The organism is Sphingomonas sp. (assembly GCF_965200105.1).
Taxonomy (GTDB): domain Bacteria; phylum Pseudomonadota; class Alphaproteobacteria; order Sphingomonadales; family Sphingomonadaceae; genus Solisphingomonas.
Genome location: NZ_CBDATN010000003.1, coordinates 603,407 through 718,242, shown reverse-complemented (window position 1 = coordinate 718,242; position 114,836 = coordinate 603,407). Strand labels below are relative to the sequence as shown.

Sequence of the window (114,836 nt, the reverse complement as noted above, 5' to 3'; positions counted from 1 at the left end):
CGGACGCGGGCTGCGCCTGCATCCGGTTGGCTAAATCTCGGGTCCTGATGCCGTCCCTCTAAACGCCGCCGGTAACCCGCCGTTTACGAAATGGGGTACATAAGCGTGCGAAGTCGTGGACCGGGGGTTCGACCAGTGACGATCGGATTAGGCCAGTTGGTCGATTGGGGCGTGTTCGCCCGCGCGCGAACCGAGCTTGGCGGCGCGTTCGTCCGCATCCTCGGCTACTTCCGCGAGGACGGGGTCAAATCCGTGACCGCGATCGAGCAGGCGATGCGCGATCGCAGCGCCGCGGGCCTGGTGCTGCCGGCGCATACGCTGAAGGGCGAGTCGCGCCAGTTCGGCGCGCTGCCGCTGTCCTGCCTCGCCGAGGAGATCGAGATGGAGGCGCGCCGCTGCGTCGAGGCGCGGCAGAAGCCCGACGACCTCATCGAGCGTATTGCCGAGCTGCGGCCGCTGTTCGAGGCGACGCTGCGGCTGTTCGATCAGGAAACGCAGGCGCCGGCGCCCGCCGCGAGCCGAGTCGCGCCCGGCGGCTTCGGGCGCCGCGCCGCGCCGACGTTCGGCACTGCCCAGCGCTGACGCCTGGTCGCACGGGTAAGCCTCGGTAGGCGGCGGCGTCCGTCCTCCCTTGCTCCGGGCCCGGATTGGAGCTGAGCGTCGTCTTGCATTCCTGAACAGCTCGATGAGTTCGAACTGCTTTCTGGTGATCAACATGCTCCTTCCCGTTCATGAGGATGCGCTTGAGCAGGTTCGGGGCTGATGAAGGTTTAAGCGCGCGCCGTCTTGCCCGCTCGTTGATCCACAACGGCCTTGCACACGCACACGCACACGGCCACAGGCTGCAAGATCGTCGGATCGCATCCTGGCGCTATTGTTTTCTCAGGATTGTGTGAAGGGTCCACGATGCCATCGGGCGAGCGACCGCCACAGCCATTCGAGCGGGCCGTGGTGGTGATGCCGCAGCCAGGCAGGGCTCAACAGCAGCATCGCCGCGCAGCCGGGCGGCACGAGCAGATACGCCTCGGCACGGGAGAGACGGCCGTAGAGCCCCAGGCCCCAACCATCGCAGATCGCCGCCATGACGAGGCTGGTACCAAGATAGTTGGAGAAGGCGCAGCGCCCCGCAGCACCGAGCCTGCGGCGGAACGTGCCGTCGCCCGTGAGCCACGGGATCAGCGCGGCGGCGTAGCCAAAGGCGATCAGCGGGCGCAGCGGCACACCGCCGAGAGTAGCGGCGGCGAAGGTGGCGATCGTCTCGAACTGTGCGCGCCCAGCTAGGACGGCGAGCAGCGTCGAGGCGGGCAGGCCGATGCCGAGCGCGATCGTCGCCGCGCGGGCGTAGCGCCGCCTTGTCCAGCCGCCGGAAAGGAACCCCGACGCCAGCGCCGCCATGCCGAGCAGCAGGTAGGCGAGCGTCTCCGGCCCGTTGAAGACGAGCAGGAAGGGCGTGCCGGCGGCAAGGTCGTGGAGGTGGGCGGCAAGCAGCGGCGCATAGCTCCCGCGATGCAGCGCCACCTCGCGTGCGAGATCCGCCGGCGCGCCGACGCCGACGGCGGTCATGAAATCCCGCCAACTCGCAATGGCGTCCGGCGCACCCGTTGCTGCTCGCGCGTGGAGGCTCAGGTCGGTGGCGAGCAGCCAGCCCTGCGCCGCCGCCTGCCCGAGCAGCAGCATTAGCGCGATCTTAACCTGCTGGCGCGGCGTGAGCGTGGTGAAGGGCAACGCGATCGTGCCGATGATCGCGTAGTGGAGCAGGATGTCGCCCGGCCACAGCAGCAGCCAGTGGAGCGTCCCGAACGCCGCCAGCACCCCCATCCGCGAGAGGTGAACGCGCGCCGGATCCTCTCCGGCCCGGGCGGCGCGCGTGACGACGATCAGCGTGGAGGCGCCGAACAGGATCGAGAACAGCGCGCGCATCTTGCCGTCGACCAGCACGAACGCCGCCGCCCAGATCGCCAGATCGGCGGCGGAGGGCGTGCCGATGGCGGTGGGGTTGAAGTAGGCGCCGGACGGCATCGCGAAGCTGACGACGTTCATCAGCAGGATGCCCATAACGGCGATCCCGCGAAGCCGGTCGATGGTGGCGATGCGGCCGGCGCGGACGCCGGCCAGCGCCTCAGGCAAGCGCCGCGTCCGCCCCCATCATCGCGGGGAAGAAGCCTTCGTGCGCGCGGCGGAGCTCGGCGAGGGGGATGTTCACCCACGTTGCGGCATTGAAGTTGAGGCGATCGCCGATCGTCGCGCCCAGCCGCAGGCAGGCGATACCGGCCGCTTCGGCTTGCTCGTCGAGGTCGGTGTTCGCGCTGGTGGCGACGACGAAGCGTCCCTGATCCTCGCCGAACAGGAACGCGGGCCGGGGATCGTCGAGCGAGACGTCGGACCCGATGCCTCCGGCGAGCGCCATTTCGGCCAGCGTCACGGCGAGGCCGCCATCGGAGATGTCGTGAACCGCGCTTGCGACGTTGCCGTCGACGAGCGCGCGGACGAACTCGCCGACCGCGCGCTCGGCCGCGAGATCGACGGGCGGCGGCGGCCCGTCCTCACGGCCGTGAAGCTCGCGTAACCACAAGGACTGGCCGAGATGCCCTGGTTCGCCGCCGATCAGCCACAGGGCGTGGCCCTCGCCCTTGAACGCGATCGTCGCCGACTTCGACCAGTCCGCCAGCAGCCCGATGCCGCCGATCGCCGGCGTCGGCAAGATCGCGGTGCCGCTGCCGGTCGCGCGGCTCTCATTGTAGAGGCTGACGTTGCCGGACACGATCGGGAAGTCGAGCGCGCGGCAGGCGTCGCCCATGCCGCGCAGGCAGCCGGTGATCTGCGCCATGATCTCGGGCCGCTGCGGGCTCGCGAAGTTGAGGCAGTTGGTGACCGCCAGCGGCGTGGCGCCCACCGCCGAGAGGTTGCGGTAGCATTCCGCGATGGCCTGCTTGCCGCCTTCGTAGGGGTCGGCGTAGCAGTAGCGGGGCGTGCAGTCGGTGGAGATGGCGAGGCCCTTGCGTGTGCCGTGGACGCGCACCACCGCCGCGTCGCCGCCGGGGCGCTGCACCGTGTCGCCGCCGACCATGTGGTCGTACTGCTCCCAGATCCAGCGGCGCGACGCGATGTCGGGAGAGGCCATCAGCTTGAGGAGATCGGCGCCGATGTCGCTGCTCTCGGGTACGTCGCCAAGCGGCTTCACCGCCGCCCAGGCCTTGTATTCCGCCTCGGAAGCCGCCGGGCGATCGTAGAGCGGCGCATCGTCGGCGAGCGGCGCCAGGGGAATGTCGCACACCGTCTCGCCGCCGTGCACGAGCACCATGCGGCCGGTGTCCGTCACCTCGCCGATGATCGCGAAATCGAGCTCCCACTTGCGGAAAATGGCTTCCGCAAAAGCCTCTCGGCCGGGCTTCAGCACCATGAGCATCCGCTCCTGGCTCTCGGACAGCATCATCTCGTAGGCGGTCATGCCCGCCTCGCGCTGGGGCACGGCGTCCATGTCGAGGCGGATGCCGACGCCGCCCTTGCTGGCCATCTCGACCGAGGAGGAGGTGAGGCCGGCGGCCCCCATGTCCTGAATGGCGACGATCGCGTCGGACGCCATCAGCTCCAGGCAGGCCTCGATCAGCAGCTTCTCGGTGAACGGATCGCCGACCTGCACGGTGGGCCGCTTCTCGTCGCTGTGCTCGTCGAACTCGGCGGATGCCATGGTGGCGCCGTGGATGCCGTCGCGCCCGGTCTTGGAGCCGACATAGACGATCGGATTGCCGACGCCCGACGCGGCCGAGTAGAAGATCTTGTCCTGGTCCGCGATCCCCACCGTCATCGCGTTGACGAGGATGTTGCCGTCATACGCCGGGTGGAAGTTCACCTCGCCGCCCACGGTGGGCACGCCCACGCAGTTGCCGTAGCCGCCGATGCCGTGGACGACGCCTGCGATCAGGTGGCGCATTCTGGGATCGTCGGGCGAGCCGAAGCGCAGCGCGTTCATGTTGGCGATCGGCCGCGCGCCCATGGTGAACACGTCGCGCAGGATGCCGCCGACGCCGGTGGCCGCGCCCTGATAGGGCTCAATGTAGCTCGGGTGGTTGTGGCTCTCCATCTTGAAGATCGCCGCCTGTCCGTCGCCGATGTCGACCACGCCGGCATTCTCGCCGGGGCCGCAGATTACCTGCGGGCCGGTGGTGGGCAGCTTCTTGAGGTGGATGCGCGACGACTTGTACGAGCAATGCTCGGACCACATCACCGAGAAGATGCCGAGCTCCACCATGTTGGGCTCGCGGCCGAGTGCGGTGAGCACGCGGGCATATTCCTCGTCGCTCAGCCCGTGCTGCGCGACGATCTCGGGGGTGATGGCGGTCGACATGGCCCGCGCGTTAGCCGCTCGGGTAGCGAATCAAAAGGCCGGCGGGGACGCCGCCGGCCTCGTGTCTGTTGCAAGAGCGAACGGATCAGGCGTTGCAGCTCTGTGCCTTCTTGCCGGGCACCGTCGCCTTGATCGTCGACGCGGTGGACGAGCCGTCGAGCGCGAAGCCGCCATCGGCGGTCATCGTTTTGCCGGCCTCGTCGGACTTCACGGCGGTGGGCTCGCCGCCCTTGGCGGTGCGGATGTTGGCGCTCTTGTCGCCCGAGAACCAGTCGACGTAGATCACGCTGCTGTCGGCGCAGCGATAGGTCTTGGTGGCGAGGATGGCGGGCGGCAGTTCGACGGGCTTGGCGTTGGCCAGCGCCGCCTTCTGATCGTCCGGCACCTCGTCGGCGGTGATGGTGGTGGGCTTGGTGTTGCATGCGGCGAGCGCGAGGAGGAGGCCGGCGAGCGCCGGGGCGGAGCGGAGTGTCGGGGGGAGGATCGGCATAGGATTCGCCCCTTTCCCGAGCGAATGTTAACCGTCAAGCGCGCCGCTGCACCGCCGAACGATCCGCCGCAGCGCAGCAACGACACGGCGCATCGTTGCCCGCTGCGCCCGCGCGACCTATGTCCTCGTCCATGATCACCGCCGACGCCCTCTCGCTCATCGGCAACACGCCGCTCGTCCGGCTGCGCAGCGCGAGCGCGGCGACCGGCTGCGAGATCCTCGCCAAGTGCGAGTTCATGAACCCCGGCGGATCTGTGAAGGATCGCGCGGCGAAGTTCATCGTCGAGGACGGGGAGGAGCGCGGGCTGCTGCGCCCCGGCGGGGTCATCGTCGAGGGCACGGCGGGCAACACCGGCATCGGGCTCGCGCTGGTCGGCCAGGCCAAGGGCTATCGCACGATCATCGTCATCCCCGAAACGCAGAGCCGCGAGAAGAAGGACACGCTGCGCGGCCTGGGCGCCGGGCTGATCGAGGTGGCGCCGACGAGCTATTCGAACCCCGCTCACTACGTCCACACCTCGCGCCGCATCGCGGAGGAGACGGCGGGCGGCTTCTGGTCCAATCAGTTCGACAACACCGCCAACCGCATGGCGCACATCCGCACCACGGCGCCCGAGATCTGGGAGCAGACGGGGGGGCGCATCGACGGCTTCACCTGCGCGTGCGGCACCGGTGGCACCCTCGCCGGCGTGGGGCTGGGTCTGAAGGAGCGTGACGGGCAGGTGACGATCGCGCTCACCGATCCGCACGGCGCGAGCCTCTACAGCTATTATGCGGTGGGGGAGCTCGCCGCCGACGGCAGTTCGGTGGCGGAAGGGATCGGGCAGAGCCGGATCACGGCCAATCTGGAAGGCGCGCCGGTCGACACGCAGTTCCGCGTCTCCGACCAGGACGGCATCGGTTGGGTGCACCGCCTGCTCGCCGAGGACGGGCTTTGCGTCGGCCTATCGTCGGGGATCAACGTGGCGGGCGCGGTCGCACTCGCGGGCGCACTGGGGCGGGGAAGCACGATCGTCACGATCTTGTGCGACTCGGGAATGCGCTACCTCTCGACGCTGTCCGATCCAGCGTGGCTGGCCGCCAAGGGGTTGCCTGTGCCGCCTTGGTTGAAGCGCTGAGCCGATGCCCGCGCCGCCGCCCGCCGACCGGCCCGAGGAGGCGCGGCAGGAGCGCGATATGGCGATGCAGCGGGTGCGGGTGGGCGTCACCGGGCTTGCCGCCGTCTTCCTGCTGACGCTGCTCGCCGCCGCGATCCTGTCGCTGCTCGGGCAGGACGGCCGCATCCGCGGCCGTGCCGCCGCCGCGCTCGCCGGCGAGGCGCCACGCGAGCCGCTTGCCGAACTCGGCGTGGCGCCGGGCGTCGCGCCCAAGCCCGTGCCGACCGCGCGGCCGGTGCGACGCGTGGCCCCGACTCCGCCGCCGCACGTCACCACGCCGCCGCCGCCCACGCGCTGAGCGGCGCCGACCATGCCGCACCCATGAAATTCCATGGGACGGGGCGTGATGTTGCCGGATCAACACGGTTATCCACAGGTTCTTCCGAACCGGGCACGTCGTCGACAACGGCAGATTTCCGCCATTCTCGCTCGTCAATTTAGTAAGCCCGATACAAGCCGCACGCCCACTTTTACCCATGCTGTGGTATTGAAACCCACGGATTACCCATGTTATGCCCATGGCTGTCCGGATCGTTCCCACGCGTGGGGCTCGGGATTGATCGGGAAAGACGACGGAAGCCTCGGCGTCGTCGAACGGGGTATCGGTGGAACTCGGCCATCTCTTCCAAGGCCATGCGCTGAACGCCGTGGATGCGAAGGGCCGCGTGTCGGTACCGGCGAGCTTTCGTGCGCTGATCGGCAAGCGCGCACTGGCGAACAGCCTCGATCCCGACAACACGCTGATGATCGGCGAGCATGGCGGCGGCGATTGCCTGACCGCGCTCGATCCGGTGGCTTCGGCCGAACTCGATTCGCGGCTCCGCACCAGCATCGAGGACATGGACGAGCTGGAGGCCCGACGCGCCGATGCCTTCGGCAGCCTTGAGTCGGTGAAGTTCGATACCGCCGGGCGGATGCAGCTCTCGCCGATGCTGCGCGCGCTGGGCGGGATAGAGGATCTCGCCTTCTTTGTCGGCGCGGGTTCCACCTTCCAGATCTGGAATCCGCTAACCGCGATGCGGAAGCTGCCGGAGACCTCGCGCAACCGCAAGCCGCTCGCCTTCCTGCTCAACGAGCGCGGGATCGCGGCGTGAGCGCGCCCGCGCCCCACGTCCCGGTCCTGCTCGACGAGGTGATGGCGGCGCTGGCCGTGACGCCCGGCGAGACGCACGTCGACGGCACTTTCGGCGCGGGCGGATACACGCGCGCGATCCTCGCGGCGGGGGCCGGCCGCGTCTTCGCCTTCGATCGCGATCCGGATGCCATCGCCGCCGGCCGCGCGCTGGAGGCCGAGGCGGAAGGGCGGCTGGTTCTGGTCGCGGCGCGCTACTCGACGATGGCGGCGGAGCTCGCCGCGCGGCAGGTGACGGTGGTTGACGGCGTGACGCTCGACGTCGGCGTCTCGTCGATGCAGCTCGACCAGGCGGAGCGCGGCTTCTCCTTCCAGGCGGACGGCCCGCTCGACATGCGGATGGAGCAGTCGGGCGACAGCGCCGCCGATTTCGTGAACGAGGCCGACGAGCCGGAGATCGCCGACGTTCTCCACCGCTACGGCGAGGAGCCGCGCGCGCGGCGGGTGGCGCGCGCGATCGTGGCGGCGCGGCCGCTCGCCCGCACGGCGGAACTGGCCGAGGTGGTGCGCCGCGCGCTGGGCCACCATCCCGGCCTCAAGGACCCGGCGGTGCGCGTGTTCCAGGCTATCCGTATCCACCTCAATCGCGAACTCGACGAGCTGGCGGACGGGCTCGACGCCGCCGAGGCGCTGCTCGCGCCCGGCGGGCGGCTGGCGGTGGTGAGCTTCCACAGCCTGGAAGATCGTATCGTGAAGCGCTTCCTGACGGCGCGGGGCAAGCCCGCGCCCGCCGGCTCGCGCCACCGCCCCGCCGCCGGCGATGCCTCCCCGCCCAGCTTCTCCGACGTATCGCGCGCGATCCGCGCCGGCGACATCGAGATCAGCCGAAATCCGCGCGCGCGCTCCGCGACGCTACGCGGCGGCCGTCGCACCGCCGCCCCCCCATGGGCCTCCGTTTCCACCCACCGCCCCGCCGCCGCGCCCCGAGGATCCCGCAGATGAGTATCGCCACCCGCTTCCGTTCCGTCGTCTGGGTGGCGGGCATCGCCTTCGCCGCGCTGGCCTGCTATCTCGTCAGCCTCAGGGTGGCGGCGGAGCGCGCGCAGGTGGCGCGGCTTGACACGCAGCTCGCCTCCGCCCGCGCCGATATTCGCCAGCTCTCCACCGAACTCGGCACGCGCAGCCGGCTCGTGCAGCTCGAGCGGTGGAACACGGACGTGCTGGCGTTGACCGCGCCCAAGGCGGCCCAGTATCTCGCCGGCGAGATGCAGCTCGCCAGCCTCGCCGTTCCCGCCGCCGAGCCCGCCGCTCCTGCGACGCCGGCCGTCCAGGCGCTCCAAGCCCCGGCCGCCGTGGCGCAGGTCGCCTATCGCCGCATTGAGGACAAGCCGGCCAGCCGCCTGCTGCACAGCGTCTCGCTTGATCTCGACGAGGGCGCACGTGCGCCGGTGATGCGACCGGTGGCGCTCGTCGCCGCGAAGCTGCCCGTGCTCGGCGCCGCCTACCTGGATGTGAAGACCGTCCGGCCGTGACCGCGTTCGCGGCGCGGCCGTCCCGCCCCCCCGAACGCGCCCGGCCGACCGAGCGCGTGCGCTTGGCGGGCCAGCGCCAGCAGACGCTGGCGCTGTCGCATTTCCGGCTGATGCTGGTGATGCTGCTGTTACTGGGGCTGGCGGCGGTGATCGCGATCAGGCTGGTGTGGCTGACGGTGGCGGGCGGCGATCAGGCCGGGTTCCGCGCCGCCGAAGGCGTGCCGGCGCGCGCCGACATCGTCGATCGCAACGGCGTGCCGCTCGCCACCACGATCAACGCTTGGTCGGTGGCGCTGATGCCCGCCAAGCGCGTCAACGACGCGCGCGAGGTGGCGCAGAAGCTGGCGCAGGTGCTGCCCGAGCATAGCGCCGCCGACTATTACGCGATGCTGCGTTCGAAGAAGACGTTCATCTATCTGCGCCGCCGCGCCACGCCCGATCTCGTCGCCAGGGTGAACGCGATCGGCGAGCCTGCCATCCAGCTCGCGCAAGAGCCGGAGCGCCTCTACCCGCAGACCGATCTCGCCGCCCACGTGCTCGGCTGGACCGACAGCGAGGGGCGCGGCGCGTTCGGTATGGAGAAGCTGCTCGACCGCCGCCTGGTCGATCCCGGCCTGCGCGGCACGCCGGTGCCGCTCGCCATAGACGGCCGCGTGCAGGCGGCGCTGGAGAGCGAACTGGGCGCCGCGCGCGACAAGTTCACCGCCGCCGCCGCCGGCGGCATCGTGATGGATGTGCGTACCGGCGAGGTTCTCGCCATGACGTCGCTGCCCACTTTCAACCCCAACGATCCCGGCGCGACGCCGATCGAGAACCTCAAGAACAACACCATTCAGTCGGTCTACGAGCTCGGCTCCACCTTCAAGGCGATCACCATCGCCAACGCCATCCAGTCGGGCGTCGTCACCTCGATGGCGCAGAAGTACGACGCCACCGCCCCGCTGGTGATCGGCCGCTACCGCATTCACGACGACGAGCCCGCCGGCCGCTGGCTCAACATCCCCGAGATGATGGTGCGGTCGTCTAACATCGTGACGGCGCGCATCGCCGACGAGCTGGGCCAGCAGCGCGAGATGGCGATGTTCCGCAAGCTCGGCTTCGCCAACCCGCCCGAGGTGGAGCTTTCCGCGCGGGCGCGGCCCCTGTGGCCGACCTACTGGGGTCGGACGACCGTCATGACCGTGGGCTTCGGCCACGGCCTGGCGGTCACGCCGCTCAACCTCGCCATCGCGTACGCGGCGCTCGTCAACGGCGGCATCTACCGGCCCGCCACGCTGCTCAAGCGCGGCCCCGGCAACCCTGTGCCCGCCGGCCGCCGCGTGATCTCGGAGGCGACGAGCGCGCGGGTGCGCCAGCTGCTGCGCCTCGTGGTCAATCCGGTGGCGGACGGCACCGGCAAGAAGGCCGACGTTCCCGGCTTCCGGCTGGGCGGCAAGACGGGCACGGCGGAGAAGGCGCAGGCCGGCGGCTACAACAAGAAGCTCAACGTCTCGACGTTCGCGGGCGTCTTCCCGATGGACGATCCTCGCTACCTGGTGATGATGACGCTCGACGGGCCGCACGCGACGGCGGACACCTATGGCTGGACGACGGCGGCGTGGGTGGTGGGCCCCGCGATCGGGCGGCTCGTGTCGCGCATCGGCCCGCTGCTTGGCGTCATCCCCGACGAGCATCACGACGTCGACGAGAGCGACCTGCTGCCGCTGATCTGGAAGCCGGCGCCGAAGGTGAAGAAGGCCAGCGTCGCCGCCGGTGCCGCCGCCGCCAAGCACGACCGCGACTGACATGCGCCTGGACGCGCTCGCCGCCGGCTACAACGTCGCGGGCGACGTCGGCGATGCGCGCGTGACGGGCTGCGCGATAGATCATCGCAAGGTGGCGCCGGGCACCGTGTTCGGCGCGTTCCGCGGCCTCGCGCACGATGGCGAGGGCTTTATCGCGCAGGCCGTTGCCGCCGGCGCCATTGCGGTGGTGGCACGGCCCGAGGCGACAGTGCTCGCGCCCGCCGTCCACATCGTCGATGCCGAGCCGCGCCGCGCCTTCGCGCAGCTCGCCGCGCGTTTCTTCGCGCCGTTCCCGGAGGCCGTGGTGGCCGTCACCGGCACCAACGGCAAGACGAGCTGCGTGGAGCTCACCCGCCAGTTGTGGCGGATGGCGGGGCTGAAGGCCGCGTCGATCGGCACGCTGGGCGTCACCACGACGGACGGGGAGGGCGATGCGCAGGCGGTGCCCACCGGGCTCACCACCCCCGACATCGTCACCTTCCTGTCCAACATGGCGGGCCTGGCGCGCGAGGGTGTCGGCCATGCCGCGTTCGAGGCATCGAGCCATGGCCTCGCCCAGTTCCGCACCGAGGGGCTGCCGGTGGCCGCCGCCGCCTTCACCAACCTGTCGCGCGACCATCTCGATTACCACGGCACGATGGAGGCCTATCTGGAGGCCAAGCTGCGGCTGTTCTCCGAGGTGGTCGCGGCGGACGGCGCGGCGGTGGTGTGGGCTGACGACGACGCCTCGTCGCGCGTGATCGAGATCGCGGCGGAGCGCGGCCTGCGGCTGCTGAGCGTGGGCGAGCGGGGCGAGACGCTGCGGCTCGTAAGCCGTGAGCCGACGCAGCTCGGCCAGACACTCACTGTCGAGGCGGAGGGCGTGACGCACATCGTAAAGATGCCGCTGATCGGTGCGTACCAGGCCGCCAACGCACTCGTCGCCGCCGGCCTCGCGATCGCGACCGGCGGCGGCGTGGCGGACGTGCTCGGCCGGCTGGCGCGGGTGCAGCCGGTGCGCGGGCGGCTGGAGCGCGCGGTCATCACGGCGGCGGGCGCGCCCGTCTACGTCGACTACGCGCACACCCCTGATGGCCTGCGCGCCGCGTGCGAGGCGCTGCGCCCGCACACCGCCGCGCGGCTGATCGCCGTGTTCGGCGCGGGCGGCGACCGCGACTCCGGAAAGCGCCCCGACATGGGCGCGGTGGCGGCGAGCCTCGCCGACCTGTGCATCGTCACCGACGACAATCCGCGCTCGGAGGAGCCGGCCGCGATCCGGGCCGCGATCCTCGCCGCCGCGCCGCACGCGCGAGAAGTGGGCGACAGGTACGCCGCGATCGCCGCCGCCGTGGCCGAAGCGGGCCAGGGCGATGTCGTGCTGGTGGCGGGCAAGGGCCACGAGACCGGGCAGATCGTAGGAGACCGCGTGCTGCCCTTCGACGACGTGGCGGTCGCGCGCGAGGTGGCGGCGTGAGCGTACCGCTCTGGACCGCGCAGGAGATCGCCGCCGCCACCGGCGGCACCGCGTCCGCGCCCTTTGCCGTGGAGGGCGTGGCCTTCGACAGCCGCGAGGTCGGCCCGGGCGACCTGTTCGTGGCACTGAAGGGTGAGCGCAGCGACGGCCACCGCTTCGTCGAGGGTGCGTTCGCGCAAGGCGCGGCGGGGGTGATCGTCTCCGCGCCCGTCGCCGGCCCGCACGTCCTCGTGGCGGACACCGAGAAGGCGTTGAACGCCCTTGGTGCCGCCGCGCGGGCGCGCTCGGCGGCGACGATCGTCGGCGTCACCGGCTCGGTCGGCAAGACGGGCACCAAGGAGGCCCTCCACGCCGCCTTCGATCGCGCCGCACCGGGCACCGCGCATCGATCGGTGAAGAGCTACAACAACCATGTCGGCGTGCCCTTGAGCCTCGCGCGGATGTCGCGCGACGCCGAGGTCGGCGTGTTCGAGATGGGCATGAACCATGCCGGCGAGCTCGCGTCGCTGACCCGGCTGGTGCGGCCTAACGTGGCGCTGGTGACGGCGATCGCCCCCGCGCACTCTGCCTTCTTCGCGGGCGAGGAGGCGATCGCCGACGCCAAGGGCGAGATCTTCCGGGGGCTGGAGCCGGGCGGCACGGCGATCGTGCCGTTCGACAGTCCGCACCGCGACCGGCTGATCGCCGCCGCCCGGCCCCACGCCGCGCACGTCCTCACCTTCGGCACGCAGGCCGGCGCCGACGTGCGCGCGCTCGACGCGGTGCGCACGGAAGGCGGCACGCTGGTCAACGCAGCACTTCCCGGCGGCCAGCTCACCTTCTCGATCGGGATGCCCGGCGCCCACTGGGTGGCGAACGCGCTCGCCGTGCTGGCGACGGTGGAGGCGGCGGGCGCGGACCTCGCCGCCGCCGGCCTCGCGCTCGCCGAGATGACGGGGCTGCCGGGGCGCGGCGCGCGCGTGCGCGTGGCCGTGGACGGCGGGACCGCGACGCTGATCGACGAGAGCTACAATGCGAATCCCGGCTCCATGGCCGCGACCATCGCGGAGCTCGGCCACGAACCCGGCCGCCGCATCGCGCTGCTTGGCGAGATGCGCGAGCTGGGCGAGGGCTCGGCAGGCTTCCACCGGGCGCTCGCCGCGCCGCTCGCACAGGCTGGCGTCGCTTATGCCGTACTCGTCGGCGAGGGCATGGCGGCGCTCGCGGAATCGCTTGCGCCCACCACGCCGGTGCAGCATGTCGCCGACGCGACGGCTGCCCGCGAAGCGCTGCGGGCGATCATCCGTCCCGGCGACGCGGTGCTGGTCAAGGGATCCAACGCCATCGGGCTCGCGCGCGTCCTCAAGGCGTTCGCGCGTGAGGACGCGTCATGCTTTATCTGATCGCCGAGGCGCTCGGCTTTCCACACGTCCTCAACCTCGTGCGCTACATCACCTTTCGCGCAGGCGCGGCGGCGATCACGGCGCTGTTCATCGGGTTGTTCATCGGCCCGCGCTTCATCGGCTGGCTGCGCGTGCGGCAGGGCAAGGGCCAGCCGATCCGCAGCGACGGCCCGCAGAGCCACCTCGCCAAGCGCGGCACGCCGACGATGGGCGGGCTGATGATCCTGACGAGCCTCGTCGTCTCGATGCTGCTGTGGATGGATATCGCCAATCGCTACACCTGGGCGGTGCTGTTCGTGACGCTGGGCTTCGGGCTCATCGGCTTCATGGACGATTACGACAAGGTGAAGAAGCGCCATCACAAGGGCGTGTCGGGTAAGCTGCGGCTGTTCTTCGAGTTCCTGATCGCCGGGATAGCCGCCGCGCTGATCGTGCACTTCAACGGCACCCAGCTCTACTTGCCCTTCTATAACGGGCCGGCGGTGGATCTGGGGCCGGCCTACGTGCCGTTCGCGGCGTTCGTGATCGTGGCGTTCGGCAATTCGGTGAACCTGACGGACGGGCTCGACGGGCTGGCCACCATGCCCGTCATCATCGCGTGCCTCGCCTTCTTCGTGATCGCCTACCTCGTCGGCAACGTGAAGTTCGCGCATTATCTCGGCATCCCGCACGTCGACGGGGCGGGCGAGCTGACCGTGATCTGCGCGGCGATCATCGGCGCCGGTCTCGCCTTCCTGTGGTTCAACGCGCCGCCGGCGGCGGTTTTCATGGGCGATACCGGCAGCCTCGCGCTGGGCGGCGCGCTGGGCGCGATCTCGGTGGTGGCGCATCACGAGATCGTGCTCGCCATTGTCGGCGGGCTGTTCGTGGTCGAGGCGCTGAGCGTCGTGATCCAGGTGTTCTTCTACAAGCGCACCGGGCGGCGCGTGTTCAAGATGGCGCCGATCCACCATCATTTCGAGCAGATCGGCTGGTCCGAGCCTACCGTTGTCATCCGCTTCTGGATCGTCTCCTTCGTGCTGGCGCTCGCCGGCCTCGCCACGCTGAAGCTCAGGTGATCGTCGGGCGCGCCTGGGCGGGCAAGCGCTACGCCGTGCTCGGCCTCGCACGCTCGGGCGCGGCGACGGTGCGCGCGCTGCTCGCCGCCGGCGCGAGCGTGACGGCGTGGGACAGCGACGAGGCGAGACGGGATCAGTTCCTCCCCGGTACGGGAAGGGGGACCGCGCGCAGCATGGTGGAGGGGGCGGCGCAGCCGCTGCCTCCGTCGGCGGCACCCCTCCACCAGCCTGCGGCTGGTCCCCCGCCCCTTGCAGGAGAGGATTTGGTGCTTGCCGATCCGCTGGCGATCGACCTTGCCGGCTTCGACGCCATCGTCGTCTCGCCGGGCGTGCCGCTCAACCGCCACCCGATCGCGGCGCGGGCGGCGGAGGCGGGGGTGCCCGTGATCGGCGACATCGAGCTGTTCGCGCAGGCACGCGCCGGTCTGCCGGCGCACACGGTGGTCGGCATCACCGGCACCAACGGCAAGTCCACCGTCACCGCGCTCGTTGACCACATCCTGCAAGCGGCAGGCGTGCCGACGATGATGGGCGGCAACATCGGCCTGCCCATCCTCGCGCAGGAGCCGCTGCCGCGAGGCGGCGTGTACGTGCTGGAGCTGTCGAGCTTCCAGATCGATCTGACGCGAAGCCTCGACTGCGATGTGGCGGTGCTGACCAACGTCACGCCGGATCATCTCGATCGCTACAATGGCTTCGACGCCTACGCCGCCTCCAAGGCACGCCTGTTCGCGATGCAGGGGCCGGGCGACGTCGCCGTGATCGCGATCGACGACGAGCGCACGCGGGCCTTGGCCGAACAGCTCGCCGCGCCGCCGCAGCCCGCGCTGGCGATGGGCGGTTTCCTCGGCGTCGACCTGCCGATGCCGTTACCCGCCTCCGGCCCGACGGTGGTGACGGTCTCGGCGGCGCACGTCGCCGATCAGTCGCGCTGGCCGTCGCTGCAGGGGCCGCACAACGCGCAGAACGTCGCGGTCGCTCGCGCGATCCTGCGCGCACTGGGGCTGGACGACTCGGAGATCGAGCGGGGCCTCGCCGGCTATCCCGGCCTGCCGCACCGCATGGAGCGCGCCGGCACCGTCGGCGGGGTGCTCTTCGTCAACGACAGCAAGGCGACCAATCCCACCTCCGCCGCTCCCGCGCTCGCCGCTTATCCACGCGTCCACTGGATCCTCGGCGGGCGGCGCAAGACCGACGAGCTCGACGCCTGCGCGCCCCACTACGGCCACGTCGCCCACGCCTACACGATCGGCGAGGCGACCGACCTCTACGCGGATCTGGTGGAGCGGGTGAGCATTCCCGCCACCCGCTCGCAAACGCTCGACGCCGCTGTCGCCGCTGCGCACGCCGCCGCGAAGCCCGGCGAAACGGTGCTGTTCTCGCCTGCCTGCGCCTCGTTCGATCAGTTCAGCGACTACGAGGCGCGGGGCGACGCCTTCAAGCAACTTGTCAGCGACCTCGGGGGGAAGCCGTGAAGCTCGACGACGTGACCCGCAGCACCGCGATCAAGGGCCGCCTGCGCGGCGGCAAGCGCCCGCGCCTCGGCCGCGCGGATACGAGCGCGCTCGGCAAATGGTTCTGGGAAATCGATCTGGTGCTGGTCGCGCTGGTGACGGTGCTGATCGGCTGCGGGCTGATCGCGGTCGCCGCCGCCAGCCCGGCGGCGGGCGTCCGCTACTCGGACGGCGCGGTGCAGTTCACGCCGCTCTATTACTTCTATCGCCAGCTCGTGTGGCTGCTGGCCGGCGTGCCGGTCATGTTTCTCGTTTCGATGTGCCCGAAGGACATGGCGCGCAGGCTCTGCTTGGTCGGCGCCGCCGCCTGCTTCGTGGCGCTGGCGATGACGCCGATTCTCGGTCACCAAGTCAACGGCGCGCGACGCTGGATCGGGGCAGGGGCCGCGCAGGTGCAGCCGTCGGAGTTCCTGAAGCCTCTATACGTCGTGTCGATGGCATGGCTGTTCTCGTTAAAGCAGCATGATCGCTCGCTACCCGTCGTGCTGATCTCGGGCGTCGCCACAGCAATTATCGCCGCCGTGCTGATGAAGCAGCCGGATTTCGGGCAGACCGTGATGTTCCTGCTGATGTGGACGGCGCTGCTGGCGCTCACCGGGGCGCCGATGAAGGGGCTGTTCACGCTCGCTGCGGCGGGCGTCGGCGTCGGCGTGCTGGCCTACCTGTTCTACCCGGTGGCGACGCTGCGCATCAACAACTTCATCTACCAGTCGGGCGACACCTATCAGGTGGACAGCGCGAGGCGGACGCTGCTCCACGGCGGGCTGTTCGGCACCGGGCCCGGCGCGGGCACCGCCAAGTTCCACCTGCCCGAACCGCACACCGACTATATCTTCTCGGTGATCGGCGAGGAGTTCGGGCTGATCGCCTGCATCGGCATCGCGCTCATCTACATGGCGATCGTGGTGCGCGTGTTCGTGAAGCTGCTCGACGAGGAGGATCAGTTCCTCACGCTGGCCGCCGCCGGCCTCGCCACGCAATTCGGCGCCCAGGCGCTCATCAACATGGCGGTCAACGTGCAGTTGGCACCCTCCAAGGGCATGACGCTGCCGTTCATCAGCTACGGCGGATCGTCGATGATCGCGCTGTGCATGGGCTTCGGGCTGCTGCTGGCGTTCACGCGGCGGAACCCGTATCTGACGCGCTCGCCCTATGTCGTGACCTGGAACAAGAGCCGGTGAAGATGCCGACCGCCCCGTTCCCGCGCCGCTTCCTGCTCGCCGCCGGCGGCACCGGCGGCCACATGATCCCCGCCCACGCGCTGGCGGAGGAGCTGATGCGGCGCGGCCACGCGGTCGCGCTGGTGACGGACGCGCGCGGCGCCAAGATCCCCGGCCTGTTCGCGGGCGTGGAGACGCACGTGCTGCCCGCCGGGCGGCTGGGCGGCGGCGTGCTCGGCTGGCTGAAGGCGGGCCGCTCGATCTGGGCGGGGCGGCGCGAGGCGTTGCGGCTGATCGACGCGTTCGAGCCTGCGGTCGCGGTGGGGTTCGGCGGCTATCCCGCGCTGCCGACGCTGCTCGCCGCCCTTGCCCGGCGCGTGCCGACCGCGCTGCACGAGCAGAATGCGGTGCTCGGCCGCGTCAACCGGCTGCTCGCCAAGCGGGTCAGGGTGCTGGCCACCGCCTACGCGCAGGTCGATCGCATTCCCGGCCGCGTGGTGCCCGTGCTCGTCGGCAACCCGGTGCGCGACGAGGTGCTGGGCCTGCGCGATCAAGCCTATCCGCCGCTCACCGAGGACGGCATCTTCCGTATCCTGGTTACGGGCGGCAGCCAGGGCGCGCAGGTGCTCTCCGCCGTGGTGCCCGACGCGCTCGGCCTGCTGCCGATCTCGCTTCGCGAGCGGCTGCAGGTGACGCAGCAGTGCCGGCCCGAGGATATCGAGACGGTGCGCGCGCGCTACGCCGAGCTCGAGATACCGGCCGATCTAGCCACCTACTTGCCCGATCTGCCCGAGCGGCTGGGCTGGGCGCACCTGTTCATCGGCCGTTCCGGCGCTTCGACGATCGCCGAGCTTACGGCGGCAGGCCGGCCGGCGATCCTCGTGCCGCTGCCGTCTGCCACCGACGACCACCAGACCGCAAACGCGCGCGAGATGGCGAGGGGCGGCGGCGCGCGCGTGATCCGGCAGACCACCAGGTCCCTCGAAGACCTCCGCGACAACGAGAAGACGCCCGCCGGCAAGGAGAAGGCGCTGATGAAGGGGCGCTTCACCCCGTTCGAGCTCTCCCGCCAGATCCAGAAGATGGCGTTGGAGCCCGGCGCGCTGGAAAATGCCGCCCGGCGGGCGCGGGAGGCCGGCTATCCCGACGCCGCGCGCGATCTTGCCGACCTCGTCGAGGGGTTGACGCCGCCCGTCGAGGCGATCCCCGCTCATCGCGCGGCGCGCGCGCCCCGCGCGCGGGAGGCGTTCGCGTGAGGGGTGTCGCGACCGACATCGGCACGATCCACTTCATCGGCATCGGCGGCATCGGCATGTCCGGTATCGCCGAGGTGATGCACAATCTCGGCTACGACGTGCAGGGTTCGGACGTGGCGGAGGGTTACGTCGTCGAGGGGCTGCGCGCGCGCGGCATCCGCGTGATGATCGGGCACGACGCTGCCAATGTGGAGGGTGCGGCGGTGGTCGTCACCTCCACCGCGATCCAGCGCGGCAATCCCGAGCGCGAGTACGCGCTGGAGAACCGCATTCCCGTCGTGCGCCGCGCCGAGATGCTGGCCGAGCTTATGCGGCTGAAGTCCACCGTCGCGGTGGCGGGCACGCACGGCAAGACGACGACCACCTCGATGGTGGCGGCGCTGCTCGACGCGGGCGGGGTGGATCCCACCGTCATCAACGGCGGCATCATCAACAGCTACGGATCGAACGCGCGCCTGGGTGCGTCCGACTGGATGGTGGTGGAGGCGGACGAGAGCGACGGCTCGTTCCTGCGGCTGGACGGCACCTACGCGATCGTCACCAACATCGATCCCGAGCATCTCGATCATTACGGCTCGTTCGACGCGGTGAAGGACGCCTTCGTCGAGTTCGTCGAGAACGTGCCCTTCTACGGCGCGGCGCTGCTCTGCCTCGATCACCCGGAGGTGCAGGCGATCCTGCCGCGCGTGCGCGACCGCCGCATCGTCACCTACGGCTTCTCCGCGCAGGCCGACGTGCGCGGTGTCAACGTGCAGCCCTATCCGGGCGGCAACCGTTTCGAGACGATCATCCGTAGTCGCGACGGCACCACGCGATCGATCGAGGGCATCGAGCTGCCGATGCCGGGGCGGCACAACGTCTCCAACGCGCTCGCCGCGATCGGCGTGGCGCTGGAGCTGGGCGTATCCGACGAGATCATCCGCACCGGCTTTGCGCAGTTCGCGGGCGTCAAGCGGCGCTTCACCAAGGTCGGCGAGGTGGCGGTGGACGCTTCGGGCGGCGCGATCGTGATCGACGATTACGGCCATCACCCGGTGGAGATCCGCGCCGTGCTCTCCGCCGCGCGCGAGGGGGCGCAGAGTTCGGCCAATCCCGGCCGCGTGATCGCCGTCGTCCAGCCGCACCGCTACTCGCGGCTGGGTGGGCTGATGGAGGAGTTCGCGCAGGCCTTCAACGACGCCGACATCGTCTACGTCGCTCCCGTCTACGCGGCGGGCGAGCAGCCGGTGGGGGGAGTGGACGCCGCCGCGCTGGTCGCCGGGCTCAAGCGGCGCGGCCATCGCGCGGCGAGCGAGATCCCCGACGCCGGCGCTTTGGTGCAGGCGCTCGCTGCCGACTGCCGAGCGGGCGACCTGATCGTCTGCCTGGGCGCGGGCGATATCACCAAGTGGGCCGCCGGTCTGGCGCCAGCGATCGAAGCGGCGCGCGAGCGGGTGGCGGAGCCGGCCGAGTGAGGGCCGCCACCAAGATCCTCCCCTGCAAGGGGAGGGGGACCACGCGTAGCGTGGGGGAGGGGTCGGATCCCCGTGCCGAACGCGCGCAGCACCGCCCCACCGCCTCCGGCGGTTCCCCTCCCCTTGCCGGGGAGGGTTTCTCGGGCACGCTGGAGCCGCACGCCTCCCTCGCCGAGTTCATCTGGTTCCGTACCGGCGGCGTGGCCGAGCGGCTGGCGCGCCCGCGGGACGTGGCCGATCTGGCGGGCTTCCTCGGCCGGCTCGATCCGGCCACTCCGGTGATGGCGGTGGGCGTCGGTTCCAACCTCATCGTCCGCGACGGCGGCGTGGCGGGCGTTGTGGTGCGCCTGCCCAAGGCGTTCGCCAAGGTAACGGCCGAGCCCGGCCAGCGCGTTCGCGCCGGCGCTGCGGCGATGGGGATCACTGTTGCCTCCGCCGCACGAGATGCGGGCATCGCCGGGCTGGAGTTCCTGCGCGGCATCCCCGGCACGGTGGGCGGCGCCGTCCGCATGAACGCGGGCGCCTACGGCCGCGACGTGTCGGACCTGCTCGTCGAAGCCACCGTCGTCACGCGAGACGGCGCGGTGGAGACGTGGCCGGCCGCGCGGCTCGGCTATTCCTACCGCCACTCGGCGTTGCCTGACGGCGCGATCGTCGTGGAGGCGCTGTTCGCTGGCACGGCCGGCGACAAGGTGGCGATCGGCGCCGAGATGGACCGCATCGCCGCCGAGCGCGAAGCCTCGCAGCCGTTGCGATCGCGCACCGGCGGCTCGACCTTCAAGAACCCGGACGGCCACAAGGCGTGGGCGCTGATCGACGCCGCCGGCTGTCGAGGCCTCAGGTTCGGCGACGCGCAAGTCTCGGAGAAGCACTGCAACTTCCTGCTCAACCTCGGCGGCGCCAACTCCGCCGAGATCGAGGCGCTCGGCGAGGCGGTGCGGGCACGCGTGCTGGCGCACTCCGGCGTGACGCTGGAATGGGAGATACAGCGGGTCGGCGCGCCATGAAGGTTGCGGTGCTGATGGGCGGCTGGTCGGCCGAACGCGAGGTGTCGCTCACCTCCGGGCGCGGCGTCGTCGAGGCGCTCGGGCGGCTCGGCCACGAGCCGGTGGCGATCGACATGGGGCGCGACGTCGCCGCGCGGCTAACGGAGGCGGCGCCCGACGTGGTGTTCAACGCGCTCCACGGCACGCCCGGCGAGGACGGCTCGGTGCAGGGGATGCTGGAGCTGATGGGGCTGCCCTATACGCACAGCGGCCTCGCCACCTCGGTGATCGCGATCGATAAGGCGCTGACCAAGCAGCAGCTCGTTCCCCATGGCATCCGTATGCCCGAAGGCCGCATCGTGACGAGCGAAAGTCTCTACTCCGGCGATCCGCTGCCACGTCCCTACGTGCTTAAACCCGTCAACGAAGGCTCGTCAGTAGGCGTCGCGATCATCGAGCGCGGCGGCAACCATGGCGATCCGATTGGGCGCGAAAGCGAGGGGCCGTGGAAGCATTTTGAGCGGCTGCTCGCCGAGCCCTTCGTACCGGGTCGCGAGCTGACGGTCGCGGTGCTGGGCGAGACGGCGCTGGCCGTCACCGAGCTCAAGATCGACACCGGCTTCTACGACTACGAGCATAAATATACCGACGGCGTCACCACGCATGTCTGCCCTGCCGAGATCCCGTCCGAGATCACGCAGGCGGCGATGCGAATGGCGGAGGAGGCGCATCGGCTGCTCGGCTGTCGCGGCACCTCGCGCTCCGATTTCCGCTGGGACGAGACGCGCGGCGAGGCGGGGCTGTATCTGCTTGAGGTGAACACCCAGCCGGGCATGACGCCGCTCAGCCTCGTTCCCGAGCAGGCGCGCTCGGTGGGCATGGATTACGATACGCTGGTCCAGCGGCTGGTGGACGACGCGGTCGCGCGCGGGGGAGCGGAGCGTTGAGCGAGCGGGCGAAGATCAGGCGCGGCGCCACCCCGCGCGGCGGCCAGCCGCCGGCGATCGCGCGGCGCGGCGCCGCCGCGGCCAAGGCGACGCGCAAGGCGGTGGCGACACGCGCGGTGCGCACGCTGCCGATCGCGCCCGAGCGCGTAAAGGCGATCTGGCGCTGGACGATCACGGCGATCGTGCTGCTCGGCGTGCTCGCCGCCTTGTGGGTGGTGCGCGTGCCGCAGATGATCGGCACCGAGCTGGGCGAGCTCGCCGGCGCGGCGGGGCTGACCGTGAAGCGCGTCGAGATCCAGGGCGTCCACCATATGGACCGGTTGCCGGTCTATTCCGTGGCGCTCGATCAGACGTCGACCGCGATGCCGCTGGTCGATCTCTCCGATATCCGCGCGAAGCTGCTCCGCTTCCGCTGGGTGGCGGACGCGCGCGTCTCGCGCCGCCTGCCCGACACGCTGCTCGTCGACATCGTCGAGCGGGTGCCGGTGGCGATCTGGCAGGTCGGCGGCCGGCTGTCGCTGATCGACGGCACGGGCATGGTGCTGGCGCCGGTCGATCCGCGCGCGATGCCCGATCTGCCGGTGATGGTGGGCCCTGACGCCAACCGCCAGACCGCCGATCTCGGCGCGCTGCTCGGCGCGGCGCCGCGCCTGAAGCCGCTGATCGCGGGCGCGACCTGGGTCGGCGGCCGGCGCTGGGACGTGCGCTTCCAGTCGGGCGAGACGCTGGCGCTGCCGGAGGGCGATGCCGAGGAGCGCGCCGCCTTCGCCAAGTTCGATCGCATGGACCAGGCCGCGCGCCTGCTCGGCCAGGGCTTTGTGCGATTCGACATGCGCGTGCCCGGCCGCTTCGTCACCCGCGTCTCGCGCGAGCCCGGCGCCGAGGTGAACGAGCTGGTCGCCACGCCGGCCGGCCCGCCCGCGCCCGCCGGCACCGACGCGGTCTGACGATGGCGGAGCGGCGCGCGGAGCGCATCATCACGGCGCTGGACATAGGCTCCTCCAAGGTCTGCGCGCTGATCGCCAAGGCTAGCGACGACGGCGAGATCCACGTCATCGGCACCGGCCAGCGCGAGAGCCGGGGGGTGAGGCGCGGCTACATCGCCGACATGGACCGCACCGAAGTCGCGATCCGCGAGGCGGTGGAACAGGCCGAGCGGATCGCCGGCGCCACCATCGAGGAGGTGTGGGCGGGCTTCTCCGCCGGCGGGCTCGTCAGCCGCGTCGCGCAGGTGGAGGTGGAGCTCGACGGGCACCGCATCGAGCAGGGCGACATCGACGACCTGCTCGACGCCGGCCGCAACTCAATCGATCCCGAAGGGCGCATGGTGCTTCATGCCCAGCCCACGCTCTACACGCTGGACGATGTGCGCGGCGTTAAGAAGCCGCTTGGCCTCTACGCCGACAAGCTCGGCGTCGACATTCACGTCGTCGCGGCCGACGCCTCGCCGGTGCGCAACCTCGATCTCGCGGTGCGCTCGGCGCATCTCGCGGTGAAGGCGATCGTGGCGACGCCGATCGCCACCGGCCTCGCCTGCTTGTCGGATGAGGAGCGCGAACTGGGCGTCGCGCTGGTCGAGCTCGGCGCCGGCGTCACCAACGTGTCTCTGTTCGCGGGCGGGATGCTCGTGGGCTTGGCGGCGATACCCTATGGCGGCCAGGACATCACCGACGACATCGCGTCCGCCTTCGGCACCAGGCGCAGCCAGGCCGAGCGGATGAAGTGCTTCCACGGCTCTGCCACCACCAGCCCTCGCGACAATCACGACATGATCGACGTGGCGCCGCTGGCGGCGGGCGAGGAAGGGGCGGAGGTGACGCGGATCACGCGCGCGCAGCTCATCGCCGTTATCCGCCAGCGGCTCGACATGCTGTCGGGAGACATCGCCGCCGCGCTCAAGGATCTGGGGTTCGCGGGTCCGGTCGGCCGGCAGGTGGTGTTGACCGGCGGCGGCGCCGAGCTGAAGGGCATCGCCGACTATGTCCAGGGCGTGCTCGGCCGCGCCGTCCGCATCGGCCGCCCGCGCGGGCTGAACGGCCTACCCGAGGCGCATGGCGGCCCCGCCTTCGCGACGCTCGCCGGGCTCGCGCGCTACGCCGCCTCCAACCCCACCGATCTGCGCGCGCCCAACAGCGGCGTCGCCGCCCCCACGCGGGGGAGCCCCCCCGGGCTGATCGGCCGATTGATCTCAGCCTTCCGTAGCGGATACTGAGGGATGCGGGTGTTGGGATCGGAACCACGATGAACGGTGACGACCTCCTCAGAGAGGGTCTCTCCAAGCAGGCTGCCGGGATCGAGGTCGCTCCGTGGGGGCGCCTATCCTACCGAAGCGTGATGGCCGGAATGTGCTGACACTCGACATCTTCCCGACCGAGGTGCTGATCGAGCGCGCTGAGGTGGATACAATGACGGATCCCTCCTGGGTCGAACGGTCGAGCCGATCGATCTCGTAAGCCCTGCGCCGGAGATCGCGCGATTGGCAGCGGAGAAAGGCGTCGCGGGTTCGATCGACTACATCGTCAGCTCGCACAGTTTCAAGCACCTGCCCGATCCGATCACCTTCCTCCAGGGATGTCAGTAGATGCTCCGCCCCGGCGGACAGCCCGTATGGCCATCCCGGACATTCGCGGCTGCTTCGACTGCGTCAAGCCGCTGAGCACGACCGCCGACTTCCTCGGCGCTCACGGCGAGCGCCGAACGAAACCGCCACCCGAGGCGTGGCTGCAGTAACGCTCCCACCCGGGTCGGCAAGTCATCGATGGTCGCGTCGAAGAACTGTTCACCATCATCGAATTTCCAGCGGTCATCTTCGTGCATGAGGCGATCGAGAAGGCATATGCAACTGGCTAGAAGATCAAGCACGAACGAAGACGGATTGTCGTGATGTTCATTGCTGTGCGTTCCTGCCGGCGAGCTTCGAGCTCATCCTCTTTGATCTTGCTTACCTAGGGCGGATGAGTACCTAGCCGCGCCGCGTTATGGCTTCCGGCGGTGGCGAGTTCTACGCGTGGCTGGCATACGACCCCGACTTCCCTCGACCTGACCATCGTGCATTTTACGACCGTCGTCGAGAAGTCCTGCACCTCATCAGGGACGAGTTCGCGATCGTCTCGGGAGTGGGACGCAGCCTTGACCGCGAGAAGGAGAAGGCGCGTGCCGCCGAAGATGCTTTGCGCGCCAGCAAGGAAGCTCGGCGACAGAGGGGGCGATGGAGCCGCCTGCACGCCGCTTGGCGCGAGTGAGGCGAGACGGCGAAAAAAATCTCGTTCGTTAATGTTTTCGCGTGCGTCGGGGCCGGGCTTTTGGCAGACTCCCGCGAGCGACGGCGTGGCTCACGCGGGCCCGAGGGGAGAGTACAGGAGATGAGCATCGAATTCGTGCGGCCCGAGGTGGACGAGCTTCGCCCGCGAATCAGCGTGATCGGCGTCGGCGGGGCGGGCGGCAACGCCATCGCCAACATGATCGCGGCCGATGTGCAGGGCGTCGACTTCCTCGTCGCCAACACCGATGCCCAGGCGCTCAACCACTCCCCGGCCGAGCGCCGCATCCAGCTCGGCCTGCGCATCACGCAGGGCCTGGGCGCGGGCTCGCGTCCCGAGATCGGTCGTGCCGCCGCCGAGGAGACGATCGAGCAGGTCGAGAAGAGCCTCGAGGGCGCGCACATGTGCTTCATCGCCGCCGGCATGGGCGGCGGCACCGGCACCGGCGCGGCCCCCGTGCTCGCCAAGGCGGCGCGCGATCGTGGCATCCTGACGGTCGGCGTCGTCACCAAGCCGTTCAGCTTCGAGGGCGCGCGTCGCATGCGTTCGGCCGAGGCGGGCATCGACGAGCTGCAGAAGCATGTCGACACGCTCATCGTCATCCCCAACCAGAACCTGTTCCTGATCGCCAATCCGAACACGACCTTCAAGGACGCGTTCAAGATGGCGGACGAGGTGCTCCAGCAGGGCGTGCGCGGCATCACCGACCTGATGGTGATGCCCGGCCTCATCAACCTCGACTTCGCTGACGTCCGCTCCGTGATGGGCGAGATGGGCAAGGCGATGATGGGCACCGGCGAGGCCAGCGGCGACAACCGCGCGATCGAGGCGGCGGAAAAGGCGATCGCCAACCCGCTGCTCGACGGCGTCAGCATGAAGGGCGCCAAGGGCGTGATCGTCTCGATCACCGGCGGCGACGACATGCGGCTGATGGAGGTCGACGAGGCCGCTAACCACATCCGCGAGCTGGTCGATCCCGATGCCAACATCATCTGGGGCTCGGCGTTCAACAACGATCTCGAAGGGCGCATCCGCGTGTCCGTCGTGGCCACCGGCATCGAGGCCAATGCCGAGACGCAGGCCGAGCCTGCCAAGCTGTTCAGCTTTCCCGCCGCCGCGCGCGCGCGCACCGACGCGCCGGCCGCGAGTGCGCCGGCGGCCGCACCCGCACCCGTCGCCGCCGCGCCCCAACCTGCGGCGCCGGCGCCCGAAGCGCCCTCTCCCGCGTCCGAGACCGTGTCCGGCGACGAGCTGCTGCTCGGCGAGGAGACCATCCTGACGCCGCCCGTCACCCCCAATCCGTTGCCGCCGCAGGCGGGCGCGGGCGAGGGTGGCGAGAGCCGTCGTCAGCCGATCGGCGGCGAGGCGGCCAGCCCGCCGCCCGCGCGCGCCGTCAAGGGCACGGAGCGGAGCGGCAGCGGCACGCTGTTCGAGCGCATGTCCTCGATCGCGCGCGGTGCTGCCAAGGCGCAGGTCGACGAGGACCGCACGCCCGAGCGGCGCGGCGCCGACGCGGTCGACCTGCCGGGCTTCCTCACCCGCCAGAATAATCAGTAGGGCAGGCGCCGGGCGTCGAGCCGGCCGCCCGTTCGGGTAGCGGATACATCCCTGGCAGGCTTTACGTCGACGCCGCGCGCCTCCTGCCGGCTGGTACGTCGTGGCACCGGCGTGGCGTCACGCTACCGGGTCCGTGCCGATCTGCGCGGAGAGCGTCCGCCGTATAGCGCATCGGCCGGTACCGTCGGGTAGCTGTCGGCCTGCCTCACCCGCGACGGTTGTTGGCGCCACTCAGCGTGAGGCAAGCGTCTCGCGACGTACCGGCTGCCACGCCACCACCGCGCCGATCTCGGCATAGGCGAGGCGCGGCGCGACCGAGACGGAGGACGTGCTCGCCGTCGCCGTCACGCCCTGGTGCAAGGAGAGGGCGCGCGGCAGATCATAGTGGCCGGCGCTGGCGCTGGTGCCCGTCGGGAGAGCGGCCGGCGCACGGACCGGCAGCGACGGCGAGGGCGTCTCGCGGGCCGGAAGGGGAGCGGCGGGCATCGGTGCGCCGGCTTCGGCGAGCCGCGTGGCGTCCGCCTGCGGGCCGTAGCGCCTGTCCCACTCCGCCGAGGCCAGCCGATACTCGTCCACCTGCCGGAAGACGGCGAGGAACGGCGCCTCAAGCGCGGGCAGCGCGTCCTGGGCAAAGGCCGGGAAGGCATCGGGCGTCGCCGCCGCCGCCGCGGGCGCGATCGTCGCGGCCGCCGCGCAGAAGCCCGGCTTGGCGGCGGGCATGGCGAAGTAATTGTAGAGCTTCGTCATATAGGCGTCGCCGTCGGCGCCCTGCGCGCGGAAGCCCGCCTGCACGCCCGTGTTCACCTTGGCGAGCAGCGCTTTCTTGGAGGTCAGCATCGCGTTGTAGGCGGGCACGGTTCCGATATCGCCGGGACCGCGGCAGCCGATCGCGGCGACGTTGAGCGCGGCGCGTACGTGCCACATCGTGGACTGGGGATCGAGCGCGGAGTTGATCGTGCGATAGGCTTCGTCTTCGCCGCGCGGCGGTGGCGCGATCGTAGCGAGGTCTGGCGCAAGCTCCGGGCGGGCAGGAGGCGGCGCGATGGGCTCGGGCGTAGCGACCGCGAGCTCGGCCTGGTGCGCGCAGCCGGCGAGCAGCGCGGGCACCAAGAGCGGCAGTGCGAGCCCGCAGCGGGCAAGGGCGTGGAGGCGTTTACGGAACATCGTGCGACTCCGGGAAGACGTTCGCCGGCTTGTCCACCCGTCACGGTTAAGACGAAGCTAACCTCGTTCCGTCGCAGCCGCCGACACCGGCGCAGGCGCGGGCCTTGTCAGCACGGGCGCTTGCCCGCAAAGCGATGCGGCATGGTCAATCGCCCGCACCCCGCCTACCGCGTCGCGCTCGCCACCTGGCTGGCGGTGACGGGCGCGGCACCGGCGTTCGCGCAATACCCCGCGAGTGCGGTCGTGCAGCCGCTGCCGACGGCGGACGATCCGGGAGAGCGGCTGGCCGCCGCGCTCCGTACGCTCTCCGTCAACTCTACGGATTTGGGCGCGCTGGTGGCGGCGGGGCGCAACACGCTGCTGCTCGGCGACGCCAACGCCGCCGCCGGCTTCTTCGGCCGCGCCGATCAGATCAGCCCGCGTGACCGGCGCGTGAAGGCGGGCCTCGCCTCCGCGCTCGTCCAGCTCGAGCGGCCGGCGGATGCATTGCCGCTGTTCGCCCAGGCGGCCGCGCTCGGCACGCCTGACGCGGAGATCGCGTCCGACCGCGGGCTCGCGCACGATCTGCTCGGCGATCCGCAGGCGGCGCAGCGCGACTACCGCACGGCGCTGGCTGCGAAGCCCGACGACGACATGGCGCGCCGGCGGCTGGCGCTCTCGCAGGGGATCGCGGGCGATCGCTCGGCGGCGGTCGCGACGCTCGATCCGCTGATCCGCAGGCGCGACATCGCGGCGTGGCGCGCGCAGACCTTTGTGCTGGCGATGACCGGCGATGCGCAGGGCGCCAACGCGATCACGCGCGTCATGCTGCCCCAGCAGCAGGCGGCGCTGCAGCCCTTCCTCGTCCGGCTAGCGGCGCTGTCGCCGGGCGACAAGGCGCGCGCGGTGCATTTCGGCGAGATGCCCGGCGGCGCGGTGCCGTACCGTCCGCCGCAGGTCGCGAGCGCCGCTCCGACGTATCATCCGCCTGTCGCGCAAGCGAGCGACTTGGCGCGGTCTCCGGCCCAGGCCCCGTCGCCCGCGTACCCGCCGCCGGTGCGCACCGCCGCCGCGCCGCCCGCATCGGTCGCCGCACCCGTGTCGACGCCGCCGGCGTCCGCTGAGCCCACGACGCTCGTTGCCGCCACGCCCGCGGGTGGGGCGGCCGCAACGGCGCCGACTTCCATACCGGTGCCGGCGGCCGCGACGCAGACGGCGACCGCACGGCCGCGCTACCGACGGCAGATGCGTAGCGCGGCGGAAATCTTCGGCCTCGGTTATCCGCCGTACGAATATATTCCGCTCGCCGGCATCGCGCAGCAGCCGCACGGGCGGCGCGTCGACATGTCCACTGGCTTCCGCGAGCCGCTGGGCCACCGCCGCCGCGACGCCACGCAGGTCGCTCAGGCGCAGCTCGCCGCGCCGCCGCCCACCGTAATGCCGATGGCGGCTCCGCAGTCTCAGACCGCTCAGCCTCGGTCCGTGCAGCCTCAGGTCTCGTTGCCGGCCGCCGCGCCTGAACGCGCCGCATCGATCGTGTCGACGACGGTGGATGGCGCGGCGACCAGCGCGACACCGGCTGTCCCGCCCGAGCCCGCCGCTCCTTCGGACGCACCCGCGTCGAGCGCGACGGCGCCGTCGCCCCGCCCGTCCGGTCTCGCGACATCGGTCGCGGTGGCCGGCGCGGAGCCGCCTCCGCCTCCGCCGGTCGGCACGAGCGGCGGCGGAGGGCATTACGACCTGCCGCACGCGGTCGTCGCGCGCTCCGGTCCGGTCCGGGCGCAGCCCGCGCGGCTAGTCGAAGTCGTCCGCGCCGAGCCGTCGCGGCCGGTGGGCACAGCGCGATCCGCCGCCACGCGCGAGGAGGCGACCGGGGACGATCACGCGCCGCCCGCCCGCCGCCACGGTGCGGCGTCGACCGCCGCCGCCAGGCCATCCCGCGATGACGCCGGGGAGCCCGGCACCTCGCGAGATGCGAAGCGGACTGGCAGGCGGAGCGCCGACGATCGCGGTGCCCGAGGCGATGCTCCGGTCTCGCGCGGGGAGGACGACCAGCGCGGTACCGGAGCGACGCGGCGCGGCACACGGGATGGCTCGGCCGACGAAGCGAAGAGGCACGGCGCTCCCCGCGACGATGCCGACGAGCCGGATGCGGGGACGGCGCGGCGCGGCAGGCGCGATGCCGACGCGTCCACCCGTAGCGCGCGGAGCGATGACGATGCCCCTGCCAAGTCGCGGCACGGCTCCAGGGACGGGGCCCGAAGGGGCAAGGGCGCCGCCCGGAACGGGGCCGAAGACGATGACAAGCCGACATCGCGGCGCGGCCGCGCCGCCGGCGACGAGTCGGGCGGCAAGCGGAAGGGCGATCCCGCGCGTATCTACGTCCAGGTTGCCGGCGGCGCCAACCGCGCCGATCTCGGCAAGGCGTTGGCGGGCGTGCGCAGGCATGCGCCCGAGCTGATGAAGGGCAGGACGGCCTCCACCACGCCGCTGAGAGCCACCAACCGGCTGCTGGTGGGGCCCTTCAAGGATGAGGACGAGGCGCAGGGCTTCGTCAACAAGGCGGCGGGAAAGGGCGTCTCCGGCTTCGTGTTCAAGAGCGCCAAGGGCCAGAAGATCGATAAGATCGACGCCGAATGACGACCGCGCTCGCGGCGGACCCGGCGCGCAGCCGCGGTCGCCGTCATCCCGAGCCCGAAGGCGCGACACGTGGGCCGCGCGACGCCTTCCAGCGCGATCGAGACCGCATCGTCCACGCTATCGCGTTCCGGCGGCTGCGCCACAAGACGCAGGTGTTCGTGGCGCCCGACGGCGATCATTTTCGCGTGCGGCTGACGCACAGCCTGGAGGTAGCGCAGATCGGGCGCACGATCGCGCGCGCGCTCGGTCTCAACGAGGATCTGACCGAGGCGCTCTGCCTCGCCCACGATATCGGTCACCCACCCTTCGGCCACGCGGGCGAGGACGCGTTGCGCCAGGTAACGGCCCTCGCCGGCGGCTTCGATCATAATGGCCACACTCTGCGCGTGCTGACGCGGCTCGACAGTCCCTACCCGCGCTTCCCAGGCCTCAACCTGACGTGGGAGACGCTGGAGGGGCTCGCCAAGCATAACGGCCCTATCGCGCGGCCGGACTGGGCGCTTGCCGAGGCCGATGCAGATTTTCCGCTGGCGCTCGCCGAATGGCCGGGGCTGGAGGCACAGGTCGCGGCCGTGGCGGACGACATCGCCTACGACAACCATGATATCGATGACGGGCTGCGCGCCGGACTCCTCGATCTCGGCGCGCTGCTGACGGTGCCGCTGGTGGCGCGGACCTGGGCAGGCGTGCGCGCGCGTTTCCCGGACGTGACCGAGCACCGCCTGCATCGCGAGCTGGTGCGCGACCTGATCGGCGTGATGGTGAGCGACGTGATCGCGGCGACGCGCGCGCGGATCGCGGACGCGGGCGTGCGCGACGGCGATGAGGCGCGTCGCCTCGGCCACGCGCTCTCGGGCTTCTCGGACGAGCTGGCGGGGGAGGAGCGGGTGCTCAAGCAATTTATGTACGCCAACCTCTACCATAGTCCCCGTCAGCTCGCGGTGGCGGCGGCGGTGCACGGGCTCGTGAGGCGGCTGTTCGCGGCCTACGCCGCCGACCCTACGCTGCTGCCGCCGGCGTGGCGCGAGGCGCTGCCTGCGGCTGATCCGTACCGCACCCGTCATATCGCCGACTTCGTCGCCGGCATGACCGATCGCTATGCGATCTCGCGCCACCGCGAACTCGTCGGCCCCGTCGACCTGCCCGACGGCTTCTGATGCGCTGCGCGCAAACTCCCGCTTGCGGGCGGCGAGGGCGCTGCCTATAGCCCACCCCGCTTGGCACCGCCGGTCGGCCCCGAGCTTGCGAACGACCGGTGCTCCGTCGGGGAGTAGCTCAGCCTGGTAGAGCACTGTCTTCGGGAGGCAGGGGCCGGAGGTTCGAATCCTCTCTCCCCGACCACTTTCTGATCCGGTAGAGGCCGCGCCTTCCCGTTGGGTCCGCCGTATGACTACGTCATGGTGCAACGGCTATGTGCGACCGTCAAGAAGGTCGCCGATGACGGTCGCGGAACCCTTGGAGGTCGCGGACAGCGGATCGTACCCGACCGTTTTCATGAATAAGTTTGCGGCCGTCGCTGTCCTCCAGATTTCGTGCGGAAGGACGTGGATGCGCGCAGCTGCGAGGAGACGGCGTGGCCTCAGCGGTCGCTCGCGGGAGATTACCGGTCCCGTGCGCGAACCGGCTTTTCAGTCGATGGGCAGCATGACGGTAGGTGATCTGTCTCTGAGCTGTCTGTAATGGAGGAAGCATGAACCCACTGCGCGGGGGGGGTATGCGGCACGGTTGTAACGCGGCGAGGGCGGCTCTTGGATTAGGCGCTGCGGGAGGCGGGCAGAGCATCGGGGCTCCGCGAGAGGAGCCTGCTATGACCACCCTTGCCCCGGTTGTTGCCGTCAGCCCGCTGTGCCAGCACCTTATCAACGAGATTGATGTGCGGCGGTTCGGTCGCGAGATCCAGCGCAACTACATTCGCGACGCTGGCTGGTTTGCCGCGTTTCTGGGCCGTTCACCCAACATGCGATGACGAAAGATGTACGGCGCTTTCGGGTCGAGCAGTACGAGTTTGGCATGCGGGTGCCGACCATGAACAGCATGATGTCGCGCTGCGGTTCTTTTTCACCCATGCACTCGACCGGCTGGACCCGGCACGCAAACTTGTCCGCACGCGGCACGTGCGCAAGCTGCCGGTGGTGTTGAGCTAGGACGAGGTTGTGCGCCTCTTGGAGGCGACCACCTGCCTCAAGCACCAGGCGGCGCTGTCGGTCGCCTATGGTGCAGGCTTGCGCGTGGCCGAGGTCGCTGATCTTCCCCCGGTTCAGCGGACACGCTGGGTTAGCCGGTCATGCGCTGTTCGGCTTGCTCGGGCGTGAGATACCCGAGGGCCGAGTGCATGCGGTGCCGGTTGTAGTGGCCCTCGATGTATCCGAACAGCGCCTGCCTGGCTTCGGACTGCGTCGCCCATCGGCATTGATGGACGAGATCGACCTTCAGGGTATGGAAGACGCTCTCCATCGGGGCATTGTCGTAGCAATTGCTGGTGTGGCTCATCGAAGGTGTGGTCTCGATCACGGCCAAGTGGTCGACATAATCACCGGACGCATATTGCGACCCGCGATCCGAGTGACAGACGAGACAGGGCGCTGGTCGCTGCCGCCGGGCTGCCATCACTAAGGTCGCGAGCGGCAGCTCAGTCCACATAGGATCGCGCATTGCCCATCCGACGATCTTGCGGGTCGCCAGGTCGAGCACGGCGGCAAGATACAGCCAGCCTTCGCCGGTCGCGGTGTAGGTGACGTCGGCCAGCCAGATCCGGTTCGGCGCGGTTGCCGAGAAGCGTTGTGCCAGCAAGTCGGCATCTCTCCTGACGTGGCCAGCTTCTCGAGCGAGCGCTGGCAGATGCCGCGCTGCGACCAGCAGTCGTAGACGCGGTCGCAGAACCGTACTCGGATCCGGCTCCTCGCGCCGCACCGGTTCACGGCCACCTCCCGCAGCGCCCGTAGCGCGGGTGCGTGACGATCGGTTCTGCACCGCGCGGGTCGACAAAGCGTGAAAGCCCCATGCTTGTGCCCGCCACCGCGCACTGCTAACGTTTTTATTGAGCCGCCTTAGCTCAGCTGGTAGAGCATCGCATTCGTAATGCGGGGGTCACAGGTTCGAGTCCTGTAGGCGGCACCACCTTCCCAGAGCGGCTCCCGGTAGGGAGCGGGCGAGCGCCCTGGCAGAAGTGCCTCCCGCGTGGGCGGCGGGCTGGGTCCTACGTGGGGCGCCGCCCAATAGGAACGCCTCAGGCGCTGGCACCTGCCTCACCGGGGTAGGGTAGGCGAAGTCGCGCGGGCGCGCTTCCCGGCGGCTGTGCGAAGGCACAGCCGTGACCCTCGCATCGCAGGGGAATGGCGACCTCTGGCAGCGTGACGGCCGGCGGGCGTGGCGGCAAGCCGCATCTGCCTGGTGTCGCAACCGCCCGGTTTTGACACCAGCGGATGTCACCTCTGGCTTGGTCGAAATCCGTGCGGGCTATTGCGTGTACATCCGCCTCAGCTTCGCAACCGCCACTTGCGAGAGCCCAAGTTCATCGCGGAGGTATCCTCCGACGCCGTCACGATGGGCGTCCATCGTTGCGAGTACCGCCTCGATATAGGGACGATCGGCAGCCATGTAGGCGTGCAGCACGCCTGGGGGGAGGCGCTTCCATTGCTCGGAGGCCTGATCGTCGCTGCGGACTACCTTATTCGGGTCGAAATAGCGGTTGGTGAGCAGGTAATCCTGGATCACCGTTTTACGCGGCACTCCAAGCGCAGTCAGCAACAAGGCTGCGGCGACCCCGGTGCGGTCCTTGCCCGCCGTGCAGTTGAAGGCGAGCGGCGCATGGCCGGAAAGTAGCTCCGCGAACATACGCCGGTACTGGCTGTTAAACTGGGTGAGGAGCCGGGGATACAGGGCCGTCATCGTCGCCCGTGCCTGCTCCGGCGTCGGAGTCTGACCTGGACCGTTCAGGCCGATCCCGCCAGTATCCATCTTGTAGTCGTCGGCGAGCACGTGTGGTGCTTTGCCGGCCGGCCATACAGCGGGTTCGACCGTGCGCTCGCGCGTGTCGCGGAAGTCGCACACGGTGCGGATGCCCAGCTTTTCGAGATAGTTATAGTCGGCCGGGGTCAGAAAGTGCATCGAACCTGAGCGATAGAGCATGCCCCAGCGCACGCTGCGCCCGTTTGTCGTCCGATAGCCACCCAGATCACGGAAGTTCTGCCCACCCTGAAGCGGCAGCAAGCGCTGGTGCGGGGTGCTGACAGCAGCCTGCTGTGCGGGGCTGGCCGTCAGCGGGAGCGAAGCCACAGCGCCGAGGAGGAGAAGGTGAATGATCTTGGTCATGGAGCGGCTCCGATCAAAAGCGCATGGTAGCTTCGACACCATAGGTGCGCGGCTCGTTGAAGATGCCATATGTGCCGAGTGCAGCATTGAAGTTCCTGAGAAATGCATACTGTTTGTTGAGGAGGTTTCGCGACCATAGCGAGACGGCGAGCGTCGCTCCGCTGCCCGACAAGCGGATGTCGGCGAGCGAGAGTCGGCCATTGACAATGAACGAGGAGTCGCTCTTGGTTGGGTCCGCGCTCGACGTGTATTGGCTGTCAGCATAGTTCGCATCGACGTGGGCGACGATCGCTGCGCCGCCGACTGGCAGGCTGTAATCGACCGCGCCGCTCGCCGAATTGAGTGGAGCGTAAAGCGGATAGACCACGATCGAGGGATTGCCCGTGACGAACGGATTGGGAGCCGCGGGCAAGCGCACCTTGTTGTAGGCGTAGTTGCCGGTGAGCGTCAGGCCGCGAGCAGGTGCAATCGTGAGTTCGGCCTCTACGCCCTTGATACGCCCCGCGCCATCGGTGTTGGTCGTCTCAAGCGTGCCGCGGTTCGAGCCGGGGATGATCGCATTGAAATCGATCTGCACGCTCTTGTATCGGCCGGTATAGGCTGCGAGGTTCAACCGGACGCGGTTGTCGAGAAACTCGGTCTTGGCACCGATCTCGTACACTGCGACGGACTCGGGGCCGAACGGCCGATAGGTCAACGAGCGCGAGTTAGCGCCGCCGGCTTTGTAACCGGAGCTATATTTGCCGTAGACGTGCACGGCTGGCGTGAGATTGACCGAAAGATTTATGAGCGGATCGAACCGGTTGAAAGATGCATCGAGCGGTAGCGGCGCAGTGACACCGCTCAGGGTCGGCGTAGCGCCATTCACCTGAAACAGCGATCCCTGCTTCTTGTCGTGGGTGTAGCGCCCGCCTAGCGTCAGGTGCACGCGGTCATCGAGAAACGCCGGGGTGTAGGTTGCCTGCCCGAAAATGGCAGCGCTGTCCGTCTTGGCGATACTGGCCCGATCCGGAAACGGAGTGCTGGAGACAGGCGACGGCAGCACCGTATAATCGGTGCCGGTCGCGTTGAACTTCAGCGTGTTGGGCGCAAACGCGTTGTCGCGGACATACTCGTGGTAGTAGAAGCCGCCGGCAACGAACGTCAGCTGGGGCAAATCGCCGAGCAGTTGCAGCTCCTGGCTCACTTGATGCTGGCGGAACTCGGCCAAGCTGTAGCGGCTGAAGTTGGCGTTTGGCGCAAAGACCGAGAGCACCGACGAACCGTTGTCGAACTGGCTCTGGAAGAGCTTGCGGTACGAGGTGATCGACCGTGCGCGTAGCCAGTCGGCCAGCTTCCAATCGAGATGGAGCGAGGCTCCCTTGGTCTTGCCGACGCTCGGCTCCAAGGGCACGCCTACATTATCGACCTTTGCGCGGTCGGGCTGAACCTTGATGATCGGTGCCAACGGCAGGCTGCCCTTGGCAAGGAGCTGGACGTAAAAGGGCGTGCTTTCGTCGCGCGAGTAATCGGCCTGGAGGAGCGCGCTGAATGTCGGGCTGGGCGCCCACAGCGCCGAGCCATGTACACCCCAGCGACGATAGCTGTTGAGGTTCGATTGACCGGTTAGGGGATTGTCGACCGTGCCGCCGCGCCGCTCGAACAATCCGTCCAACTTGAAGCTGACAGTGCCCAAGCGAGGCAGATTGACGTGGGCGATGCCTTCGGAGCCGCCATAATTGCTGACACCAGCGGTCGCCTCCATGCCGAGTTCGCCGGTCGGTCGCTTGGTCACGATGCTGATTGCGCCACCCTCGGTGTTGCGGCCGAACAGCGTACCTTGCGGCCCCTTCAACACCTCGATCCGCTCGACATCGAACAAGGCGGCGCCCAGACCTTGGGCACGACCGAGATAGACGCCGTCGATATAGACACCGACACCTTGCTCGCGTGCGGGTTGGTTTACATCCGACAGCGTGCCGACGCCGCGGATACCGATCGTCAGCGCTGATCGACGGGCAAAGAAGGGCGCAACCCGCAATCCCGGCACTGAACCGTCGCCAAGGTCCACCAACGAGAGAACGTGGCGGTCGGCAAGGTTTTTGTCGCTCAGCACGGAGATGGCGATCGGCGTCTTTTGAAGACTGGTTTCGCGCTTTTGCGCCGTTACCACAATATCCGTGAGCCCTTGATTCTCTCCATCGCTTGCAGATGTGCCCGACGTGGGAACGGTCGAAGCGAATTCCTGCGCGTGGGCCGGTATGGCCGCGACTATAGCGGCGAGTATTAATGGCGTAAGGCTTGCACGAATGACAGTAGACTGGCGCATCGAGTCGGTCCCCTAGGGCCGAGTTCGCCCTTTCGATGCTCAATTAGGTCCGACACATGACGTGTTCAGGTCTACTGCGTTGCAACAAAATGACATGGCAACGTCAGTTCGCAGGGCGGATAGCCATCCTATCAATAACAATGGAAGCATCAAAAAAGCTTGCTCATCTGGTGGCGAAAACAGTGTTTTGAGGTGTCACAACCGGTCGGTTCTGACGCTGCCCTCCCAATGATGGTTTTTCAAGAGCGTGCGGGTGTCAAGAGCCTGCGCCACAATATCCGCTTACGCGCACGGCATCCCGCGTGTCGACAACCGGCTTCGAGCCTGCTTGCCGTCTGTGACTATTCAGGCGCAGCCGCCGTCTGGCGCAGGGCCTCGCCGAGCGCGAGCGTCGCCGAGGTCGCGACGTTCAGCGAGCGCAGCTGCGGCCGCATGGGGATGCGCACCCGCGCGTCGCTGGCGTCGGCTACGGCGGGCGGGACGCCCGCGCTCTCCTTCCCGAAGAGCAGGACGTCGTCGACCGCGAAGCTGAAGTCGTACAGCGCGCGCGCGGCTCCCGTGCTCAGCAGCACCAGCCGCCGCGGCCCGACGGCGGCCCGGAAGGCGTCGAAGCCGGCGTGTCGCGCGACCTTGACGTGGTCGATGTAGTCCATGGCGACGCGGCGCACCCGCCGGTCGTCCCACTCGAACCCCATCGGCTCGACGAGGTCGACGGCCGCGCCCAGGCAGGCGCACAGCCTCAGGACCGCGCCGACGTTCACCGCGATCTCGGGCTCGTAGAGGGCGACGCGCACCGCGCCTCACTGCCGCCGCTGTCCTAGCCGCGCAAGCCGCCTCACTGGTAGCGCCTGGTGTTCTCGAAGCCGGCGTTCGCCCTGGCCATCCTCGCCAGCTTCCTCAGGTACGTCCGGGCGTGGCGGTCGAAGCGGCCGTCGTCGTACACGCCGCGCCAGACGTAGTTGTCCCGCTCCAGCAGCCGCCTCAACTCCTGGAGGAAGGCGACCTGGGACGCGGACGCCGCCTCGCTCGCCAAGGCGGCGCAAACCATCTCCTCGGCCGCGGACTTGTCGCAGTCGACCCGCCGCTCCCAGCCGTGGCGCTCGGCCGCCACCTGGTCGGCGCGCGCGGCGGCGACCCGGCTGTCGAGCCACGCGCGGACCGCCGCGCCGTCCCACTCCGCCTCGGGCCTACCCACCATGCCCTCCATCCGTAAGATGGGTCGCTCTCAGCGGCGATCGTGCGCGAGGCCGCCCGGCGGGATTGGCATCGTCAGGCCGGTTCAGGAAAGGCTTCGCGTCGCCTTCGGGGAACGTTCCGGCGATCGGTCCGCCCGCCATTCCTCTAGAAGCGCGCGGCAAGGGAGATGCCGCAGCCCCGGCTGTGAGCAAAGGGGACCAGCCTTACCCCGTCGTTCCGCTTGGAGGTCAGGAGGAAGCCGCTCCCGGTCCCGATCGCGGCGCCGGCCGCGACGTCGTACCAGTGGTGCTTGCGCGCCTCGACGCGTCCCGCGCCGACGAAGCTGGCGACGAGGAAGGCGGGCAAGCCGACTTTCCAGCCGTACCGGTTCTCGAGCGTTGCGGCGGCGGCGAACGATACGGCCGCGTGGCCCGAGGGAAAGCTGCGATCATCGCTGTTGTCCGGGCGTCGCTCCGGGAAAATGTGCTTCAGGCCGTCGGACGCGCCCCATCCGAGCAAGACGCTTCCACCTGCCTGGAGGTCGCCCGACCAGTCACCTTGGACGGCCGGAACTCCGAGGGCAGCACCTACCAGCAAGTCCCGCCCGACTCCGCTCGCGATGCTCCAGCCATGGTCGCTCGCGACCGCCGGTGTGCTCGCGACGCATAGAAGGAGCCCGGCCGCCCCTTGCCGAAGATGCTTGACCATTCCCGCCCATCCGCGTGCAATTCGCCACTGGCCTAGCCAGCCTGCACCTCGCCCAGCGCCGCTGCAAGGCCGGTGGTTTCATCCGCTCTCAACGCCGGGGGCATTGCCGGGCAGATGGTGACCTTCGGTCCGGCCGTCGCACCCGAACAGGACGCCCCCTCCCTCACCCCGAAGTAGTCCGCTGTGGGCCTAGCCACGACGCCGCCCGCCGCGGTCGCCGCCGCTCACAGCCCGACCTCCTCCAGCGCGGCCGCCAGCTCGGCGCCCGACGACGCCTCGCCCCTTGGCGAGAGGCGGTTCAGCGCCGTCCGCAGCCGCGCCTGCGCCACCCGCAGCGCCTTGTGCCGCACCTCCCGGACCAGGTTCGTCCGGCCCGACCGGCTCCCGTCGAGCAGCGCCGCCCACCTCTCCTCCTCCGCTGCCAGGACGGCCAGCGCCAGCCGCAGCCCGTCCCGCCGGCCGCGCGCGTGCTCGTCGGACAAGGGCGCGCGGGTGCCTGCCCGGCGACGGCGCGGCCGCCCTCCCTCGTGCTCGGTCCGATCCGGGAGCCGATCCGTGTCCATGCGGCGGCCGTAGCGCGGGACGGCGGCGGGCGCCACGGCAGCGCTGGATAGCCGGCCGCCGGCCAGCCGATTGGCTTCCACGGAAGCCTGAGGATGTGCAGCGCGCGGGAAATTGAGCATCTTATATGAAGGTCGCCTCCGGCCTTCGCCCGCGAGCCTATTGCGAAGCCCGCCCGCGCTGGCGTGGAAACCTCCTCGTGTGAACTCGGTTGCGGACGCAAGTCCGGGGCCGGGTGGCATGCGCGCATGTCCAGCCGGTTCGCCGGTAAAGGCGCATGCGCCTGCCACACGACAGGTCTCCAACATCCGGCTCCGTCCGTCGCCCCGAGAGGAACATAGGGGCGGCAGGTGAGCCGAGCGCCGCTCCGCAGACGCGGGGCGGCCTATCGCTACGACACCGACACGCAACGCCGGCGCACCCCCGCGTCCCGGCGAGACGCCGCGCGTCCGCGGCACACCACCACCGAGGGAGAAGAAACATGCACACCCACCGCGCCACGTTGGCGCTCGCCGCGGCGCTGTCGCTGCCGTCCCCGGCGTCCGCGCTACAGACGGCCGACGACCTCCTGCGGCAGGCCCGCGAGTTCAACGCGACGGTCGAGGCCTCCATCAACAAGAGCGCCTTCTGTAAAGGCTACGTCGGCAGGACAGTGGTCCCCGCCAGCTTCGACGCGCTCGCCCGGCGCGCAGGCGGGACCGGAGCGCGGCGCGGCCGGAGAGGACATCCAGCTCCCGCCGGGCGCCCCGTCGCTCTGATCGACCGGAACGGAGCGGAGTGCGCCTAGCCGCCGCGGCGCGGGCCGCGCTGACGGAGGGCTCGCGGCGTCGGGCAGCAGCACGACTGTCCGTAGGGACGCGCCAGGTCGCCGCGCAGGCCGGCCGCCGCGACCGCCGAGCACCCCCGGACCCGGCGGCCCGCCGCGCGCGCCCTCACTTCGCAGGATTGGCCGTGCGGGCGCGTTTGGGCCCGGCGGGGTGGGGGGGGGGGCGACGCCCGAGCCACCGAGGCTCCAGCTTCGCAGGTTTCCGCCGCCGGGCAGCGCGTCGAGGAGAGGCCGACAAACTGAAAACCTGACGAACTGATCCGGCAGCTCCTTCCTCCACTCGGCGGCGGCATCGGCAGGTGGATCGCGAGCAGGTTGACTGCTTGTGCGGCGTAGTTGCTGACCGCGAGCCGCTGCTTTAGGTGGATGCCACGATCCGCTTCGTCCACGCACGCCCTCTTGGCGTCAAGGCTGCTTGGGCGGCATGGCCGATGCCCGGGGGGGGGCGTCGATCCGGCGGCCCAGTCGACCTCGTTAGCGGAGCCCCGGCAGTTCGCCCTGCGCGCCGGCGGTGCGCGGCTCCGGCTCGGAGAGGCGGTGGACGATCAGCTCGGCCATCTGCTCGGCGGCCCGTTCGCGCAGGTGGTCCTTCTGCGCGGTGAGCGCCAGCCTGCACCACATGGGGCTCTCCGCGAGCACCGCCGCGATCCGCCGGGCCGACTCGTTGGTGTCCATCATGCGAGAACAATGCAGGAACGCATCCGGCGCGGCAAGCCCTCCAGCGTCGCCCTTGGGGTTGCGCGCCAAGCTCCGTCGCGTGATGTGACGACCATGCCTGAACCGGAGTGGATGAGGAGGACCGCCCGCGCCGCCCGCTCGCTGCGCGCCGTCACCGCCGGCAAGTCCGGCGCCGGCCACTCCGTCTACGTCGTGCTGCTGCGCGACGCGGCGCTGGCGAGCAGGTGGGGCCTCTACGTCGGCCAGACGGGGCGCGACCCCGACCTCCGCTTCGACCAGCACCGCGCCGGCTACAAGGCCAGCGGCGCCGTCCGCCGCTTCGGCGTGCGGCTGTTGCCGGAGCTCGTCGCCCACCTGAACCCGATGCGGCGGTGGGAGGCTCTGGAGATCGAGGCGGCGCTGGCGGAGGCCTTCCGGACGGTCGGCGTGGCGTGGGTGGAGGGCGGCCACTGATACCAGGTCCTTGAGGGGCTGATATAAGGCGTCGTTTTAATGCTGCTCGGGCAGCTTGATCGCCGATGCGCGGATCGCGAAGAGCATGCGGCCATGCTGGTCCGTCGTTTTGGGCCGCCCTGAGCCTCGGTCCACAGCTGCTGCGAGTAGCGCCGCGGGGTTCCCCAAAGAGCTGCACCGCTGCGAGTTCGACGGCGGCAACGCTAGGCAACCGCCTACCTCCCTGGTCGGGAACGCGTGGCTACCCGCCGCTTCCGTGCAGTGAACTTACTACCCTTCATTGATTCCTATCGCGCCGCCGCTCCCGCTGTCGCTCGAGCAAATTCAGGCGGCGGGTGATCGCCGCGTCGTCGGCGTAAGCCTGCGCCGAGTTGTCGTGCTCAGCGCCGACCGGCTTTTCGGCCGCTGGCCGAACGTATGGCGTCCGTTCGACAGGCGCGTTAGCCGTGCCGCGATTGCGACCTGCTTCCCGAGCGGCGCTCCTACGATGTTTGACGATGCGATGCAGCTCTCGCAGGTTCAGGCGCCGAGTTCGCGCTTCATCGCTCGCTGCGTTCTGGCCGGAAGCGACGGTCGCCCGATGATGGCTCCTGAGCCTCCTCGTGGGAACGGGATCAATTGCCGTGTTCCCCTGGCGGGCCGGCGTACGCGCACCGGCCTCCAGCGCCGGCGGAGATCCGGGCGCGACGTCGCGCCTGACGGTCGTCGACGGGGAAGACCGACCGGAAGTGTCGGGGTATCGGGGTTCCTCGACCGGTATCGCCGGCGGCTGCGAGAAGAACGCGGTTGCCGAGGATCGCTGAAGGACACCGTAGCCGACAATCGGTAGCGCGGCCGCCGCGAATGCCAGAGCGAGCGCTGCCGTCTCGCGATGGCGACGATCGTCGCGGCGAGCGCCGGGGGTCGTCTCAAGTTCGTGGCGTACTCTCAGCTGGCGCGCTCGCGGCGCGACGCCTGCTATCGCGTCAGAGAGAGCCTTCTCAAGCCACTTGACCAGGGCGTCGACCTCCGCACGATTAGCGTGATCGCTTAATCCTGGCTCAGCCTGATGGGCTGCTGTTGTGTCTGTCATAAAGCACCCGCATTCCGCCACGGACTTGTGAAGTGAAGACGCGTCCGGCCCCTCGTCAACGCTCTTCTTGGAGACAAGTCTCTCCTTCGGACGACCATCGTCGATGCGTGCGCTCCCCGCACGTGCGCGCTAGCTATCATGGATTAGTCTCGCACGATGAACGGAACCCATTTCATCCGCAGCCGGGCCCACCGCTGCGCTACCGCGTGGAGCGGCTAGCCGACGTTCGCGACGAGGACCGGTGGGGAGTGTTCAACGTCGAAGCCAACCACTGGCTCGACATCGCTTCAGCTCGGCAGCCGACGCGGTTCGCGCGTCGATGTTCCGCTTCAAGGTGCGGGTAGGATAGGCCGCTCATCGCGTCTCGGCTTGCGTGGATGGACAAGCAGTTCGACGAGCCAAGACCCACACGCGGCCCGTTTCGACGCTGAACGGGATCGGGGCGGCTGCTCCGTATCGAACATGACAAGGCCCAGCGGAAATGAAAGCGCCCCGCCGTACATGCCCAGGGGGAGGGGCGGCACGGCGGGGCGTTGAGCGTCGCGCATCGGCTCCCCAACCGCGCCACTCAGGTTTGTCAACTGTCCTGTAGTATAGAAGTTCCCACTTCTTCAATCAGGCTCAACGTCGAGCTTCTGTTTGCTGCACGTAGCGTTTAGCGGCGACGAACGGGATCGCGACGTGTGGCACGCTACTTGGTCGGATATGCCGCCTTTGCGTTTTTGCATTCCGCTCCGAGATCACCGGCGGCGAGGCACGCGTCGATCTTCCGATCGCGCTTTTCGATGTGTGCGCGGTAGTAGTTCGTCGACTGGGGTTCTTGGCACGCTGCCAGGACGATCAGCGCTACGAGGGTCGTGAGGCGTTTCACGGGGTCGCGCCTAGCAGAAGCAGCCGTCGTGCAACTTTGCCGCCGGGGACGATCGACTTTGCCCCGGTTAACCCTTGTTATCTCGCCGCCGCACGCCATCTCTGACGATGCGGCGGCCGACGCCGCCCACCAGCCCGAGAGACACGACATGGCAGATGCCGAAGGGGTAGCGACCGTCATCCAGTCGGCACTTCAGGAGATCGGCGTGGCCGGTGAGCTGAAGGTGTCGAAGGACGGTAAGGAAGTGGCGGCGGCGCTCGACGGCCCGGCGGGCGAACCCGTCAGGGTGACCGTCGATGTCGAGGATCTGCCAAACCGACAGCGCTGAGCCAGCCGGCTACCGCTTAGGTCGATCGGCGGACGGGTTCGCAGACGGCGCGGAGGCGCCAGCCTTTGCCCCATCGGCACCCCGCCGCCGGCTCGCTGCTGGTATAACAAGAATGGCCCCCGGCGCGGGGGAGCGGTTGCGCCGAGGACCATCCATTCAGCCTTCAGTAGGACGATGTAGCCTTACTGGAGGAGCTTGAGCACGCCCTGCTGCGACTGGTTGGCCTGTGCCAGCATGGCGGTGGAGGCCTGGCTGAGGATCTGGGCCTTGGCGAGGTTGGTGGTCTCGGCCGAGAAGTCCGCGTCCGAGATGCGGCTGCGGGCGTCCGTTAGGTTGGTGACGTTGTTCGTCAGGTTGTTCACCGCGGAGTTGAGCTGGCTCTGCGCCGCACCCAAGCCGGCGCGCACCGAGTTGACCTGCTTCAACAGCGCATCGACGTTGCCGATGGTGGCCTGCGCGTTGCCGATGCCGGTGGCGGTGCCGCCGGTGTTCGATACGTTGAGCTGACCCGCGACGCCGGCTGCCGCCGCCGAGACGCCGGCGGACGGAACCGCAGTGGCGACGCCGCTGAGATCCATGCCGCCGATCTTGATAGCGATCTGATCGCTCGTGGCACCCGACGCACCGGCCTGGATGTTCACGGTCGTCGCCGCGGCCGCGGCGTTCGAGCCAGACGCCGTCTTGAACAGCGTCACCCCGTTGAACTGCGTGTTGGTCAGCGTGCTCGTGATCTGCGCGGTGAGCTGGCCGACCTCGGTCTGCATGTTGGCGCGATCGTCGTCGGAGTAGGTGCCGGACGCCGACTGCACCGCGAGCTCGCGGACGCGTTGAAGCATGTTGGAAACTTCGGACATCGCACCGTCGGCGGTCTGGACCAGCGACACGCCGTCGTTGGCGTTGCGGATCGCCTGGTTCATGCCGGTGATCTGCGACGTCATCGAGTTCGAGATGGCGAGACCGGCCGCATCATCGGACGCCGAGTTGATGCGCTTGCCCGACGACAGGCGCGCCATCGCGGTCTGAAGCTGCTGGTCGGCCATGCGGCTGCCGTTCTGGGCGCGCAGCGCGGACGAGTTGGAGTTGATGACCGTCATGAGGAAGACCTTTTCCGCTCGCTTCAGACCGGGCGGCAGGTCCGCCGGTTCTGCTCGAGTAACGACCGCCAGCCGACGACATTTAGAGTCACTGAGCCGTCGCGAAGGCCTGCACAGGAAGAGGCCGCCCCGCTAGCGCACGATTGTGCTCCAGCTACCAAGCGCCGTAGCAGCCGCCTTCTTGCCAGGGCGCTGTTTGCAGCACCTCGCCGCATCAGTGTTGCGGACGGGCAAGCAGTTATTCCACGGCACCGCTAACGCGCCAGCAACCGCAGCTCGTTACAAGGGGAGTATGCGCATCGCACCGACGTCTCCCGTAATTCGCGCCGACCGCGTCCAGCTCGGGCGCCCGGCGACGATGCGCGACCCGAGCCGCGCCCCGGTGGACGTGGTGGTGCGAGACCTATCCCTGACGGGAGCGCTGCTGGAGGCGGAGGCGGGGGCGGATTTGCCCGTGGGCACGCTCGTCAGCCTCGGCATCGCCGGCGCCGGCATGCAGATGGCGCGCGTCGTCCGGGATACGCCAGGAGGTGTGGCGGTGGAGTTCATGCTGCCGCTCGACCCGCGCGCGTTAGCCGCGACGCAACGGGCGAGAACGGTCGTGAGCGTCGCCATCCCGCAGCTTCCAATTCCGCTGCGCGCCGGCTTCGTCGCCGATAGCGGTAATGCCATGCGGGGCGCTGCCGGAACGCGCGCCGTCCTCGACCCTGACGGTGATGGTCTCCGCTACAGCGGCTGGTTGCCGCTCTTGATCGGGCTCGGGCTGCTACTGCTCTACCTCGCCATTTAGTGGGAGTTGCGGCACAGCTGGGCACGCGCAGCGCGTAGTGCCGCCTGCCAATTCACTCCCGTTCGATTTCGCCGCGATTGAGCGTCAGAGATACAGCCTTCGGCTTAGCGCTGGTTCAAGGCGTAGGCTCGGTCCGAACGCTGCGCGATTTTTACCGACTTCTCGTCCTCCTGGACGATGCTGTCGACGAGCATGTTGAGCTGGAGCTGCCCCATACGCTCTTTGAGGGCTACCTGGGATACGCCGCGATCGGCGGCCGAGTCCTTCGCCGAGCGCTGGGAAGGGCCCTGCCCGTGAGCGGACGCAGCACTGGCCAGGCAAAGAGCGGAGATAACGATCAGAGCCTTCATGTTCGCTGTCCTTTCATGCCGCCTTGAATGATTGCGGTGTCGTTTAGTACGGCTGCAAAACTACGCGAAATCATATTTGATCCAAGAATGTTATGGTTGACGAACAGTGAACGAATGACGCCTTTATAGGCAGCGCGTCATCAAGTCGGGTCTTGATGATCGCGTTGAACATGGAGCTTAGTCCTTGTGGGGCAAAGGCGTCGTAGAGCTGATGCCTGCTGCCGCTTCAACGCGCGCCGCTTTTCGAGCAAGGCTCCGCAGCCGCCGTTCACGCCCGCTTAGCTTCTCCCGCCTAGCACTACTTTGGCAGGTTAGAGGAGCCGGCTGGGATCGTCGTTGATTCTCGTGTGTCAGTGTAGGCTGACGGATCGATGGCGATGGTGGTGGACGAGGGCTGGCGAAGCGATCTGGAGCGATGGCTTGAGCCGTTCCTGGCGGGGCTGTCGCATCCAGCGCGACGCAGGATGTGTCCGCAGTATGTCGCTGGTCTGATCGGTCCCGGCGATCGCAAGAGCGTGCAACCGATGGCCGCTCGTGGCGGTGAGGCCGGCTATGACCAGCTCCACCACTTCGTCGCCGCGGGTGTCTGGGACAGTGCACCGCTCGAGGCGGCGCTGCTGAGCGAGGCCGACCGGTTGGTGGGTGGCGCCGGAGCCTTCCTCGTCATCGACGATACCGCCATGCCGAAGAAAGGGCGGCACTCGGTCGGCGTGGCGCCGCAATATGCCTCGTCGCTCGGCAAGAACGCGAACTGCCAGACGATGGTGTCGGTGACGTTGGCATCGCGCGAGGTGCCGGTGATGGTGGGCTTGCGCCTGTTCCTGCCGGAGAGCTGGACCGGCGACCCGGGACGCATGGCGAAGGCGAAAGTGCCCGCCGACCGGCAGGCTGCCCTGACCAAGCCGGAGATCGCCATCGAGGAGATCGACAAGGTAAGGGCCGCGGGCGTGCGCTTCGGCTGCGTGCTCGCGGACGCCGGCTACGGGATGAGCGCGCCGTTCCGCCAGGCGCTGAGCGAGCGTAGCCTGTCCTGGGCGGTCGGCATACCGGGGCGACAGAAGGTATATGCGGCCGATGTCGCGATGATCTTCCCGGTGGCAGGCCACGGGCGGCCTCGCCAGCACCATATCCCCGACAGCAAGTCCGTCGCTGCCGAGACGCTGCTGGCCGGACAGCCGTGGAAACAGGTCAGCTGGCGGCGCGGCACGAAAGGTCGGCTGGCCGCGCGCTTCGCGGCCTTGCGCGTGCGCGTAGCCGACGGTCCGACCCAGCGTATCCGTGACATGGGCAACCAGCATCTGCCGGGCGAGGAAGTATGGCTGGTCGGCGAGCATCGCTCGACCGGCGAGCGCAAATACTATCTCTCGAACCTGCCTGCCGACACGTCGATCAAGACGCTCGCCGGCGCCATCAAGGCACGATGGATCTGCGAACAGGCGCATCAGCAGCTCAAAGAGGAACTCGGCCTCGACCACTTCGAGGGCCGGTCGTGGACAGGGCTACACCGACATGCGCTGATGTCGATGATCGCCTACGCCTTCCTCCAGTCCCGCCGCCTCACGGCAGCGGGACGGAAAAAAAAGAGTCGGGGGACCACCACCGCAACCGAGCATGCCGGCCGTCAGGCAGGCCATCCTCGACATCTTCGCACGACCGCCACCGACACACTGCCCCCATTGCAATAAGCCGCTTGCGACAACCTCAACTACAAAAATGCCAAAGTAGTGCTAGGCGCCCGGCATGATCGAGAGCCCCGCTGAGATTGCAGCAATCGCCGTCGCTGAGCATGGGCCGTGCGCCTGCCGGGAGCTGCGCAACGAGCTTGCGGACGCCGCCCACTCCAGCCGCCTCGGCGACGCCCAGGTTTACCTCTCGGCGGCGTGCATCGTCTGCGGCAAGCCGGCACGCGCCGCCGAGCGCGTCACGCTGAGGGTCGTCACCGAGCACGAGGACGTCGTGATCTGAACCCGGGGGGTACGGGAAGACCCATACCCAGCCGTTCGCGGTCATTTTGCAGCTCCCCAAATCCGGCCACTGTTCATGTTGGCCACGGAGGGGTTGAGCACGGGCGCCAATCACCTGTGCGGTCGGCGTTCTGAAACAGGATGGTTGATCGGAAGGCCTCCTACTTGCTTCTGGCAAGCTCGGCGGCTCGCCACTCTTCCCACTTGCGATGCAGATTGCCCTTCGACTCTGGGATGGGCTGATCTAGAGCTTCGGCGGCTAACATCCGATCGGTGCGGAAATGACGAAATCCCTGCCGCGCCTCACACCAAGCAATCAGAATGCGACTGGCATCCGAATAACCCAGGACGATCGGCCAGACCGTTCGCTCGGTCTTCTCGGCATTCCCAGCGCGGTAGAGAAGGCGTAGCTTCGACCGTGAGCGGATCGCATTTCGGAGGGTCGCCGCGTCCACGACCTCCTTCACCGAAATAAGGCGCGGTGGAACGCCGGTACTCGGTGCCATGACGAACGGTCGGAGATGCGCAGGAACGGCCGACGCGATCTTCGCCAAGACATCGCTTGCGGCAGGGGAGAGAAGTGGATCATCGCGCCCCGCGACCCACTGCGCGCCAAGAACGATGGCTTCCAATTCCATCTGAGTCAGCATCAGCGGCGGCATGTCGTAGTCGGCCGCCAGCAGATAGCCGAGGCCGGCTTCGCCGGTGATCGGCACCCGCTGCGCCATGAGTTCGGCCATGTCGCGGTACAGCGTGCGCGTTGATATCTCCAGCTCGGCCGCCAAGGCAGCGCCGGTCACAGGCCGCCTCGATCGTCGAAGAAGCTGTATGATACGAAAGAGGCGATCGGTGCGACGCACCCGCTGATGACTCCTGCTGACACAACGCTGTCAGCAGTGCTGCGGTACAAGGCCGCCGCACGCAAGCCATCAACCAGGATGTCATCATGAAGTTCGCCTCCGTTCGCCTGATCGCCGCCGACATCAAGGCGATGGTCGCCTTCTACGAGTTGGTGACTGATCAGACCGCCGAATGGCTCGCGCCGCAGTTCGCCGAGATCGTCACGCCAGCCGCGACGCTGGCCATCGGCAGTGCGGAGACTGTGGCAGCCTTCGCCGAAGGCAGCGCGGAGCCGGGTGTCAATCGAACGGCCATCCTGGAATTCATGGTTGAGGACGTAGATGCCGTCTTCGATCGCCTGAACGGCAAAGGCGAACTGGTGCATGAACCCAAGCTACTGCCATGGGGCAATCGCACGTTTCAGGTCCGTGATCCGGAAGGCTCGGCCGTCAGCATCTTCATGCCGTTTACGGATGCTGCAAAAGCCCGTTTCGGACCACAATAGACTCTGTTCCCGCCCGACGCGTGCTTTCCCTCAAGCGAAGGAGGTCGAGACGTCCGAGGCCGTCTCGCAAGGGATGGAGGATCGAGAAGCTTGCGCGTCTGCCGACGATCAAGGCTGATTCAACGATCGGATCACAATCTCTCCGATATTCACTTCTTCGGGCTGTTCGATCGCATAGCCAACGGCTTTGGCCACTGCCTGCGGGTCCATCGCAAATTTAGCCGCCGCTTCCTGCATCTGCGCTCTTAGTTGATCGTCGCGGACATGGCTGATAAAGTCAGTCTCGGTGAAGCCGGGTGAGATGACTGTGACCCGCAGCTTTCCGGCAAACTCCTGGCGAAGTCCGTCGGACAGCGCCAACACCGCAGCTTTGGTCGCTGAATAGACAGCTTGGTTGGGCGTAGTCTTACGGGCGGCGGTAGAAGCGATGTTGACGAAATGGCCACTATCCTGCTCCCTGAAGACGGGCAGCGCAGCGGCGATTCCGTATAGAACCCCTTTTAGGTTTACATCGACCATCTGATTCCAGTCATCGACAGCGAGGTCGTCCATCGGCCCGATCGGCATGGCACCGGCACAGCTCACGAGTACATCGAGGCGACCAAAGCGGTGACGGGCTGTATTAACCACCCTCACCATATGGTCGCGCCGGGACACATCTGCTGACACGGCAACTGCCGTTCCTCCAGAGTCTCCAATCCGAGCCACCAGCGCGTTCAGCTTGTCCTCGCCTCGCGCCGCGAGGACAAGCTGAACGCCTTGCTTTGCAAGATGCAACGCCACGGCTTCGCCGATGCCACTGCTCGCTCCCGTGACTGCCACCACGTTGGTCATTCGGTTATGTCCTTCCTCACGCGAACACACTCAACGCGCCGATCGCGTTTTTTCCTGACGACACCGTCTCAGAGCCCATCTCGAATCTCATGCGTAGCGAGTTTTGCGTCGGATGAGCAGCATGGCTGATGCGGCGTAGAGGAAGGCGGTGGCGGACCTGATGGTGTGCCCGAAGTCCTTGGCGAGGCGGCGGTTGCGGTTGAGCCAGGCGAAGGTGCGCTCGACCGCCCCACCGCCGCAGGTGGACGACGAAGCCGGTCTGGTTGGCGATTTTGCGCACGATCTCGATGTTGACGGCGGTCGCCATGGCGACGCACGGGCTGGCATATGCCCGGCGCGGGCGGTCGGGTTCCACATGATGCCTTCCAGGTCTGGTCTAGCAACCGCCCGGAATCACATCGAAACCCGATCGTACACCGTTACGTCAGCGTTCTGACACAGCCTCTTAGCGAGGCGCTGATAAACACCGTCAGACGCCAGTAACTCGGCAGTACTTAAGAACGCGCTGTATCTTACTAATCACCGCTCGGTTGCTTAGTCATAGGGAGGCAGAAAACCGGATAAAATCTAGAAAGACAAGCTCCGTGAACTATATGGATAGTTAACCCGTCGCTAAACTCGCAATCAACCCGATGAATATGGACCTGACAATCTGTAAGACACGTAAGAAAGTCCACTCACCCGTCCTGTTCAGTAGCGCCAGCCAGGCTAATCAAACTCGGTGAGAGACACCCATGCAACTTGACGCCGCTCCGCCGGCGGGCGCCTCGTCGCGCCCGGACAAGATCGACATCGCGGACGCGGCGGCGGCGGGTACGCGCAACGGGCAGCTCCCGGCGGTCCTGCGGCTGCTGCTGCTGCTCACCGGCATGCGCGTGTCGGAGTTGCTGTCGCGCGCTGGCGCGACCTCGACGCCGAGCGCCGCACGCTGTTCGTGCCGACCTCCAAGACGGGGCGGTCGCGGCACGTGCCGCTCAGCCGCGCGGCGCTGGCGGTGGTGGCGGGCCTGCCGCGGGGCGAGTTCCTGTTCCCAACCCCGCGCGACCCGTCGCGGCACCTCGCCACGATTGAGCACGGCTTCCGGTCGGCGGGCGCGGCGGCGGGCCTGGCGGGCTTGCGCATCCACGACCTGCCGCACTCGGCGGCGTCGGCGAGGGCGGGCGCGGGCGTGGACCTCTACACGGTCGGCAAGGTGCTGGGCCACGCCAACGTCGCGTCGACCGCGAGGTACTCGCACCTCGCCAACGACGCGCTGCTCGCCGCCGTCGAGGCGGGCGCCGCCATGCTCGATGCCGCCACCTGACTACACGTCGTCCACGCCCGCCCGGCCGCCGAGCGTGGGCGCGTCCCCGAACTCTTTTTGCCGCGCCGGTGCGTGAGCGCGCTCCGCAGCGTGCACGATGGAGATAGCCATGACCTCTAACCGAACCTTCGCCGCCGACATCGTCGTGCCGGTCACGCCGCCGCCGCCGTGCAGTGCCGACGACGATTTACTCCGCGGGCTGCGGGCGCTCGCGCGGCGTGCGGCGCGAACGTCAGCAAGCCGACCTCGCCGTCGTGCTGGTCTCCGCCCGCATCGACAGGGGCCTCGACACGCGGCGGCGGTCGTCGGCAAGCTACGCTGCCTCGGGCCTAAAACTTAGGCTAACTGCGGCGCTCAAGACACGTGGTCATTTGGCTGAGGTGGGAACCAGCGCCTTGGCGGCAATGAGATCGGCGACGGCTTCGCCATACTTGTTCCCGCGCGTTACCACGTCGAAATGGTGCGCACGATTGGGATCGTAGACGTCGACGGTGTCGCCACTCGCCTCGGCAGCGGCGACATAGGGCCGCATGACGTCTTTGAGATCGGCGCCGATCAAGATTTGATGCAGGCCGAGCGGGAGGTGGTTCGCGGGAGACGCCAAGCGATATTCCACAGGCTTCTCGGCCGGAGTTCCGCCCATCAGCGGGACGATGACGGGGTGCCCACACGATCTAGCATCAGGGCCGACGAAGGTCTCCAATGCTCCTGGTCCATCGATCGCGACGACGCTGACTGGACGCAATGTCGTAGCCGACCACGGCCTAGGAAGTTTGGGTCGTGACACCACCCATAAAGCCAGGTGGGCACCAGCCGAATGCCCCACGATCGTCACGCTTGTCATGTCGAGCCGGTAGCGCGGCGCGATCTCCGCCAGCTTATCGACGGCGGCGGCGACGTCTTGAAATGTCCCGGGCCAGCCGCCGCCTGGATAGCCGATGCCGCGATATTCGACGTTCCAAGTCGCGAAGCCACGCTTGCCGAGCGCGTCGGCGAAGCCCGCGAGACCGGATCGCGCATTGGCATCCGATTGCCAGCATCCGCCGTGAATCAGGACCGCGACCGGAATGCGGCCTCGCCTCGCTGGAACACGCAAGTCCGCGACCTGCAGCGGATCCCGGCCATAGGTGATCGTGATGAGCGGTTTCGAGGCCACAGCGACCCTCTGGTCGGCACTACGCACGACCCGACTGATCGCTAGAAACACGGACGTCAACGCGACGCAAAGCAGCACTAAGGACCGCAGGTGGCGTTTGGACGGAACCCCGATCTGCATCGACTTATCTCCGGCTAGCTGAAATCGCGCATGTTACGACCTGCGAAACGTTGGACCAGCTCCCCCAAGACAAAGCCTCGCATCGCTTGTAATCGAGGATGATTCCAACACTCGGTCAGGTTTAAGGAAGCAAGGCGACGGCGATTGACTCTAGTATTATCTCCCGCAGCCATGCTGCGATCAGTTTCAGCGGCAGGCGTTTGATGAAACGAGCTTAGCATCCTGACTTTAAGACTGGTATGACAACCGCAAAGGCCGAAAGGCGCCATATCCGAGAAGCTTCTTGCTTTGACACGGCGGGATCCTAGAAGTCGGTTACGCTCTTAACAACGCGCTTCCCTATCATCGTTCCGTTGACGTTTGTGACCGTCCCGGGTGGCTGCCCGCGTTCCGCGCGGCGTAAACCTCTCGGCGATCAACGTGGCGCCAATCAGCTATCCGATCCGGGTGCGTATTATAAGGCCAAGCGTCTGCTCGACTACGTCGATATCCGCGTCACTGCCGAACAGATGCAGCCCGAGCCTGCCGAACCCTTGGATCCGAAGCAGGTCGAGTTCGTCCGATCGTATATCGTCCGCGCGCAGACGAGTGGCGCACGCACCATTCCAAACATCCACACTTTACGCCGAGTGAACGGCGTGAAGATGTGCACCGCCGGCTACACGGGCGCCAGTGCGCGGGCCTCTGGCGACGGCTCTCGCAAGCGTTTCCGATGGTGATACCCGAATTGATGAAAGAGCCACACGATCAGAAATGCCGCCAGCGTTATCGCCTGAGAGGACCGCGCGATCGCGGCGATCCGATCCGGTAGCTACACGGGCCCGATTATCGCTTCTGTCCCGTCGTGGTCGAACCGTGCGACCTTCACCAGCGGATCGGCTGCCCACGACCAGCTTGCCAAGCTGCACGATCCGAAGCATCGACTGTGGGTCGAGTATCACGTTTTCGACGCCTATTCAGAAGGCCAGGGCGGCGAGATCGACCCGCGCTGAACCAGCGACGTGAGCGCGGCAATCGGCTGGGTGCGGTCGCACCTGCGCTGGGCCGCAAGCTTGCAGTCATCGAGTTTGCGACGCGGGCCGACCAGCTCGGAACGCTTGCGGCGTTTCTGAGACAGATCGACGTCGCCCCGGACGTGTTCGCCGTGACGTTGTGGTGAGGCCGGCGGTGACTGGCGGGTGAACTACGCCGACCGGCTCGATCCCGCGACGCCGGCGTGGGACGATCAGGCACAGGCCGATGATCGCGGCCGACCGGTCGTGCTTGCCCTGACGCCCGGCAACGTCGCCCACATCAGCATGGCAATTCCGCTGCTGGGCGTTGCCGCTCCGGCCCGCCACCTGATCGCCGACAAAGCCTATGATGCCGACAGCCTACGCCGCTGGCTCGCCGAGCGGCGCATCAAGGCCGTCATTCCCTCGACCGCCTCGCGCCGGACGCCTTACCCACTGAACAGGCGCATCTACCGCCGCAGGAACGTCGTCGAGCGCCTCTTCTGCCGCCAAGAACTGGCGCCGAATCGCTACGCAATACCACCGACACGCCAGCAACTACCTCGCCGGCGTCGCGCTCGCCGCCACCGTGGCCGAGTGGATCAAATGATTCCCAACCTAGGTTGAGCGATATTGACGCACACGGCCGCTAATGACAAATCGACAAGATGGGCTGTGTCGCGTTCTTGTCTGTTGCTGCGACGCTCGCTGTGGGAGCGGCTGTGGTGCTCAAGCATATGGAGAAAGATGCCGAGCGCAAACTTTTTGAGGCGCGTTCAGGCACCTTAGCTCGTCGCAACTAGGTGTTTCGACGATCGACCCGTCGCAGCGGCACGATACAGTTCGAAACTTCGCAAGGACGTTCGACGATGTACGGCCTTGGGAACCACGTCCGGCGTTTCGGCCGAGCTGAGTACGTCGACTCGCCGTGCAGGGCCAATGGAACGGCATCATGACCCTTGAAAGGAGTTTCGGGTCGCGGGAGCAGGAATCGTTTGCCGCGGTCTCCGGCGACTTCAATCCGATCCACGTCGACCCTGTCGCAGTACGCCGCACGTTGCCCGCGCGCCTCGTTGTCCACGGCGTCCATATCCTTTTCTGGGCGCTGGGCGTGGCCGCCGATGAAATCGGAACCGATCTCCCTCCAGTAGCTCGCATCCGGGTCCGCTTCCTGCGCTTCACCTATGTCGATGATCGGGTCAGCGCGCTGGTAACGGCGCGGTCAGGCGAGGAGATGCGCCTGCGGGTCACGTCCGGCGACGTCGTCCGCGCCGAGATACGCATCACCTTCGGCGCAGCGACGGCACGGACGCTCGCGATAGACTGCAACAAGGTCTACCCGGCCAGCACCGGCCCGCTCGATCACCGAGCCGCTTCTATCGATGGCCGTCGCGGGCTGGTGCCGTTCGTCGCACCAGCGGGTGCCTTGGTCACCGCGTTCCCGGCGGCGGCTCGATGGATCGGGGCGGAACGGCTCGATGCCCTTGCTGCGGCGACGCGTCTGGTCGGGATGATCTATCCCGGCCTCCATTCGGTGCTTGGCGGCATCGACGTGCGGACCGTGCCGGAAGATGCAGTCGGCGCTCTCGCGTTCGAGATGGGAGAGTTGCGCCACGGCCAAATCGATGCGTCCATATCCGGTGGTGGAATCGTCGGCACGCTGGATTGCCGAACCCCAAACCCGCCGGTGATTCAACCAACGACCGAAGCGCTGCGGCATCTTGTCGTGCCAGATCGTTACTCTGGCGCGCATGTACTCGTGGTCGGCGGATCGCGCGGCATAGGCGAGGTGAGCGCCAAGCTGCTTGCGCTCGGTGGAGCCGACGTCGTCGTCACCTATCGCGATGGCGCCACTGAGGCGGCCGCAGTGGCGGCCGACATCGAGAGGGCGGGCGGCCGGTGCGTCGTGCGGCGCTACGATGCGGAGAACGGGATCGACGATCAACTCGGCGACCTTGCGCCGACCCACGCCTGCTGGTTCGCGACTCCCGTCATGTCTCGCCCGGACATGAGGCTACTCGACGAGGCACGGTTCGCCGAAGCTTGGTCCATCCTCGTCGCCGGCTTCCTCGCACTCGCAACCGCGCTTCACGCCCGCCACCCGGAGGTACGCCTACTCTATCCGTCCTTGCAGTGGATAGACGCGCCACCGCACGACCTCGCCGAATATGTCATGGCGAAGGCGGCAGGCGAGGTACTGTCGCGATCGATCGAGGCCGGTCTTCCCAAGGTCCGCGTCCTTGCGCCGCGTTTACCGGCGATGACAACCGATCAGACCGCGCGGATGAGCATCCCCAGCCTCCCCGTGGCCGAGACCATGCTGCCGCACATCGACCGACTAATCCTGAGCGATTGAACGCGCCGTCGCGGCACGAGCGCGGCGGGTTGACGGACTCTTTGTCGCCGCTGTGATAGCGGACCGCTGGCAATATGCTGCATCGCGGCCGAGCGCGCGCTGCAACGGGGAGTGCATATGGACAGGGCTGACGTGTTTGCGACCCTAACGGAGGTGTTTGAAGACGTCTTCCAGGCGGACGATCTGACGGTCCACGATGGGACCGTCGCCGCCGACATCCCCGGCTGGGACAGCTTATCCAACATCCAGATGGTCTTGGCGGTCGAACGGCGATTCAAGATTCGAATGACCGCTGCACAGGTGTCTGGCCTGAAGGATGTCGGCAGCCTGGTCACGGTCATCCAAAAGAAGCTGCCCCACGCCTGATGACGCGCCGGTCGCAACCGGGTACCTGCGATCGTGCCGAGCGGCTATGCACGCGGCGAACATGCCCTAAGAAGGGACACAGGCCGTGTATCGAGCTGGTAACGCCCGTCGCCCCTCTTCATGGGTGCGAGGGCGCGGGGATAGCCGGTCTGGAGCCTGCAGGGGGCTGCGTCTCGGTCGGTAGGTCACAGATTGGGGGGGGGCGGATGAATGCTGCGCTGTTCACAGACTTGGGATGGCTCCCCAAGTGCGCCGACTTCAAGGCGGGGTGCCGCGGGATCATCGATGGCGATAGCCCCGCCGGCCTGGAACTGCGTCGTCTGGCCAGCCATGCCCTGAGTTCCAGTCAGCTCCAGCGCCTGACGGGGTTGCTCGACGACCTGGAGATGCGCGATCGGTCGACGGCTGCGTTGGCACCACTGAAGATCGCCCTGGTCGGTACCGGCACGCTGTCGCTGGTTTCTCCGGTGCTGCGCGGCACGGGGCTGCGTTACGGATTGTCGATCCAGTGCATCACCGCCGGATACGGCCAGCTAGAGCAGGAGGCGCTGAATCCCCGCTCCTTGATCAACAGCGCGGGGGTCGACATCGTGCTCGTCGCCCTCGACTATCGTGGTCTGCCACTCGGCCAGGCGGCGGTGGACGCCGCGGATGCCGCAGCGAGGGTGGATGCGTCGGTCGCCACGTTACGCACCGTGTGCCGCGGCATTCGCGCCAACAGCGGCGTGCGCATCATGCTCCAGACCCTGGCGCCGCCGACCGAAACCCTGTTCGGCAGCTTGGACGCCAGCTGGGCAGGATCTATCCAGGCGATGGTCGCCGCCTTCAACCGTGCGGTCGCCGCGGAATGCGAGGACGCGTCCACGTTCCTGCTCGATACCGCGCACCTCGCCAACACCGTCGGGCTGGCGAGCTGGCACGATCCGGCCCAATGGAACATGGCGAAGTTCCCGTTCTCTGCGGAGCTGTTGCCGCTCTACGCCGACCATGTCTGCCGTGTGCTCTGCGCCATGCAGGGCAAGGCACGTCGGGCGCTGGTTCTCGATCTTGATAACACTCTGTGGGGCGGCATCATCGGCGATGACGGTTTGCACGGCATCACGATCGGCGAGGGCGACGCCACGGGCGAAGCATTCATGCATGTTCAGCGCCTCGCGCTGGCTCTCCGCTCGCGCGGCGTGGTGCTGGCGGTGTGCTCGAAGAACATGGACGAGATTGCCCGGTTGCCGTTCAGCGATCATCCCGACATGGTGCTGCGCGCGGACCACATCGCATCGTTCAAGGCCAACTGGCAGGACAAGGCGTCCAACATCCGCTCTATCGCGGCTGAGCTATCGCTCGGCCTCGATTCGTTCGTCTTCCTCGACGACAATCCCGCTGAGCGCGAGCTGGTACGCCACTACCTGCCCGAGGTGGCGGTGCCGGAGCTTCCCGAGGATCCGGCCTATTACGCGCGAACTCTGGCTGCCGCCGGATATTTCGAAGCAGTGTCCTTCTCGCAGGAGGATCGTGCTCGCGCCGACTATTATCAGGCCAACACTGCCCGCGCCGTTCTAATGGACGAGGCAGGCGACATTGACGATTTCCTGTCCGGCTTGCAGATGCAGGCCAGCCTACAACCATTCGACGCGATCGGGCGATCGCGGATCCACCAGCTGATCCTCAAATCCAACCAGTTCAATCTCACGACCCGGCGATATTCCGAGATGGAGATCGCCGAGCTGGAAGGCGATCCATCGGTCTTCACCTTGCAGGTTCGCCTGAAGGATCGGCTGGGCGACAACGGCATGATCTCGGTCGTGGTCTGCCGGACCACGGCACCGCAGACCTGGACCATCGACACGTGGCTGATGAGCTGCCGGGTCCTGCGCCGCGGCGTCGAGCTTCTGGTACTCCGCGAGATCTTACAGCACGCACGGGCACGGGGCATCCACATTCTCCTCGGCATTTATCGTCCGACGACACGCAACGGACTGGTCCGAAACCACTACGCGGACCTGGGCTTCACCTTCGAGCGCGACGGCGAGAGCGGCGAGACAGTCTGGTCGCTCCGCACCGATGTAGATGTCGAGGCGTCCTGGTTCGAGGTTATCCGTCCACGCGCGGCCACCAGCCTCGCGGCTTGACCGGCACCGTCGATCAGGCACGTCGTCATGACCGTTCCCTCCTTCCTGTTCCTGGCGTTCGCCGCCGTGGCCGCCGCCTTGCACGGATTATCCGGTTCGAAACGTTGGCGAATGGCGGTGATGCTGCTCGCAAACCTCGGCTTCCTGCTCTCCTTCTCCCACCGCCCGCTGGCGCTGGCCCCGTATCTCGGCTTCCTGGCGATAGGGTATGCGCTGGTGCGCCTAGTCGGGGCGAACGCGAGCGCGCGGATCCAGGCCGGCGCGGTCACTACGATCGTCGCCGCCTTCCTGTGGTTGAAGCATTATAGCTTCGTTCCAGACGCAGTGCTGCTGCCGTTCAGCTACGCCACCGTCGGCTTGTCATACGTCTTCTTCCGCGTCCTTCACCTCGCCATCGCCGCCCGCGAGGAGCCCGAGGCTGCCGGCGTCGGGCCGGTCGAGTATGTCAACTATACGCTGAACTTCACGGCGCTCGTCTCGGGTCCGATCCAAGGATTCGAGGACTATAAGCGGATGACGGACGAGGAGCCGGCGCCGCTCGGCCTCGACGAGGTCGGGCTTGCCCTCGAGCGCATCGTCACGGGCATGTTCCAGTTCACGGTTATGGCGGCACTGGTGTCGCTCGTGCAACGCGACGTGGCGGCGCTGCTGGTCGGGAACCTGCCGCTGATGGAGCGCGCGTTCCTGACGGCCCTGCTCACGGCGGCCTACCCCGTCTTCCTGTTCTTCAACTTCGCGGGTTACACCAGCTTCGTCATCGGCGTCGCCCGCTTCTTCCAACTGGAGTTGCCGGAGAACTTCAACCAACCCTTCCGGGCGACGAGCTTCATCGATTACTGGAGCCGCTGGCACATGAGCCTGTCGAACTGGCTCAAGGCGCACGTCTACAACCCTCTGCTGCTCAACTCCGCGCGGCGACTCCACGATCCAGGTCTTGTGCCGATCCTCAACGTGGCGGCTCTATTCGTCACTTTCTTTCTGATAGGCTTGTGGCATGGACCGACCTGGCATTTCGTCGTGTTCGGGGTGTTCAACGGCGCCGGCGTCGCCGTGAATCAATTCTACCGCCTCGCTATGCAGAAGCGGCTCGGCACGGGAGGCTTTCTGAAACTCGGCACGCACCCGATCTACGTCTTCGTTAGTCGCGGCGCGACATTCGCGTGGGTGGCGTTCACGCTGCTGTGGTTCTGGTCCGATGGACCGGAGCTCAGCGGCTTTGCGCAGCGCCTCGGCCCGCTTGGGCTCGCCGCGGCCGGCAACATGCTGGTCATCGGCGCCTGCCTGATCATCGCGCTGCTGCTCGCGGCTCAACATCTGGCCGGGGCGGTCGGCTTCGGCGGCCGACCGCTTGTCACCTCGCCCTATCTGCGCACGATGTGGGTGACCTTGATGCTGCTTGCGGTCATCGCGTCCAATGTCGCCACGGCCGGCGATGCGGGCGAAGTCGTCTACAAGAGTTTCTGATATGCCGGGATCCCTGAAGGGAGCGGGAGTCGATCGCAGGCTCGTCCTCATGCCGCTCGTCGCGCTGGCGACGGCCACTGCCGTCCTAGTCCCGACGGAGCTCATGCTGCGCATGCGCTACGCCGATCAGCCGGTCGATCGCTGCCTGGATGAAGCCTCGTCGCCGCCGCACGGGAAGGCGGGCTGCACCAGCTACGTGAAGGCCGCCGAGGGTCCGTGGGTCGAGAACCGGTACAACGAATGCGGCTACCGCTCGGCGGCGAGCTGTGGCCTGCTGCCCGCTTGGTCCCGTCGCGTGGCGGTGATCGGAAGCTCGATGGGCGCCGGCACGTTCGTGCCCGAACCCGAGGCGATCCCCGCGCGCCTTGCCGCCGATCTCGGAGCTGCGTGCGGGCAACCGGTACAGAGCCAGACCCTCGCGATCCCCGACTTCCCGATCGGGAAGATTGCGGCGAGCGCCGAGGAAGCGATGACGCTCGATCCGACGGCGATCGTCGTCACCATCACCAGTTACGATCTCGCCAACACGCCAGGTACGGGCTCCGCGCAGGCGAAGCCGCTGATCAAGTCGATCACCGACAAGGTACAAGCCACGTTGAAGGGCTTCTCAACCGTTTACATGGCGAAGGAAGTGTTCCTGTCGAACGAGAAGGCGTACCTCGGGTTTATCGCCGCGCAGGACCGATCCGATGATCAACTTGCGAGCGAGACGAAAAAGGGAGTTGCCATCCTCGCGGCGCAGATCGATCGCATGCTGGAAGCGGATCGCGATCGCCATATTCCAATCGTCCTGACGTTCATGCCGGACCGCGAGGAGATCGGACGCGTCCGCCTGCATCCAGGTCACCAAGATCCCGCTCCCGCCGCCCTGCGACGGATCGCGGCGGAACGGGGTATCCCCTATGTCGACGGATTGAGCTCGCTTCCCGAGAATGTACCAACCGCCGCGCTCTACTACGTCGCCAACGGCCACATGAACGGCATCGGCGACGGTTACATCGCGCGGGGTTTGGCGACAGGTCTCATCCGGTCGGTTCCGACATTCGAGGGCTGCAATTTAGACCGCGCGACGCAACTGGGCATGACCGGGCATTTGGACGAGAATGACCAAACAGCGCCTGCGCGAAGGCCGATAGTCGCTCGGTATCCATATCAATCCCAAGGTTCTGATCGAGGCGTGGCAGCACCACTCCGACATCATTAGACCGCACGGCCCCGGCCACCGGCCGCCAGCCCCAGGAGCGGCGACAGCGCTATGGATGACCTCCGGTTCCGCTCCGCTCCGCCTCTCGGCAAGAGCGGCAGAGACAATGCACTAACAAGCACGCCGGGCGACCCGCCGGGCCTTCTGGCGCCCGCCTTGCCGCAACAGCGATTGCTCGGCCACGCGCCTCAAGTTGAAGCATCTACGGCGGCAATACACCCGTCCCACATCACCGCGATGCCGCATATTCATGCCTTCCAGCCCGGTTCGGTCTGAAATCAGGGCCACCCGCTTCACGACCGCGAGGGTGCTGCGCGTGCGAGCGCCTGTGTCTCCGCCCTGTCCATAGCCTGAACGATGTCGAGCGCGCGTTGCACCGCATCGGCGAGGCGGCGATCTGCCCGCGTAACGGACGCCTCGCTCGCCGCTTGCAGCTCTGCGAGCGCGGAGACGACGGGATCGCGTGCCGTTTGGAGCCTGGAGAGCTGCTGTTGTGCCTCGCCCCACGCATCGCTACCGACCGCGGCCTCGTGCCCGCGCTTTAGCGACGGTTCGGCGTTCGCGAGGAGACGCCGGAATTCCGCGTACCCGGCTTGCGCCCGCGCTACCACCGCCAAGTAGCGATCATCCGCATGGTCGATGAAAGTGGCGGCCGGCACTGCCCTCGGCGAAGGCTCCGCCAGCGACACTTTCTCGATCGCGCGGGGGCCGAGCGAGGGATAATCCGTCCGGATGACGCATCCCCCCAGCAGCGCAGTCGAGGAAGCCAGGACGATCGTGATGGCGCGCAACATCATGGCCGAGCCTTAAATCGGCCGCGGAAGGCCCGCAACGCACTTGCACGTCGGGCCCAACCGAATTAGACGCCGTCCATCACGCGCCCGTAGCTCAGCTGGATAGAGCATCAGACTACGAATCTGAGGGTCGGACGTTCGAATCGTTCCGGGCGCACCATTTTCTCCAATGATCTTAGACTGTTACCGTTTGACATTCGGCGGCGGCTGGCTGAAATCGGCCCAAATTCAAATTAAGACGGGGTTTAAGACGGGGTTGGGCCATCCGGCAACCCCGGAGCGCGACGCCGTACGCCAGGGTCCGCCAGGGCACTACGCCTCTTGAGCCGGTGAGTCGGGCGCGCAGAGATAGGTCAGCGTGCGACGCTTCCGGCGCGATCGCCGGACGCTCCGTCTTCCCATAAGACGGAACCGCGCCGCCGAGCGCGGCCTTTGCGTCGTCCACCGCAGCAGGTGCGTTGACGCCGCTACGCCTTGGCAGCTCGTATCGTCTCTGTCTCGCCCAAGCTGCTCGACGTCTACGCCGACGACGGTATGACGCTCGACCAGCTGATGGCGTTCACCGTCAACGGCGACCACGAGCGCCAGGAGCAGGTGTTCGAGCGGCTGTGCCAGTCCTACGACAAGCAGCCTTACGCCATCCGGCGCATGCTTACCGAAGGCGCGGTGCGCGCATCGGACAAGCGGGCGCAGTTCATCGGCATCGCGGCCTATGAGGAGGCCGGCGGAACGGTCCTCAACGACCTGTTCCAGGGCGACGACGGCGGCTGGCTTCAGGACGTCGGCCTGCTTGAGATGATGGTTGCCGAGAGACTCAACGAGCAGGCGGTCACCATCGGGGCGGAAGGCTGGAAGTGGGTCGAGGTCGCGCCGGACTTCGCCTACGGCCACAACTACGGCCTGCGCCAGCTTCGCGGTGAGACCGTGCCGCTCACCGCCGAAGAGGACGCGACCCTCGCAGCGCTCCAGCAGGAGGTCGACGACATCGAGACGGCGTCGGCCGAGGCCGAGGAGCTCACCGATGAGCAGGATCATCGAATGGGAGAACTGGAGACCGCGATCGAGGCGCTGAACGCGCGGCCGATCGTGTTCGACACCGACGAGATCGCGCGCGCCGGCGCCTTCGTCAGCATTGCCGCTGATGGCTCGCCGCGTGTGGAGCGCGGCTACGTCCGTCCGGAGGACGAGCTTCCGGTCGAGCCCGAGCCGGAGGTGGCGATCGGGACCGACGAGGTTCCTGCCGGCTCCGTCACCGCCAATGTCGAAGGGGACGAAGCCACCGACGCGACGGACGGCCCGACGGAGCCGGACGAGGACGAAGGACTACGGCCGATCCCCGACCGGCTGCTGACCGAGCTGACCGCCCACCGCACATTGGCGCTCCGCCATGCGCTCGGCGAGCGGCCCAACGTCGCCTTCCTCGCCGCGCTGCGACGAAAGCGAAATCGAGCGTGAGCGCCCGGACGGCCGCGATGTTCTCTGCAGACGAGCCCTCCACCACCTCGAGCTCCAGCCCCGGATGATCGCGGACGAACGATGCCAACAGATGCCGCGAGAACCCGCAGGCGATCGAGGCGACGATCCCGAGGCGCAGGCGGCCTTCAGCCCCGGTGCTGTTCTGTAGCGCCGTCCGCTTCAGCGCCCCGACGTCCGATAGGATCGAGCGTGAGCGCGCCGTTAAGCACCTTTGTACCAAGCCGCAGAGGTTTGGCGGCGGCTCCACCCTAATTCACCTCGGGTGGTCAGGTTGACCGTATAGCGTCACTTGACACCGCACGGCAGCGTGCTTAGCTGATCCGGTGCGGATTCGGAACGTCATCCATAAGGGGTTGCGGCGGTTCATTGCGGACGACGACGCCAGCGGATTGCAGCCCGCCGTGGTGGAGAAGGTCCGTCGCATGGTGTCCTTCCTTCAGGATATGGAGCGCGAGGACGAGCTGCGGACGGTTCCGAGCTGGAAGGCTCACCAGCTCACCGGCGATCGCAAGGGCGTCTGGAGCCTGTTTGTGACGAAGAACTGGCGGATGACGTTTCGGATCGATCAGGACGAGATCATCGACCTGGACTATGAAGATTACCACTAGGAGGTGGCCATGAACGCGAGCGCAGGCATCCGCATGAAGCGGCCCGCCCACCCCGGCGGGTTCGTCAAGCACGAGATCATCGACCCGCTCGGCCTTTCGGTGACCCGCGCGGCCGAGGTGCTCGGCGTGACGCGCGCGACCCTGTCCACGCTGCTCAACGAGCGTGCCCACCTATCGCCCGACATGGCGGTGCGGATCGAGAAGGCGTTCGGCGTGTCGATGGACACGCTGATGCGGATGCAGAACAGCTACGATATCGCCCAGGCCCGCGAGCGGGCGGGCCAGATCAACGTGTCCCCCTTCAACCCTGCCGCTGAGCACACGCGCGCAACCGCGATTTGATGCACACTGATACGCCCGCCCTTAGGGGGACTGGTGGCGGGCGGACCCGCCGCCTTTAAGGTGATTGTGGTGAAACCGGCCTGACCGCTTTCGGGCGGCCATTGGTGTAACCGGACCTTCGTTCATGTGCGCAGCGGGGAGGCTGTGGAATGGTGCGTTGGGAGCAACGTTCACAGCACCGCTGTGTGCATCTGCGCTGCCGTTGTGAGCAGATCGTCCGCGGTGCGGGCCACGGTGAACATCGGCTCCGTGTCCGACCGCGCGATCGTGGCGAAATGGCGCTTGCCGCATTCGATCTTCGCCGCCTCTGCGCCCCGTAGGTCGTCAATGAGCAGCGTGCCCTTGGTTTCCGCGACGAAGTAGATCCGCTCGCCTGCCTCGGTTGTGACAAGCACCGCCCAGTCGGGGTTGTAGGTGCCGAGCGGGGTGGCCACCTTGAACCATGACGGCAGCTTGGCGAACACCTTGACCGCTTCGTTTGCGTCCAGCGCTTCGGCGAAGGGCCGCTCGATAGTGGTCGAGTCGAACACGACCGCGTCATGTACCGCCTTCTTCGTTTCGACCATGCGGCCGAGATAGCCCTTCAGCTCCTCCGCCTCGAAAAGCTCCTGCGCGTAAAACACGTCGTCGCCAATCTTCTGGTAACGGACGCCATCGACCAGCGCCGCGATCTTGGCGCGCTCGATCAGGTCTGCAGCCTGGTCGATGAACGCCGCCGGGTTGAGCTTCAGGTCGTCGAGTCGGCCGCTGTCGATCAGGATGCGCGCGAGCGAGGCGCGGCGCAGTTGTGTGCGGTTCTGCAACTCACCCAGCACGTCGGGCACCACGATGCTCTCCGGCGCGATGCTGACGAAGCCGGAGGTCGTCTCGTCGCCGGTGTCGACGCCGCCGCGACCGATTGCGAGCCCCGCCTTGCGCCAGCGCAACTGAGCCCGGGCCACCGCCGGTGCTTTGGCGATCCGCTCCGCCGCGTCGGCGATCAGCGCAGCGGGGTCGAAGTCCACGCGGTAGGTGGTACGATGCTTGATCCTGTCCCACAGCGCACGGAAGTCGTCGCTGAGGTAGACCGCCTTGTTGAGCTTCACCGCGCGGCGCTCGTCGGCGTTGCGGATGTCGAGGCGACCCGCCAGCTTGGTCAGCAGCGCGCGCGCTTGCGGTGCCACCGCGTCAAATTGTGCGGGCAGCGCCAGCGTGCCCTCCTTCAGCGCCGCGCGCAGGCTGTCTTGGATCTTGCCGGCCGCGTCGATCAGCCCTTCGGCCTGGAGATGCTCGAACAGCGTGCGTGACTCTTCCACCCCCAATGGCTGTGTGCCCTCGGGCGTGTCATAGACCAGCGCGGCGAAGCTGTCGGCGGTGACGGTACCGAAGCTGATGCCGAGGTCCTCCTCGATCTGCTTCTGCAAGCCGTCCGCGAACGCCTCAAAGCTCTCGTCGGCGATCACGGTCAGGACATTCAGCCCTTCGTCGCGCCGCCGATCGCCATGTGCATCGACACACAGGCGCAGGCCGCGGCCGATCGTCTGGCGGCGTTCGCGGTTGGTGCCCATCTCGCGCAAGGTGCAGATCTGGAAGACATTGGGGTTGTCCCACCCTTCGCGCAGCGCCGAGTGCGAGAAGATGAAGCGCAGCGGCTCCGCCTCGTCGAGCAGCCGTTCCTTGTCGCGCATGATGAGGTGGAAAGCGCGCTCGCCCGCCTCACGGGCCGTCGCGTTGCGGAAGTCGCCGGCGGCGTTCAGCTCCGCCTCTACCGGCTTGCCCTTCTTGTCGATCGAGAAATAGCCATTGTGTGCCGTCTCCGGCTCCGGCGGCCGGGTGTTGAACAGGCTGTCGCGGAAGTCGGGATGAGCGGCGAGGCGGCGATATTCTTCCTCGAACATCCGCCCGTACTTGCCGAGCGTCTGTGCGCCGTCCTCGCCATAGACGCGGTAATTCTCGACCCGGTCGATGAAGAACAGGCTCAGCACCTTGATTGCGAGGCCCTGCTCCTTGAACGCCCGCTCGCGCACGAAATGCTCGCGAATGGTGCGCTCGATCATCCGGCGGACGACGCCGTCGCGGTCCACGTCGCCATGCGCCTCGCCGGGGCAGAGGTAGACCACGTCGCCGGGCACGTTGATCTGGACGAGTTCGCCACCCTTGCCGCCTTCGATCGTGCCCACCGACACGTCGCGGTAGACGTCGCGGCCAGTGCGCTCCGCCAGGTCGTCCCCGTCGCGCACCGTCACCTCACGTCGCAGCACAGCGCCGGCACCCTGGGTGTCGAGCTCAACGGTGGCCACCGGCGGCTTGTTCTTCGCTGTCCTGACTGAGACCAGCCGCACATAGGCGGTGTTGTTCGCGCCACGGATCTCCGCGCCGGCCACGTCGATGCGCTTGACCAGCTTGCGGTCATAAGCGTCGATCGCGTCGAGGCGGTAGACCATGTGGTTGGCGTGGATGTGGGTCGCCGAATAACCGACGGTGCAGAGCGGTCGCATCTCGCGCAACGCCCGCGCGCCCGCGCTGTTGGGGTCGCGGCCCTGCACCGACTGGGGCTCGTCGACGATCAGGACGGGGCGCGTTGCGCGAACTAGATCGACCGGCTTTTCGCCGCCCGTCTTCTCGTGCGGCGCGTAGAAGACGTTGGTGTCTAGCTTGTTGAACGCGCCGATGGTGCCGATCATGATCTTGATCGTGGACGCGGTCGCGAAGTCGCGGACCTGGCCCAGCTTGGCGCTGTCATAGACGAAGGCATCCATCGGCGCCCCGGCGTAGAGCGCGCGGAAGTGATCGGCCGTCATCTCGATCGTCTTTGCCACGCCCTCTCGAATGGCGACGGACGGCACCACGATGACGAACTTGGTGAAGCCGAACCGCTTGTGCAGCTCGAACACGGTGCGGAGATAGACATAGGTCTTGCCCGTCCCCGTCTCCATCTCGACCGTGAAGTCTCCGCTGTTCAACGTCTCGGCGGGCGCCAGCCCGTTGCGGAGCTGCACGGCCTGCAGGTTGGCGAAGATCTCATCATCAAGCAGCGTCAGGCGGTTGCCAATGCCGAGGGCCGACTCGTCGAGCCCTAGCGCGCCCTGCGCCGCGTCGGCGGCGACGCGGCTGACGGTGAACTCCGTGCGGTTGATATCCTGCCCCTTGAACAAGTCGCACACAGCCTCGATCGCCTGGAGCTGATAATCGAGGTCAGGCTCGAACCGGAGCTTCACAGGCTGCGGACCTTGAGCAGCTGCTTTTCGAGCCGCTGTTCCAGGATGGCGGCGACGTTCGCCTTGGCGACGTCGTCCTCGAAGCCTGTATCCTTGAAGAAGACGTCGCTGGGCGAGGTGGGCTGGAGCCGCTCAATCCAATCAGCGATGCCGTTTGCCACCGCCTCCGCACCAACGGCGGTGACGGGGGCCAAGCACACCACCAGCACGCCGCCGCCCATCGCGTGGATGGGCAGGCCGGCGATTGTCTCGGTCAGCATCGGCTCGGTCAGGTCGAGGCCGCGCTTCAGCAGCAGCTCGGTGAGCAGGTCCTCCTCGCTGCGGCCTTGTACGATGTTGTCGGCGGCGGCGAGCAGGTCGGCGGCGAGGTCGTCGCTCGGCTCCCAGGCGCGTAGGCTGGAGGTTGCGAGCTTGTACACGCGAAAGCCCAGGTCGGCCTGTGTGTCGGGGTGATCGGCCTTAACCTTGCTGGCGGCACGGCGGAGGCGTTCTTTCGTCAACTCAGCAATGGTCTGGGGCTTCCCGAGCTGATCGCAGAATGTGGCAGCGGACTTCTGCTCCTTGTCCTCCGCATCCAACGGTTCAGGCAGCTGGACCAAGATGAAGCGCCGTCCTCCACCATCATCGGCGTTCTTCTGGAAAAGCGCGTCCCCCGTCGTGCCGGAACCCGCAAAGAAGTCGAGGACCAAGGAACCGGGAGGGGCAGCTACGTCTACAATCCTATTGATGAGATCGGGCGACTTAGGGAAACTGAAGACCGACTCGCCGAAAAGCTCTTGAATACGCTTTTTGCCAATGTCGTTGTTAATTGCCTTGTCTAGCCACAAGCCTTTCGGCAGCGTGGTGGCTCCCTCACCGTCCTCATCGAAAAGGTAATCCTTGCGATAGATCCGATAGCCGCCATCGGACACCACTCGACCAAGCACAATGCCGCGATCGCGAGCCAGCTTGTCCCGTCCCCAAGTCCAGCAGCTGTCGCCGCCTTCAGAGTTCTTAGGAAACACCTCTATCGAGTGATCCGCATCCCGAGTGACCGAAACGCTGCCGGTCGTCGGGTCGACGTAGATTGGGTAAAACAGGTTCGGTCTCGTTGTCCGGTTGAAGGCGGGATTCCGATTCCTCAGTTCGAGCTCGCGATACAGGCCACGGGCGTCCTGCTTGCGATACTCCGCTGTCATCCTCTCATCTTTTGCGATGCGGAGCGTGGGATTGTTGTCCGGATCACGAGCGTAAAGGCAGATATACTCATGTGTCCGCGCGATAAATCGGTCAAGGTGACGGCCACGCGGGTTGAGCTGGACGGCTACCACGCCGATTAGGCACTCCTCGCCGTATACTTCATCGCAGATAGTCAAGACGTTGGACAGCTCGTTCTCATCTATGCTTATTGCGATGATCCCGTCCGGGGCCAGAAGAGTCCGCGCTGCGGTCAAACGCGGACACATCATATTTAGCCAGTCGGTGTGAAAACGTCCGCTGCTCTGAGGATTTGACGTGTTCAGAGCGCCGCCTTCACCAACTTGTCCAGATCGGCGCAAGTAATTGCCGATGGTGTCTGCATAATCATCCGGGTATATAAAGTCATTGCCGGTGTTATAAGGTGGATCGATGTAAATTAGCTTCACCTCCCCCGCATAACTCTTCTGGAGCAGCTTCAGCACTTCCAGATTGTCGCCCTCGATCATCAGGTTGCGTGTCGTGTCCCATTCCACGCTGTCCTCGGGCGCAGGCCGGAGCGTGCCGGTGGAGGGGGTGAGCGCCAGCCGGCGGGCGCGGCGCTTGCCGGGCCAGCTGAGGCCATAGCGTTCGTCGCCGTCGTCCACTTCGTCGCCCAGCAGCTGGCGGAGCGTGTCGAAGTCGATCCGCCCGTCCGCCACCGCCGCCGGAAACAGCGCCTTCAGCGCCGCGATGTTGGCGGCGACAGGATCGGCGCTCTTTGCGTCGGGATCGTTCAGGTTTAGGCGTTCGATCGTCATGCGCGCACTCCACGCCTTCTCAGGCGAGCAAATCGGTAATGCGCCGAAGCTCGGCTTCGGCACGGGTTATAGCGTGGGAGAGCTCGATCCGCGCCGCCAGCCGCTTCTCGGCCGCCGCAGCTTTGCGCAGCCGTGCGACGTCCCGCGCCTGCCCGTCGTGCGCCGCCAGTGCCACCCGCCGGCCCGCCGCCTCGTCGGCGTTGGTAGGGAGGCGGAACGCGCCCGTGACGCGAGCCGCCGCGTAGGCCTCCGCGCGGTCGATCACCCCCTCGTAGAGCGACCATAGGTCGGCCGCGGGCAGATGTGCAACGGTCAGACTGGCGAGGAACGCCTCCGCCGCCGCGTCCAGCAGCGCGGTCACGGGCGGGGCTGTCACCAGCCGCTCGGCGATGAAGCGGTCAGCCTGCCGCTCGTGCCGGCGCTTGGGCGCGAGACTGAGCGCGGCCTGGCTCTCGTCGCCGACGATTAGGATGAGCGGGTAGGGGATGGCCGCGTGCGCGATCTTCGCCAGCCGTGCGGTGTTGGCGCCGTCGCGCGCCTCCAGCGTCAGCACCGCAATTTCGCTATAGTCGCGCGCGTCGTCGGCGAGGGCGGGCACACCGATCGTCGCGGGCTTCAGGCTCGCGCGCCAGCGCAGCCGTTCGATCCCGCCCTCCACCAGCTTGCGGTCGCCCGCGCCGGTTGCGCCGTGGTCGGCCAGCAGCGCCTTGGGCACGCGCCGCTCCATTCGAGCAGAGGCCGGCAGCGCCAGCGCCTCGAACAGGGTGTCGATCATTCGTCGGCGGGCAGCACCGCCACCCAGGCGACCACCTCCCAGTCGTCGATCCCTGCGAAATCGCCGCCGCCCACCGTTCCACCGGGCGAGAACAGGCTGGCGACCGCGCGCTCCTCCGCCTTGCCGGTCACGACGCCGACTGCGCCGGCGAGCATGTCGCGCCAGTGCTCCATCGACAGGCCATCGCGCGTCTCCGAATCAAATCGCTGCCAGGCGGCTTCATCGACCGCGCGCCCACGATCACCCAGCCACTTCAGCCGGTCGAGCACGCGCTTGGCCTGGCCGGGGGGCAGGAGGGTCCCGCCGTCCTCGCCGATGTGGAGCAGGACGTGGGGGCGCAGCGGATCGGCAACGGCAATGGCGGCCAACGCCGCCGGCGTCTCCGCTCGCAGGCAGAAAATCGCGCCGGCCGGAATGTCCGGCGTGGCAGTCACTACCGCATGGGCGGTCAGCGGCATGCGGCCGAGCTCCGCGCGCTCGTCCGCATTCAGTCCGGCAAGGTCGACGCGAAGATCGTTGAGCGTCAGGTCCGCAATCGACACGCCGGAAGAGAGGTCCTCCAGGTCGATCACCGTCGTCTGCAGCGTCTCCAGCTGGCGCCGACGATAGTCGAGGTCGTTCATTGTGTCGCCGGATTGCGCCTCGATGATGTTCTCCTCGCCCGTCGCCGACACGTCCAGCAGCACCATGCGCCCGGACACGCGCCGCTCCAGGTTGATGTACGAGTCTAGGTCCATGTTGGGCCAGAAGTTGACCAGCTGGATCTCGGCGTTGCGCGACCCCAGCCGGTCGATGCGGCCGAAGCGCTGGACGATGCGCACCGGATTCCAGTGGATGTCGTAGTTGATGAGGCAGTCGCAGTCCTGCAGGTTCTGACCCTCGCTGATGACGTCGGTGGCGATCAAGAGGTCGATCTCGGGTTCGTTCACGTCGTCTGGGCGGCTCTTCGACCGCGGCGAGAAGGCAGTGAGGATCGAGCCCAAGTCCGTGCGCAGGCCCTTGGAGGTCGTCTTGTTCGCGCCTGCGCCGGTTACCAACGCCGCGCCGCCTGCGATCGCGGGGGCGAGTTCGCGGTAGAGATAAGCGGCTGTGTCGGCGAAGGCGGTGAAGACGATGACCTTGCGGTTGCCAGGGTTGAAGGGCGCTGCCTGCTTATCGGCGATGAAGCGGCGGAGCGCGGCGAGCTTGGCATCGCGTTCGGGCGTGATCGTCTTCGCCGCGGCGAGCAGCGCCTCCAGCAGCAGGTGATCGGCAACGAGGTCCTGTCGCCAGCGAACCCGGTCCGCGTCCGCCAGCAGCACGCGCACGCTGCGGCCGACGCCCAGGGTTTCGAACAGCGGATCATCGACGTCCAAGTCCGTGATCGATAGCTCCTCGATGGCCTCCTCATGCGCATCGATGCGGGCGATCAGCGCGTCCACCGCCTGCAGCTGCCGCTCCAGCGTCAGCGCGAAGGCATGGACGGAACTTTCCATCCGCTTGAGCAGGTTGACGCGGAGCAGGTGGACCAGGCTCTCCTCGCGGTCGAGCTGCCGGAACACTGACTGGCCGCCGCGTACCTGCTGGTTGTAGGCGCGGTCATAGGCGTCCTGCCGGGAAGGCAGGACATAGCGCAGCGGGGCATAAACGGCGAGCGTGAGCCGGCGGATGTCAGCGTTGATGTCGCCGATCGGCGGGAAGGCACCGGCCGTATCCACGTCTGCCTTGATGTTGACCGGCGCCCGGCGATCCGGGAACCGACCGGTTTCCGCGGTGCCATAGTAGCGCTCGATGTGCTTGCGGCTGCGTGCGATGGTGAGCAGGTCGAGCAGGCGGAAATAGTCGAAACCCAGCATGTCCAGCAGCCGGTCGGACGTGCGCTTCTCCTCGGGCATGGCCAACCAGCGGTTGAACGCGCTCTGGGCGAAGCGGATCGTGCCCTCAATCGAGGGGATGTTCTGCCCGGCGAGAGCGGCGTCGTTGGCCTCGGTCGCGAAGGCGATCTGGTTCTTGAGGTCGGCTAGGCGGTTGTTCACCGGCGTCGCCGACAGCATCAGCACCTTAGTGCGCACACCGGCCTTGATCACCTGCCGCATCAACCTATCGTAGCGCGTCTCGCGGCCCCGGTGTGTGCTCTTGTTCCGAAAGTTGTGGGACTCGTCGATGACGACCAGGTCGTAATTGCCCCAGTTGATATGGGCGAGGTCGATATCACCGGACTGGCCGCTGTCGCGAGACAGGTCGGTGTGGTTCAGCACGTCATAGTGGAGCCGGTCGGCCGCCAGCTCGTTGCGGCGGTCATTCTGCTTCCAGATTGTCCAGTTCTCGCGCAGGCGCTTGGGGCAGAGAACCAGCACCCGGCCGTTGCGCAGCTCGTGATACTTGATGACGGCCAGCGCCTCGAACGTCTTGCCTAAGAGCCCGTTTCGAATCTCATGCGTAACGAGCCAAGCGTCGGATGAGGAGCATGACCGCGGCGGCGTAGAGGAAGGCCGTGGCGGATCGGATGGTGTGCTCGAAGTCCTTGGCGAGGCGGCGGTTGCGGTTGAGCCAGGCGAAGGTCCGCTCGACGACCCAGCGGCGCGGGTGAACGACGAAGCCGGTCTGGTCGGCGAATTTGCGGACGATCTCGATGCCGATCGAGGTGGCCATCTTGACCCTGGGGCTGTTGTAAGCGCTGTCGGCATAGGCGAGCTTCACGAAGGGGTGTCGTCGGCGGGAGCGCTTGAGCAGCGGCACGGCGCCATCGCGGTCCTGAACGTCGGCCGGGTGCACAAGGAGTTCGAGCGGCCGCCCGTCGGTGTCGACCATGGCGTGGCGCTTGCGGCCCATCACCTTCTTGCCGGCGTCGTAGCCGCGCGGACCGCCTGCTTCGGTCGTCTTCACGCTCTGGCTGTCGATCACCGCTGCCGAAGGGGCCGGCTCTCGGCCGATCCGCACCCGGTCGAGTTGCACCAGATGGTGGTTGAGCCCCTCGAACGCGGCGGTGTCGCGCAGCTCGGCGAACCAGCGGTACACCGTGCGCCACGGCGGAAAGCTGTCGGGCAGCAAGCGCCAAGGGCATCCCGCCCTCAGCACGTAGAAGATCGCGTTCAGCACCTCGCGCCAGCCCCAGCGCCGCTTCCGGCCTCGGCGGCGCGATTTCGGCAGAAACGGCGCGACGATCTCCCACTCCGCGTCCGTCAGGTCACTTCCATAGCGCAGCCCCGCGCGGCTATGCTGCGCACGGGCGGTCGGGTTCCACATGAGCTCTTCCAAGGATGGTATCGCAACCCCTCGGAATCACGCTGAAGCTCGATCGTCCACCGTTACGTAGCCGTTCTGACACAGCCTCTAAGCCGACGCTGTCGGCGAGGATACAGCCGCCGAACCGCTGGAGCTTGTCGATGGCGCCGATCGCGCCGTCACGCTGGAAGCGGTAAAGCTTGGACCAGATGACGGTGTCTCGGATGCCCGTCGCCGACTTGACGATCGATTCCTCGTCCGAGCCCTCACCCAAGTCGGCGAAGATGGCGTCCAGCGTACGTAAGTAGACTTCGGCGGCAGCGCGTCGGGACGCCAGCGGGGCAAACACGTCCCGGATGGCGCTGTGCGCACTGTGTGCGGGGGCAAGCGCTTGCCATTGATCGTCGAACCACTCGGCGAACATTGCAACCTCGTCGTCGTCTTCCGCGAGCTGCACAATGCCGAGTCGATCGGCGGGGGTGAGGCCGAGACCTTCGGTCGTGAGCGCGCACGCGCCAACCATGGCCGCCGTTCCCCTCGCGTCTGCGTCCACGATCAGCGTGGACTGGGGCAGGCGGCCTGGCGCCACCCGCGTCTCGACGCGATCCAGCCAGCTTATCGCGCGACTAGCGGCTCCGCGCAGCGAAAGCCGGTTGCGCTCGGCGCGATCCGCGATGCTGCCGACAACCGCTTCCGCTAGTGTGTGCGGGGGAGGGACGAGCAATTTCGCCGCAGGCATACGGCGCGCGCCGTCCAGGAGAGCGTGCACGCCAAACGCCGATATCGCGGAGGTTGCGACCCGCATCGCCGACGGTACGCCAGCTTCACGGAGATGATCGATGACGCGGTCGTTCCCGCGATTTCGCAGCAGCTTCAAAATGGTATCCGGGGGTGAGAAGACCTATCAAGCTGGTTCTCCCCAATCCTGTCGAGTTCGGCAACAGCTACCGCAACGCGTCCATCCTGGTGAGAGTGGCCATATCCGAGCCAGCGTCCATACCAGGGCAGCGCTTGGTTGACGATCGCCTCGTCGCCGTCGGTCAAATCCAGTCCTCCGCGCACCGCTGTCCGCGGACCGATGCCCGGCGGGAGACGCAGGCGTACTCTGGGACCGCAGCCGCCACACCAAGGCTCGTTGCGGCAAAAGGCGAAAGTCAGGGGATGCTTAAAGCTAACAGCTTCGCATCGCTACGAAGCCGTTGCGCTGGCGCGGTCTCAATTTAAGATGGGGGAGCGCAAGCGAGCCTTCACCGAAGGCAACCGCCCAAGATGTGCGTCTCCGCGACAGCGGCTTAAACTGGTGGATTACGGACCGACCGCTTTGGAGCAGTAAACCGGCGTAGGCGGCCCTTCGTTCAGACTCAGCTGGTCGGCATCCTTCCATCGCCGACTGCTGGGGTCGCCGCCTCCGGCGATGCGCTTTTTATCTAAGACTTTTAAGCGCGTTCCGATTTTTGTCCTGCATTTCGCTGTCGGCGAACCGGGATGGCTGCTGCGGCAGGTGGACTATTGAAGGCAGACGGGTAACGATAGCCTGTGAGGTCGAAACCGTTTATCCCCGCGTCGCGCGCCGGTGCAGCATATCCCGCAAACGCGGGGTGTGCTAAAAGATGCGTGCCGCTATGTGCGCCCGGCAAGCCCGCGACCGGCGGATCGCCGCTGCCGCCCCCGCGTCGTTGGATGCGTGTCTGGATCGAAGCTGGCCGAACCTGTGTCTAGCGCTGCCAGCCGTACCCCGTCGCCGTCGCTGTCGCCCTCTGTGCTGCAGGCTTCCCTAGAATTGCTGTGCGGTAGCCACAGTGGTTTCGATGATCACATCAAACGGCTTGCCTATAGCTGGGAGCCCAAGAGCCACCTGCTTGACGGGGAATTCCTCTATCCGCTCTTCGGGGCCGGCGGTCCCAACATCGACGCGCTGGTAGAGCACATCTACCAGTCACTGGTGCCGTTCTGCCTGCCGCGCGGCGAGATCCAGAAGATCAAGACAGCGGCGATGGCGGCCGGTGACATGAACGCTATCATTGCACTTGGCGACCGTGCCCGCGCGATGTTCGTCCAGACGCGAAGCGCGGCGCTGACGGGGGGTGAGGCCGGCGAGTTGCTGCTGTTCCTGATCCTCGAAGCGCTTGTGAAGGCGCCACTGCTCGTCTCGAAGATGAGTCTCAAGACGAACAGCAACATGAATATTCATGGCCGTGACGGTATACATGTCCGGTTCTGTCCTGCCCTCAAAGGGCTGGTTCTGCATCTTGGGGAGTCCAAGCTGCACAAAGGCCTGGCGGCAGCGGTCGATGACGCGATCACTTCCATCACCGAATATCTGGGCGACCGCGCCCTGCGGGTGCGCGAGATCGAAATCCTCAATGCCAATATGGATCTGACCGGGCTTTCTGCGGAGACCGAGCAACAGCTTCGCGCAATCCTCAATCCCTACACGTCACCGCCGCCGGTCTATCATACATCGCACACGTGCTTCATCGGCTTCGAATATGGAGCCTATGCGAAGGTCGCCGGGCTCGCAAGCGATGCGGTCGAAGTCGAATTCCAGAAGCTCTATACGAAGCGTGCCGCGGAAATCGCCGCGCTGATCCAGGAGAAGGCTGGAACATCGCTTCCGCCACCTGCGAACCTGCGCTTCTTTGTCATGCCGTTTCCTAATCTCGAGCATTTTCGCACGACATTCGCGCAAAAACTGGGGGTGAAAGTTGATTGAGACCCTGGTCACAGAAATCCGGGCGACCGGGCAGTTCGTACGCGACTACCAAGGCCTGGTGGAACAGCGCATGACGCAGACGCTGCGCCGGGCCGGCGCCTATCCCGAACCGGAGGGCCATGCGATCGACCGGCTGATCCAGAGCGCCGGCATTTTCAGCCTAAGCAGCGATCCAGCCGCGCGCCGCGAAGCGTTCACGATCGCAACCGCTGCGTTCGAGCTGTACGGCGAGGCATTGGGAGGCCTGGCCGACGCGCTGCGGCTGGTCATGAGCCGGCTGGGCAATTTCCCGAGCCTCGACTTTCGCGGAAGCCTCGGTGACCATGTCTCGCGATTGCCGATGCCAGTGCTGTTCGAAGCCACGGGCCGACGGCTTCAGAACACTGTCGAGACAGGCGGCGGCGACTTGTCGCTGACCGACTATCAACGGCTTTTGTGGAGTGATTTGACCGCGAACCGCTCGATCATTTCCTCCGCGCCGACGTCTGCCGGCAAGTCGTTCATGTTCCAGACTCATGTCGCGGAGCTGCTCGGCGAAAATAAAATCCGGCATGCGGCGTTCATTGTGCCGACCCGAGCGCTGATCACGCAGGTCGCGGCTAGCTTTTCGAGACTCTTGAGCAAATTCGCGGACATCGAGACGCGCGTCCTGACAGTCCCGCTCGCGCAATCCGGCGAGCCTGTGCCCAGCGTCTATGTAATGACCCAGGAACGGCTGCAGGTTTTGCTGCTGGAGCCGGGGTTCTGCGTTGACGTGGCCGTGGTCGACGAAGCGCATCTGATCGGCGACGGCGACCGCGGTATCATTCTGCAATCCGTCGTCGAGGAGTTGGTTGCTCGCAAGCCCGACACCCAATTGCTCTTCACCCTGCCTCGGGTCAGAAACCCCGTCGAGCTCGCCCGCATTTTCCAGATCGCGAACCCACAGGTCCGCAAGACCGACGACAGTCCGGTCGGTCAGAACATCATCCTGCTCGATGTGGGAGAATCGACTCCCGATCAGGTCCGAGCGCGTCTTTGGGACACGGCCCCGCTGCCATGGGATCTGCTGATCGACATCGACATGCCGCTTGTCCAGCAGGACCAGAAGCTGGTCTATTTGGCGTGGTTTTTCGGGCGCGGTGCGCAGAGTATTATCTACGGCGATTCGCAGGCACGCTGCGAGAAGCTCGCGCTCCTGCTGTGCGATGTCATCGGGGACACGGCGGACGGGCAGCATGCGGCGCAGCGCGCGGAGCTGGCGAAATTCATCCAGGATCATGTTCACAAGGACTTCGTCCTCGCCAGAACTGTCCTGAACGGCGTGGGCTTTCATTATGGTCATATCCCGACCCTGGTGCGGCGCGCGATCGAGGAGGCGTTCGAAGCGCGAATCCTGGACTTCATCGTGTGCACGAGCACCCTGCTCCAGGGCGTTAACCTGCCGGCTCGCAACATTTTCATGCACAAGCCGGAAAAGGGCGACGACCACCCGCTCGAGGCAGTGGATTTCTGGAACCTGGCTGGCCGCGCGGGCCGACTCGGCAAGGAATTCGAGGGCAATGTGTTCCTCGTGGAATATGCGGAGTGGAAGCATCATCCGCTCGAGCAGGCACAGGAAGGCGAGGTCCAGTCGTCCATGGAGCAGCAGGTGGTCGGGAATGGCAACGCGCTGCTCGCCTATATTGCCAATGCGAACGTGGAATCCGGTCGCGACACCGCCCTGGAGAATACCTTCTCACGTCTCTTTCGCGACTTTCGTCTCGAAAAACTGGACAATACGCTGGATCGCCTTGCCGTCCCCGCCGCGCATCAGGACGCGTTGCGCACGGCGATCGCCAAAGCCGCGGCGACCATCAGCGTGCCCACCGCCACGCTTACGGCCAATCCTTATATCTCGCCGCACCGCCAGGATCGGCTTTATAAGAAGCTTGTGCGGGACCTTCCGAAGAAAGGCGTCGATTATTACATGCCGCCACACCCGGCGGGCGACTGGGCCAAAACGCAAAGCCGGCTGATCAATGTTTACCGGCGCCTGCAGGTCGAGCTCGATGGACAGCCCAAAGGCGAAATGTACAAGCGCTGGGCGACATTGTCGCTGCAGTGGATGCGGGGCCAGGGGCTTCCAGAGCTAATCCAGTTCGCCATCGACCGCGACGAAAGCCGGGTCGCCGCCGGCCAGGCCGACGGCAAGAAGGTGCGCCGGCGCGATCCTTCCACAATCATCCGCGAAATCCTGAAGGACGTGGAGCGCGATTTACGCTTCAAGTTTGTAAAACAGATGGGCTGCTACAACTCGGTGCTGAAGCAGGTCCTGCTCGAAACCGGGAACATCCGCGCTGCGGAACACATACCGGCCATTCCGCTCTTTCTCGAAGTAGGTGCGTCGTCGGGCACGATGCTCAGTTTCATCGACCTTGGGCTGTCGCGGATTTCGGCGCGCCTGCTCCAGAGTCGCGCGGCAAACTTCGACATGGACCGGGACACCGCCCTGGCCTGGCTCATACGGCAGGATTTCACCAGCGCCTCCATGCCGGACGTCGTTGTTCGTGACCTCGAGCCGCTGCTGCGCAGAGCCTAACCGGCACCAGACGGGGCTTCCCGGGGGAAAGGGACGCGCCGTCAGAGCAGGCGGGGCGACGTGGGCAGCGCGCCGAGCGCGTGTGGTACCGCAAGGTTCCAGCGTGGTGGAAATCGTGGCGCCTGCATCGGCCGCGGCGTCTCGGCGAACAGCTGCTTGATGCGGGTGCGGCCTGATATGCCCGTAACCGCGGGATGAACGGCACGGGCATATTTCGAGATTTCGCAAAACAAGTTCTGGCAATCGATCGGTTGCAAGCGGCGTCCGAAAAGCCCGGGAAAGGTAATGCCACGTTGGGCAAATTCCTGTTCCTGACGGTCGCACACCATCCTGATCAACGTCTCGGGCGCATATTCAGCGGCATCTTTGAAGCATTTCGACAGGCCGTCGCGCGCGCCCGGCCCGGCGACTACAAATTCCGCTTCGTCGTGCTCAAGCATCGACGAATAGTTGAGATCGATCGTGAACTGGAAAGCGAGAAAGGGTCCGAGACCGGGCTGTGCCAGAAAAAGCCGGTAAACATCTTTCAGCGACGGCGCAGCCGCAACGGTGGCAGGCAGGCGATCCTCCATCATGCGCCAGAGCAGCGCGATATGATTGCGGTGCTTGCGGGCATGTCCGAACGCAGGCGACGGCATGATATAGGCTGCGGAATACACGCGGGTGCCGCGCGCAATCGCGTGGTCGAGCACAGCAGCGATCCTGTCCGGATCGGCGGACTGCCAGGAGATCGGCCCAAGGGATTGCTCCAGGAGCTGCCAAGTCTCGATTCGGTTGAACAGTTTGAACACCAGGGTGCGGAAGAAAAGCTCATCGGGTGCGGCCGAGCGGTGCGCGTCATATTGCACCTCCGCGATCAGAAACTGACTGACCCGGTCGGCCGCGCGGTAGCAGTTGGTGAAGCGATGGCGTCGCAGCACGGGGTTGCTGGTCCACGGCGCGGGCGCGCCGGCCAGCCGGCGCAGGTAGATAGCCTGGCGTTCGGCCGCGAACCGCCAGTAGCTGTCATAGACTTCAGTGACCTGCACGGGTTCAATCCATTATCGACCGCCCGGCGGCTAGAAGATCGCGATCGACCACGTCATGCCTACGGCCCGGTTTCGGTGCGTGTCTGCGGCATACAGCCAATGTGGCGGCATTTTCCACAAGGCAGCGCTCTCGCAAGTCGCTCGCGATACGGTAGGAAGGTTGCGGACGCGCTGCTGCGTCGTCGAAATCTGGGATGAAGAAGCGTGACGGACTCACAGACCAGTGGCGAGGAGCGGTCGCGCAGTGGGTTCTGGTCGTTTGCGACGCTGGTCGCGCGAAATACCGTGCATCTGACGGAGCACGGGCACGGCATCATCTCCGGTTTCGATCCCGCAGACCCGCAACGAAAGGAGCGCGCGTCCTACAATCTCTCGGTAGGACCCGAGATCTATATAACGCCGTCATCCTCCGACGACAGTAAGTCGCGCGAGACGCTGGACAACCGCGAGTGCCGCGCTATCCCGCCGGGCCAGTTCGCGTTGATGCACAGCGAGGAAGAGGTTTCGATCCCCAATGATGCAATAGCTTTCATAACCCTGCGTTCCAAGGCAACGAAATTCCGCGGTCTGGTCAACGTGTCGGGCTTCTACGTCGAACCTGGATATCGCGGTAGCTTGGTCTTCGCGGTCTTCAATGCCGGTCCGGCACCGATCCATGTCGGCCGCGGCGACAAATGGTTCGAAATTTTCTTCGCGGACATCGACGCGAAGGTCGATACGTCGCAGCCGAAAAGCACGTTCAAGGGCATTCCGACCGAGCTCATCACGCCCTTGTCGGACCGCTTCCATTCCTTGCCCGGACTCGACCAGAAGATCGACGAGACGCGCGACGACCTTGACGGGCGCCTGCAGCGGATCGAACGCGATCATTCGATCCTGCGCTGGTCACAGGGATTGATCCTCGGCGCGCTGATCGCCCTAGGTGTGAGAGCCTGTTCGGATACCCAGAAGTCCGCCGATCCGCCCACTGCTCAACATGAGGTGGTCCCATGAACCTGCGCGCAGGTTGGGAGAAGATTGCGGCGATGCTGGAGCCGCCGTCCGGTGCGGCGGCAGACAGGCGGCCTGCCCCAGGTCCGGGACGGACACCCGGCCTTGCGGGTCATCTTTGGCGCATTTTGGTCAACATCCTGGCCCTGGTGATCGCATTTTCAATTCTGGTCCACGTCCTCGGGACGCCGCTGCCGGGACCTTCGGCAGCCTATACCGTGGTCCTCGTCGCGGCATGCCTGAGCACCGCGGCCGCCGCGTTCATCCTCCTTGGCGAGGCGCCGGCGGACAAAGGCCAACGCGCCGGGCGGGAGCCGGCGCGCGATACGCGGCGCTTCTGGCTGTCTGCCTTTGCGCTGATTTCGGGCATTCTGCTGTTGAGCGAGCTGCTGGGCAAACTGCCGGCTCATCTTAATCCGCCGTGGCTCAACCAATCACCACCCAAGACTCTGCGTTGCGATTGCCCGGTCACGCCTTCAACGGGCGGCAGCAAAGGTCAGCCCGTCGCTATGGAGAAGTGCGTATGTCGGTGATGTCGGCACCCGTGTGCTCGGCGCAGGAGCCGCTGACATTCGATTCGTATCAGGCTTTCGCGCGCGCGACGGATCGCAGCGGGTTCGATGGCGAGCGTCATCTCCGCTTCCTCCTGCTTGGACTGTTCGGCGAAGTGGGCAGCCTACTCAGCGAGCTGAAGAAGAAGCAGCGCGACACCGCCTCTTATGTTGCCTATGCGCATTCTTCTCTCGAGGAGACGGGCGATGTGCTTTGGTATCTCGCGAATGTTGGCACGGCGCTTGGCCTGACGCTCGGCACGCTTGCCGCGCACCACCATCAAGGGTTCGGGCTCGGCGGCGGCGGCCTTGGTGCTGTCGCGCCCGTTGCGCGGTTTCGCGACCTCGATAGCCAGCAAAGCCTGTTCGAAAGTCCGGCGTCCGGCGAATATGTCGAGCGCAGCCTGCTGAAAGTGGCGGCGCGTGTGGGCCGATTGGTTCGCCGCGCCAACGAGGGTCTTGCCACGGAGACGACCGAGCTCGGCGAAGATCTTGGCCGGCTTTTCTCGGCGCTCATCTCCGCGGCCAACGATGCCCATATCAGTCTGGAGGCCGCGGCACGCAGAAATGTCGAAAAGGTTCTCGGCCGATGGCCGATTAAAAGCGTGCACACGCCCCTTTTCGATGACGGTGAGGACGAGGACGAGCGCCTTCCTCGTCGTCTCGTCGTCACATTTAGGGAGAAGAAAGTCCTCGACGTCAACTATGTGTTTCAATCGCTGCATGGCGTAAACGTCGGCGACCGGCTGACGGATAACAGTGCGGATGAGGATGATTACCGGTTCCACGATGTCTTCCATCTGGCCTTTGCCGCGGTGCTTGGCTGGTCTCCTGTCTTGCGCGCGCTTTTGAAATTGAAGCGGAAGAGCAACCGCGAGACCGACGAGCAGCAGGACGGCGCGCGCGCGATCATCACGGAGGAAGGCATCTCGAACTGGGTTTTCAGCCACGGGTTGCGGCATCAGGCTTTCAAGAACGTGGACTCGCTCGATTTCGATCTGTTGCGCACGATCCAGCAGATGGTGCGCGGTTATGAGGTGGAGGCCTGCCCGATGTGGATGTGGGAGGAGGCGATCATGCAGGGCTTCACGGCCTTTCGATATCTCAAGCAGCATCGAGGCGGCGTGGTCGTCGCCGATCTCCTCCAGCGTACGCTGACGGCACAAGGTGCCGACGCATGAGCGGGTGGCGCGATGCTCAGGATCTGGTTCAGGATCTGGCGGCTATTTCGATGCCGTGCGTGTTCAACCCCTACCGCGATCATTGCAACGATCATGATGTCGACGATGCCGCGTCGATACGGGCCGCCAATCTGACCGCCGTGCTCGATCAGGCAATTATATGTGGGGTCGACGAGCTGTGGGTCGGCCTGGAACTGGGGCGGCTCGGCGGGCGGCGGACAGGTTTGCCTCTGACGGACGAGCCTAGTCTGGCGGCCTGTGGCGCCTATTGGCAGCTGCCGGATCTCAGACGGGCTACCGACGGCCCGGCGGCGAAGGAGCAGACCGCGACCTATGTTTGGCGGGCGATGGCGACGGGCCAGCGCAAGGTATTCTTCTGGAATGCGTTCCCCTTTCATTGCCACCTTCCCGGCAGTGCCAACAATCGGTCGCACACTCCCGCCGAGATCGACAGGCTCCCGGTCATCACGCCCTGGCTCATCGATCGACTGCGAATTCGCACGGTGGTGTCACTGGGACAGAAGGCGGAGACCGCAGTGCGCAGGATGGGGATCGCGTCGCGCTATGTGCGCCATCCCGGACGGGGCGGTGGTCCCGCGTTCCTCCAGTCGATCCACGCATCCTGAAGGATCGACCATGGTCTAGCGTTTTCCCCGGCGGACCGTGTTGTTCGTGGGAGTCCCTGACGCGAGCGGGGTATCCGCGTGGTCCAACTGGCCTTGCACGATCTCCTGCTTTGCCGCCGCTGCGTCGCCTAGGAGGCGCTTGTCGAGCAGCGCGTGGCGGATCCCGGTATGGGAAGACACCAGGGATCTCGACGCTGGTCAGGCCTTGAGCGTCGGCGCGTGCAGCTGCCGCGCGATCGTCCTGAGCTCTTGCAGCAGCGTCCCCCCGGGCTCGTCATCATCGAGTGGCAGGTCTCGACCGCCCCGGAGGCGGGTCGCGTCTGTCCGAGCCGCGCGACCGCTGTTTCTTTTCTTTGGACACCCGCCTCGCAGATCTGTTGCGCACCAACGGAGAGAGTCTGCTTCGGCCTCGCAACGGTCGAACGCTGCCCGGCAGAAAATCCCAAGCCAAGCCAAGCCAAGCCGTTCGTCGCGCCTGCCTGGGCTCGCCGGAGCGGTCGGTCTACTTACAGGAACGAGCGGCCCGTTTCGGCGAATGGGAACGAGCGAGTGAGCTGCCGGAACTGGCTCCACACTACCGCCCACCATTGGCTGCGGCCCGATCGCGCGCGAATTTCACAGGGCTCCGCTCCTCCGCGCTCAGGCCTTGGCCTTCGGCTTCGGACGCGTGCCACCATGGATCTTGCGACCGATCGCGTAGCCGCGCAGCAGGAGGTAACCAGTCAGCCCGTAGTAGATCACGAGGAAGGCGCAAAGCGCCAGCATGAGGTTCTGGGCGAGATAGTCGCTGGCCACGGCGTGCCACAGGATGCGGACGATGATGCCTGCGACGAGGGCGATGAAAGTGCTGATAGCGAACGAAGTAATCAGCGGCACCAAGTTGTAGAGCCCTACGATACTGTATTTCAGCTTGCGGATCTCCTCCTTCTCCGCATCCGTGCCGGCGACAGCGTTCGCGTCGTAGATGGCCTCGCTGGCGATGAGGTCGCGCAGCCAGTTGCTCAGCTGCACATAGAAGAAGGTCCCGAGCAGGCTGACGAGGGTCAAAAAGAAGCCTAGCGTGCCAATCTCCTGGGAGTTGAGTGTATTTGGGTTAGGCATCAACGACCTCTGCCTCGAGCTTCCCGATAATAGTGAAGATGCTGTCCGCGGCGAGCTCGACCACGCGCTGGTCGCCTACGCCGCCCTTCGGCGTGACGCCGATGAAGTTGCGATCCAGCTTGAACTCGGCGTCGCACATACGGCTGAGCTCGAGCGCGCCCATCTTGCTGGTGCGGATGTTGATCCCCTTGTCTCCCTCCTGCTGCTCTTGGCGCTGCTGCGCTTGGGCCTCGACCCGCTTGAGGTCGGCGAGGAGGTCGACGATCGCCTGTCTGCGCCAGTGCCGCAGCGTCATGTCGCCCAGCGCCCTCGCCAGGTACATGGCCTGGCCATGCGGCAGATTGAAGCTGTTGTAGAGGCGGTTGAAGCTGGGCGCTTCGGTCTCGGGGATCATGACCTCGTAGATGTGCTGGATGCGCGAGAGGTGCTCCTCGGTGAGGCTGCGATGACGCGCGCGCCCGGTGATCCAGTTGAGATGCTCAGTCGTCGCCAAGCCGGCGAACAGGACGGCGAGCTCCTGGGCGTCCCGGCCATCGAAGGCGCGCGAGAGCTCCGCGAGCTGAGCGTCGTCGACCTCGATCGTTACTTGCGCCACTCGCCCCCCGTCGCACCGCATCTAGCACAATCGCGCCGACATCGGAACCGCTTCGGATGCTGATCACAGCCCATTCGGTGCCACTTCCCCAGCGCCCCCGCGGAGCGGCGGCAGGGCGCTGGCGTCAGGCCACGGCGATGTCGAAGTCCGACGCCGCCGGAGTGACCAAGTTGTGTGTAGCAAACGCCACCACTGCCTCAGTCGGCGGCAGCGCGAGCCTTAAGCAAAAGGCGGGACGGCGCTTGGCCGGCCGCGCGCGCCGCGCCGGTGTAGCCTTCAGCGTCTCCAGTTCGCCCGCACGAACGCATATGACAGCTCTCTGGCGACGGAGCGCTGGCAATCGCAGCGGACCATATCTGGCGGATCAGCTGCTTCTTCCGTTCGCCCTCTCCGGCGGCGGCAGCTTCACGACGGTCAAGCCAGTCAGCATAGCCTGACCGCTGCGGCGGTGATTGAGCGCTTTCTCCAAAAGCGCTGCGTCTCCACGCAGCAGCCCTCAGGCACTCACCTCGTGGAGGTGCGATAAGCTACTTTTTGCTCAGCTGAACGAATGGCCGGAGTTGAGACGGCGAGTTGCGAACCCGAATGTCCGCGTTTGGGTCGATAATCCTCGATAGCAGAAGCCGTCTGGTGGTGAGTCGTCTGGCTGCTTTCGGGCGCTGATTCGCATAAACGAACGTTTGTTCAGGCGTTGCGATCACGGCGCATTTAATGGAAGCCGGCGTGCCCGGGGTTTTCGGGACGGGCAGCGTCGGGACCGCGTCCGTCGGCGTCACTGCTAGCCTAGGCGACTGACCCATCTGCCGAGACCGTGCGGACGGGCTGCGCGGCTGTCGCTTCGAGCGCGAACCATACGTCGAGATCGTGAACCGCGGCGGTAAAGGGCTCTTCGGTCGCGACCGACTTCCCGAACACGTCGTTGGCGGTGACAGACAGCCTCGCGTAAAGTTGCAGCCACTCGCCGTGCCTCAGGACATGCGCGCGCTCCGCGGAATCAATCGGAAAGTCCAATTCCACCTCCGGCACGTCGAACACCCTGCCCGGGGCGATCGCGCCGCGGATGGTATCCGCCGGACTCGGTGCGTGCCAGCGGATGGCTTGCGAACCCGTCCGCGCGTAGCCCAGCGAGGCCGTCCATGTCATCTCGAGTGCGGGGGACGCGCCGCTGTTGCGAATGCTGACCAGCAGACGCGGTCGCCCGTCGGACTCCGAGATATAGGCGCGCACCGCCTCGATCGAAAGGTAGCAGCGTGCCTGTGCCTCTCCGATCTGCCGACTGTCCTGCGCCGTCCTCTCCGCCGCTTCGGCGGCCCTGCGCGAAAGCGTGTTCGCAGTCCTCGTCAACCAGAGCGTGACCAGCAGTCCCACGATGCCGAGGGCGCTGATGATCGAGCTGACGATCGCGATGATGTTCGCCCGCGCGCTGCTGGCGGCGGCGGCCTCGGCCGCGAGCGCGGCCCGCCACTGGGCGCAGAGGTCCGCCCGGTCGTGGTCGGTCTCGCGGTAGCAGCGCGCGTCCAGGGGGTTGTGGTGTGCAATGAACGGTGGCTGCGGCGAAGGGGTGGGTTGCGTATTGGCGCCCGGCGGGGCGGTGGTGACCGGCGCGCCGGGCGTCCCGGTGGCCTTCGCGTCGGCATGCGTCGCGAACCCGGAGGCGAGGGCTGTGGCGATCAAGATGCTTTGGAAACGACTGCTCATCGGACCTTACTGCCAGTGCGACAACACTATCGACAAGCGGCTTGCATGGTCGGATTGATGCCGCATGGCGGTCGGCTATCAGGACGAGGAGTCATCGGCGGGCGGGCGCGACGATGAGATCTCCATGGTCCCCGCCAACCCGAACGAGCATGTGACAGGCTTCCTGGAGCGGTTCTTCTCGCTCTCTTACTCACCCGGTTTTGCGGTCCTGCTCACGGGCAAGTGGGGGGCGGGCAAAACCCACCTGGTGAAGGCCATCGTCGCGGATGCCGCCGTCCATGGGCGACGCGTGCTGTCGGTCAGCATGTACGGGCTCTCCAGCAGGCGGGAGATCGACGAGGCGGTCGCGCTCGCCCGCTACCCATGGCTCGCGACGGAGCGCACGTCGCGCCGGCCGCAGCCTGGGGATGTCGTGGGCATGCCGCATCCCCGGGACGATCGAGGCGCTCTGCTCGGCGTGCCTGCGGCCACCGGATATATCTTCGACGACGTCGAGCGGAGCTCGATGCCGATCACCGACGTGCTGGGATACATCAACCGCCTGGTCGAGCGGGACGGGCGGAAGGTCGTCCTCGTCGCCGACGAGGACAAGTTCGTCGGACGAGACGATGGTGGAGCTTTCCAGCTGTCGAAGGAGAAGGTCGTCGGGCGGACCCTAACCGTCCGTCCCGACTTCGACGCCGCCTACGGCGCGTTCCTCTCGACGCTCGAGTCCGATGGGGCCCGGCTCTACCTCGAGCAGGCGGCTGGCGAGGTCCGTGGCGTCTACGAACAGTCACGCACGGGCAACCTGCGCCTCGTCCAGCAGACGCTCTGGGATTTCGAGCAGGTGTACGGCGCGCTCGAGGCCCGGCACGTCGCCAACGCCGGAGCGATGAACGCGATGATGCGCTTGCTGTTCGCTATATCCTTCGAGTTCAAGGCAGGGAACATCGAAGCGCTGGACGTGAGGGCCCGGTCCGTCCGCCAGTACAGCGGCATCTTCAACGACGCGAAGGAGCCGGGCAAGCTGCGCCTCGCTGCCGCGAAGTACAGCGGCCTCACCATGCACGACACACTCCTTCCGGACGATCTGCTCGGAGACATCCTAGTCGATGGCATTGTCGACGCCGCCCGCGTGCGGGAGGCATTCGACGCGAGTTCTTGGTTCCCGTCCGCGGACGAACCCTCGTGGAGGACGGTCTGGTATTCGGGGGAGCGCGGCGACGAGGAGATAGCCGGGGCGGTCGAAGTCCTGATGGAGGAGTTCGCGGCGCGCGCCTTCGACGTGACGGGCGAGGTACTTCATGTATTCGGCCAGGTTCTAAAGCTCGCCGGCCTCGGCGCGATCGGGTGGTCGCTGCCGAGGGCGGTGGCGGAGTGCAGGGCCTATGTGGACGACCTCCGGCAGCAAGGCAGGCTCGAGCCGCCGAAGCTGGCGGTGCTCGACGACGTCCGCCACGGGAGCTTCGCCGGCCTCGGCTTCTCGGGCCGAGAGACGCCGGAGTTCGGCGAGGTGTGGGCCTACTTCAACGACCAGCGCGCCGCAGGGCAGCGCGACCGGTTCGCGGACCAGGCCACGGAACTCCTGTTGATCATGCGCGGCGACGCGACCGAGTTTGTCAGGCGGATCGCGAACGCCGGCGACGCGTCCGAGCCCCTTGTTCGCCTGCCGGTGCTGGCGACGGTGGACCCCGTAGCCTTCGCGGAGGATCTGGCCGCGCTCAAGCCGCTCAAGCTTCGTGAGGTGATGGTCGGACTGTCGGCCCGCTATGACCTCGGCATGCTCGATCGTGAACTTAAGGAGGAGAAGCCCTGGATACTCGCCGTCAGGTCGGCCCTGCTCGAGCGGGCGGCGGCGGCTCCGATCTGGACCAGACAGCGGATAGAGGAGAGCGTGCGGTGGGCGCTCGACGACCGGTTGGGAGTGCCGACTCCGAACGAAGGAGGTGGAGCCCCCGACGCATAGGCCGGACGCAAGGCGAGTGACGAGGTTCTCCTCGGCCGATCTGTCGGCGCTGACGGACCGGCGGCGCTGCAGCCAGGTCGGGTCTGCGGCCCGCAGCGGAGGCGGGACTCCCGCCATGTCGATGTTCCGTTCGCAGCATCGAGTCGTTTCTGCTATGATCCCATTTCGTTCGGAGGGTGGTCTTCATGAAGACGGTCACGCAAAACCAGTTGAACGGCGAGTTCGGCGAGACGCTCGTCAAGGCCCGCGTCATGAAGCTCGGCCATGTGTTCCAGGGCACTGGACGGATGGAAACCGGCATCGACGGCACGATCGAGTTCCGCGATCCGCAGACCGGCCGGATGACCGGCAAGATGGTGGCGGTGCAGGTCAAGACCCGGGAGAAGGGTGACTACACTGCGGAATCGGACGGGTCGTTCGAATATCTGATGAAGACAGCAGACCTGGCCTACTGGCGCAGTTCCAGCCTTCCCGTCGTCCTGATCCTCCATCGCCTTTCGGACGACTCCGTCTTCTGGAAGGCGGTTGCGGATGGGGCGCTCGGTGAGGAGCGCCGACTGGTCTTCGACAAGGCGTCAGACAGGCTGGACCCGGCAGCCATGGACAGGCTGGCAGCCCTGTCGGTCGAGCGGGGACGTCTCGGATCCCACGTGCCGCCCATGCGCGTTGGCGAACTGGCCCATCTCAATCTTATGCGGATAGCCCTGCCTGCCGAGATATTCGTGGCGGATTCCCCGTTCGCCAAGGGGCGCGATGCAATCTCAACCCTTCTCGCGACTGAGGAACGCCGCTTCGACTGGGTCATCCGTGGACGGCGTTTTGTTTCGTTCCGCGATCCGCGAGGGACCGGGCTCGAATCCATCATCGACGTAGACACGTTGGAGGCGGTCGACACCGACCTGATCGCGGACAGCGACGATCCGGACGAGGAGGTCGTCATGATCGAGCTGCTGCGCAGGACGATGGTCGAGCAGGTGTCCAAGACGCTGGCCTGGGAGCACAAGTCCAGGACGCTGTACTTCCGCGCACCCGAGCGATTCCAGACCCGCCGCTATGAGTACCGGTCCCTGAAGGAGCCGACCTCGGCGATGGTCGTGCAGGTGTACTTCAACAAGAAGCGCAAGGATGAGGTACATAGCGTTCGGCACCATGGCTTTAGTCCGAGGTTCGAACGGATCGCGGGCGAATGGTTCCTCTCGATCTCGCCGACTTTCGTATTCACCGAGGACGGATTCAGGCTGCACCGGTTCTCCGCCGACCTGCTCGCTGGCAAGAAGCGCAAGGATCGTAACGGGTCGATCCGGGGGCAGGTCTTCATGTTCCGGTTTCTGCTGACGGGTGCGAGGCTCGATGCGGCATCCCCGATGTTCGAGGGCTTCGAACCCATCGGGGCGGCAATTCCAACGGAAGGCCTGCTGGCGTTCGAAACCATCGACCCGGTCGAGATGGAGGTCGCCGTGCCGGAGGATGCCTGGGCGGTGAGTGATCCGAACGCGAAGAAGATGAAGGCCGAGAACGACGAAGGGCCGACGCAACATTCGCTGGAGATGACGGTATGAAATTCGCCACCAAGTGCATCCCGGAGCCGGATCTGGAGTTCGGCGACGGCGGTCTCTTCATCGACCCGCGGGTGGGGCTCATGCGTCACGGGCCTCTGCAGCCAAAGCCAGGCGACGTCGTGCGTATCGGCGTGATCGGCACGACCGAAACGGTCGAGGGCTTCGCGGGCTACATCGACCGGGCGATGATCGGTATCGAGGGCGCCAATCCTAAGTTGGGCAATCTGCATCCCGGCTTTCCGGGACTTGGCAACGACAACCCGTTCCGTTGCAAGTTCGAGATCGCGGAGGGCGGCGCGGCGACCATCCTGTCGTCGGACATCAAGGCCATACTGGGCATCCGTCGGCACGAGGACGCGGTGCGCGCCGGTGTCGACCTTCTGATCGAGCGCGCTCGCACGCTGCTGGAGGGGAGCTCGAGGCCCGAGGTGATCGTGGCGGCGTTGCCTAAGGCTCTGATTGAGAAGGTGGTCAACGCCAGCGGCGGCACGCCCGACGACAACGATGATGAGATCGAGGACGACGAGACCGGTCCTACCGAACTGAACTTCCGTGACTTGTTCAAGGCGCGGGCGCTCGGTCTAGCCGTGCCGACCCAGATCGCCTGGCCGTCCGTCTGGGACGACGCCTTCAAGCTGCCGAACAAGCTGAAGAGCACCGATCGCAAGGTGCAGGATCCGGCGACTCGGGCCTGGAACATCCTCAACGCGATCTTCTACAAGGCGGGTAAGGTGCCTTGGCGGCTACCGAAGTCGGGAGAGTACTCCACGAGCTATCTCGGCATTGGGTTCTACCGGGATCTCGATGGGCACCGGCTTTGGACCAGCACTGCGCAGATGTTCGATGAACGGGGGAAGGGGCTCATCTTGCGCGGCGCCCGGGCGCGCACCGATCGGCCGGGCAAGCATCCCTACCTGACGCGGGAGGACGCCTACGCGCTCGTCAGGAAGTCTCTCGAGGCCTATCACGGGCATCATCGCACGATGCCCGCAAGGCTCGTGATCATGAAGACCTCCCGCTTCGAGAAGGGGGAGGCGGAGGGCTTCTCCGAGGCGATCGCCGAGATGCGTGTCGCGATCAGCGACATGGTCTGGGTCTCGGAAGGAAGCCATGTCTCCCTGCTCAGGGAGGGAGACTATCCGCCGCTCCGCGGCAGCTTCGTCGAGATCGGCCGGAACGGACTTCTCTACACCCGCGGCAGCGTGCCCTATTACGGCACCTTCCCCGGCATACGTGTGCCCACGCCTTTGCAACTGCGGCCGTACGAATGCGAGACGCCGCTCTCGTCGTTGGCGTCGGAGATGATGGCGCTGACGAAGCTCAATTGGAACTCGACGCAGCTCGACCAGAAGCTGCCGATACCCATCCGAGCGGCCAAGGAGGTCGGGCGGGTGCTGAAGCATGTTAGCTACGCCGATCGCGATCAGCCGGACTTCCGTTTCTACACCTGAGAGGCCAGCCATGCCTCCCGCGGCCGGTCTATCAGAATGGTGACAGCCGCGGCAGAGGACCGCGTTCGGAGATGGGATGTAGGATGTACGCAGGTCGCTCGGAAAGCGCCTTGGCGGTCGCGGTCCTCCCGGACCGAAGGTAGTCCGTGAGCGACGTCCGAGCCGACCCCAAGTCGATGATCGACCGCCCGAGCAGGTCGATGCGCCGGCTCGATCCGGTGAAGCGAGAGCCCTCGAAAGGCCTGCTTGCCCGCCGCCTCACCGGGAATGCTGGCCGGCCGTCCTCCGCGCGGAAGAAGCTCCACACGTCGAAGTCGTGCACGCCGCCCTCGCCATCGACGAGATGCCGCGCGGCGCCTTGGCAGAGCGCCACGCAGACCAGCGTCGCCGCGAGCCCGCGGTGGTGCTGGTGACGGGCCTCGAAGCTGCACAGGTCGTCCAGTGCCGACGCGAGGAGGTAATTCAGGTCCTCCTCCTCGAACCTGTCGAACGAGCGCGGCTTCTGGGCGGCGGTCTGCTTCAAGGCTCGAGGTTCCAGTGTGCCAGCGCGGCTCGGACCTGCTCGCGGGGATAGAAGGGGCCCGCGTTCTGCAGATCGTCCCGGATGCGCTGGAGGCGCTTCCGGGCATCCCGCGCGGTCCTGTCCGTAAGTGCCATCACGTCGGGCGGGTGCGGGTCGTCGGGGGTGCGCGGCCAGCTTGAGGGGTAGGCCGGCCATCTTGCCGCGGCCTCGATGTCGTGTCCGGCAAGCATGTCCTCCTCGCACCTCCAGCCATACATGTTGTACGCGCAGATTTTCAGCATCGCCTTCACTTCGGGCATCACGTCGGTGAACGCTTTAAGTGGGTCGCTTCAGATGGGGAGGAGTAACTCGCCTTCTACCTTCGCATAAGCTTTCGATGATGAGGCTTTGGAGTTTCATAGAGGGTTCGTCATTATACGGCGATGAAGTGGGTGGCAGTTGGAGAGTATCTGCCCACGTTGCCGATCGCCGCCATGTCATAGCCCATGATCTGATAGTCATCGATCCCCTTTGCCACTCGCGCCTCCTCGAGCGCGACGAACGGATTCAGGGATTGGAGTGCGAGGTCACGCAGCCCTGGCCGAAGCTCAACACCATTGCGCGTCGCGACTGCGAACTGCTGATGTCCGCCGACGCTTGTCGTGTCAGCGTCGTCCATTACGCGACGAAGCGCATCTAGGGGGGTAAAGAAGCCCGCCTCCGCCGATGCTGACGTGCATGTACGATACACCTCCCCGGCTTTCTCGCGGCCGCTACCGAGGGCGACGACGCCGCCTTGGCTCAAATCGAGTTCGGCCGCCTCGCAGCACGCCATCGCTTCGTGATCTATCTGGACCATGACGGAGAACGCCTGCGCGGCATTGCCGGGGGAACTGCGCCCGAAGACCAGACCCTCGATGAGATGGCCATCGGTCCGGTGCCACTTCCGCCGCTCGTCCACTACCAGAACAGAGCAACGGGCATAGAGGCGGGCGACCTGAGCGACGGTCGGACCGTTGTCGAAGGCGCTTTCGACAAGAAGGTTTTGGAGGCAGGTCGATGCGAGCGCGTTTACGGTCTGACCAGCGAACGTGTTGCCGGCAAACGCGAAGCCCATCGCCGGAAGTCGGCACTTTTCTGTGGCGAGCGACGGGCCGGGACGGTTGAGCACGATCGGAACGGCGAATATCTTCGGACCGCCCTCCGCGACGGTTTGATGATCGGAGCCGAAGCGGGTGTCCGCGACGACGGCGACGCCTTCGATCGTCTCCCATGCGAGCACCAGAGTCATGACACCCTCCCAAGCCGTTTTGCTCCTAGCTTTAGGCCACCCTCTTGGCGGGTCAGCCGCAAGTAGGTCGTCGTGAGGCGGCAAGGCCTCGATGCCTAAAGCTGGTCACTAGGTCCACGCCTTTGCGCCATAGAGTACAATTGATGAACGGACGTCTGCTCTCAGGGAGCGGCGACGCGCTCCCGAGCGTCGGCTTGTGGGTCATCCCGGACGAGTTCCGTCCTTGCTGTAGAACAGCCGATTCTTCCAACGGTCAGCTTCAGTTAGGTCGAAACGAGTACCGCCGGACCGTTTCGAGCGCCGTGACGAGCGGGCCCGACGCCAACTGGATGCCAGCCGCCGAGGCTCTACGCCAGAGTCAAGCCGAGCTAGCGGTTGCGTTGGAGGACCTGCGACAAGCCAACCAGATCCTCGCCGGCAACGTCGCCGCCACTACCGCGGAGCGGGACCGCTTGTGGGACACGTCGCCCGACCTCCTGCTTATCCTCGGCCACGACGGCAATATCCAGGCCGTCAATCCGGCCTGGACGGCGCTGCTCGGCTGGACGCCCCAAGAGTTGCTAGGCACGAAGCTCGACCTGCTGGTGCACCCCGATGACGCGGCCGCGCTGGAGCCGCTGTTGCAGGATGCCAACGGTGACTCAGTCATCATGGAGAACCGGTACCGCCACGAGGATGGCAGCTATTGCTGGTTCCAGTGGGCGATCGTTCTCGCCGACCATGTCATCTATGCCACCGGACGCAACATCACCGCAGACAAGCGGGCGCGTGCCGCCCTGCAGAATGCGGAGGATCAGCTCCGCCAGTCGCAGAAAGTGGAGGCGATCGGCCAACTCACCGGCGGCGTTGCCCATGACTTCAACAATCTGCTCACCGTCATCCGCGGCTCGGTCGACCTGCTGCGCCGTCCCGATGTGTCGGAGGAGCGTCGGCTCCGGTATATCGATGCGATCGCCGATACGGCCGACCGTGCGACCAAGCTGACCGGCCAACTGCTCGCCTTTGCGCGTCGGCAATCGCTGAAGCCGGAAGTGTTCGATACCGGCGAGAGCGTGAGTGCGATCAGCGACATGGTGCGCACGCTGATCGGCGCACGGATAAAGGTGGCTGTGCGCCTTGCCGAGGAGCCCTGCCACGTCGATGCTGACCGCAGCCAGTTCGACACCGCGATCGTCAACATGGCGGTAAACGCACGCGACGCCATGAACGGCGAGGGCGAGCTGACCATCACAGTTGGGGCGACATCCCTCATGCCCGCGATCCGCACGCATCCGGCGGTGACCGGCGACTTCGTAGCTGTTGCGTTGACTGATACGGGGTCAGGCATTCCAGCCGACAAGATCGACCAGATCTTCGAACCGTTCTTTACCACCAAGGGCATCGGTGAAGGCACTGGCCTGGGCCTGTCGCAAGTGTTCGGGTTCGCCAAGCAATCCGGCGGTGATATCTTCGTCGAAAGTCGCGAGGGGAAGGGCTCGACTTTTACGCTCTACCTCCCGAAGGTCATCGCGGAGAACCACCGCACGGCGACGGATGCTGCCGACGATGGGCTATCCACGGGAGAGGGCGCCTGCATCCTCGTGGTCGAGGACAATCCCGACGTAGGCATGTTCGCGACCCAGGCCTTGTCGGAGTTGGGCTACCAAACCATGCTCGCGATGGACGGACCCAAGGCGCTCGCCGAACTAGCCTCAGGCGCTGATCGGTTCGACGTGGTGTTCTCGGACGTCATGATGCCCGGTATGTCCGGCATCGAACTTGGGCAGGAGATCGGGCGGCTTTATCCCCAAGTTCCCGTCATCCTGACCAGCGGCTACAGCGAGGTACTGGCGCAATCCGGGACGCATGGTTTCGAGCTGCTCCACAAGCCGTACTCGATCGATGAACTCTCGCGAGCCATCAGGAAGGTGGTTCAGCGCCGATAGTCCGTAGCGAGCTTGCCACCGTCCGGCCCTCTCCGGCTGCGGGCTTTCAGACCAGCGGCGAAAGATACGGATCCGGTCTACAGTCGTGGGGCGTCTTCGCCAGAACGTTGAGGCTGATCGGTTCCCTGCTTTTCAGTGCTGCCGTAGTTTTCCGTGCCGCTTGTGGTGCCACGTTCCCGGCCTTCATCAGAAAGGTCTTTGCCTTCTGATTTGCTTTTATGGCCGAACGAACGGTGCTGCTTCCCGATATCTGTTTTGTCATTGGTGGTCATCGTGAGGCTCCTCAGGCGTTGATAGCAACGCAGGTAGCGTCTGATCGGGTGCGTCACGGGCGCGGTCAGCCTGCGCTTACGACCGCCTTCAACGGCCCAAGCTGGTCCCACCGTCTTTAAGGCAAAGGGGGCTGGCGCTGAACGGTTTGCATGGTGAACAAATGGCAGGTTTTGGGCGAGCGCTTAGGCAAGCGAGACGTCCGCGTTTGGGTCCAGGCTGCCGTCGTCGCTCCTTCCGAGGGTTCAGCGAGGACGCCTTCATCGGGTCGAGTCAAGGATGACCGCGACCGTCTCGGCCGGCATGTCCCACATCGGAAAGTGGCCGCTGCCCTCGAACCAGTGGAGCTCGGCGGTAGGAAAGGCTGCTTGCGCGCGCGCAGCCTGCCTAGGGAGGCAGAGCCGGTCGTGCCTACCCCACCCGATTACGACCCGGCCGGTGCTGGCGGCGGCGGGGCCGGTTTGCTCAGGCCCGGTTGCGAGGCTGTGGACTAGCGCGTCGAACGTCCGTGTCGTGCTGAGGCCCTCGAGCTCGGTCGCGACGAGCTGCGCGTCAAGCGCCCAAGGACGCGCGGAAAGCTGAGCGAGCAAGGCCGTTCGCGACGCCGCGTTTCGGCTCAGCGCCGGCAGGCTCGGCCTGATCGTCCTCAATAACCGACCGGACGCGCCGATGGTGATCCTGAAGAACGTCCGCTCCCAGCCGCGCCAGAAGCCACCAGGATCGAGCGCGACCACATTGCCGACGACCCCGCGCCGCGCGAGCTCGAGCACGATTCGCGCTCCCATGGAGCTGCCGACCACGTCGACGCCGGCCAGGCCGGCGTCCACGATATACCGCTCGACGCTGCCGACCAGACCGTCGAACGTCCCGCTATCGGGTTCCGCGGGCGTGGCGCCGTGGCCGGGGAGGTCGACCGCGATGACCTTTCGCGCGGCGCTGAGCGAGTCCAGGATGGTGCTCCACGATCGCCAACTCCCGCCCAAGCCGTGGATCAGGAGCAGCGTGCGTCCGGTGCCGCGCTCGATCGTGTTCATGCCGTATCCGCCTTGTCGCAATGGCGCTCAACAAGCGCTTCCGAGAGTGCAATCCTTGCAAGGGCGTCCGCAATCAGCCCCCGCGATCGGGAAGCACGCGACCGACGCCATGGCTGGTGCGTGTCGAAATGGTGGGTGGCCCAGCCTCCAATCGACGAAGACTGGGCCGGATGCTCAGGCGCGGAGCTCGCGCGCGATCCGCTGCGTGATCATCGTGTGCTCCTTGAACGTCGCGAGCGCGAGCGTAGCGAGGTGACGGCCTTGCATCTCCGCCATGTCGCTCGGGTTCGGCGGCGAGTTGCCGAGATACGCGGTCGCGAGATCGCGCAGGAACACGTGGTTCTCGTGTTGCGCGTCGATATAGGCGCGGTCGAACGCCGCGCCGGGCGCGGCCGAGCGGATCTTGTCGAGCGTCGCCTGCGCCTTGGCGTCCATCGGCGGCACCGGCGTGCCGAGCTGCTTGAGCACCGTCGTGACCGCGATCGCCTCGGTCAGCTCGAAGCCGGCGAACTCGCGGGCATCGGCCTTGCGCGCGCGATCCACGGCGATCTGGCTGGTGGCTAGCGACAGCATCGCCGGGCCGATCACGCCCATCGTGAACTGCTGGTTGGTGCGGGTGCCGGACACGTCGGGCATCGGCATCGCGGCGGGGTCGTTCGCCATTCGTCCGTGGCGCTGGGCCATCGCCATTGCGGGAACGGCGACAAGGGCGGCGGCGGCTCCCGTCAGGAGGGTGCGGCGGTCGGTGTTCATGGTGCTTCTCCTAGTGATGGACCGAAGCACATCTGCGCGAGGACCCGACGCCATGACGGGCCGCATGAGGGGTGGGTTCCTCCGCCGTTGAAGGATTGGATGGCAGGACCGTCATCCTGGATGATCGGATACCCGGACGGGTCGTCAAGGGCACTTCGACCGATCGCGATAGCGGATCGGCGCCAGTCCGTAGGCGGCTTCGAACGCCTTTGCGAACGATCGGGATCCGGCGTAGCCGATGCTCTGCGCGATCGCCAAGACCGGGAGATCGGTGACGTCGAGCAAGCGGGCCGCGACCCTGAGGCGCGTCCTTTGCACGAACTCTATCGGGCCCTGCCCGAAAGTTCGGGAGAAGTGGTCGCAGAACGAGGCCCGGCTCATGCCGGCTAGGGATGCGAGGCTGTCGACCGTGTGACCGGCGCCGGGTTGCTCGATGATGGCGGCGACCGTACGCGCCAGCCGCGGATGGTTCACCGCCGCGGTCAGAAGCGACCCATCCGCGATCGAGAGCCAGTGCCCGCGCAGAAGGGTGACGAGCGCCTGCTTCATGAGTGCCTGGCACATCGCCTGGGTGCCGAGGCCAGCGTGCGCGACCTCGCTGCGCATGGCTTCGAATATCGACGCGGGGATGCCGCTCGCGGCGGGGTCGTCGACTACCGGCCGGCGCAGCAGGTCGAAGAGGCCGAGCGCCGCGTCGTGCGGCGCGGAGACCGCGGCGCAGAGCAGCAGCGTGTCGCTCGAGCCGTCTCCTGCCGTGAACTCCACCAGCCCGTCGCCGATCAGCTCACACTTCTCGGCCGCCGGCCCGACGCGCGCCGCTGGCTCGGCGTCGCCGACCCAGTGCGACTGCATGGCCGGGACGACCAGGACGCTGGAATGCGCGAACGGGAGCGGGTCGGACTCTCCGACACGCAGATGTCCCGTCCCCTGCAGGACGAAATGGACGGTGAGGACCTTGAAGACGGGGAACGTCATGCGCCAGCCGGACTGGACGCGGCAGATTGAGAAGGCGTGCGGCGCCACGTCCAGGGCGGTCAGAAGGCGGTCTAGGTTTTGATCCATGAGTGGAATCCGTGAGTGCTGCCGCGGAGGCTGTCGCCGCATCAATGAGGCACAATATGCCGGCTCATAGCACTTCGCGAACTTGCGGAACCAGGTGAACGAACGGCGGAAGTGGGGATGCACCATTCGACCTCCGAGCGTCCGGAAGTGGGTCAAGGCGTCAGCCGGATCAGCTTGTTTCGGCTAGCGGCACCGCGCACCAGCTCCAGCGTAGATACGGACCGATCGAGCGCTTTGGCGAGCAGCCGCATAACCGCTTCGTTGGCCTTGCCGTCCTCGGGCGGCGCAGTGGTCCGCACGGCAAGTGCGCATCCCGACGCCGGCAGCGTTATCGCATCAGCTGAAGCGCCAGGTGACACTCGCACCTCAAGCAGTCCGTCCGCGTCGACCAGAGCCAGAATCGCTGCGGCGGACGGCATGGCCAGCCTCGGGCGCGCCATCAGCGTTTGCGGACGAACTCGGCGCGCAGCACGAGGCCCTTGATGCCCTCGTAGCGGCAGTCGATCTCCTGCACATCGCCGGTCAGCCGGATCGACTTGATGAGCGTGCCGCGCTTCAGCGTCTGGCCGGCACCCTTGACGTCGAGATCCTTGACGAGCGTGACTTGATCGCCGTCGGCCAACAGATTGCCGACCGCGTCGCGCACTTCTACCTGCGCAGCGAGGCGGTGCTTGGCGGCCAACTCGATCGCCGGAACCCACTCGCCGCTGCCTTCGTCAAAGACATAATCGTCGTCCGACATGCTGCCTCCTGCTCGATCTTCATGGCCGGCAGGCCCATACGCTGTTTCGATGCCGGGCAGGAAGCAAGGCGAGGCTGACGGCCCAAGGGTAGGGGGGGCCGCCGCACTCGCGCCGGCGGGGGACACCACCTGCCGACCGAACCCTGCGCCGGTCATCCCCTCGTCGAGGGCCGCCAATGGCCGTCCCTACGATCACTCCGCAGCCGGTTTCGCATCGCGCTGTCATACTTGAGCATCGTTCTTCCGCCGCGGCAGCGTCATTCCGATCCGCGGGTCCGGTGGCGTCGGGTCCAGAATAGCGTCCCCGATCCGCCGTGACGGCAGCGTCGGCCACATCCGTTCTGCTGGCACGCCGCCTTTCCTCCGCGTGCCGTGGTCAATGATGAACTCCGACAACCCCTCCTGCGCCGCCCGCAGGTGATTTCCCAGGAGCTTGGCGCGGGTGATGTAGCCGGCGTTCACCCCGGGGACGCTGTGGTTCATGAGGAGGTGCATGTCGATTTCGGAAAGGCCCGCCGCTTGGCCAAGGGTGCGATAGCTCTGACGGAGGTCGTTGCCCCATTTGAACAGGCGGCTGCGGGGATCCTTGTGCTCGATCATGTGCCCGGGCGCACTGTCTGCGGCGAAGATCCAGCTTTCGGCCGCTTCCGGGTGGAGAATGCGACTGATGCGCATGGCGCGGATCAGGCAGCGGATCATTGGCCGGGAAAGCGGGATGTCGAAGGCTCGCTTGGCCCCGCCCTTGGGCCGCGGAACGTGCAGAACGCGCCTTCGGAGATCAATGTCTTCCACCCGTGCCTGCATCAGCGCGCCGGGGCGAGAGCCCGATAGCAGGGTGAACAGGTGGAACTCGCGCCGGATCGGGTGGCGCAACCGGCCCGCTTCCCGGAACCAGCGCGGCAGGTCCTCGACGCCCATCGCAGTGTCGCGGCGGCGCTGGATGTTCCAGTCGACGCCGCTCGTCGGATTGTCGGCGGGCAGTTCGCGTGCCAGCCGCCGGGCGTGGTTGTAGATGGCTCGCAGCGTCCGCATCGCCCCGTTAGCAGCGTAGGGGCCGCTCGCGACCGTGATCCGGTCGTGTCGTTCGGCGACCATCCGCGGGTTGTCGCCCAGCACCTTCAGGGGCGTATCGAGCCAGTCTGCCAGGACGCGCTCGACGTGATCGGCATAGCCCCGAATCGTCGCTTCGCTGCGCTCCTTCCGTTGCAGGTGCGCGACGCGGTAGCGCGCCCAAGCCTGCCCGAGGGTCACGTCGGCCACCGGCGGCGGTTTCGGCGGCCCCACGATCAGCTCGCCCTTGGCGATCTTCGCCAGCATGGCCTTGGCCTGCACTCGGGCGTCGCGGGTTGTGATTTCGCCCGCGTTTCCGATCTTCACCTTCTTGTGGTGTCGCTTGCCATCCTTCCAGCACTCGCCTTGCACCGTAAAGGTCTTGCGCTTGGCGCCGACCACGACGAAAAAGCCACGCAGCTCTTCGTCGCGCACGACGTATTGCCCTTGGATCGACGGCGGAAGTCGATCGACGGTTCGGTCCGTCAGGTTCGCGCGCAGCTCACTCAATGTCCGGCTCCCGATTTTAAGACGGGTTTTAAGACGGGGTTTGCACCCTCGAAAAACATGAGGGCGGGTTACGACCTAACCCTACGCCAAACGCGAAAGGCGTGCAAGAACAAGGGCTTCGTAGTGCTTTAGCGTGCCCTGGCGAACTCTCTTCGGAGGTAATTTGGCGAGCTACGAATCTGAGGGTCGGACGTTCGAATCGTTCCGGGCGCGCCATCCCCGTTCAGCTTTGGGCACTCCAGTCCCGGGCGTCTGTGCGGCGACGATCGCCCGCTCCAGCGAGGCGTTACGACCGGAGATACGGATCTCACGATCGCCGTCCTCGACGCGGTCGACAAGCAGGCGCACATATTCACGCCGGACCTTATCATCGGAGCCGCGCAGTAGGTTGCCGAACCCAGCGAGGATGGCGGGCGTGATCCGGCGGTCACCAGCATCGAGCTGACGCTCGACCATCGCGATGTCGGCCTCGGCACTGACGCGCTGGGCGCGGATGTTGCCGAGTTCGGTCGCGACGGTCGCGTCGTCGGGGCTGAGGACGCCGTTACGGACAAGCTTGAGGACGCGGGCCGCTTCGCCATCCAGCTGCGTTAGCCGCGTGCGAAGCCGCTTCAGCTCGGCCCGGCGTTCTTCGACGGCGGTCTCGGACCGATCAAGCCACGCCTGGAGCAGCACATTGAGGCGTTCGAGCCGGGTGAGATGGTCGGCGACGGCACCGACGACGATGCCGTCGAGCTTCTCCATCGGCATCCGCCGGCCGCCGCAGGCTTCCGGCCCGTGCTTCACGCGCGCCGAACAGGCGTAGTAGCGATAGGCGCCAGACTTGCCGGTGCTGGTCATCATGCCCGCCCCGCAGCCGTCGCCATCGCCATCGCAGCCGCACACCGCGCGGCTGGTAAGCAGGTTGGTGTTGGTCTTGAGCGCCGCGTCACCCATCCGCGGGTCGCGGTAGAGCGGCGGCTCGAACGCGATGGTTGCGGCGGCTGACAATCTCCTGAACATCACAGGGCCGGCTAACGCGCTCACATCTGAGATGACGAAGGAGTATTCGAACAGGCTCATCGACGAGATCAAGGAAGTCGACCCCAGCTATCACTTCGATACGCTTGGTTTTCCAGGCACGTTCGATGGACAGATAAATCAGATCAATGATCTTCGACTGGATCGCGCCACGGCATTTTACAAGGTCAAGGGCGATGCAGAGCCTCTCCAGGTTGAAACGGCGCGCTTCCTTCAGCAGCGAGCCAACGCAGCCTACGATGATGCGCTTCGCCTCGAACAGGCCGGGAAGCTCAACGTACGGCTCTCGCCGCAGGAAGCCATCGGCAACTATGTCGATCAGCAGACGCGGCGCGGCTTAAAGGATCTTTTCTCACAGTATGGAATATCAACCGACCGTACTCAGCCCGTCCGCGTGAACGGCCGCGAGTATGACAGCTCGGGAACCGACCTTACCTACCGCCGACCGGACGCACGAGTTGGCGACGTCGCCTACGACGTCACCATCGCGAGGAAGACCTTGGCCACGCCGCAGGTCCGTGGCTTCTTCGCGAGCGACTTCAGGCCATCGCGCGTCATCATTATACGGCCGAGACAACTCGGCGCCGGCAGCACCTACAGCATCACTCCACAAGGAAGGTAATGATGCCCCCCCTACAAGCCCTACATCCCGCAGACGCCGGGGGAACTCGTCGATCTGCTCGGCTCGATGATGCTCGGGGCGCCAACATTCATCGACAAGACCGGCTATTTTCCCCTGAGCATCGACACCGAGTTCCAGGCGCTGAACGATGGGCTCGAGGCGATCCGGTCGCGGCTCGGCGAGGAACGCTACCGGACGCTTGCGGCCATGTCGCAGCGGATGCGGGCACTGTTCGAGGGCGATCCCGAGGGACACGACCGGAGATACTCAGGCCGGCAGGGTTCTTATCGACGAGATGCAACAGATGCTCATGAACCGGCAGAAGCGAGGGTAGCACCCCTCGGCGCCCGTCGTTGCAGTAGCGGCAGCGAGATTTACCAGCGATCTGAGTGCCCATCGCTTTCAGGCCGGGCGCGCCAATCTTTTTAATGACGTAGACGATGTTCCATATGAAACTGCGTCCATCCTCTACGTTGGGAAGATTCGGCGAGCAATCCGGGAGCAATCCCGCCGCGTCCCTCCCGGTCCATCTTGATCCACCTCGTTCGAACGACAGGGCGGCTGTCGTCGGGCAGGATACCGGAGCCTGTGCGGACGTCCAGCAGGTATTGCCGCGACCCCCGGAGTTAGCTGGGGTTGTCGTTCAGCTTGCGGTAGCCGAGCGCGCGCAGCTCGCGGCTCAGCGTCTGCTTGCTGATCGAGAGCGCGAACTCGTTTCACCTCCATTGGGCGAGATCGATCAAGCGCCAGCGCACGACGCCGTGCTGCGGGGATCGGCCCTGCCTCGACGACCTCCGCCAAGGCGCGGCGCTGGTCCGCGCTGAGCATCGGCGGCAACCCGGCGGCTTGCGGTCGACCAGCCCGCCCGGACGCTCGGCGTTGAACCGCCCCACCCAGTCGCGCACGATCTGGAGCGTGACGTGCCGATCCGTGCGCTTCGCTGCGAGTTTCGCCCTCGTAGATCGCTGCCAGCGCGAGCAGCCGCCGCACCTGCTTCGCATCGCGGCTCGTCCGAGCCAGCTTCCGCAACGCGGCACCGTAATAGAGCGGTTTCCGCCTGACGTGAGTCGAAGGGGATTCACATGGACGTCGTGATCTGATTCGAGATGCTGGCTGAATGGCCCGCCTTGCCCGAGTAGCTGACTGAGCCGGCGACGAGCTCGGGCCTGGCTTAGTGAGCGCGCAAGCTGGGGTTCCATTCGAACTGATCGGGCGACATGCGTGTTTCCAGTAAGGCCACGTTGGCGACCTGCCCTGATAGTCCGGCGATACCGAGGCTCGCGCCATCCATGACTTCGATGCGCTCGACGTTGGAGGCGTTAACTCGCTGAAGCTCTTCGATCGCCCCGCCGGACTTATTCGCGATACGCTGCCCGTTGACGAGGACGTTCTCGGACGCCTACCCGAGGCCGCGCTCCTCGTCCGCGGTGCGGACGGTGAAGCTCGGGACTTGGACCAGCATGTCGTAGGCGGTCTTTGGTGCGAACCGGGCGAAATCGGCGGGCGCGTACGTTCGCTTGGCGGAAGGATGAGCGGCGGGGACGAGCGCGAGTTCGGGCTGCGCGGCTGCCTCGGTTGGAAGCAGCAAACAAGCACCTGCCAGAACCGCAAGAGAATGGCTGCCTCTGGCTCGAAGCGCCAGCTTTGTCTTGGCCTCCCGCTCCCAGGACCAGACCGGGGCGGCCGTCAACGACGCGGTCCCTGAATTCGCTGCTGCACGATTTCGTTCGTCGACAGGCGCCGTCCAGCCCGGCTCTCGGCAGTGCGTACGAACTCGGGCGTGATGTTGAACAATTTATACTGGATGAGTTGCTCGGCAGGCAGGTTGCGGTAGCCGGCGTTCGTGAACCCTGCGATGAAGCCGGGCGTGACGCCGAGCACGTGCATGCGCACCAATTTGTCGAGGCCTTCCGGGCGACCACCGGCAGCGGTCAGCGAACGTACCTCGCGCCCGTCGATGTGGAACACCGCGAGGGCGGCAAGCTCGCCCGTGGTGCCGCGCGGGAAGCAGGCGGCATCGAGCGCGTCCAGCACTTCAGGATCAAACCGCAGCGCCGTGAGCGTCAGCCCCTCGTCGAGCGATGGTGACGCGTAGCCGTGCCGTTGAAGCAAGTCCGCGAAGCGGGGGCTGGGGCGGAAGGTACAGCTTCCGCTGGCATGACCAACCCTCGCCGTGCCTGAGCAATCAATGCGCCCGGCGGCGGCACCCAGGGCGAAGCTGACGGGCGATGGGCCGGGTGGTGCAAGGGCTGCAGAAGCGAGACCCAAGTCCCGGGGGGCGTAATTCGAGGAGAAGTCGCGACGGTCGCGCGCTTCGTCTCTGGTGAGCCGAAGCTGGACCTGCTCACCTTCGCGGCTGTCGAGATAGAACCGCAGGGGAAGTTCCGCGGCTGACGATGGGCGGGAAACTCCTACCACGGTCAACAGCATTCCCAGAAGTAAATTGATCGGGCGGCTCGGCATGGGATTCTCCTGAGTCGAACGGGCAAGCCTCTCCCGGCCGCTCCGAGGAGCGTCGTTCGATCAGCTCTGTGCGTCGAGTGGGGCTGCTCAGCCCCGGTCCGGGTCGGCGTCGCTGGAAGGCATGCGCAAACCAGGCGGCGGCTCACCGTTTCGGACCCAACCGGGTAACTTCAGCGACCTGGGCTGGCCCGATGTTCGTCGAGTTGGCCCTTTGCCGCCAGGTACGTCATCGTACCCGATTGCGCGCAGCTGCATCAGCTTGTCGAGCGGGAGGTAACCACCAAACCGCAGTTGCATTCTCTGTGCGAAGTTCGCGTCGACGCCGAGGGTGCGCGCGCCGACCAACTCGTGGACTGAAGCGTCGACGTATCCGGCAGCTCGCATCTGGTCGATGTAGCTCGGCGTGGCACCGACGGCGCGCAGAGCGGCGAGATCGTGCGCGTCTAGTTCGCGGAGCGGCATACTCCGGCGCAGAGCCCGTACCGTGCCCGGGTCGACGCCGACCGCACGCAATTGGATCGCGTCGTCGACTGAAACGTCGACCGAACCCCCCGCTTGCTCCGCGATCTTGTGAGCTTCCGCCGCATCCCGCTGGGCTTGGCGTAGCTGCTGCCGGGCATCGCGAACTCGGTCGTGGGCGAGATCGCGCGCGGCCTGCGCCGCTTCGACGGCTCGGTCGATCTCGGCCTCATCGGGGATCCGCGCGTCATGAACGGCAGTACTCACGGCCAGTTGAGCGATCGTGCCCGAGCGACGGGTGGCTTCTCGAACGGCGCCCGCAACGGCTTCGGCAAGCGGCACCGGTGCCGTCTGAGCCGGGGGGATAGTCGTAACCCGAAATGGTGACGCCCCTTGTGGCTGTGTCACGATCACGGACAAGGCGGCGAGCGGCGTAGCGAACAGGATCGACCCGATCGCAACGCCAAGGCCGAAACCACGGGCACCGGGACCGCGCGCCGCCTCGGCATCGAGCACGCGCCGAATACGGCGCTTCAAACTGTCGTGTCCCGGCGCGACACCGTGCGCGCTCAGGAGGATACCCTTGCACTCGTGGCGTGCGACGCCGACGAGCAGTTGTGCATAGCCCGTGCTCTCGATGTCGGCGGAAAACACGGCGTCGTCGGCTGCCTCCTCGCGCAGCTGGTGCGCCTCCTTCGCGAGCAGCCACGCGAACGGATTGAACCAGTGGATCGCAGTGGCGAGCCGGCCGATCAAGAGCTTGGCCCAATCGAGGCGCGCGACATGCGCAAGCTCATGGGCGATGATCGCTTCCGCTTCGCCGGTGGCGCGAAGGGCCTCATCGTTGAGCAAGATGATAGGACGCATGAGGCCCCAACTGATCGGCGAGCGGAGGTCCGGGCTGGTGAGAAGCGCGGTCCCAGTCTTGAAGCCCATCCGCCGTTGCGCATGGGCCATCGCGCTGAGCCATGACGGTTCAATCAGCACGTCGGCCCGGGCACGAAGCGCGAACAGCCGAAGCAAGGCCAGCAAGGTGACGGAAATCAGCGCGAGGGCGGGGAGGCCACAAAGGATCAGCCCCCATTGCAGCGGCGCGGTGGCCGTGTCCTGCGCCGTCGGTGAACGCGCAAGGATGCCCCCATCCGCCGCCGCAAACTCGCGCGATACGCCGGCTGAAGCTCGGGTCCGGGCCATGAATGGCGTCGATGCCGCAGGAGGGCTCTTGATTGGCGCCTCGACCGCCAGCCGGGGCAAAAGCATCTCGCCCACCGGCAATAGCAGCAGCGCGATCAGTCCGGCATGCGCGATCGCGCTCCGCTGCGCCGCTGAGCGGCCGCCGGTCAGTCTGAGGAGGCCGAGCGCGGCGCCGGCGATGATCAGCGACTTGGCGAGGAAGGCGACGATCAACAGCATCATCGCCCGGCTCCCTTCGCTTCGCGGGCCCTTGCGATCATCGCCTCCAACTCATCGAGTTCGCCGCTGTCGAGATTGTCAGACATGCCCAGCAGGGCGGACGCGGCGCCCGCGGCGGAGCCGTTGAAGAAGACGCGGACGATCTCTCCGAGCGCCGACTTGCGCGCGGCCTGGTCGGAAAGTGCAGGGCTGAACAGAAAGCCCCGCGGGCTTTCGGTGCGGCGGACGGCACCCTTCTCCTCAAGGCGGCGAAGCATCGTGCGCACGGCCGATCTGCTGAGCTTGTCGGGCAGCGCCTCGACTACCTCGCTCGCGGTCATCTCACCCCCTTGGTAAAGTAAGTCGACGATCTCGCGTTCCTTCGGTGGCAGGCGCTTCAGCATGCGGGCGACTCCATGGCTACATTTGTAGTATGCTACATTTGTAGCGAGCGCAAGGAGTCGGATAAACCAGATACAGCATCTGGTAAGGAGGCCAGGGCACGCTGATGCGAGGGAAGGTCGACGCTCTCACGAAGACAAACGACGCCTCTAAGCTGGCGTGCACGTCGTCCATCCGGCCTGCGCAGGGACAGGATGAGCTTTGATGTGGCAGATTATCCGTTCAAATAGCGGCTAGCGACGTGCTCTCCCGCTCGACCAATTCGAAGGTAAGCCGAGTACGATGAGGCGCCGGCACGTCATTGCGCAGGCCTATTGGATCAATCAGCATATCGACGGCGGCCGCTCCCATCTCTTCGACGGGCTGTCGCACAGTCGTGATCGGCGGCCACGCGATGCGCGAAGATGGCGCGTCATCGAAGCCAGCGATCGAGAGGCGGCCTGGAACGTCCAAACCTTGCTTTAGGGCAGCGACAGAAACGCCAAGCGCCATGTCGTCGTTGCTCGCAAAAATGGCAGATGGAGGCAAGCCCACCGTCAAGAGCGCCTCGCCCGCCGCGAGCCCGGCGCGAAAAGAAAAGTCACCGGGCTGTATGCGTCCGTCTGCGATCGACAGGCCGGCGGCCGCCATCGCGTTGACGAAACCGGAGCGGCGCGCCCGTGTGCTGGCGTGCGTTGGATCGCCCTCGATGAAGCCGATATCGCGATGGCCGAGCGCAATGAGGCGTTCGGTCATCTCAAAAGCGGCACGAATCTCGTCAAAGTCGACGACGCCGCATCGCAACACCATCATCGGATCGGGCGAGACGCAGACGAATGGCACGCCTGCCGTTTCGAGCACCTCAAGTATCGCGCGCGTCTGGCTGAGTGGCGGCGTCAGGATGGCACCGTCCAGCCGCAACGCCCCGACCGAGCCGGCAAGTTCCTCCCGCCAGTCAGGCGCGGCACAGTCCAGCCGCTCCACGACTAGATGGTAGTGGCTTTCCCGGCAGCGCGCCAGAGCGCCGCGCTGCATGGCGACGGCATAGCCCGATGTGGGATCGTCGAAGAAGAGACCGATCAGATAGGAGCGCGCGCTCGACAGGCTGCGAGCGAACGCATTGGGTCGGTAGCCGAGTTCGGCGACAGCCCGCATCACCCTCTCGCGTACGGCCTCCCGGACGTGCACCTCGCGGTTCATGACGCGTGAGACGGTCTTTGCCGAAACGCCCGCGTGTAAGGCGACGTCCTTGATCGTCGCCGTCACGCTCGCGTCCGGATCATGTGCGTGAAAGCTAACACAGCGGCGTAGCACAGCGACGGCAGCAGCAACGCCGTTGCCAATCCCGTGCGATCCGCGATCAGACCCGTTGTCAGCGGCACGATCGCGCCGCCGACCACTGCCATGCACAGCAGCATCGAAGCCGCGGGCACGTCGCGCGCGTCTGATGGCATGGCAAGCGCGAACACCGTCGGGAACATGATCGAGTTGGTCAGGCCCACCGCGAGCAGCGCGGCCGCGCCCACGCGCCCCGTCGGCAGCGCCGCTAGGAGCGTCAGCGCCATCGCTGCCAGTGCCGCGACCGACAGCAACGCACGTGGTGCCGCGCGGCGGAGCATCCACGCGCCCGCGAACCTGCCGATCATAGCGCCCGACCAGTACAAGCTGACGAGCCGGCCCGCACCGGCCGGCGTCCACCCGCCACGGTCGTGAAGCATGAGGTAGCTCGGCGCCAGCGTTCCAATTGTCACTTCCGCGCCCACATAAGCGAAGATCGCTGCCACGCCCCCCGACATCGCGCGCGTCCGCAGCAGCGTGAAAAGCTGGGCGGCATGAGGCACGACCGCGCGCTCGCTCGAGATCGCACCGACGCCGCGTCTGAACGCCATTGCCAATGTCAGGAAGCCTGCGGCGAAGGCGACAAAAGGCAGTTGCGGTGCCGCACCTCCGGCGCTGCCGAGCAGCGCACCCGCACCGGCGAGCGGACCGAGCACGGTGCCTAGCGAATTGAAGCCTTGTAGCGCGGTAAAGCGCGATGCAGCGCGGTCGCGGCTTCCTGTCGTCGCCATCATGCCGTTGCAGGCGATTTGCAGGATCGTCACACCGGTCGACGTCGCCAGCAGAGCCGCCAATAACGGCGCGAATGCGCGTGCGGTAAGCGAGGCCGCAAGCGCGAGGGAACCCGCAGCGATTGTCGCGGCTCCGATCGCGATGGCTCGCATCGAACCGGCTCGCGCAACGATCACCGTTACGGGCCAGGCGAGCAGGAGATAGCTCGCATAGTACGCGAGTTGGATCGTCAGCGCCTGAGCGTAGCCGAGGCCGAGCATCAGCTTGAACCTTGGCACGAGCAGCGTCTCGACCGCATTAAGCATCCCGCCGCCGAGAAATACGCCGAGCATCAGCAGGAACAACCGATCAGGCGCCGCCATGCCGTTCCAGTTAGAAGCCCTGCCCATCACTCCAACTGTAGTTCCGAAGCATCATCGCGCAAGCGATCCGCACGCTGCCCGACATCGATGTCAGAAATGTTTTGACATCGATGACAGAGTTGCGTTTGTTACAGGCAAGCCCGTCGATGCGGGCGCACAGGGGAGAAACTATGACCCGGCATCGCTTCGCCGCGGGCACTGCGCTCGCGGCCGTTCTCGCTATCGCGTCGCCTGCGTTCGCACAGTCCCAACCCGAAGCGGCCAATACGCCGACTCCCGGCGCTGCGGGCCCGACGCCCAGCGCGCAGCCCTCGGACGCCCAGTCCGGCCAGGTCGCCGACATCATCGTCACCGCCACCAAGCGCGAGACAGCGCTGCAGCGCACTCCAATTGCGATCTCCGCATTTGGGCAGAAGCAGCTCGACCAGTATCAGGTGAAGGATCTGACGCAGATCGCACAGTTCGTGCCGTCGCTTGAGTTCAACCAGCAGGGCGATCAGTCGGCGGTGCTGCTGACGCTACGCGGTATCGGCAACGATAGCGCCTTCACCGAAGTGGCCGACCCCGAGGTCGCGCTCTACGTCGATGGCATCTACAGCCCCCGCGCGCAGGGCGCCTCCGTGCTCGCCTATGATCTCGAGCGCATCGAGGTGCTGCGCGGTCCGCAGGGCACGCTGTTCGGTCGCAACGCGACCGTCGGCGCGGTGAGCTTCATCACTGCCAAGCCGACCTTCGACGGCGTGCACGGCTACGGAGAGGTGCTCGGAGGCTCCTATAACCGGCTGTCCACGCAGGGCATGCTGAACCTGCCGATCACCGACACGTTGGCGATTCGCGCCGCGTTTATCACCGATCGCAACGACGGCTATGTCAGCTACCAGCAGCCGCCGAACATCGCAGGCGTCAACCGATCGGCGTTCGTGACCGACGGCAAGAAATATTATGCCAAGGATCAGAAGTCGGCTCGCCTGTCCGCCGAGTGGCGGCCCAGCGACCGTTTCCGCTGGGACCTGAACAGCGAGTATTTCAAGGATACCGGTTCGCCGATCATCGGCCTCATGCAGGATCCGCGGCCCGGCGAAAAATTCTGGTCCACGCTGTCCGACACGGCCGGCGACCAGAACCGGTACTCGATCTCGATTCATTCCAATATGTCCTACGACGTGACGGACGGTGTTCAGCTTGCCTACCTGGCCGGGTGGCAGCGTGTCGGCGGCTCGACCCGCTTCGACGCCGACTCGGGCACCGAGCTGCCCGACCCGGCGAGCCCGACGACGCTGCCTAACGGCGCCTTTGAGGAGAACCGCACGGTCAACTCGCGTTACGACTTCTACAGCCACGAAGTTCAGGTGAAGTCGATCGGCAATCACCCGATCGACTGGATCGTCGGCGGCTACTATAGCCACGAGCGCAACGAGATCCGCTTCGACGTCGACATTCGCAACGGTTATCGCAACGGCACCTTCAACTATGCCGGCGCCTTCATCCAGGCGGATCGCACTATCGAGTCGAAGGCGGCGTTCGGCCAGGCGACATGGCACATCAACGATCGCCTGCGCCTGACAGGCGGCGTCCGCTACACGGACGATACCAAGCAGGATAAAGGCGGGCGCAACGTCACCGCGTTCAACTCGACGTGCGCACCCGGCTTCAACGACGCCACCGGCACCTGCGGCGGGTTGTTCGGCATCGCTCCGCATGCCAGCGGGCAGGAACTGGCAGACCTGCTGGGCTTCAACATCTCGAAGAACGACGTGAAGGGGAGCTGGGACAAGGTCACCTGGCTCGGCCGCGTCGATGCCGACATCACGTCCAGCACCTTCGGCTACGCCAGCGTGTCGACGGGCTTCAAGTCGGGCAACATCGAGGACGGCGGCCTGCTCGCCAATCCCGAGACGCTGACCAACTACGAGGTCGGCCTCAAGCAGCGCTTCCTCGATGGTCGCGCGACGCTGAACCTCGCTGCCTACTACAGCGATTTCAAGGGCTATCAGGTCAACCAGGCGATCACCACGCGCGATCCCAACGACCCGACGATCATCACCGGCAGCCAGATCGTCACCACCAACTCCAAGGGCGCCACCGCCAAGGGCATCGAGGCGGAACTCGCCGCCAACGTGACACGGCTCGATCACCTGAACTTCGCGGGCAGCGTGCAGAAGACGCGGTTCAAGCGGCTCCTGACGGTCGATGGCCGCCTCTATAATGCCAGCGTTCCAGCCAATATCGAGAATCTTCGCGGCAATGAACTCGCGCACTCGCCGCGCTTCTCGTTCACCAGCACCTACATCCACGATTTCGAGCTACCGAACGCGGCGAAGCTCAGCCCGCGCGTCACTGTGCACTATGAGACGCGGAGCTGGCTCACCTATTTCAACGGCGACGACCCCTCGCGGTATGCCGATCCGACTCACGTCAGCGGTAACGGCGGGGCGGGGTACGGCTATGATTTCGACAAGCAGAAAGCCTATGCCCGAGTCGACTTGGCTTTGACCTACACGCCCGACAGCGGCCGCTACCTCATCGAGGCGTTCGCGCAGAACGTCACCGACCACAACATCCGGATCAGTGCGGGCTCCTACGGCGCGCCGCAGAACCCGATATTCCTCTCCAACTACGCACCGCCACGCACCTTCGGGGGCCGTATCCGCTACAACTTCTGACGGGTTCGGTCCGAACTCCCAGCTACCGGCACCTCCCGCCGGCAACTGGAGCCGTCACCGGGCATCCCCTCGCCCGGTGACGGTGGCCCTTCCGATCGAGGCTCGCATGACGGACACGCCGCCGCTCGCACGCATTGTCATCGTCGGCGGCGGGACGGCCGGCTGGCTGACCGCCGCCTACCTGTCGCGCACGCTGGCGCGCGCGGGATCGGGAGTAGCCACCACCGTCGTCGAGAGCCCGGACATCCCGATCATCGGGGTCGGCGAAGGCAGCTTCCCGACGCTGCGCTCAACCCTCCAGGCGCTCGGGCGCGGCGAAGGCGAGTTCGTCCGCGCTGCCGACGCGACCTTCAAACAGGGCGTCCGCTTCGTCGGATGGGCGGGCCGGCCGGTGCCAGGTTCCGACAGCGACGACTACTTCCACGTCTTCGAGCTGCCCTACGGTGGCGACAGTCCCGGCCTGCTGCCAGCCTGGCTTGCCACCGATGGTGCCGGTCGGCCGTCCTATGCCGACGCGGTTAGCGCCCAAGGTGCTGTCATGCGCCGCGAGCTGGGCCCCAAGCGTCCCGGCGATCCCGATTGGGAGGCGCCGTTCAACTACGCCTATCACTTCGATGCCCCGAAGCTCGCCGCCTGGCTACGCGAGGTCGCCATCGCGAACGGCGTGACGCGCGTCGTCGCCACCGTGGGAGAAGTGGTGCGAGGAGGCGCGGATCGCATCGTCGCGGTGGCGCCGGACGACGGACGCGAAGCGATCGCGGGCGATCTCTTCATCGACTGCACCGGCTTCTCCGCGCGGCTGATCGGCGAGACGCTGGGTTCCCGGTTCCGCCCGACCGACGATATCCTGTTCAACGATCGCGCGCTGGCCGTACAAATTCCCTACGACCGACCGGATGCGACGATCGAGAGCTACACGCGCGCCACCGCGCACGACGGCGGCTGGATCTGGGATATCGGCCTCAGCGGACGGCGGGGGATCGGCTGCGTCTACTCAAGCCGCCACCTCGACGATGAGGCGGCCGAACGCACGCTGCGCAGCTATGCCGGCCCGGCGGCCGACGGCTTCTCCGTTCGCCAACTGCGTTTCCGCACGGGTTACCGCGAGACGCAGTGGATCGGCAATTGCGTCGCGATCGGCCTCTCCGCTGGCTTCTTCGAGCCGCTGGAGTCCACCGGCATCATGCTGATCGAGGTCGCCGCCCGCCTGGTGGCGGAGCTGGCGCCCAACGCCGACCCCGCTTCACTCGCCGCCGCCGCGCGGCTCTACAATCGGCTGATGCCGGCACGCTACGCCGCGATCGTGGAGTTTCTGAAGCTCCACTACGCGCTCAGCCATCGGCGCGGCTCGGACTACTGGCGCGACAACACCGATCGGGCGAGCTGGCCCGCCGGTCTTGCCGACAAGCTCGACATGTGGGGTCGGCGGCCGCCATCGCGCTTCGATTTCGTGATCGACCATGAGAGCTTCCTGCCGCCCAACTGGCAGTACATCCTCTACGGGCACGGTTTCGACACTCCCGCGCCCGCGCTCGGGCCTACCGAGTTCACAGCCGCCCACGCCGCGTTCGCCCGCGTCCGTCAGGCGCAGGGCAAAGCGGTCGCGGCGCTCGGCAGTCACCGCGCGCTCGTCGACCATTTCCACCGCGCCTGATCCGAGGTCCCCATGCCCAGTCGCCACCTCCTCCTGCTCGCCGGCGGCGCGCTCGCTCTGCTATCCGGGCCGCTCCGGGCCGAGAGCGCGCGCGATCGCGCCGTCGCGCTCGTCGATCGTATGACGCAGGACGAGAAGCTGCACATGGTTCACGGCTGGTGGTATCCGAATGACCGCCACGCGACCCCCGGGATGCCGGTGGGCGACTGGGTGCCATCGGCGGGTTACATCCAAGCTATACCGCGGCTTGGCATCCCTGCCCTACGCGAGAGCGATGCGGGCCTCGGCGTCGCGAACCAGGTGGAGGAGCGGCCCGGCGACACCGCGACTGCGATGCCGTCGGCGCTGGCGCAGGCGGCGAGCTTCGATCCCGAGATCGCGCGCGTCGGCGGCGTGATGATCGGAGCGGAAGCGCGCGCCAAGCGCTTCAACATCCTGCTCGCCGGCGGCGTCAATCTGACGCGCGATCCATGGGGCGGGCGCAACTTCGAGTATTATGGCGAAGATCCCTTGCTCGCCGGCCACATGGCGGGCGCCGTGATCGCGGGCGTGCAGTCCAACCGCATCATCTCCACGGTCAAGCATTTCGTGCTGAACGCGCAGGAGACGGGCCGCCACGTGCTCGACGCGCGCCTTGCCGACGAACCGATGCGCGAGAGCGACCTCCTCGCCTTCCGCATCGCCATCGACGAGGGCAAGCCCGCCGCCGTCATGTGCGCCTACAACAAGGTCAACGGCGATTACGCGTGCGAGAACCGCCACACGCTGATCGACATCCTGAAGGGCGAGTGGCGGTATCCGGGCTGGGTGATGTCGGATTGGGGCGCGGTCCACTCCACCGACAAGGCTGCACTGGCGGGGCTCGACCAACAGTCGGGGCAGCAACTCGACAAACAGGTGTATTTCGGCGCGCCGCTTGCCCGCTCTGTTGCGGCGGGCCGAGTCCCGCAGGCGCGGCTCGACGACATGGTCGCTCGCATCCTCACCGGCCTGATCTCGAGTGGCGCGATGGATGCGCCGCTGCCGAAGGAGCAAGAGCCGATCGACTACGCCGCGCACGCCGCCGTGGCGCAGCATGCGGCGGCCGAGGGCATCGTTCTACTCAAGAACGAGCACGGCGCGCTGCCGCTCGCAGCGTCCGCCAAGCGGATCGTGGTGATCGGCGGCCACGCCGATGTCGGCGTCCTGTCGGGGGGAGGCTCCAGCCAAGTCCGCTCGGTCGGCGGAGTGCCGGTTGAGATCCCGGTGGCGAAAGGCGAGGCGGCGGGGTTCACGCGCATCACCTGGCACGG

102 protein-coding genes, 3 tRNA genes and 5 pseudogenes (2 of these 110 running past the window's edge) are annotated in these 114,836 nt (G+C 66.6%); 59 read left to right on the top strand and 51 right to left on the bottom strand.

Annotation, left to right across the window (positions count from 1 at the left end; all coding sequences use genetic code 11):
* Both ACOFKX_RS16410 and ACOFKX_RS16405 read left to right on the top strand, forming a co-directional pair.
* Positions 1-34 carry the 3' end of a sulfurtransferase TusA family protein gene (locus ACOFKX_RS16410; RefSeq protein ID WP_419828123.1) on the top strand. Its footprint begins 185 nt before the window's first position, so the window shows 34 of its 219 coding nt (coding positions 186-219); its start codon lies beyond the left edge, outside the window; the stop codon is at positions 32-34.
* A gap of 101 nt (positions 35-135) precedes the next feature.
* Entirely contained in the window at positions 136-582 is a 447-nt protein-coding gene (locus tag ACOFKX_RS16405) for an Hpt domain-containing protein (RefSeq protein WP_419828122.1), read from the top strand.
* Between the two features lie 300 nt (positions 583-882).
* Here ACOFKX_RS16405 and ACOFKX_RS16400 read toward each other — a convergent pair whose 3' ends face one another.
* From ACOFKX_RS16400 to ACOFKX_RS16390, 3 genes are all read right to left on the bottom strand, one after another.
* Positions 883-2,127 carry a DUF418 domain-containing protein gene (locus tag ACOFKX_RS16400; protein ID WP_419828121.1) on the bottom strand — a complete coding sequence of 415 codons (1,245 nt, stop codon included), beginning with the start codon at positions 2,125-2,127 and terminating at the stop codon, positions 883-885.
* Positions 2,120-4,345, bottom strand: coding sequence for a phosphoribosylformylglycinamidine synthase subunit PurL (gene purL / locus ACOFKX_RS16395; protein ID WP_419828120.1), 2,226 nt, complete (start codon positions 4,343-4,345; stop codon positions 2,120-2,122). Before purL ends, ACOFKX_RS16400 begins: the two co-directional genes overlap by 8 nt.
* An 85-nt stretch (positions 4,346-4,430) precedes the next feature.
* A complete protein-coding gene (locus ACOFKX_RS16390; RefSeq protein WP_419828119.1) occupies positions 4,431-4,835 on the bottom strand; it encodes a hypothetical protein in 405 nt (134 codons plus the stop codon).
* A 131-nt stretch (positions 4,836-4,966) separates the two neighbouring features.
* On the opposite strand from ACOFKX_RS16390, the gene ACOFKX_RS16385 reads away from it, so the two are divergent.
* From ACOFKX_RS16385 to ftsA, 17 genes are all read left to right on the top strand, one after another.
* A complete protein-coding gene (locus ACOFKX_RS16385; protein ID WP_419828118.1) occupies positions 4,967-5,953 on the top strand; it encodes a cysteine synthase A in 987 nt (328 codons plus the stop codon).
* A gap of 4 nt (positions 5,954-5,957) precedes the next feature.
* Positions 5,958-6,290, top strand: coding sequence for a hypothetical protein (locus ACOFKX_RS16380; protein WP_419828117.1), 333 nt, complete (start codon positions 5,958-5,960; stop codon positions 6,288-6,290).
* Between the two features lie 307 nt (positions 6,291-6,597).
* Positions 6,598-7,086: a division/cell wall cluster transcriptional repressor MraZ gene (locus ACOFKX_RS16375; protein WP_419828116.1), complete on the top strand. Its 489-nt coding sequence runs from the start codon at positions 6,598-6,600 to the stop codon at positions 7,084-7,086.
* Entirely contained in the window at positions 7,083-8,066 is a 984-nt protein-coding gene (gene rsmH / locus ACOFKX_RS16370; protein WP_419828115.1) for a 16S rRNA (cytosine(1402)-N(4))-methyltransferase RsmH, read from the top strand. The genes ACOFKX_RS16375 and rsmH overlap by 4 nt, the downstream gene beginning before the upstream one ends.
* Positions 8,063-8,596: a hypothetical protein gene (locus ACOFKX_RS16365; protein WP_419828114.1), complete on the top strand. Its 534-nt coding sequence runs from the start codon at positions 8,063-8,065 to the stop codon at positions 8,594-8,596. Before rsmH ends, ACOFKX_RS16365 begins: the two co-directional genes overlap by 4 nt.
* Positions 8,593-10,380, top strand: a complete 1,788-nt coding sequence (locus tag ACOFKX_RS16360; RefSeq protein WP_419828113.1) for a peptidoglycan D,D-transpeptidase FtsI family protein — start codon at positions 8,593-8,595, stop codon at positions 10,378-10,380. The genes ACOFKX_RS16365 and ACOFKX_RS16360 overlap by 4 nt, the downstream gene beginning before the upstream one ends.
* 1 nt (position 10,381) lies before the next feature.
* Entirely contained in the window at positions 10,382-11,833 is a 1,452-nt protein-coding gene (locus ACOFKX_RS16355; RefSeq protein WP_419828112.1) for a UDP-N-acetylmuramoyl-L-alanyl-D-glutamate--2,6-diaminopimelate ligase, read from the top strand.
* Positions 11,830-13,215, top strand: coding sequence for a UDP-N-acetylmuramoyl-tripeptide--D-alanyl-D-alanine ligase (locus ACOFKX_RS16350; protein WP_419828111.1), 1,386 nt, complete (start codon positions 11,830-11,832; stop codon positions 13,213-13,215). Before ACOFKX_RS16355 ends, ACOFKX_RS16350 begins: the two co-directional genes overlap by 4 nt.
* Entirely contained in the window at positions 13,203-14,273 is a 1,071-nt protein-coding gene (gene mraY, locus ACOFKX_RS16345; RefSeq protein WP_419828110.1) for a phospho-N-acetylmuramoyl-pentapeptide-transferase, read from the top strand. Before ACOFKX_RS16350 ends, mraY begins: the two co-directional genes overlap by 13 nt.
* A complete protein-coding gene (gene murD / locus ACOFKX_RS16340; RefSeq protein WP_419828109.1) occupies positions 14,270-15,748 on the top strand; it encodes a UDP-N-acetylmuramoyl-L-alanine--D-glutamate ligase in 1,479 nt (492 codons plus the stop codon). The genes mraY and murD overlap by 4 nt, the downstream gene beginning before the upstream one ends.
* An 11-nt stretch (positions 15,749-15,759) precedes the next feature.
* Entirely contained in the window at positions 15,760-16,968 is a 1,209-nt protein-coding gene (locus ACOFKX_RS16335) for an FtsW/RodA/SpoVE family cell cycle protein (RefSeq protein WP_419828108.1), read from the top strand.
* 2 nt (positions 16,969-16,970) lie between these two features.
* Complete coding sequence (locus tag ACOFKX_RS16330) at positions 16,971-18,203, top strand: UDP-N-acetylglucosamine--N-acetylmuramyl-(pentapeptide) pyrophosphoryl-undecaprenol N-acetylglucosamine transferase (protein ID WP_419828107.1); 1,233 nt, start codon at positions 16,971-16,973, stop codon at positions 18,201-18,203.
* A complete protein-coding gene (gene murC / locus ACOFKX_RS16325) occupies positions 18,200-19,657 on the top strand; it encodes a UDP-N-acetylmuramate--L-alanine ligase (RefSeq protein ID WP_419828106.1) in 1,458 nt (485 codons plus the stop codon). Before ACOFKX_RS16330 ends, murC begins: the two co-directional genes overlap by 4 nt.
* Before the next feature lie 149 nt (positions 19,658-19,806).
* Positions 19,807-20,664: a UDP-N-acetylmuramate dehydrogenase gene (gene murB, locus ACOFKX_RS16320; protein WP_419828294.1), complete on the top strand. Its 858-nt coding sequence runs from the start codon at positions 19,807-19,809 to the stop codon at positions 20,662-20,664.
* Positions 20,661-21,590 carry a D-alanine--D-alanine ligase gene (locus ACOFKX_RS16315; protein ID WP_419828105.1) on the top strand — a complete coding sequence of 310 codons (930 nt, stop codon included), beginning with the start codon at positions 20,661-20,663 and terminating at the stop codon, positions 21,588-21,590. Before murB ends, ACOFKX_RS16315 begins: the two co-directional genes overlap by 4 nt.
* Positions 21,587-22,537, top strand: coding sequence for a cell division protein FtsQ/DivIB (locus tag ACOFKX_RS16310; RefSeq protein WP_419828104.1), 951 nt, complete (start codon positions 21,587-21,589; stop codon positions 22,535-22,537). The genes ACOFKX_RS16315 and ACOFKX_RS16310 overlap by 4 nt, the downstream gene beginning before the upstream one ends.
* 2 nt (positions 22,538-22,539) lie before the next feature.
* Complete coding sequence (ftsA, locus tag ACOFKX_RS16305) at positions 22,540-23,802, top strand: cell division protein FtsA (RefSeq protein ID WP_419828103.1); 1,263 nt, start codon at positions 22,540-22,542, stop codon at positions 23,800-23,802.
* Positions 23,803-24,164: 362 nt separating this feature from the next.
* Here ftsA and ACOFKX_RS16300 read toward each other — a convergent pair whose 3' ends face one another.
* Positions 24,165-24,407 (bottom strand): hypothetical protein, encoded by a 243-nt coding sequence (locus tag ACOFKX_RS16300; protein WP_419828102.1) that lies wholly within the window; start codon positions 24,405-24,407, stop codon positions 24,165-24,167.
* A 545-nt stretch (positions 24,408-24,952) separates the two neighbouring features.
* Between ACOFKX_RS16300 and ftsZ the strand changes: the two genes are divergently transcribed.
* Entirely contained in the window at positions 24,953-26,407 is a 1,455-nt protein-coding gene (gene ftsZ, locus ACOFKX_RS16295; protein ID WP_419828101.1) for a cell division protein FtsZ, read from the top strand.
* A 231-nt stretch (positions 26,408-26,638) separates the two neighbouring features.
* On the opposite strand, the gene ACOFKX_RS16290 is transcribed toward ftsZ, so the two are convergent.
* The gene (locus ACOFKX_RS16290) at positions 26,639-27,571 is read right to left on the bottom strand and encodes a hypothetical protein (protein WP_419828100.1); all 933 of its coding nucleotides are present in this window, start codon (positions 27,569-27,571) and stop codon (positions 26,639-26,641) included.
* Positions 27,572-27,712: 141 nt separating this feature from the next.
* Here ACOFKX_RS16290 and ACOFKX_RS16285 point away from each other — a divergent pair, with 141 nt between their 5' ends.
* From ACOFKX_RS16285 to ACOFKX_RS16270, 4 genes are all read left to right on the top strand, one after another.
* On the top strand, positions 27,713-30,190 hold the full coding sequence (locus ACOFKX_RS16285) for an SPOR domain-containing protein (RefSeq protein WP_419828099.1): 2,478 nt from the start codon (positions 27,713-27,715) through the stop codon (positions 30,188-30,190).
* Entirely contained in the window at positions 30,187-31,347 is a 1,161-nt protein-coding gene (locus ACOFKX_RS16280; RefSeq protein WP_419828098.1) for a deoxyguanosinetriphosphate triphosphohydrolase, read from the top strand. Before ACOFKX_RS16285 ends, ACOFKX_RS16280 begins: the two co-directional genes overlap by 4 nt.
* A gap of 107 nt (positions 31,348-31,454) precedes the next feature.
* Positions 31,455-31,531: transfer RNA gene (locus ACOFKX_RS16275), tRNA-Pro, on the top strand.
* Positions 31,532-31,997: 466 nt separating this feature from the next.
* Entirely contained in the window at positions 31,998-32,156 is a 159-nt protein-coding gene (locus ACOFKX_RS16270) for a hypothetical protein (RefSeq protein WP_419828097.1), read from the top strand.
* Positions 32,157-32,464: 308 nt separating this feature from the next.
* Here ACOFKX_RS16270 and ACOFKX_RS16265 read toward each other — a convergent pair.
* Positions 32,465-33,064 (bottom strand): annotated as a pseudogene (locus ACOFKX_RS16265) (IS3 family transposase); the annotation flags it as partial.
* 167 nt (positions 33,065-33,231) lie between these two features.
* Between ACOFKX_RS16265 and ACOFKX_RS16260 the strand changes: the two are divergent.
* Positions 33,232-33,307, top strand: a tRNA-Thr gene (locus ACOFKX_RS16260).
* 339 nt (positions 33,308-33,646) lie between these two features.
* Here ACOFKX_RS16260 and ACOFKX_RS16255 read toward each other — a convergent pair.
* The 6 genes from ACOFKX_RS16255 to ACOFKX_RS16230 all read right to left on the bottom strand — a co-directional run bounded on the left by ACOFKX_RS16255 (position 33,647) and on the right by ACOFKX_RS16230 (position 39,175).
* Positions 33,647-34,501, bottom strand: a complete 855-nt coding sequence (locus tag ACOFKX_RS16255) for a tyrosine-protein phosphatase (RefSeq protein ID WP_419828096.1) — start codon at positions 34,499-34,501, stop codon at positions 33,647-33,649.
* A 13-nt stretch (positions 34,502-34,514) separates the two neighbouring features.
* A complete protein-coding gene (locus ACOFKX_RS16250; RefSeq protein WP_419828095.1) occupies positions 34,515-36,809 on the bottom strand; it encodes a TonB-dependent receptor in 2,295 nt (764 codons plus the stop codon).
* A 341-nt stretch (positions 36,810-37,150) separates the two neighbouring features.
* Positions 37,151-37,603, bottom strand: coding sequence for a tRNA (cytidine(34)-2'-O)-methyltransferase (locus tag ACOFKX_RS16245; RefSeq protein ID WP_419828094.1), 453 nt, complete (start codon positions 37,601-37,603; stop codon positions 37,151-37,153).
* Positions 37,604-37,644: 41 nt separating this feature from the next.
* Positions 37,645-38,007 carry a hypothetical protein gene (locus ACOFKX_RS16240; RefSeq protein WP_419828093.1) on the bottom strand — a complete coding sequence of 121 codons (363 nt, stop codon included), beginning with the start codon at positions 38,005-38,007 and terminating at the stop codon, positions 37,645-37,647.
* Between the two features lie 143 nt (positions 38,008-38,150).
* Positions 38,151-38,693 (bottom strand): phosphatase PAP2 family protein, encoded by a 543-nt coding sequence (locus ACOFKX_RS16235; RefSeq protein WP_419828092.1) that lies wholly within the window; start codon positions 38,691-38,693, stop codon positions 38,151-38,153.
* 224 nt (positions 38,694-38,917) lie between these two features.
* Positions 38,918-39,175 carry a hypothetical protein gene (locus tag ACOFKX_RS16230; protein WP_419828091.1) on the bottom strand — a complete coding sequence of 86 codons (258 nt, stop codon included), beginning with the start codon at positions 39,173-39,175 and terminating at the stop codon, positions 38,918-38,920.
* A 560-nt stretch (positions 39,176-39,735) separates the two neighbouring features.
* Between ACOFKX_RS16230 and ACOFKX_RS16225 the strand changes: the two genes are divergently transcribed.
* On the top strand, positions 39,736-40,041 hold the full coding sequence (locus ACOFKX_RS16225) for a hypothetical protein (RefSeq protein ID WP_419828090.1): 306 nt from the start codon (positions 39,736-39,738) through the stop codon (positions 40,039-40,041).
* Positions 40,042-40,554: 513 nt separating this feature from the next.
* Here ACOFKX_RS16225 and ACOFKX_RS16220 read toward each other — a convergent pair.
* Complete coding sequence (locus ACOFKX_RS16220) at positions 40,555-40,827, bottom strand: DUF6771 family protein (RefSeq protein WP_419828089.1); 273 nt, start codon at positions 40,825-40,827, stop codon at positions 40,555-40,557.
* A 42-nt stretch (positions 40,828-40,869) separates the two neighbouring features.
* Between ACOFKX_RS16220 and ACOFKX_RS16215 the strand changes: the two genes are divergently transcribed.
* On the top strand, positions 40,870-41,211 hold the full coding sequence (locus ACOFKX_RS16215) for a hypothetical protein (RefSeq protein WP_419828088.1): 342 nt from the start codon (positions 40,870-40,872) through the stop codon (positions 41,209-41,211).
* 1,763 nt (positions 41,212-42,974) lie between these two features.
* Here ACOFKX_RS16215 and ACOFKX_RS16210 read toward each other — a convergent pair.
* A complete protein-coding gene (locus tag ACOFKX_RS16210) occupies positions 42,975-43,154 on the bottom strand; it encodes an EexN family lipoprotein (RefSeq protein WP_419828087.1) in 180 nt (59 codons plus the stop codon).
* Positions 43,155-43,302: 148 nt separating this feature from the next.
* Here ACOFKX_RS16210 and ACOFKX_RS16205 point away from each other — a divergent pair, with 148 nt between their 5' ends.
* Entirely contained in the window at positions 43,303-43,482 is a 180-nt protein-coding gene (locus tag ACOFKX_RS16205; protein ID WP_419828086.1) for a hypothetical protein, read from the top strand.
* A 182-nt stretch (positions 43,483-43,664) separates the two neighbouring features.
* Here the strand turns inward: ACOFKX_RS16205 and ACOFKX_RS16200 are convergent, their stop codons facing one another.
* On the bottom strand, positions 43,665-44,576 hold the full coding sequence (locus ACOFKX_RS16200; RefSeq protein ID WP_419828085.1) for a flagellin: 912 nt from the start codon (positions 44,574-44,576) through the stop codon (positions 43,665-43,667).
* 292 nt (positions 44,577-44,868) lie between these two features.
* Here ACOFKX_RS16200 and ACOFKX_RS16195 point away from each other — a divergent pair, with 292 nt between their 5' ends.
* The gene (locus tag ACOFKX_RS16195; RefSeq protein WP_419828084.1) at positions 44,869-45,366 is read left to right on the top strand and encodes a PilZ domain-containing protein; all 498 of its coding nucleotides are present in this window, start codon (positions 44,869-44,871) and stop codon (positions 45,364-45,366) included.
* A gap of 104 nt (positions 45,367-45,470) precedes the next feature.
* On the opposite strand, the gene ACOFKX_RS16190 is transcribed toward ACOFKX_RS16195, so the two are convergent.
* Entirely contained in the window at positions 45,471-45,716 is a 246-nt protein-coding gene (locus ACOFKX_RS16190) for a hypothetical protein (protein ID WP_419828083.1), read from the bottom strand.
* 377 nt (positions 45,717-46,093) lie between these two features.
* Between ACOFKX_RS16190 and ACOFKX_RS16185 the strand changes: the two genes are divergently transcribed.
* Entirely contained in the window at positions 46,094-47,401 is a 1,308-nt protein-coding gene (locus ACOFKX_RS16185; RefSeq protein WP_419827379.1) for an IS701 family transposase, read from the top strand.
* A 55-nt stretch (positions 47,402-47,456) separates the two neighbouring features.
* Positions 47,457-47,681 (top strand): hypothetical protein, encoded by a 225-nt coding sequence (locus tag ACOFKX_RS16180; RefSeq protein WP_419828082.1) that lies wholly within the window; start codon positions 47,457-47,459, stop codon positions 47,679-47,681.
* Between the two features lie 160 nt (positions 47,682-47,841).
* Here ACOFKX_RS16180 and ACOFKX_RS16175 read toward each other — a convergent pair whose 3' ends face one another.
* The gene (locus tag ACOFKX_RS16175; RefSeq protein ID WP_419828081.1) at positions 47,842-48,540 is read right to left on the bottom strand and encodes a helix-turn-helix transcriptional regulator; all 699 of its coding nucleotides are present in this window, start codon (positions 48,538-48,540) and stop codon (positions 47,842-47,844) included.
* 86 nt (positions 48,541-48,626) lie between these two features.
* Between ACOFKX_RS16175 and ACOFKX_RS16170 the strand changes: the two genes are divergently transcribed.
* On the top strand, positions 48,627-49,025 hold the full coding sequence (locus tag ACOFKX_RS16170; RefSeq protein WP_419828080.1) for a VOC family protein: 399 nt from the start codon (positions 48,627-48,629) through the stop codon (positions 49,023-49,025).
* Between the two features lie 108 nt (positions 49,026-49,133).
* Here the strand turns inward: ACOFKX_RS16170 and ACOFKX_RS16165 are convergent, their stop codons facing one another.
* Positions 49,134-49,859: an SDR family oxidoreductase gene (locus ACOFKX_RS16165; RefSeq protein WP_419828079.1), complete on the bottom strand. Its 726-nt coding sequence runs from the start codon at positions 49,857-49,859 to the stop codon at positions 49,134-49,136.
* An 87-nt stretch (positions 49,860-49,946) separates the two neighbouring features.
* Positions 49,947-50,115, bottom strand: a pseudogene (locus ACOFKX_RS16160) (transposase); the annotation flags it as partial.
* A 648-nt stretch (positions 50,116-50,763) separates the two neighbouring features.
* On the opposite strand from ACOFKX_RS16160, the pseudogene ACOFKX_RS16155 reads away from it, so the two are divergent.
* Positions 50,764-51,162: pseudogene (locus ACOFKX_RS16155) on the top strand (tyrosine-type recombinase/integrase); the annotation flags it as partial.
* Here ACOFKX_RS16155 and ACOFKX_RS16150 read toward each other — a convergent pair.
* Both ACOFKX_RS16150 and ACOFKX_RS16145 read right to left on the bottom strand, forming a co-directional pair.
* Positions 51,163-51,318, bottom strand: coding sequence for a hypothetical protein (locus tag ACOFKX_RS16150; protein WP_419828078.1), 156 nt, complete (start codon positions 51,316-51,318; stop codon positions 51,163-51,165). It abuts the pseudogene before it with no gap.
* 211 nt (positions 51,319-51,529) lie between these two features.
* The gene (locus tag ACOFKX_RS16145) at positions 51,530-52,438 is read right to left on the bottom strand and encodes an alpha/beta hydrolase family protein (RefSeq protein WP_419828077.1); all 909 of its coding nucleotides are present in this window, start codon (positions 52,436-52,438) and stop codon (positions 51,530-51,532) included.
* Between the two features lie 362 nt (positions 52,439-52,800).
* Here ACOFKX_RS16145 and ACOFKX_RS16140 point away from each other — a divergent pair, with 362 nt between their 5' ends.
* From ACOFKX_RS16140 to ACOFKX_RS16110, 7 genes are all read left to right on the top strand, one after another.
* Entirely contained in the window at positions 52,801-53,157 is a 357-nt protein-coding gene (locus ACOFKX_RS16140; RefSeq protein ID WP_419828076.1) for a hypothetical protein, read from the top strand.
* Positions 53,158-53,616: 459 nt separating this feature from the next.
* The gene (locus tag ACOFKX_RS16135; RefSeq protein ID WP_419828075.1) at positions 53,617-54,057 is read left to right on the top strand and encodes a transposase; all 441 of its coding nucleotides are present in this window, start codon (positions 53,617-53,619) and stop codon (positions 54,055-54,057) included.
* A 325-nt stretch (positions 54,058-54,382) separates the two neighbouring features.
* Positions 54,383-55,786 (top strand): SDR family NAD(P)-dependent oxidoreductase, encoded by a 1,404-nt coding sequence (locus ACOFKX_RS16130; RefSeq protein WP_419828074.1) that lies wholly within the window; start codon positions 54,383-54,385, stop codon positions 55,784-55,786.
* 117 nt (positions 55,787-55,903) lie between these two features.
* The gene (locus ACOFKX_RS16125) at positions 55,904-56,152 is read left to right on the top strand and encodes an acyl carrier protein (protein ID WP_419828073.1); all 249 of its coding nucleotides are present in this window, start codon (positions 55,904-55,906) and stop codon (positions 56,150-56,152) included.
* A 206-nt stretch (positions 56,153-56,358) separates the two neighbouring features.
* Positions 56,359-58,278: an HAD-IIIC family phosphatase gene (locus tag ACOFKX_RS16120; protein WP_419828072.1), complete on the top strand. Its 1,920-nt coding sequence runs from the start codon at positions 56,359-56,361 to the stop codon at positions 58,276-58,278.
* A 27-nt stretch (positions 58,279-58,305) separates the two neighbouring features.
* Positions 58,306-59,742: an MBOAT family O-acyltransferase gene (locus tag ACOFKX_RS16115; RefSeq protein WP_419828071.1), complete on the top strand. Its 1,437-nt coding sequence runs from the start codon at positions 58,306-58,308 to the stop codon at positions 59,740-59,742.
* 196 nt (positions 59,743-59,938) lie between these two features.
* Positions 59,939-60,946, top strand: a complete 1,008-nt coding sequence (locus ACOFKX_RS16110) for a hypothetical protein (protein ID WP_419828070.1) — start codon at positions 59,939-59,941, stop codon at positions 60,944-60,946.
* A gap of 293 nt (positions 60,947-61,239) precedes the next feature.
* Here ACOFKX_RS16110 and ACOFKX_RS16105 read toward each other — a convergent pair whose 3' ends face one another.
* Positions 61,240-61,740, bottom strand: a complete 501-nt coding sequence (locus tag ACOFKX_RS16105; protein WP_419828069.1) for a hypothetical protein — start codon at positions 61,738-61,740, stop codon at positions 61,240-61,242.
* A gap of 83 nt (positions 61,741-61,823) precedes the next feature.
* On the opposite strand from ACOFKX_RS16105, the gene ACOFKX_RS16100 reads away from it, so the two are divergent.
* A tRNA-Arg gene (locus tag ACOFKX_RS16100) sits at positions 61,824-61,900 on the top strand.
* Positions 61,901-62,214: 314 nt separating this feature from the next.
* Positions 62,215-63,195, top strand: a complete 981-nt coding sequence (locus ACOFKX_RS16095) for a hypothetical protein (protein WP_419828068.1) — start codon at positions 62,215-62,217, stop codon at positions 63,193-63,195.
* A gap of 10 nt (positions 63,196-63,205) precedes the next feature.
* On the opposite strand, the pseudogene ACOFKX_RS16090 reads toward ACOFKX_RS16095, so the two are convergent.
* A pseudogene (locus tag ACOFKX_RS16090) lies at positions 63,206-63,463 on the bottom strand (LysR substrate-binding domain-containing protein); the annotation flags it as partial.
* A gap of 76 nt (positions 63,464-63,539) precedes the next feature.
* On the opposite strand from ACOFKX_RS16090, the gene ACOFKX_RS16085 reads away from it, so the two are divergent.
* Both ACOFKX_RS16085 and ACOFKX_RS16080 read left to right on the top strand, forming a co-directional pair.
* The gene (locus ACOFKX_RS16085; RefSeq protein ID WP_419828067.1) at positions 63,540-63,824 is read left to right on the top strand and encodes a type II toxin-antitoxin system RelE/ParE family toxin; all 285 of its coding nucleotides are present in this window, start codon (positions 63,540-63,542) and stop codon (positions 63,822-63,824) included.
* Positions 63,825-63,833: 9 nt separating this feature from the next.
* Positions 63,834-64,166: a HigA family addiction module antitoxin gene (locus ACOFKX_RS16080; protein WP_419828293.1), complete on the top strand. Its 333-nt coding sequence runs from the start codon at positions 63,834-63,836 to the stop codon at positions 64,164-64,166.
* A gap of 170 nt (positions 64,167-64,336) precedes the next feature.
* Here the strand turns inward: ACOFKX_RS16080 and ACOFKX_RS16075 are convergent, their stop codons facing one another.
* The 6 genes from ACOFKX_RS16075 to ACOFKX_RS16050 all read right to left on the bottom strand — a co-directional run bounded on the left by ACOFKX_RS16075 (position 64,337) and on the right by ACOFKX_RS16050 (position 74,195).
* Positions 64,337-67,363 carry a type III restriction-modification system endonuclease gene (locus ACOFKX_RS16075; RefSeq protein WP_419828066.1) on the bottom strand — a complete coding sequence of 1,009 codons (3,027 nt, stop codon included), beginning with the start codon at positions 67,361-67,363 and terminating at the stop codon, positions 64,337-64,339.
* Positions 67,360-69,339, bottom strand: a complete 1,980-nt coding sequence (locus ACOFKX_RS16070; RefSeq protein ID WP_419828065.1) for a site-specific DNA-methyltransferase — start codon at positions 69,337-69,339, stop codon at positions 67,360-67,362. The genes ACOFKX_RS16075 and ACOFKX_RS16070 overlap by 4 nt, the downstream gene beginning before the upstream one ends.
* A gap of 19 nt (positions 69,340-69,358) precedes the next feature.
* Positions 69,359-70,114, bottom strand: coding sequence for a DUF4391 domain-containing protein (locus ACOFKX_RS16065; RefSeq protein WP_419828064.1), 756 nt, complete (start codon positions 70,112-70,114; stop codon positions 69,359-69,361).
* A complete protein-coding gene (locus ACOFKX_RS16060) occupies positions 70,111-72,450 on the bottom strand; it encodes a DEAD/DEAH box helicase (RefSeq protein ID WP_419828063.1) in 2,340 nt (779 codons plus the stop codon). Before ACOFKX_RS16060 ends, ACOFKX_RS16065 begins: the two co-directional genes overlap by 4 nt.
* 76 nt (positions 72,451-72,526) lie before the next feature.
* Positions 72,527-73,339, bottom strand: coding sequence for an IS5 family transposase (locus tag ACOFKX_RS16055; protein WP_419826910.1), 813 nt, complete (start codon positions 73,337-73,339; stop codon positions 72,527-72,529).
* The gene (locus tag ACOFKX_RS16050) at positions 73,308-74,195 is read right to left on the bottom strand and encodes a hypothetical protein (RefSeq protein ID WP_419828062.1); all 888 of its coding nucleotides are present in this window, start codon (positions 74,193-74,195) and stop codon (positions 73,308-73,310) included. Before ACOFKX_RS16050 ends, ACOFKX_RS16055 begins: the two co-directional genes overlap by 32 nt.
* An 882-nt stretch (positions 74,196-75,077) precedes the next feature.
* Here ACOFKX_RS16050 and ACOFKX_RS16045 point away from each other — a divergent pair.
* Both ACOFKX_RS16045 and ACOFKX_RS16040 read left to right on the top strand, forming a co-directional pair.
* On the top strand, positions 75,078-76,031 hold the full coding sequence (locus ACOFKX_RS16045; protein ID WP_419828061.1) for a DUF1837 domain-containing protein: 954 nt from the start codon (positions 75,078-75,080) through the stop codon (positions 76,029-76,031).
* Positions 76,024-78,591, top strand: a complete 2,568-nt coding sequence (locus tag ACOFKX_RS16040; RefSeq protein WP_419828060.1) for a DEAD/DEAH box helicase — start codon at positions 76,024-76,026, stop codon at positions 78,589-78,591. Before ACOFKX_RS16045 ends, ACOFKX_RS16040 begins: the two co-directional genes overlap by 8 nt.
* Before the next feature lie 41 nt (positions 78,592-78,632).
* Here ACOFKX_RS16040 and ACOFKX_RS16035 read toward each other — a convergent pair whose 3' ends face one another.
* Complete coding sequence (locus tag ACOFKX_RS16035; RefSeq protein WP_419828059.1) at positions 78,633-79,619, bottom strand: nucleotide kinase domain-containing protein; 987 nt, start codon at positions 79,617-79,619, stop codon at positions 78,633-78,635.
* 204 nt (positions 79,620-79,823) lie between these two features.
* Between ACOFKX_RS16035 and ACOFKX_RS16030 the strand changes: the two genes are divergently transcribed.
* From ACOFKX_RS16030 to ACOFKX_RS16015, 4 genes are read left to right on the top strand one after another with little or no spacing between them, the layout of a single operon-like run.
* On the top strand, positions 79,824-80,612 hold the full coding sequence (locus ACOFKX_RS16030; protein ID WP_419828058.1) for a dCTP deaminase domain-containing protein: 789 nt from the start codon (positions 79,824-79,826) through the stop codon (positions 80,610-80,612).
* Entirely contained in the window at positions 80,609-81,142 is a 534-nt protein-coding gene (locus ACOFKX_RS16025) for a hypothetical protein (RefSeq protein ID WP_419828057.1), read from the top strand. The genes ACOFKX_RS16030 and ACOFKX_RS16025 overlap by 4 nt, the downstream gene beginning before the upstream one ends.
* Positions 81,133-82,341: a pyrophosphatase gene (locus ACOFKX_RS16020; RefSeq protein WP_419828056.1), complete on the top strand. Its 1,209-nt coding sequence runs from the start codon at positions 81,133-81,135 to the stop codon at positions 82,339-82,341. The genes ACOFKX_RS16025 and ACOFKX_RS16020 overlap by 10 nt, the downstream gene beginning before the upstream one ends.
* Positions 82,338-82,967, top strand: coding sequence for a uracil-DNA glycosylase (locus ACOFKX_RS16015; RefSeq protein WP_419828055.1), 630 nt, complete (start codon positions 82,338-82,340; stop codon positions 82,965-82,967). The genes ACOFKX_RS16020 and ACOFKX_RS16015 overlap by 4 nt, the downstream gene beginning before the upstream one ends.
* Before the next feature lie 639 nt (positions 82,968-83,606).
* Here ACOFKX_RS16015 and ACOFKX_RS16010 read toward each other — a convergent pair.
* The 3 genes from ACOFKX_RS16010 to ACOFKX_RS16000 form a co-directional block, all read right to left on the bottom strand.
* Positions 83,607-84,014, bottom strand: a complete 408-nt coding sequence (locus ACOFKX_RS16010) for a hypothetical protein (RefSeq protein ID WP_419828054.1) — start codon at positions 84,012-84,014, stop codon at positions 83,607-83,609.
* Between the two features lie 46 nt (positions 84,015-84,060).
* Positions 84,061-84,663 (bottom strand): hypothetical protein, encoded by a 603-nt coding sequence (locus ACOFKX_RS16005; RefSeq protein ID WP_419828053.1) that lies wholly within the window; start codon positions 84,661-84,663, stop codon positions 84,061-84,063.
* Positions 84,664-85,446: 783 nt separating this feature from the next.
* Complete coding sequence (locus ACOFKX_RS16000) at positions 85,447-86,361, bottom strand: hypothetical protein (RefSeq protein ID WP_419828052.1); 915 nt, start codon at positions 86,359-86,361, stop codon at positions 85,447-85,449.
* Positions 86,362-86,425: 64 nt separating this feature from the next.
* Between ACOFKX_RS16000 and ACOFKX_RS15995 the strand changes: the two genes are divergently transcribed.
* The 3 genes from ACOFKX_RS15995 to ACOFKX_RS15985 all read left to right on the top strand — a co-directional run bounded on the left by ACOFKX_RS15995 (position 86,426) and on the right by ACOFKX_RS15985 (position 91,319).
* Positions 86,426-88,309 (top strand): P-loop NTPase fold protein, encoded by a 1,884-nt coding sequence (locus ACOFKX_RS15995; protein WP_419828051.1) that lies wholly within the window; start codon positions 86,426-86,428, stop codon positions 88,307-88,309.
* Positions 88,310-88,494: 185 nt separating this feature from the next.
* Positions 88,495-89,868, top strand: a complete 1,374-nt coding sequence (locus ACOFKX_RS15990) for a DUF4365 domain-containing protein (protein ID WP_419828050.1) — start codon at positions 88,495-88,497, stop codon at positions 89,866-89,868.
* Positions 89,865-91,319 carry an argonaute/piwi family protein gene (locus ACOFKX_RS15985; protein WP_419828049.1) on the top strand — a complete coding sequence of 485 codons (1,455 nt, stop codon included), beginning with the start codon at positions 89,865-89,867 and terminating at the stop codon, positions 91,317-91,319. Before ACOFKX_RS15990 ends, ACOFKX_RS15985 begins: the two co-directional genes overlap by 4 nt.
* A gap of 31 nt (positions 91,320-91,350) precedes the next feature.
* Here the strand turns inward: ACOFKX_RS15985 and ACOFKX_RS15980 are convergent, their stop codons facing one another.
* The 3 genes from ACOFKX_RS15980 to ACOFKX_RS15970 form a co-directional block, all read right to left on the bottom strand.
* Positions 91,351-91,842: a hypothetical protein gene (locus ACOFKX_RS15980; protein WP_419828048.1), complete on the bottom strand. Its 492-nt coding sequence runs from the start codon at positions 91,840-91,842 to the stop codon at positions 91,351-91,353.
* On the bottom strand, positions 91,839-92,144 hold the full coding sequence (locus ACOFKX_RS15975) for a hypothetical protein (protein ID WP_419828047.1): 306 nt from the start codon (positions 92,142-92,144) through the stop codon (positions 91,839-91,841). Before ACOFKX_RS15975 ends, ACOFKX_RS15980 begins: the two co-directional genes overlap by 4 nt.
* 110 nt (positions 92,145-92,254) lie before the next feature.
* Positions 92,255-93,112, bottom strand: coding sequence for a hypothetical protein (locus ACOFKX_RS15970; protein WP_419828046.1), 858 nt, complete (start codon positions 93,110-93,112; stop codon positions 92,255-92,257).
* Positions 93,113-93,255: 143 nt separating this feature from the next.
* Between ACOFKX_RS15970 and ACOFKX_RS15965 the strand changes: the two genes are divergently transcribed.
* Entirely contained in the window at positions 93,256-95,037 is a 1,782-nt protein-coding gene (locus ACOFKX_RS15965; RefSeq protein WP_419828045.1) for an ATP-binding protein, read from the top strand.
* Between the two features lie 77 nt (positions 95,038-95,114).
* Here ACOFKX_RS15965 and ACOFKX_RS15960 read toward each other — a convergent pair whose 3' ends face one another.
* From ACOFKX_RS15960 to ACOFKX_RS15925, 8 genes are all read right to left on the bottom strand, one after another.
* Positions 95,115-95,309 carry a hypothetical protein gene (locus ACOFKX_RS15960; RefSeq protein WP_419828044.1) on the bottom strand — a complete coding sequence of 65 codons (195 nt, stop codon included), beginning with the start codon at positions 95,307-95,309 and terminating at the stop codon, positions 95,115-95,117.
* 258 nt (positions 95,310-95,567) lie between these two features.
* Positions 95,568-96,341, bottom strand: coding sequence for an alpha/beta fold hydrolase (locus ACOFKX_RS15955; RefSeq protein ID WP_419828043.1), 774 nt, complete (start codon positions 96,339-96,341; stop codon positions 95,568-95,570).
* A gap of 174 nt (positions 96,342-96,515) precedes the next feature.
* The gene (locus ACOFKX_RS15950) at positions 96,516-97,094 is read right to left on the bottom strand and encodes a DUF4142 domain-containing protein (RefSeq protein WP_419828042.1); all 579 of its coding nucleotides are present in this window, start codon (positions 97,092-97,094) and stop codon (positions 96,516-96,518) included.
* 144 nt (positions 97,095-97,238) lie between these two features.
* A complete protein-coding gene (locus tag ACOFKX_RS15945) occupies positions 97,239-98,156 on the bottom strand; it encodes a helix-turn-helix domain-containing protein (RefSeq protein ID WP_419828041.1) in 918 nt (305 codons plus the stop codon).
* 152 nt (positions 98,157-98,308) lie between these two features.
* A complete protein-coding gene (locus tag ACOFKX_RS15940; protein WP_419828040.1) occupies positions 98,309-98,575 on the bottom strand; it encodes a DUF167 domain-containing protein in 267 nt (88 codons plus the stop codon).
* A gap of 20 nt (positions 98,576-98,595) precedes the next feature.
* Positions 98,596-98,898: an alkylphosphonate utilization protein gene (locus ACOFKX_RS15935; protein ID WP_419828292.1), complete on the bottom strand. Its 303-nt coding sequence runs from the start codon at positions 98,896-98,898 to the stop codon at positions 98,596-98,598.
* Positions 98,899-99,120: 222 nt separating this feature from the next.
* Positions 99,121-100,458, bottom strand: a complete 1,338-nt coding sequence (locus ACOFKX_RS15930; protein ID WP_419828039.1) for an integrase arm-type DNA-binding domain-containing protein — start codon at positions 100,456-100,458, stop codon at positions 99,121-99,123.
* 171 nt (positions 100,459-100,629) lie between these two features.
* Positions 100,630-101,520: a recombinase zinc beta ribbon domain-containing protein gene (locus tag ACOFKX_RS15925; RefSeq protein ID WP_419828038.1), complete on the bottom strand. Its 891-nt coding sequence runs from the start codon at positions 101,518-101,520 to the stop codon at positions 100,630-100,632.
* On the opposite strand from ACOFKX_RS15925, the gene ACOFKX_RS15920 reads away from it, so the two are divergent.
* Together ACOFKX_RS15920 and ACOFKX_RS15915 are read left to right on the top strand one after the other, a co-directional pair.
* The gene (locus ACOFKX_RS15920) at positions 101,492-102,100 is read left to right on the top strand and encodes a hypothetical protein (RefSeq protein WP_419828037.1); all 609 of its coding nucleotides are present in this window, start codon (positions 101,492-101,494) and stop codon (positions 102,098-102,100) included. The genes ACOFKX_RS15925 and ACOFKX_RS15920 overlap by 29 nt on opposite strands.
* Before the next feature lie 66 nt (positions 102,101-102,166).
* Positions 102,167-102,529 (top strand): hypothetical protein, encoded by a 363-nt coding sequence (locus tag ACOFKX_RS15915; protein ID WP_419828036.1) that lies wholly within the window; start codon positions 102,167-102,169, stop codon positions 102,527-102,529.
* Positions 102,530-103,271: 742 nt separating this feature from the next.
* Here ACOFKX_RS15915 and ACOFKX_RS15910 read toward each other — a convergent pair.
* The 7 genes and pseudogenes from ACOFKX_RS15910 to ACOFKX_RS15880 all read right to left on the bottom strand — a co-directional run.
* A pseudogene (locus ACOFKX_RS15910) lies at positions 103,272-103,478 on the bottom strand (hypothetical protein); the annotation flags it as partial.
* A gap of 21 nt (positions 103,479-103,499) precedes the next feature.
* Positions 103,500-103,688, bottom strand: a complete 189-nt coding sequence (locus ACOFKX_RS15905) for a hypothetical protein (protein ID WP_419828035.1) — start codon at positions 103,686-103,688, stop codon at positions 103,500-103,502.
* 98 nt (positions 103,689-103,786) lie between these two features.
* Complete coding sequence (locus ACOFKX_RS15900) at positions 103,787-104,563, bottom strand: hypothetical protein (protein WP_419828034.1); 777 nt, start codon at positions 104,561-104,563, stop codon at positions 103,787-103,789.
* A gap of 87 nt (positions 104,564-104,650) precedes the next feature.
* Positions 104,651-106,438, bottom strand: a complete 1,788-nt coding sequence (locus ACOFKX_RS15895) for a M56 family metallopeptidase (protein ID WP_419828033.1) — start codon at positions 106,436-106,438, stop codon at positions 104,651-104,653.
* Entirely contained in the window at positions 106,435-106,818 is a 384-nt protein-coding gene (locus tag ACOFKX_RS15890) for a BlaI/MecI/CopY family transcriptional regulator (RefSeq protein WP_419828032.1), read from the bottom strand. The genes ACOFKX_RS15895 and ACOFKX_RS15890 overlap by 4 nt, the downstream gene beginning before the upstream one ends.
* A gap of 220 nt (positions 106,819-107,038) precedes the next feature.
* Positions 107,039-108,061, bottom strand: coding sequence for a LacI family DNA-binding transcriptional regulator (locus tag ACOFKX_RS15885; RefSeq protein WP_419828031.1), 1,023 nt, complete (start codon positions 108,059-108,061; stop codon positions 107,039-107,041).
* Positions 108,058-109,254 carry an MFS transporter gene (locus ACOFKX_RS15880; RefSeq protein ID WP_419828030.1) on the bottom strand — a complete coding sequence of 399 codons (1,197 nt, stop codon included), beginning with the start codon at positions 109,252-109,254 and terminating at the stop codon, positions 108,058-108,060. Before ACOFKX_RS15880 ends, ACOFKX_RS15885 begins: the two co-directional genes overlap by 4 nt.
* A 143-nt stretch (positions 109,255-109,397) precedes the next feature.
* Between ACOFKX_RS15880 and ACOFKX_RS15875 the strand changes: the two genes are divergently transcribed.
* The 3 genes from ACOFKX_RS15875 to ACOFKX_RS15865 form a co-directional block, all read left to right on the top strand.
* Complete coding sequence (locus tag ACOFKX_RS15875; protein WP_419828029.1) at positions 109,398-111,890, top strand: TonB-dependent receptor; 2,493 nt, start codon at positions 109,398-109,400, stop codon at positions 111,888-111,890.
* 106 nt (positions 111,891-111,996) lie between these two features.
* Positions 111,997-113,544 (top strand): tryptophan halogenase family protein, encoded by a 1,548-nt coding sequence (locus tag ACOFKX_RS15870; protein ID WP_419828028.1) that lies wholly within the window; start codon positions 111,997-111,999, stop codon positions 113,542-113,544.
* A 12-nt stretch (positions 113,545-113,556) separates the two neighbouring features.
* A protein-coding gene (locus tag ACOFKX_RS15865; RefSeq protein WP_419828027.1) for a beta-glucosidase crosses the window boundary here: on the top strand, positions 113,557-114,836 show its 5' portion. 922 nt of this gene lie beyond the right edge of the window; only the first 1,280 of its 2,202 coding nucleotides appear in the window; the start codon lies at positions 113,557-113,559; the stop codon falls past the right edge of the window.

Bases quoted from the DNA above. Each gene is read 5' to 3' on its own strand.
- purL (WP_419828120.1), bottom strand. From the start codon at position 4,345: ATGTCGACCGCCATCACCCCCGAGATCGTCGCGCAGCACGGGCTGAGC.
- ACOFKX_RS16390 (WP_419828119.1), bottom strand. From the start codon at position 4,835: ATGCCGATCCTCCCCCCGACACTCCGCTCCGCCCCGGCGCTCGCCGGC.
- ACOFKX_RS16385 (WP_419828118.1), top strand. From the start codon at position 4,967: ATGATCACCGCCGACGCCCTCTCGCTCATCGGCAACACGCCGCTCGTC.
- ACOFKX_RS16380 (WP_419828117.1), top strand. From the start codon at position 5,958: ATGCCCGCGCCGCCGCCCGCCGACCGGCCCGAGGAGGCGCGGCAGGAG.
- ACOFKX_RS16365 (WP_419828114.1), top strand. From the start codon at position 8,063: ATGAGTATCGCCACCCGCTTCCGTTCCGTCGTCTGGGTGGCGGGCATC.
- ACOFKX_RS16355 (WP_419828112.1), top strand. From the start codon at position 10,382: ATGCGCCTGGACGCGCTCGCCGCCGGCTACAACGTCGCGGGCGACGTC.
- mraY (WP_419828110.1), top strand. From the start codon at position 13,203: ATGCTTTATCTGATCGCCGAGGCGCTCGGCTTTCCACACGTCCTCAAC.
- ACOFKX_RS16330 (WP_419828107.1), top strand. From the start codon at position 16,971: ATGCCGACCGCCCCGTTCCCGCGCCGCTTCCTGCTCGCCGCCGGCGGC.
- ACOFKX_RS16315 (WP_419828105.1), top strand. From the start codon at position 20,661: ATGAAGGTTGCGGTGCTGATGGGCGGCTGGTCGGCCGAACGCGAGGTG.
- ftsA (WP_419828103.1), top strand. From the start codon at position 22,540: ATGGCGGAGCGGCGCGCGGAGCGCATCATCACGGCGCTGGACATAGGC.
- ACOFKX_RS16300 (WP_419828102.1), bottom strand. From the start codon at position 24,407: ATGCACGAAGATGACCGCTGGAAATTCGATGATGGTGAACAGTTCTTC.
- ftsZ (WP_419828101.1), top strand. From the start codon at position 24,953: ATGAGCATCGAATTCGTGCGGCCCGAGGTGGACGAGCTTCGCCCGCGA.
- ACOFKX_RS16290 (WP_419828100.1), bottom strand. From the start codon at position 27,571: ATGTTCCGTAAACGCCTCCACGCCCTTGCCCGCTGCGGGCTCGCACTG.
- ACOFKX_RS16285 (WP_419828099.1), top strand. From the start codon at position 27,713: ATGGTCAATCGCCCGCACCCCGCCTACCGCGTCGCGCTCGCCACCTGG.
- ACOFKX_RS16280 (WP_419828098.1), top strand. From the start codon at position 30,187: ATGACGACCGCGCTCGCGGCGGACCCGGCGCGCAGCCGCGGTCGCCGT.
- ACOFKX_RS16270 (WP_419828097.1), top strand. From the start codon at position 31,998: ATGACCACCCTTGCCCCGGTTGTTGCCGTCAGCCCGCTGTGCCAGCAC.
- ACOFKX_RS16255 (WP_419828096.1), bottom strand. From the start codon at position 34,501: ATGACCAAGATCATTCACCTTCTCCTCCTCGGCGCTGTGGCTTCGCTC.
- ACOFKX_RS16250 (WP_419828095.1), bottom strand. From the start codon at position 36,809: ATGCGCCAGTCTACTGTCATTCGTGCAAGCCTTACGCCATTAATACTC.
- ACOFKX_RS16240 (WP_419828093.1), bottom strand. From the start codon at position 38,007: ATGGTGGGTAGGCCCGAGGCGGAGTGGGACGGCGCGGCGGTCCGCGCG.
- ACOFKX_RS16235 (WP_419828092.1), bottom strand. From the start codon at position 38,693: ATGGTCAAGCATCTTCGGCAAGGGGCGGCCGGGCTCCTTCTATGCGTC.
- ACOFKX_RS16225 (WP_419828090.1), top strand. From the start codon at position 39,736: ATGCACACCCACCGCGCCACGTTGGCGCTCGCCGCGGCGCTGTCGCTG.
- ACOFKX_RS16215 (WP_419828088.1), top strand. From the start codon at position 40,870: ATGAGGAGGACCGCCCGCGCCGCCCGCTCGCTGCGCGCCGTCACCGCC.
- ACOFKX_RS16205 (WP_419828086.1), top strand. From the start codon at position 43,303: ATGGCAGATGCCGAAGGGGTAGCGACCGTCATCCAGTCGGCACTTCAG.
- ACOFKX_RS16200 (WP_419828085.1), bottom strand. From the start codon at position 44,576: ATGACGGTCATCAACTCCAACTCGTCCGCGCTGCGCGCCCAGAACGGC.
- ACOFKX_RS16195 (WP_419828084.1), top strand. From the start codon at position 44,869: ATGCGCATCGCACCGACGTCTCCCGTAATTCGCGCCGACCGCGTCCAG.
- ACOFKX_RS16190 (WP_419828083.1), bottom strand. From the start codon at position 45,716: ATGAAGGCTCTGATCGTTATCTCCGCTCTTTGCCTGGCCAGTGCTGCG.
- ACOFKX_RS16185 (WP_419827379.1), top strand. From the start codon at position 46,094: ATGGTGGTGGACGAGGGCTGGCGAAGCGATCTGGAGCGATGGCTTGAG.
- ACOFKX_RS16180 (WP_419828082.1), top strand. From the start codon at position 47,457: ATGATCGAGAGCCCCGCTGAGATTGCAGCAATCGCCGTCGCTGAGCAT.
- ACOFKX_RS16170 (WP_419828080.1), top strand. From the start codon at position 48,627: ATGAAGTTCGCCTCCGTTCGCCTGATCGCCGCCGACATCAAGGCGATG.
- ACOFKX_RS16165 (WP_419828079.1), bottom strand. From the start codon at position 49,859: ATGACCAACGTGGTGGCAGTCACGGGAGCGAGCAGTGGCATCGGCGAA.
- ACOFKX_RS16145 (WP_419828077.1), bottom strand. From the start codon at position 52,438: ATGCAGATCGGGGTTCCGTCCAAACGCCACCTGCGGTCCTTAGTGCTG.
- ACOFKX_RS16130 (WP_419828074.1), top strand. From the start codon at position 54,383: ATGACCCTTGAAAGGAGTTTCGGGTCGCGGGAGCAGGAATCGTTTGCC.
- ACOFKX_RS16125 (WP_419828073.1), top strand. From the start codon at position 55,904: ATGGACAGGGCTGACGTGTTTGCGACCCTAACGGAGGTGTTTGAAGAC.
- ACOFKX_RS16120 (WP_419828072.1), top strand. From the start codon at position 56,359: ATGAATGCTGCGCTGTTCACAGACTTGGGATGGCTCCCCAAGTGCGCC.
- ACOFKX_RS16115 (WP_419828071.1), top strand. From the start codon at position 58,306: ATGACCGTTCCCTCCTTCCTGTTCCTGGCGTTCGCCGCCGTGGCCGCC.
- ACOFKX_RS16105 (WP_419828069.1), bottom strand. From the start codon at position 61,740: ATGTTGCGCGCCATCACGATCGTCCTGGCTTCCTCGACTGCGCTGCTG.
- ACOFKX_RS16080 (WP_419828293.1), top strand. From the start codon at position 63,834: ATGAACGCGAGCGCAGGCATCCGCATGAAGCGGCCCGCCCACCCCGGC.
- ACOFKX_RS16070 (WP_419828065.1), bottom strand. From the start codon at position 69,339: ATGACGATCGAACGCCTAAACCTGAACGATCCCGACGCAAAGAGCGCC.
- ACOFKX_RS16065 (WP_419828064.1), bottom strand. From the start codon at position 70,114: ATGATCGACACCCTGTTCGAGGCGCTGGCGCTGCCGGCCTCTGCTCGA.
- ACOFKX_RS16055 (WP_419826910.1), bottom strand. From the start codon at position 73,339: ATGTGGAACCCGACCGCCCGTGCGCAGCATAGCCGCGCGGGGCTGCGC.
- ACOFKX_RS16025 (WP_419828057.1), top strand. From the start codon at position 80,609: ATGAACCTGCGCGCAGGTTGGGAGAAGATTGCGGCGATGCTGGAGCCG.
- ACOFKX_RS16020 (WP_419828056.1), top strand. From the start codon at position 81,133: ATGTCGGTGATGTCGGCACCCGTGTGCTCGGCGCAGGAGCCGCTGACA.
- ACOFKX_RS16015 (WP_419828055.1), top strand. From the start codon at position 82,338: ATGAGCGGGTGGCGCGATGCTCAGGATCTGGTTCAGGATCTGGCGGCT.
- ACOFKX_RS16000 (WP_419828052.1), bottom strand. From the start codon at position 86,361: ATGAGCAGTCGTTTCCAAAGCATCTTGATCGCCACAGCCCTCGCCTCC.
- ACOFKX_RS15995 (WP_419828051.1), top strand. From the start codon at position 86,426: ATGGCGGTCGGCTATCAGGACGAGGAGTCATCGGCGGGCGGGCGCGAC.
- ACOFKX_RS15990 (WP_419828050.1), top strand. From the start codon at position 88,495: ATGAAGACGGTCACGCAAAACCAGTTGAACGGCGAGTTCGGCGAGACG.
- ACOFKX_RS15985 (WP_419828049.1), top strand. From the start codon at position 89,865: ATGAAATTCGCCACCAAGTGCATCCCGGAGCCGGATCTGGAGTTCGGC.
- ACOFKX_RS15970 (WP_419828046.1), bottom strand. From the start codon at position 93,112: ATGACTCTGGTGCTCGCATGGGAGACGATCGAAGGCGTCGCCGTCGTC.
- ACOFKX_RS15965 (WP_419828045.1), top strand. From the start codon at position 93,256: ATGAACGGACGTCTGCTCTCAGGGAGCGGCGACGCGCTCCCGAGCGTC.
- ACOFKX_RS15960 (WP_419828044.1), bottom strand. From the start codon at position 95,309: ATGACCACCAATGACAAAACAGATATCGGGAAGCAGCACCGTTCGTTC.
- ACOFKX_RS15955 (WP_419828043.1), bottom strand. From the start codon at position 96,341: ATGAACACGATCGAGCGCGGCACCGGACGCACGCTGCTCCTGATCCAC.
- ACOFKX_RS15950 (WP_419828042.1), bottom strand. From the start codon at position 97,094: ATGAACACCGACCGCCGCACCCTCCTGACGGGAGCCGCCGCCGCCCTT.
- ACOFKX_RS15945 (WP_419828041.1), bottom strand. From the start codon at position 98,156: ATGGATCAAAACCTAGACCGCCTTCTGACCGCCCTGGACGTGGCGCCG.
- ACOFKX_RS15940 (WP_419828040.1), bottom strand. From the start codon at position 98,575: ATGCCGTCCGCCGCAGCGATTCTGGCTCTGGTCGACGCGGACGGACTG.
- ACOFKX_RS15935 (WP_419828292.1), bottom strand. From the start codon at position 98,898: ATGTCGGACGACGATTATGTCTTTGACGAAGGCAGCGGCGAGTGGGTT.
- ACOFKX_RS15920 (WP_419828037.1), top strand. From the start codon at position 101,492: ATGACGAAGGAGTATTCGAACAGGCTCATCGACGAGATCAAGGAAGTC.
- ACOFKX_RS15925 (WP_419828038.1), bottom strand. From the start codon at position 101,520: ATGAGCCTGTTCGAATACTCCTTCGTCATCTCAGATGTGAGCGCGTTA.
- ACOFKX_RS15915 (WP_419828036.1), top strand. From the start codon at position 102,167: ATGATGCTCGGGGCGCCAACATTCATCGACAAGACCGGCTATTTTCCC.
- ACOFKX_RS15900 (WP_419828034.1), bottom strand. From the start codon at position 104,563: ATGCCGAGCCGCCCGATCAATTTACTTCTGGGAATGCTGTTGACCGTG.
- ACOFKX_RS15895 (WP_419828033.1), bottom strand. From the start codon at position 106,438: ATGATGCTGTTGATCGTCGCCTTCCTCGCCAAGTCGCTGATCATCGCC.
- ACOFKX_RS15890 (WP_419828032.1), bottom strand. From the start codon at position 106,818: ATGCTGAAGCGCCTGCCACCGAAGGAACGCGAGATCGTCGACTTACTT.
- ACOFKX_RS15880 (WP_419828030.1), bottom strand. From the start codon at position 109,254: ATGGGCAGGGCTTCTAACTGGAACGGCATGGCGGCGCCTGATCGGTTG.
- ACOFKX_RS15875 (WP_419828029.1), top strand. From the start codon at position 109,398: ATGACCCGGCATCGCTTCGCCGCGGGCACTGCGCTCGCGGCCGTTCTC.
- ACOFKX_RS15870 (WP_419828028.1), top strand. From the start codon at position 111,997: ATGACGGACACGCCGCCGCTCGCACGCATTGTCATCGTCGGCGGCGGG.